The sequence below is a fragment of the Pantoea sp. GCM10028869 genome (genome assembly GCF_042666835.1).
GTDB lineage: Bacteria > Pseudomonadota > Gammaproteobacteria > Enterobacterales > Enterobacteriaceae > Pantoea > Pantoea leporis.
On sequence record NZ_JBHTGO010000004.1, the window covers coordinates 1 to 112,517 of the forward strand.

Genomic DNA, 112,517 nt, shown 5'->3' on the forward strand with positions numbered 1-112,517 from the left:
ACGTTGATAGGCCGGGTGTGTAAGCGCAGCGATGCGTTGAGCTAACCGGTACTAATGACCCGTGAGGCTTAACCTTACAACGCCAGAGGCGTTTTGGTCTGAGAGACCGGATATTTTCAGCTTGTTTACGGACTGGTCTGCGGCGCCTGAGAGGGGGCAGCGGACGAAACAGAATTTGCCTGGCGGCTTTAGCGCGGTGGTCCCACCTGACCCCATGCCGAACTCAGAAGTGAAACGCCGTAGCGCCGATGGTAGTGTGGGGCCTCCCCATGCGAGAGTAGGGAACTGCCAGGCATCAAATAGTGAAGAAGCCCCGGACGAAAGTCCGGGGCTTTTTTACATCTGCATATAGTGAATTAAAGTCGGCAGATGGCTGAATTTGCATGAAAATCAGTAATAAATTGCACTAAAAACTTCGCGGCAATCACATTTTGCAATCCAGGAACAGAGACAATTCCCGCAACCAGTTAATAGATGCTTTACTCAATCCTTTGGCGCTAATTATTCGCAAGGAAAAGAGGTAAGCATGACTGATTCACAACAACAAAAAGTGGCTCTAACTGCAACGGCAGCTGACAGTAAAAAGCGCATCTGGTCGATTGTCGGCGCATCGTCTGGCAATTTAGTCGAATGGTTCGATTTCTACGTCTACTCCTTCTTCTCACTCTATTTTGCCCATGTCTTCTTTCCAAGCGGTGATACCACCACCCAATTGCTGCAAACAGCAGGCGTCTTCGCAGCTGGTTTTCTGATGCGCCCGATCGGCGGATGGTTATTTGGCTATATTGCCGATCGTCACGGTCGCAAAGCCTCAATGCTGATCTCAGTGTGCATGATGTGTCTGGGATCATTAGTGATCGCCTGTCTACCGGGCTACGGAGAAATTGGCCTTGCCGCGCCTGTCATTCTTCTGCTGGCGCGTATGTTTCAGGGATTATCGGTTGGTGGGGAATACGGTACCAGCGCCACTTATATGAGCGAAGTAGCACTGGAAGGACGAAAAGGATTTTATGCCTCTTTCCAATATGTGACGCTCATCGGCGGCCAACTGTTAGCGGTGCTTACCGTTGTAGTCTTACAGCAAATTCTCAGCGATGAAGAACTTCGCAGCTGGGGCTGGCGTATTCCGTTCTTCCTCGGGGCGGCGCTCGCTGTGGTGGCATTGTGGTTGCGTCGTTCTCTCAACGAAACTTCAGAGAAAAAACACCGAGAACATCGTGACGCCGGCAGCATTACGGGATTACTGCGCAATCACACCCGTGCATTTCTGATGGTGCTGGGCTTTACCGCAGGCGGTTCGCTAAGCTTCTATACCTTCACCACCTACATGCAAAAATATCTGGTAAATACTGCCGGGATGGATGCGCGCAGTGCCAGTGGATTAATGACCGGTTGCTTATTGGTATTCATGTTGACTCAGCCGATAGTTGGCGCGCTGTCAGACAAGATTGGTCGTCGTGCCTCAATGATGATTTTTGGTGCCGGGGCAGCTATCTGTACGGTACCTATTCTGCTATTGCTGCAAAATGTGCAAAGCAGTTGGCTGGCATTTGCCTTGATCATGCTGGCGCTAATCATCACCAGTTTCTACACCGCTATCAGTGGCATTTTGAAAGCAGAGATGTTCCCGCCGGAAGTCCGCGCGCTGGGCGTTGGGCTTTCCTATGCGGTGGCGAATGCTATTTTTGGTGGTTCAGCAGAGTACGTAGCCTTACTGCTGAAAAGGGAAGGTATTGAAACCAGCTTCTTCTGGTATGTTTCGGCAATGGGCGCTTTAGCATTTCTGGTATCGCTGATGCTGCATCGCAAAGGGAAGGGGATTGCGCTGTAGTTACTGACTGAGATTCCACAGTGCGATACCGCTGGCGGCGCCGGCGACATCCCAGCTAAGATCTTTCCAACTCCAGCCGCTCCCCGCTGAGCGGCTGTCATATAACTCTTTCCCCACACCGAAACTCAACGAAAACAGAAAGCCGAAACGCAAATTCTGCCCGCGGCTGTGATTTTGATGCTGAGAAATCACACTACCTGCGGCTGCCAGCACAGCAGAAGAGAAGTAGTGTTGCGCTTTGTCTTTGCCGGTCCAGTTATCCTGGGCGACATGCGCACATCCACTACACAGCAAAACCACGCAGAGGATAGGCGCACGCATCGGCTAAAGCAGACGGCTAATCAAGCGATCGATGCGAATACGGCGCAGGCGACGAATCAGCTTGCGCACCTTTGCCGGATAATCGGAGATACTTTCCAGCTCGCGATAATGCTGCACCACGGAAGTATGCTCACGAATCAGCGCCAGCTCTTTTTCACGCTGCTCGGCCAATTGATTGAGAGGATCGTGAATCAGCACCGCATTTTCCAGATCCAGTCGCCACGCGCGTGGATTGAGGTTATTACCGGTGATCATCATCCATTCGTCATCCACCCAAATGCCTTTCAGGTGATAACTGTTTTCGCCATCTTTCCACAAGCGTACCGTCAGCTGACCATTATTGACGTAATACTGCAAACGGCTCAGGAAGCGACGCAGGTTAATCTCATATAGATAAGGCAGCGCCCCGATAATCTTGAACGGCTGTTCTGGCGGGATGTAGAAGTCATTGGCCGTTTTGTCGCCAATGATGATTTCAACTTCTTTACCCTGACGCAGTAAATGAATCAGGTTACGCACCAGAATGGCCGGCAGGTTAAAATAGGGCGTACACAGCGTCAGCTTGCGCTCAGCGCAGGGCATCAAATGGAAAATGGTTTTGTTCAGCAGGCTACGTTTGCCCAAGCCAACCAACGGCGTGACGGCAAGGCAATCATTATCTGCATTGCCGGTAAACTGATAGTTAAAGCTGCGCAGCTCCTGACGGAACTGACGTGTTTCGTTTTTGATTTCCGGGCTGGAAGGGCGCTCAGTTTTATCGAGCCGGTTAACCGCATCGGAATCCTTGAGATTTTCGCAGATCCACGCATACATGGTATCGGTAAGCTGTGGATTGCGGATCAGCTGATAACGGTCATAACGATATTTATCATGCTGATGCAAATAGACATCGTTCAGGCTCGCGCCGCTGTAGAGCAGCGTATCATCAATGATAAACCCTTTCAGATGCAGCACACCGAGCGCTTCGCGGGTGTTAACCGGAATGCCGTAAACTGGAATAGCGATATCCGGGTGCTGAGTCGCCATTTCGCAATACCAGTCAGCGTTGGTCACGCCGCGAGCAGCGCCAATACGACCACGCTGCGCACGATGCCAGTCAACCAGAATACAGACATCCAGCTCCGGACGTGCCTGACGCGCTGCGTACAGCGCCTGCATTATTCCCCGACCGCCGTCATCATTCTCCAGATACAGCGCGGTGATACAGATACGCTTTTCTGCTGCGGCAATTTTCGTCAGCAGGGTTTCGCGAAACTCGGCAGGCGAGTAAAGCGTCGTCAGATCCGACACGGATTGTGACAGTTTAGGCAGCTGTGCGAGGTGTTGTTGGTGTTTATTACGTTTAAATTTAGACAACATCACAGTGCACTTCTTCTCTGTTCATTGCATGGCCTTTTGCCATCAAATCATGATCCTAACGGTAAATAATACCATCAACCGGCCTGTAGAGGAGGAATTTTACCTTTCTGTACAGGTTAGCTGATGACATCACCGAGCGGCAAATTCAGGCTGACAATGCCATCATCCAGTTGAATATTCACGCGAAAATTGAGCTTTCGCGCCAGCGTGATCATGCCGCTATTGTTTGGCATGGTGATACCGTTCAATTGTTGCAGGCCATGATCGCGCGTATAGCGAATCATCTTCTCCAGTAAGCGCCTGCCCATGCCCAAGCCTTTCAGGTCAGACCGCACCAGCACGGAGAATTCAGCATCGATATTATCGGCATCGGAGATCGCACGTGTTACGCCAATGATCTCGTCGACGCCGTTGTGCTGCCGTATAGCGACAATCGCCATTTCGCGGTCGTAATCAATTTGCGTCATATTCGCCAAATCTTCATGAGTGAATTCATTGATTTCACTGAAGTAACGATAGTAGAGATCTTCTTTCGTTACCTGGGCGATAAAGGCGCGCAGCTGCGGTTCATCTTCCGGCAGGATCGGGCGGAACAGGCAATATTGCCCATTTTTCAGCTGCACCTGCTCTTCAAGATGATGCGGGTAAGGACGAATCGCCAGCCGTGTTTCGTTATCACCATTGAAAGGCGCCAGCTGCAGCGTGACATCCAGCAGCGTGAATTCGTCAGCTGATGCCAGCAGCGGATGAATATCCAGGCGCTGAATCTCCGGACAATCGACCACCAGGTTTGAAACCTGCACTAACAGCTGGCTAAGCCCGGTGATATCCAGTGGTCGCAACGCACTACGGCTGCGAACTTTGCCGCTTTTCATCGCCTGAATCACCAGATAGCGCGCCAGCGTCATATTCAGCGGCGGCAAAGCCACGGCGGCTTGCTTGTCGGGCTGCCACTCCACGCCGCCTTCGCCCAGCAGGATGATAGGACCAAACAGCGGATCCTGTTCGACCACCACACGCAACTCCTGCGCTCCGGCGCGATTCGCCATACTCTGCACCAGCAAACCATCAATATGCGCCTGTGGATGGGTTTCACGCACGCGATCAAAAATGGCTTCAGCCGCTTGTTCCACCTCTGCGGCGCTGCGCAGATACAGCATTACGCCTTGTACCTCCGACTTATGCGGAATATCCGGCGAACGCAGCTTGAGCGCGACCGGATAGCCAATCTGATCGGCGATGCTGGCAGCCGCGGCGCTGTCGCTGGCAATCCAGGTGGGCAGCGTCGCCAGGCCATAAGCTTGCAACACCGGCTGCACTTCGTGGGTGTCCAGCGTGGTGATGCCTTTATTAAGCGCTTGCTGAATCAGCTGATGCGCCTGCGCGCTGTTCTGCGTCAAACCAATCGGCAGCGCGGGCGTCTCACGCAGTTGCTTCTGGTTGCGGCGATATTCCACCTGATGCATGAAAGCGGTAACGGTACCTTCCGGTGTGCGCCAGGTGGGAATACCAGCCTGAGTAAACGCGCGTCGTGCGCTCTGCGAAGAGTATTCGCCGCACCAGTTCGTCAGTAAAGTGACTTGCTTGCCACGCGGATGTTTGGCAACCGCAGCGATAATCTGCTCGGCGGTTTCGCTCGAGGGTGAAACGGCGCTTGGCGCATGAATGATCATCAGTGCATCAAGTTCATGGCTATCCAGCAGCCGTTCAATGCAGGCGACATAGCGCGCTGGTGTCGCGTCATCTTTCAAATCCAGCGGATTGCCGCGGCCAACGCCTTCTGGCAGCAGGGTGGCCAGCGCCTGCAAGGTTTCGTCACTTAGCGTCGCCAGCTTACCGTTGCGCGCATACAGTTCATCCAGGGCCAGCGCCGCCGGGGCCGCGCCGTTGCTGATGATCATCAGTCGATCGCCGCGTAATGGACGCATATGGCTCAGCGACTCAACCGCCGTAAACAGTTCATGCGTATCCTGTACGCGCAGTAAACCGGCGCGCTGAATCGCCGCATCCCAGGCAGCGTCCAGTCCGCTGTGAGTACCGATCATCGCCTGCGCCTGATGGCTGCGACCACTTTTTATCACCAGAATCGGTTTATTACGCGAGGCGCTGCGCGAAGCGGAAACAAAGCGACGCGCATCGCTGAGGTGTTCGAGGTAGAGCAGAATGGCGCTGGTTTTACCGTCGCGCGCGAGGAAATCCAGCAGATCATCAACGTCGATATCCAGGCTATCACCCAAGGCGATAAACCATGAGAAACCGAGGTTACGCTGCTGCGCCCAGTCGAGAATGGTGTTAGAGACCGCAGCAGATTGCGAAATAAAAGCAATGCGGCCTTTAGCAATCGGCACCGGCGAGAAGCTGGCATTCAACCCTTGCCACGGCGCCAGCAAACCTAAGCTGTTGGGCCCAAGCAGGCGAATTTGCCACTGACTGGCGCAGGCTTTCAGCTCTTCCAACTGGCTGGATGGCGCCGAAAGAATAATACAGGCCTTACAACCTTTTTCGCCCAGTTGTTGCAGCAGTTCGAGATTACGTTTGGCGTGGGTACAGATGATGGCGAGATCGGGCGCGAAGGGCAGGCTGTCGATATCCGGCCATGCCAGCACGCCGCTCACCGCTTTATACTTCGGCGTCACCGGCAATACCGGACCGCTAAATCCACCGGCCAGCAGGTTACGCATCATAAAGTAGCCGGCGCGCCCCGGTGTAATTGACGCACCGATTACCGCGATTGATTTAGGTCGTAACAGCGCTTCCAGTCCGCGTTGGCTCATCATCCGCTCCTGCTATCAAGATTGGCATGATTGTAAACGCTTTTTAGCGCGCGTGCCGATTCACCGATCGCAGGCTGAGAGCCAGCTTCAGATTCCGCTACTCAATGCTTCTTCCAGAGCATGAATCGGATGATGCGGTTTCCCCGCCAGATAAGCATGACGGAAGCGGGCGAAATAGTGCTGCAATTCTGCGGCGGCGGCGAGATCCCCGGCCTGTTCCAGCAGCGCGGCAGCAACTTCGGCGGTGCAGTGCTGGCCTTCGCCGTGGGCCTCGCGCAGCGTGTAGCGCGAGGGCGCAGACACGTTGAGCGACATCACCGGCAACGCATCCAGCCACGGACTTTTGCGGAACATCTTGCGCGCTTCCGTCCAGGTGCCGTCGAGCATAATAAACAGCGGCGGTTTGCCGGTGAGCGGCGGGCTGGTGAGCACTTCGCGATCGGCATCTGCGTAAGACGCCGGGAAAACCACCAGCGGCTGATAATGCGCGTTCTTCACCGCCGCCAGCAGCGCGGCATCCGGCTCGGTGCGTGACCAGCCAAACGCCTCGGTGTCCGGCAGCACATCGGCAATTAACCTTCCGGTATTGCTCGGCTTCATCGGCTCGGTATCGAACATCACCAGACAGAAGCGACTGCGCGCTTGCTGAGGCTGGATGGTGGCGCACAGACAGTTTTTCTGCGGCAGCAGGCAGCGTTGGCAACGAATGACACGATTACCGCGCGCAAGAAACGGGCGCGTGGCGCGCGCTAAACGTTGCGCACGTAAGCGCAGAACGGCATTTTCAAACATAAATTCGCAGGCAGGAGAAAAAACGCCAGTGTAATGGAATTAGCCGGGAAAGGTAATAAGGAAGGCCAGCACGCGGCTGGCCATCAGCGGTTTACAGCGATTCGTCGAGCCACTCGTTGAAGGGCGCTTTCGGCATTGCGCCGTTCAGCATGTCGACCATCTCGCCGTTCTTGAACAGCATAATAGTAGGAATGCTGCGAATGCGGAAACGCGAACTAAGCGCGGGTTCGGCTTCGGTATTTACTTTCACGAAGCGCACCTTGCCGCGCCGCTCGTCGGCGACATCTTTAAACACCGGTGCGAAGTTAACGCACGGGCCGCACCACGGCGCCCAGAAGTCGATCACCACCGGCAGATCGTCTTGCAGATACTTATCCAGCGTGGCTGCGGTCGCGTTGGCGACTTCACCGTTGAATAGCTCGCCGCCGCAACGACCACATTTTGCTCCATCAGCCATGCGCGACTCGGGCACGCGGTTGGTTGCCTGACAGGAGGCACAAACTGTATTCATATTTACCTCAACCCGGACCTGTAAATCTGATGATTGCCGGACATTATGAAAAGGTTGAGTGCTATGCTCAATCTGGATTGCCCAATAGGTTCAATAGTTGATAGCTAAGCACCGACACATCAGGTAATCTTCGCGCTCTCAATGCTGGAGGAACAGATGAACGACGAATTTAAAGGCAAAAGCGGCAAGGTAAAAGTGATGTACGTACGTGATGAGGAGAGTGGTCAAAAGCCGAATTCCCGTACCGGCAAAGGCGGCCGTCCTGCTGCGCGCCAGGAAGATAATCGTCGTTCTGGTCCTCGCAGCGGTGCAAGTAATAATGAAGAAGGTGGCCGTAGCGGCGCACGCAGCCCGGCACCGCGCGGTGCGAGTAATACCGAACGCGGTCGCAGCTTTGGTCGTCGTGACGATCGTGGTGACGACAACCGCAGCTTCGGTGATTCGCCGTGGCGCACCGTTTCTCGTCCGCCGGTCGCGGATGATAGTCAACTGGATGATGCCGCGAACAAGCCGGTCATCGATCCCGAGCAGATTCGCCGTCAGCGTCAGGAAGAGACGCGCGTCTACGGTGAAAATGCCTGTCAGGCGCTGTTCCTGAGCCGTCCGGAAAGCATCGTGCGCGCCTGGTTTATTCAGAGCGTAACACCGCGTTTCCGTGAAACCCTGCGCTGGCTGGCGGCCAACCGCAAAGCCTATCATGTGGTTGAAGATGCTGAGCTGACCAAAGCTTCAGGTACTGAACACCACGGTGGCGTGTGCTTCATCATCAAAAAACGTATGGGCATGCCGGTTACCGAGTGGCTGACCAAGGCCCCCACCAAAGATTGCGTGCTGGCGCTGGAAGATGTCAGCAACCCGCACAACCTTGGCGGCATTATGCGTAGCTGCGCGCACTTCGGTGTGAAAGGTTTGCTGGTGAATGATGCCTCGCTGCTGGAGTCAGGTGCGGCAGTACGTACCGCCGAAGGTGGCGCTGAACACGTACAGGCAATCAGCGGCGAAAGCTTTGCCGATGGCCTGGAAGCGTTCCGTAAAGCGGGTTACACCATCGTTACCACCTCAAGCCACGAAGGCACACCGCTGGCGAAAGCTGAGCTGCCTGCCAAAATGGTGCTGGTGTTGGGTCAGGAGAGCGAAGGTCTGTCAGACAGCGCTTTCCAGCAGGGCGATCTCAGCCTGTCGATTGGTGGCACCGGCAACGTTGAAAGCCTCAACGTGTCAGTGGCGACCGGTATTCTGCTCGCCGAATGGTGGCGTCAGAACGCATAAAAAAACGGGCCGCAAGGCCCGTTTTTGTTTGTCTCGCTTAGTGAGCACCACCGCCGCCACTGCCCGCACCAAATGGTGGACGCGCAAACCACACCAGCACCAGCAAGATCAAGAACACGCCCGCCGATGCCCAGAAGATCTCATTCGCCGAAATAATCAGACCCTGATTGGTAATTTGTTGCGCGATATATGCCGAGGCCTGCTGCTGGGTCATGCCCATGCTTTGCAACTGGTCATACATCTGCTGTGAATTGACGTTGTACGGATTCACCGACTCCGACAGATAGCTATGATGCATCGATTCACGGTTACTCCACATGGTGGTAGTAATTGAGGTACCGATGGAACCCGCCAGCGTACGCACGAAGTTCGACAGGCTTGATGCCGCCGCCATACGTTCTGGCGGTAAGCCTGACAGCGTAATGGTGGTGAGCGGCATAAAGAAGCACGCCACCGCAAAGCCCTGAATAAACTGCGGCCACGCTGATGCACCAAAATCCATTCCCGGCTCAAACGTGTAGGCGCGCCAGTAGAAACAGACGGCATACATGATGAAGCTGAAGGTCACCAGCTTACGCATATCCAGCTTGTGGGCGAAGCGGCCAATGATCGGCGACAGGATCACCGGCAGAATCCCCACCGGTGCCGACGCTAATCCGGCCCAGGTGGCGGTGTAGCCATATACCTCCTGTAACAGCTGCGGCAGCAACACTATCGAGCCGAAGTAAAGCATATAGGCCAGGCTGATCGACAAACAGCCGATGGTGAAGTTGCGCATCTTGAACAACGACAAATCGACTATCGGATGGTCGTCGGTGAGCTCCCACACCAGCAACACCAGCAGCGCCACCACGGCGACCACCATCAGCACAATGATCTCGGTTGAGCTAAACCAGTCGAGCTCTTTTCCGCGATCCAGCATCACCTGCAGCGAGCCAATGCCCACCACCAGCAGTACCAACCCCACCATATCGATCCGGCGGATTTCGGTTTTGGTTTCACGTCCACGCAGCGTTTGCAGCGTCAGTAACACCACCACCAAACCAATCGGCACGTTGATGAAGAAGATCCAGCCCCAGTGATAGTTATCGCTGATCCAGCCGCCGAGAATCGGACCGCAGATCGGTGCCACAATCACCGTCATCGCCCACAGCGAAAGCGCCACGCTGCGTTTCGCTGGCGGATAGTTGTTCAGCAGCAAACTCTGCGACAGCGGAATCAGCGGACCGGCAACCACGCCCTGAATGACGCGGAAGAAGATCAGCATCTCCAGGCTTTCGGACATGCCGCAAGCCCAGGACGCCAATACAAACAGGATGGTCGACCAGGTAAACAGCTTCACTTCACCGATGCGCTTGGCCAGCCAACCGGTTATCGGAATCGAGATGGCGTTTGCCACCCCGAAAGAGGTAATCACCCAAGTGCCCTGCGAGTTCGAGGCACCGAGGTTACCGGCGATGGTCGGAATCGCCACGTTAGCGATGGTGGAGTCGAGTACCTGCATGAACGTCGCCAGCGACAGGGCGATGGTCATCAGGACTAACGGCGCACCTTCAAGCGGTTTTTGTGCCATAACAGCCTCCCGCGGCGTTAGTCAGCGTTGGCACGAACGATGTCAGTAATCAGCTGGTTAACCGGCGCGAGGTCGATTGCCAACGCATTACTTTCATACGCGGCTTGCGAACGCACGGTGCTGGCCAGCGTGGCACCCTCTTTGTTTTGGGTATCCACTTTCACCAGCGTGGAGAGGCCGATACGCAGCGGATGTTCCGCCACTTGTTTCGGATCCAGCTCGATACGCACCGGCAGACGCTGGACCACTTTGATCCAATTACCGGTGGCGTTCTGCGCAGGCAGCAGCGAGAAGGCGCTGCCGGTACCCATATCCAGACCCACCACTTTGCCGTGATACTCGACGTCATCGCCGTAGATATCACTGATCACCGTGGCCGATTGGCCGATACGGACACCTGCAAGCTGGGTCTCTTTGAAGTTTGCATCGATCCACAGATTAGTGGACGGCACCACCGCCAACAGCGGGGTGGTGGTGGAGATTTGCGAGCCAACCTGTACGCTGCGACGTGAAATGAAGCCATCAATCGGGCTACGGATTTCAGTACGCTGCAGCGCCAGCCAGGCATCGCGCAGCTCAGCCGCACTCTGCTGTACCGCGGGCTGATTTTCCAGCGAGGTATTCAGAATCATCGCCTGGTTAGCGTTGTATTGCTGCACTGCCACATCCAGCTGCGCTTTGGCTGTCGCTACGGCATCACGCGAGTGTTGCAGCTCTTCGCGGCCAATCAGATTAGACGCGCCCAGCGGCTCGCGGCGTTTCAGGTCAGCTTCGGCCTGTTCCAGCGCAGTTTGCTGCAGTTTGATGGTAGCTTGATACTGCTTGCCATTGATCATCAGCTGGTGGGTTTGACGCACGCTGGTAGCTAGCGCGGTCTGCGCTTTTTCAAACGCCTGCTCGGCATCAGTTTTATCCAGCGACACCAGGACGTCGCCTTTCTTCACCACGTCGGTGTTATCAAACCACACTTTGTTTACGCTGCCAGAAACCTGCGCCATCACCTGCACCTGGTTGCCCGCCACGTACGCATCATCGGTTTCCTGGAAGTGACGCAGCACCAAATACCAGTAAGCCAGATACGAAACACCAATAATTACAAACACGATAGCCAGCAGGATCAGCACACCTTTGCGCTTCTTCTTTTTATTCGCTGGCTGTTGCGGGCTTTGAGCTTCCGCTGTCGCACTCATGTCGTTCTCCACGTTTTCCATTTAGTCGGGATGTGCCGATCCTTCAACACGGTTGCCCGAGTCAAAAAAGCCAGCACTTAAGCGCTGGCCGGACAAAAGGGGATTAAAATAGCGATTTCGGAAGGTGATTGTGTCGCACTTCTTGCTATTAGCGCGACAGGGAAGCGATAACCTGATCTTCGTCCATTTTATCGAGACGGTTAAGTAACTTACGGGTAATCGATTCCAGCTGATCCTGCTCGTTAGTAGAGAGCGAAGACCACAGGTATTGCAGGCTCTGATGCTGCGGTGGCAGCAGCTGGCGCAGGAATTCATTGCCTTTTTCGGTCAAATGCAGATGCAGGCAGCGACGGTCGTTCTCGCTTTCACGACGTTCGATCCAGCCGCGCTTCTCCAACTCATCAGCGATACGCGTGGCATTGGTGCGTGAAGAGCCGAGGGCAGAACTCAGTTCTGAAGGCTGAATGCTCTGATTTTCCTGTGCATCAAGGGTAATCAGCGCCATGAATAAGGTCTCGTTAATTCCCTGCGCCTTCAACATTTTGTTGCGATTATCCAGCAGTTTACCCTGCATGTGCATGCACAAGCGGGTCAAAATGATCTCCTGCAGCGGAAAATCTTTATGGCGGTTAGCACGGATGTTAAGCATCTGTTCAATGGGAGTAAACGAACTTTCCATTTTAAAAAAACCTCTTAGTTGCAACTGGTATAGTAATGATGGTGACAGATTAAGCGTAGTCACAATTTCCGCAGGTGATTGTTAGCACGATCACATAGTCAACATCTGACATTCCAGGTTGTTCCTTAACCCTGGGCATTTTGCCCTGACATCCCACCTGAACATACAGGCAGCCGATGCCATCAATTCATCTCGGGAAACCTTTTTACAGATAAATAATTTCGCGAGAAAAAATAACTCTGGTGAATAACTGCGCTGCTAACCATAACAAACCCAATCATTAATGAATAGTATTGCTCAGCGGTTTAGAACCATCTTTACGATTTCTAAACACTTTTCGCGCGCCGCTTATCCACGTAAATCAAGGTGTTGATTAACATGCTCTTAACAAGCCCGCGCGAATGCGACACCAGCCTAAGTGATGGAATTTGATCGCTAAACGGGAAGCAGTCATTGCGTGCGGATAAGAGAGATAATCATTTGTAGGTAATAGTAACCGAAAAAATTATTTCAATGGTGTGTTAATTAACAGGACGTACCAGTGCGCTATAGCGCACGCTTCGCTTATCGGGGGAAAGGAAAAGGGGGAGGCAGCCATTTGCCGTAGCGGCGCAATTTATTGCGCTGAGTTCCTGAAGTGGAATTATTCCATGAAAAACGGCGCGATAAATCGCGCCGCTACAATACTAACGCTAATGTAAATGTGTTACTTCGCTGCCGCCAGTGCGTCCTGAATCCACTTATCGAATTCCGCCTGGTGACCTTTGATCCAGCCATCAACGTGGCCATTGATATCGGCTTCAGAAGCATGGCCCGCATGCATCGCCGCATTCTCGGCGTTGATGTCACCAATCGGCAGCTTCATCTCAGCAAACAGCTTTGCCGCGGCCGGATTTTTCTCGGTCCAGGCTTTGTTGGCGACGATATGCATGGTGTTCACCGGGAAACCGTAGTTAGCCCCGTTCGCCAGCTTAGTATCGACTTTGCTCTGCTCGCCCGGCAGTGAAGAGAACGGCACCTGCAGCCATACCACATCTTTACCCGGCTTCAGCACGTCGCTGACCCAATACGGCGTCCAGGTGTAATAGAACACCGGTTTGCCCTGTTTAAAGCGCGTGATGGTATCGGCGATCATCGCCGAGTAGTTGCCCTGATTGTGCTCCACGGTGTTGCTCAGCTTGTAGGCATCAATCTGGTGATTAATCACCGCTTCACAGCCCCAGCCTGGCGTACAGCCGGTCAAATCCGCTTTGCCATCACCATTGGTATCAAACAGTTTGGCGATCTTGGGATCTTTCAGCTGTTCAATATTGGTGATGTGATACTGCTCGGCGGTTTTCTTATCGATCAGGTAACCCTGAGCCGCGCCACCGACGTAAGTGCCCTGGCGATAAAACTTCGCATCGCCGCCCGCGGCTTTATACATATCGTCGTGCAGCGGTTGCCAGTTGGTGGCAATAAAGGTGGCATCACCGGCTGCGATGGTGGTGTACGCCACGTTGTAATCAATCTCGCTTGGCTTCTCAACGGTATAGCCGAGTTTCTCCAGCGCGCGGCTTACCAGCAGCGTCTGGAAGGTCTCTTCAGAGATGGTACTCTGCGTCGGTTTAACGGTGATGCCTTTACCGGGCAGGTCGGCGGCGGACACGTGCGTCGCGGCGAACGTCGTCAGGACGGCGGCGATGAGAGCTGTCTTGCGCATAGTCATTCCTTATTTTACGTGTTACGTCGAAGACGGGCGGCCGCAGCGGACCGCCCATTGAAATCAGGCTTTTTTACTGAAAGGGCGCATCAGCAGACCGAGCGGGCCAGTGCTGTACCAGTGACGGCTGCCACGGCTGCGGCTGTCGCGGCCCATCGACTGCGTCAAGCGATCGAGGATAATGGCGAGGATCACGATGCCCACGCCGCCGACGGTGGCGAGGCCCATATCCAGGCGACCAATGCCGCGCAGCACCATCTGACCGAGACCGCCAACCGCGATCATCGAGGCGATCACCACCATCGACAGCGCCAGCATCAGCGTCTGGTTTACGCCAGCCATGATGGTCGGCATCGCCAGCGGCAGCTGCACTTTGAACAGCATCTGACGCGGGCTGGCACCGAAGGATTCACTCGCTTCAATCAGGTCGGCTGGTACCTGCTTAATCCCAAGAATGGTGAGGCGCACAATCGGCGGCAGCGCAAAGATAATGGTCACCACTACGCCCGGCACGTTGCCGATACCAAACAGCATGACGATGGGCACCAGATAGACGAAGGCTGGCGTGGTCTGCATTGCATCCAGCAGCGGACGAATAATGCGCGCGGCACGTTCACTGCGCGCCAGCCAGATGCCGAGCGGCAAGCCGATGATGATGCAGAACAGCAGGGCGGTTAGCACCAGCGCCAGCGTCACCATCGCCTGCGACCAGGCACCAATCGCGCCAATGGCAATCAGCGAGACCAGCGTAGCAATCCCCATCGCCGGGCTGGCGATCTGCCAGGCGATCAGTGCGAACACCACAATCGCTACCGGCGCGGGCATGCCGAGCAGTAACTGCTGGAACGCGCTGAGGATGTAATCCACCGGCACGCGAATGCCCTGAAACACCGGACGGAAATGGCTGACCACCCAATCGATGCCTTCAGTCACCCAGCTATCAAGCGGAATCCAGGTTTTATGGAACGGGTCCATGAGGTTGAAATGTTCCGGCGCGGGAGCGGGTGCGCTGCTCAGCCAGTCGCTGCTGCTGGCAGCATTGCTGGCGGCATCGTGGCCACCGCTGCTGGCGGCGGAGGGATCGCCCCATGCATCGGCGCTGCCGGAGCTGCTATCTGCAGGCGCGGCACCGCCGCTCGCCCAGGGATCGCTGCTGCTGGCGGCGGGGCTGGTATCAGTGGTGGCAGGTTGCTGGGTGGTTTGGCTGGCGCTTTCCCACGGATTCGCTGTTTGTTCGCTCATGATTAGGCTCCTTCACGGTCTAAAGCACGCAACAGCATGCTTTTCGAAATGATACCGACGTACTGATTCTCTTCGCTGACTACCGGCACGGCGCAGGGCGCTTGTGCCACATGCGACAGCAGATCGTTCAGGGAGGTATCGGCAGGAACCGCTAAGGGCGTGTCGAGCAGCGCGCTATCCAGCCCTTCACCGGCCGCCAGCGCGGCTTTCAATGAATCGGTGGACACCACGCCAACAAACTTCTGTTTCTCCAGCACGTAGCCATATTCGCGATCTTCATCCTGCAGCAGCTTGATGGCGGATCGCGGACCAAAACCGGCGGCTTTGCGGATCAGTGAACCCGCACTGCGACGCGCAATATCTTTGGCGCTAAACACGTGACTAATATCGACGCCGCGGAAGAAGGTGCGCACATAATCATTGGCAGGATTATTGAGGATTTCATCCGGCGTGCCGACCTGTACCACTTCGCCGCCCTGCATAATGGCAATGCGGTCGCCAATACGCATCGCTTCATCGAGGTCGTGAGAAATAAATACAATGGTACGCTGATGTTTGGCCTGCAGTTTTACCAGTTCATCCTGCATTTCGGTACGAATCAACGGATCAAGTGCTGAGAAAGCTTCATCCATTAATAAAATATCAGGATTAATCGCCAATGCGCGGGCTAATCCAACGCGTTGACGCATGCCGCCAGAAAGTTCATCGGGATAAGAGTGGGCGTAATTATCCAGGCCAACCTGACGCAATGCTTCCAGCGCTTTTTCCTGACGTTCGGCTAAGGGAATGCCGGCTAATTCCATGCCAAAAGCGGCATTATTTAGCACAGTCATGTGTGGCATCAGCGCGAAGGATTGAAATACCATACTGATCTTATTTCTGCGGACTTCACGCAGTTCTGATTCCGATATTTTGGCAATATCGACACCGTCTATGATTACCTGGCCGCGAGTGGGCTCGATCAGACGATTGAGAAGGCGAACCATGGTGGACTTACCTGAACCTGAAAGCCCCATGATGACGAAGATCTCGCCTTCTTCAATGGCCAGACTGGCATTTTTGACGCCAACAGAGAGGCCGGTTTTTGCCAGAATACTCTCTTTGTTTTCGCCTTTATCGATCAGCTTAAATGCCTTTTCGGGATTATCCCCAAATACCTTATATAAATTCTTTACTTCGAGTTTAATTGCCATGCAGTAATTAATTTCCCGGTTAAATGTTTAACTATTTCTTGTTGTGGTCCTGAGTAAAATTAAGCGCCCTATACCCTAACATAGTGAAATTATCTGACAACCCTGAAGGGCGATATTCGGCGGCGCGCGCAGCAGTCAATCGCTAAAATCGCCAGTGCTCACAAGGGATGCGCGCGGATTAATTTTTTGCATTTGAGAAGTGAATTTATGTGCGTTTCAGACTGTTTCTGGTGCAGAGCGGCCGAAAATCAATCCAAAAAGAAGAAATATAAGTGAAATAAATGGGTGAGAAGAGCGGAAATAAGATTGGTTTAAAAATTAATTATCACTGAATCAATACGCTAAATAATTCGCGTCACAGCAAGGCGACAAGCCCACTCGACCCAGCAGCATAGTGAACTATGGGACTGGGAAGAGTGGGCGCAGTCAACGCTGCTGTGCCAAAAGTAGGTGCCTCCAGGCAACGCGAACTATGACGCGTATTAAAAATTCCAGTCTTCGTCTTCGGTTTCCACGGCTTTCCCCATTACATAAGAGGAGCCTGAACCTGAGAAGAAGTCGTGGTTTTCATCGGCGTTGGGCGACAGCGCGGACAAAATCGCCGGGTTCACGGCGGTCAGTTCGGCCGGGAACAGCGCTTCGTAGCCGAGGTTCATTAGCGCTTTATTGGCGTTGTAGTGCAGGAAGGTTTTCACCTCTTCCGCCCAACCGACTTCACCGTACAAGGCTTCGGTATACACCACTTCGTTTTCGTACAGCGCCAGCAGCAAATCAATCGCGAACTGCTGCAGCTCTTCGCGGCGGCCAGCATCGACGTTTTCCAGCGCCTTTTGGTACTTATAGCCGATGTAGTAACCGTGTACCGCTTCGTCGCGAATGATCAGGCGAATCAGATCTGCGGTGTTGGTCAGCTTGCCACGGCTCGACCAATACATCGGCAGCCAGAAACCGGAGTAGAACAGGAACGATTCAAGGAACACGCTGGCGATTTTCTTCTTGAGCGGATCCTCGGCGCGATAGTGCTCCAGCACAATCTTCGCCTTGTTCTGCAACGCTTCATTCTCTTCACTCCAGCGGTACGCCGCATCGACATCTGCGGTGTTACACAGCGTGGAGAAAATCGAACTGTACGAACGCGCATGCACTGCTTCCATAAAGGAGACGTTCGACAGCACAGCTTCCTCGTGTGGCGTAATCGCATCTTCCATCAGGCCAGGCGCACCAATCACGTTCTGGATGGTGTCGAGCAGCGTCAATCCGGTAAACACCCGAATAGTCAGCTGCTGTTGCTGGTGGTCCAGCGACTGCCACGCTGGCAAATCGTTGGAGAGCGGCACTTTTTCCGGCAGCCAGAAATTACTGGTCAGTCGGTTCCACACTTCGAGGTCTTTTTCGTCCTGGATGCGGTTCCAGTTAATGGCTTGAATTTGCTTTAGTTGCATAGTTTTCATCACAGTGAGCAGGAGACGCAGCCCTGCACCTCGGTGCCTTGAAGCGCCATCTGGCGCAGACGGATGTAATAGAGCGTTTTGATGCCTTTTTTCCACGCGTAGATCTGCGCTTTGTTGATATCGCGCGTGGTGACGTCGTCGCGGAAGAACAGCGTCAGCGACAGGCCTTGATCGACGTGCTGCGTGGCTTCGGCGTAGGTATCAATAATCGCTTCCGGCCCAATGGAGTACGCATCCTGATAGAGGTCGAGATTGTCGTTGGTCATAAACGGCGCCGGATAGTAAACGCGGCCGGTTTTGCCCTCTTTACGGATCTCAATGCGCGACACAATCGGGTGAATGCTGGAGGTCGCATGGTTGATGTACGAGATCGAACCGGTGGGCGGAATCGCCTGCAGGTTCTGGTTGTACAGCCCATGTTGCATCACTGCTGCACGCAGCGCTTGCCAGTCGGCCTGCGTTGGCAGAGTCAGTCCGGCATCGGCAAAAAGTTTTGCCACGCGCGCGGTGCGCGGCAGCCAGCGCTGTTCGACATATTTATCGAAGTAACTGCCGCTGGCGTATTTCGACTCGGCGAAACCGTCGAAACTCTTCTGATGCTCCTGCGCCAGCAGATTCGAGGTGCGCACGGCGTGATAGGTGACGCAATAGAAATAGAGATTGGTGAAATCCAGCGCCTCTTCTGAACCGTACGCCATGCCTTCGCGCGCCAGATAACCGTGCAGGTTCATCTGACCGAGGCCAATCGCGTGCGAGCGGCGATTGCCTTCCGCCACCGAAGGCACCGAATTGATCTCACTCATCTCGGAAACGGCGGTCAGTGCACGCACGGCGGTTTCCACGGTTTGCGCCAGATTGCGCGAATCCATGGCATGCGCAATGTTGAGAGAGCCGAGGTTGCAGGAGATATCTTTGCCGACGCGACGATAGCTAAGATCGTCATTGAATTCGCTGGCGCTGTTAACCTGCAAAATCTCGGAACAGAGATTACTCATGTTGATGCGCCCGGCAATCGGGTTGCTGCGGTTCACGCTGTCTTCAAACATGATGTACGGGTAGCCCGATTCAAACTGAATCTCCGCCAGCGTCTGGAAGAAATCGCGCGGCTTGATGTAGGTTTTGGTGATGCGATCGTCCGCCAGCATCTCGTCGTAATGCTCGCTGATGCTGATATCACCAAAGGCTTTGCCGTAGATGCGCTCGACATCGTACGGCGAGAACAGCGCCATATCGCGATTCTCTTTCGCCAGCTGGAAGGTGATGTCCGGGATCACCACGCCGAGCGACAGCGTTTTGATGCGGATCTTCTCGTCGGCGTTTTCACGTTTGGTATCGAGAAAGCGGAAAATATCCGGGTGATGCGCATTTAGCCACACCGCACCTGCGCCCTGACGTGCACCCAGCTGGTTAGCGTAGGAGAACGCATCTTCCAGCATCTTCATCACCGGAATTACGCCGGACGACTGGTTCTCAATGCGCTTAATCGGCGCGCCTGATTCACGCAAATTGGAGAGCAGGAACGCTACGCCGCCGCCGCGTTTCGACAGTTGCAGCGCCGAGTTCACCGCGCGACCAATCGATTCCATGTTGTCTTCGATGCGCAGCAGGAAGCAGGAGACCAGCTCGCCGCGCTGCTGCTTACCGCAGTTAAGGAAAGTTGGCGTAGCCGGCTGGAAGCGACCGCTCAGCATTTCCGCCAGCAGCTCGCGCGCTAAGGTTTCATTGCCGCGTGCCAGCGTCAGCGCCACCATGCAGGCGCGCTGTTCGAAGGTTTCCAGATAGCGTTTGCCGTCGAAGGTTTTCAACGTGTAGCTGGTGTAAAACTTCCACGCCCCGAGGAAGGTGTGAAAGACGAAACATGCCGCATCAGCTTCATCGTGCAGCTGACACAGGAAATCGAAAGTGTACTGATTCAGCACCTCGGCTTCGTAGTAGCCTTCGGCCACCAGATAGCGCAGGCGCTCGCCTGCCGAGGCAAACTGCACGGTATTGGGTTGTACATGCTGCAGGAAGAACTGGCGCGTCGCTTCGTGATCTTTACTGAACTGGATGCGGCCATCGGCGTCATACAGGTTCAGCATCGCGTTAAGCGCGTGGTAATCAGTCAGCGAGCTGTTTAGGGTGTCTGTCGTTGCCAAAATTGGGTCACTCCCGCTTTTACATTAGCGATATCGTCGGGGGTTCCCATCAGCTCAAAGCGGTAGAGATAGGGAACCTGACATTTCTGCGCAATGATGTCGCCCGCCAGGCAATAGCCTTCACCGAAGTTGCGGTTACCGGCAGCGATCACCCCGCGAATCCCGCGTCGGTTGGCATCATCATTGAGGAATTGAATCACTTGTCTCGGCACCGCACCGCGCGAACTGCCGCCGCCGTAGCTCGGCACCACTAAAATGTAGGGCTGTTCGATATGCAGGCGCTGCTTGCCGTCAACCGGAATGCGGCGGGCAGGCAGCCCAAGACGCGTGATGAATCGGTGCGTGTTTTCCGACTGGCTAGAGAAATAGACCAGTGGAAACATGGCTTATCCCCCGACGGCCGCGAGCTGGCTCAGGCTGGCAATTTTGTCGGGACGGAAGCCACTCCAGTGATCGTCTTGCGTCATCACCACTGGCACCTGGCGATAGCCGAGAGATTTGAGGTTGTCGATGGCTTCAGGTTGGGTATCAAGGTTGATCAGCTGATAGTCGATACCTTTGCGGTCCATGGCATTTTTTGTCGCATTGCACTGGACACAGTTGTCTTTGGTGTAAATAATAATGCGCATGATTCGTATTTCCCTTTGATTGCGGTCAGATTGCGAGATACGAAGCAAATTCCTGTTTGCATCGAACTTCGTCCTTGACGACATTTGGTAGTTAGTTGATGGGTTGAATACTAGATGTAGTGGGTAAAAGGGTCAAGCCCACCAGATATAGGGTTTTGTGATTATGATCTTCGGATATTCGCTAAGGCCAGAGATCATGCGCCTTCCAGGCCGGAAAAATTTTTTGTAAAGGGAATGGAGTGGGAAGGTTGGTTGGATTTTGTGCGATTTGACCCTCATCCCAGCCTTCTCCCGCAAGCGGGAGAAGGAGCCGATCCAGCATAGGTGTTACAGTTGAACGCCACCTAAACATTCCCTCTCCCGCCTGCGGGAGAGGGTTAGGGTGAGGGAAAGCGCGCACTATCTCGCGCCCACAAAAAAGCCCCGCATCAGCGAGGCTCATTGCATCAACGAACATAGGCTTATCGGCGTGAAGATACCAGCAGCGCGCCAAGCACTAAACCTATCGCCGCACCGACGCCCACGCCGTGCCACGGCTTGTCGTGGACATAGGCGTCAACCTGCGTACCCGCATCACGTGCCGCTTGCGATACGCGACTCTGTCCGCCGCTCAGTTTGGCACGCGTCTGCTTCAACAGCGCCTGCGCCTGGCTACGGGCATTATCAACTTCGTCTTTAGCTTCACTGCCATAAGATTTAAGTAACGCCTCTAGCGAATCGGCCAGTTCGTTTACATCCTGATTGATATCAATGTCATCGTTTTTTGCGCTTCGATTAAACATTTTTTAGCTCCCTTTGATTTAAAACGTAATACTTAGTGTAGACGAAGCGTGATTAAACGCAGGGATGTGCCAGGCTTTAGGGAAAATTCCGAATGCCCATGCCATCTTGCTGCTGTAAGGTTGCGGGGCTGTGAGAAGAGAGGAGCAAGCATGTATTTACGACCAGATGAGGTAGCGCGCGTACTTGAGAAAGTGGGCTTCGAAATGGATACCCAAACGCCAAAAATTTACGGTTATCGTCGCGGCGAAAACTATGTGTACGTCAATCGCGAAGCGCGTATGGGACGGACCGCCTTAATCATTCACCCGACGCTGAAAGAGAAAAGCCAGAGCTTTGCTGAACCGGCTTCAGAGATGAAAACCTGCGATCACTACACGCAATTCCCACTCTACTTAATGGGCGATTCGCAGGAGCATTACGGCATTCCGCACGGCTTCAGCTCGCGCGTTGCGCTTGAGCGTTATCTGCAAGGCGTATTTGGCGCCTGAACTTGCGCCCCGTTTCACGCGGGGCCGCAAACCCTGACTCAATCCTCTCCTTCTGCCCCGTTGCAAATCCGCACGCTGACGCGTATAACCTTGTGTCCATATAGATGTTCAGACGTCCATACGGATAAATATCATGCAAACTCAGGATACGCCTCCTCAGGAAAACTTTAAGCGCACCATGAAAGTGCGGCATCTGGTGATGCTGTCGCTGGGCGGTGTGATCGGAACCGGGCTGTTCTTCAATACCGGCTACATCATCTCAACCACCGGTGCAGCCGGCACTTTGCTGGCCTATCTGATTGGTGCGCTGGTGGTGTGGCTGGTGATGGTCTGTCTTGGCGAACTGGCCGTGGCGATGCCGGAAACCGGCGCGTTCCACGTCTATGCCGCGCGCTATCTCAGTCCGGCCACCGGTTATACCGTCGCCTGGCTTTACTGGCTCACCTGGACGGTGGCGCTGGGTTCCAGCCTGACCGCCGCCGGGTTCTGTATGCAGTATTGGTTCCCAAGCGTGCCGGTGTGGACATGGTGTCTGGTGTTCTGCATCGCTATTTATCTGCTGAATATCGTCTCAACGCGCTTCTTTGCCGAAGGTGAATTCTGGTTCTCCATCATTAAAGTGATCACCATCATCGCCTTTATCATTCTCGGTGCGGGTGCGATCTTTGGTTTTATCCCGATGAAAGACGGCAGCGCTGCGCCGGGATTACACAATCTCACCGCTTCCGGCTGGCTGCCGCACGGCACGCTGCCGATTCTGATGACCATGGTAGCGGTAAACTTCGCTTTCTCGGGCACGGAATTGATCGGCATCGCCGCCGGTGAAACCGAGCAGCCACAAAAAGCGCTGCCGCTGGCGATCCGCACCACCGTCGCACGGTTGATCATCTTCTTTATCGGCACGGTATTTGTGCTGGCGGCGCTGATCCCGATGGATCAGGCCGGGATCGTTAAAAGCCCGTTTGTGCTGGTGTTTGAAAAGATCGGCATCCCGTACGCGGCGGATATTTTCAACTTCGTGATCCTCACCGCCATTCTCTCCGCCGCCAACTCCGGCCTGTATGCTTCTGGCCGCATGTTGTGGTCGCTGGCTAATGAGAAGACGCTGCCGCGCTGTTTTGCGCGCGTCAACCGTCGTGGCATTCCGGTGCTGGCGCTGACCGTGAGCATGATTGGTGGCTTGCTGGCGCTGTTCTCCAGTGTGATTGCGCCGGACACAGTGTTTGTGGCGCTGTCGGCGATTTCCGGTTTTGCCGTGGTGGCGGTGTGGCTCAGCATCTGCGCCTCGCACTATGTGTTCCGTCGCCGCCATCTGCAGGCGGGCGGCAGCTTACAACAGCTGGCGTATCGCGCGCCGCTCTATCCGCTGACGCCGATTCTGGGCTTCCTGTTATGCCTGCTGGCGTGCGTCGGACTGGCATTCGATCCATCGCAGCGTATTGCGCTGTGGTGCGGCATTCCGTTTGTGCTGTTCTGCTATGCCGCATACCATGTCACGCAACGACGCAAGTCATCCCTTAAGGCTGAGGAGGCCAACGATGTCGCGTAATCCTATCGCGCAGGCTCTAACCCAAACTGACACGTTGATTCTGGATGGCGCGCTGGCGACCGAGCTGGAGGCGCGCGGCTGCAATCTGGCCGATGCGCTGTGGTCGGCCAAAGTGCTGATGGAAAATCCTGAGCTGATTTATCAGGTGCATCACGACTACTTTGCTGCCGGCGCGCATGTGGCGATCACCGCCAGCTACCAGGCCACGCCGCAGGGTTTTGCCGCGCGCGGCTTAGATGAAGCGCAGGCGCTGGCACTGATCACCCAGAGCGTACAGCTGGCGCAGCGCGCGCGTGATGACTATCGCGCATCTTCCGCCAGCAACGCGCCCTTGCTGGTGGCCGGTTCGGTCGGGCCGTATGGCGCTTTTCTGGCCAATGGTGCGGAGTATCGCGGTGATTACGCGCTGCCGGAAGAGGAGATGAAAGCGTTCCACCGTCCGCGCGTGAAGGCGTTGCTGGAAGCGGGTGTCGATCTGCTGGCCTGTGAGACGTTACCGTCCTTCGCCGAAGCGCAGGCGCTGGTGAGTTTACTGGCTGAATTCCCTGCCAGCAGCGCGTGGTTCTCCTTTACCCTGCGCGATGCCGAACACATCAGCGACGGCACGCCGTTGAGTAAAGTGGCTGAGCTGGTGCATGCGGCACCGCAGGTGGTGGCGGTTGGCATCAACTGCGTGGCGCTGGAGAGCGTAACGCCCGCTCTGCGCCGCTTCCATGCGCTGTGTGATAAGCCGCTGCTGGTCTATCCGAACTCCGGCGAGCAGTACGATGCCAGCAGCAAAACCTGGCACTCCGCGCCGTCGGGCTGCACGCTGCATGACAAATTCGCTGAATGGCAGCAGGCGGGCGCACGTCTGATTGGCGGCTGCTGCCGTACCACGCCGCAGGATATCGCGGCGATTGCTGCTTGTTGTCAACCGCAATAAAGCGCAGAAAATCATCAGTGATAGCGCGATTAAGCACAGAAGGGCAGTTTACACTGTCCTATCTGATGCTGAAGCGGACCTGCTATGAACCTGCGACCTCTTTTTCCTGCCTGTGCGCTGCTGCTGAGCGGCTGCGCCACCATTGTCGGCACTGAAACGCAACCGGTGAAAATCGACTCCCTGCCGCAAGGCGCGCGTTTCACCGTGCAGGATGAGACCGGACGCGCGGTGGCGCAGGGCTATACCCCGCAAACCGTCGAGCTGGCGAAATCGACCGGGAATTATTTTGGTAAGAAGCACTATCAGGTGATGCTGGAGAGTCCGGGCTATGTGCCGCTAACCTTGCCGATCGAGGCCAATGCCAATCTGTGGTATTTGCTCGGCAATATTCCGCTGTTGGGCTTCCCCGGCTGGCTGCTGGTCGATCCCTTCTACGGCGGCATGTACGATCTCAAACCAGAACATCCACAGCCGAAGCTGAACGTCGTCGGCGCGCGCGGTTAATAAGCCCGCACCGATCGTAGCGGCGCAATTTATTGCGCAATTTTACCGCGAAAAAAAACAGCGCAATTAATTGCGCCGCTACAAATCATTCAACAGTTTGAGTTACTGCGCGGTAGGCTTCACCATCGCATTGGCGCTTTTATGCTGCGCCAGATGTTGCTGCTGGAAAATGCACATGCGGATGGTGTTGCGGTATTCGCCGTTGATGAAAAATTCGTGCTTCAGTACGCCTTCCACCTCAAATCCCAGCTTGGTGTAGATATGCACCGCCTTCTTATTCTCTTCATCAACAATCAGATAGAGTTTGTAGAGATTCAGCACCGAAAAGCCGTAATCCATCGCCAACTTTGCCGCTTTGGTGGCTAAGCCTTTGCCCTGATGGGAAGGATCGATAATGATTTGAAACTCAGCGCGGCGATGCACGTGATTAATCTCGACCAACTCCACCAACCCGGCTTTGTGTCCATCATGCTCCACCACAAAGCGACGCTCGGTTTGGTCATGGATATGTTTGTCATACAGATCCGAAAGCTCAACAAACGCTTCATACGGTTCTTCAAACCAGTAACGCATCACGCTGGCGTTGTTATCTAATTGGTGCACAAAGCGTAAATCTTCCCGCTCCAGCGGACGTAACTTAACCGTCATACGGTGTTCCTTGTTGTTGAATGTTGCTCCACGATGCGGCCCTGCGCCATACGCGCCGCGCGATCGCACATGTGATCGATCACATCCGGATCGTGGCTGACCAGCACCATGGTTAAACCATCTTTTTGCTTTAGATCGTTGAGCAGGTTGAGGATCTCGGCCTGCACCGACATGTCCAGCGCCGAGGTCGGCTCATCCAGCAGCAGGATCTTGGGTTCCAGCAGTAGGGCGCGCACAATCGCCACGCGCTGCCGCTGACCGCCTGAAAGCTGATGCGGATAGCGATCCGCCAGCGCCGGATCGAGCCCGACATGACGGAACCCGGCATTAATGCGGTCGTCGATGTTATCACGTTTGAGCATTTTCAGCGGTTCCGCCAGCGTGCGGCGCAGGCGATGGCGCGGATGCAGCGAAGCGTAGGGATCCTGAAACACCATCTGCACATCGCGGCGCAGCTGGCCGGTAAACACTTTGCCGGGCTGCACGGCGGTGCCCGCCAGCGACATGCTGCCGCTCCAGTGCGGATTCAATCCCGCCAGCACCCACAGCAGCGACGACTTGCCGCAGCCGGACGGGCCAACCAGACCAAAACACTCACCGGCCGCGACCTGCAGCGACACATCGTGCACCACGGTGCGCAGCTCGTAACCTTGCTTGTGCGAAACGCTGAGGTTCGCTAACTCAATCATAATTCTTCTCCAGCGCGGCACGATCCAGCACCGGCAAACGCTCGCCGTGCGTGGCTTTACTCGGACGACAGGCCCACAAGGTGCTGGTGTAAGGATGGCTGGCGTTGGAGAGTTCGGACGCCGGCAAGGTATCCAGCACGCGGCCCTGATACATCACCATCACACGTTCGCAGTGCTCGGAAACCTGTTGCAGATCGTGGCTGATCAGCAGCAAACCCATGTTGCGCTGTTCAACCAGACGACGAATCAGCGCCAGTACCTGATCGCGCATCGCGTGATCGAGCGCCGACGTAGGTTCATCGGCGATCAGCAGTTCAGGATCGGTGATCAGGGCGATCGCCAGCATCACGCGTTGCCCCATGCCGCCAGAAAGTTGATGCGGATAGCGTTTCATCAGCTGACGCGGGTCGGGCAAGCCCACCGCATCCAGCATCTCGCACACTTTCTCTTTACGTTCAGCGCGGCTCAATTTGTGGTGCAGCACCAGCGGTTCTTCCACCTGCCAGCCAATGGTGCGCGTGGGATTAAGCGCATATTTCGGATCCTGCATCACCATCGCTACTTTGCTGCCGCGCAGTTGAATCCAGTCACGCTCGCGCAGGCTCAACGCATCGGTGCCGACAATCTGCAAACGGTCGGCCTGCAAGTGCAGCGAAGGTGACAGCAAGCCCATCAGCGTGCGCGCGGTGAGTGATTTACCGGAACCGGATTCACCCACCAGCGCTACGCGCTCGCGGCCAATTTGAAAGCCGATGTTATCGACCAGCAGCGCATCATCGCTGCGAATCGTCAGGCCTTGTACATCAATTAACAGATCATTTGGCATGACGAGTATCCAGTCGGTCACGCAGGCCATCGCCTGTCAGGTTAAACGCCAGGCTGGCGAACAGAATCGCGCCGCCGGGTGCGGCGGCTACCCACCATTGGTCGAAGATCACTTTACTGCCTTCTGCCACCATCGAACCCCATTCGGCGGTAGGCGGTTGCACGCCCATGCCAAGGAAGCCGAGGCCCGCCGCTGAAAGAATGATTCCGCCGAGGCTCAGCGCGGCACGTACCACCGCCGTTGGCATACACAGCGGCAGAATGTGGCCAAACATCAGGCGTAAACCGGTGATGCCCTGCATGCGCGCGGCGGCGAGATAATCACTGCGGCGCAGCGCCAGCGTTTCCGCGCGCGCCTGACGGGCAAACGGCGGCCAGCTGGTGAGCGCCAGCGCCAGTGCGCCATTCATCAAGCCGGGGCCGAGCATGGCGACCAGCGCCAGCGCGATCACCAGATTCGGCAGCGACAGGAAGATATCGGTTATGCGCATCAACACGCGCTCGGTCCAGCCGCCCACGTAACCGGCGGTGATGCCGACCAGCAGGCCAACCGGAATGGTCAGCACCAGAATCAGTGACACCAACAGCAGCGTGGGGCGCGCGCCATAAATCACGCGTGACAGCAGATCGCGGCCAAAGCCATCGGTGCCAAACCAGTGCAGCGCCGACGGCGCCTGCAAACGCTGGGAGATGATCTGCGCATTGGGATCGAAAGGCGCCAGCAATGGCGCGAACAACGCCATCGCCACCACAATCAGCACCAGCGTCAGGCCGATGGAAAGCGAGGTCACGCGCGCGCGGCGGCGTCGCGGACGCAGCGTTTCCAGTTCAGAGAATTGTTGAGTCATCGGGTTCTCGGATCGGTTAACCAGGTCAGGGCATCGGCCAGCGCGTTGAGCAGAATAAAGCAGCTGCCAATTAGCAAGGTCGAGCCGAGAATCGCCGGTACATCGGAGGAAAACAGCGCGTTAGTCATGTAGCGACCAACGCCCGGCCAGGCAAATACCGTTTCGGTCAGTACCGAACCTTCCAGCAGCGTGGCGTAGGAGAGGGCGATAACGGTAATCAGCGTGCCCAGCACGTTGGGGAAAATATGACGCAGCAAAATGCGGCCACGGCTGGCACCTTTCGCACGCGCCAGCACCACATACTCTTTGCTGCTCTCTTCCAGCAGCGCCGCGCGCAGCAGGCGCGTGATACCCGCCATCGCCAGCAGGCCGAGAATCACCACCGGCAGCCACAAGTGGGCAATCGCATTGCGGAACATCTCGGGATCACCGGACATCCAGCTATCAATTAGCACAAAGCCGGTTTTTGGCTCCAGCGTGTAGATCCAGATGTCATCAAGCTGGCCCGGTCCGGCGGACCAGTGCAGCACGGCATAAAACAGCAGCAAACCCAGCAAGCCGAGCCAGAACACCGGCACCGAGTAGCCGAGCAGCGAAACAAAACGCGCCACGTTATCGATGATGCTGCCCGGCTTCCACGCCGCCATCAGCGCTAAGGCAATGCCGAACACCGCGGCAAAAATCATCGCGCAGGTGGCCAGCTCAATGGTGGCCGGGAAGGTGCGCATCAGATCGGCGCTGACCGGTTGATTGGTCAGATGCGATAAGCCGAGATCGCCGCGCGCCAAATGGCTGATATAGCGCCAGAACTGCACCAGCACCGGCTGATCGAGGCCGAGATCGTGGCGCACCTGCACGTAGGTGGCTTCGCTGGCGTGATCGCCTGCGATCTGTTGCACCGGATCGACTGGCGAAAGGTGCGACAGCATAAAAGTGAACGCTAACAAACCGACCAACGTCACCAGCAGCGAGAGCAGGCTGGTGACGATGTGGCTAACGCGTTGCCAAAGTGGCCGGGCGAACCCGGCCTGTGAAGCTGACACTGCCATTACTTAGAAACCTGCGAGTAATACACCATGTCCGGGTTGATGCCCTGCACATAGCCTTGCAGATTGTCGCGCAGCGCAATCAGGTTTTTCGCCTGCAAGCCAATCACGTACGGCGAGTTCTTCAGCACTTCACGCTGCATCGCCTGATAGAGTTCGACGCGCTTGTTGTTATCGCTCTCGGCGGTGGCGGCCAACGTTTGCTTGTTCAGCTCCGGGATGTGCCAGTCAGAACGGTAAGCCACGGTTTTGCTGCCATCTTCCGGGTTGTAAGCGAAGGACGCGGCGTTGGTGTTGGGATCGAAATAGTCTGCGCCCCAGGCGTTCAGGGTGGCTTCATATTTGTGCGCCTTCACGCGGGTCGAGACTTCAGAGCTCAGGCCAGGTTGCACTTCCACCTTCACGCCGCCTTTGGCAAAGCTACCCTGCAGCGCCTGCGCGATATCGAGGTAAGGCGGCTGGTTGCTGGTGGAAAGCGTGAAGCTGACGTTGGTCAGACCGGCTTTCTTCAGAATCGCTTTGGCTTTTTCAGGATCGTAAGTGTATGGCGTGTCGTTGATTGCGCCGAGGAAGCCTTTCGGCAGGAAGGTTTGATGCACGTCGAACTGGCCTTTCAGCAGGTCGTTAGCGATACCTTTATAGTCGAATAGGTATCGAGCTGCTTCCCACAGCGCCGGGTTCTTCAGCACCGGGTTTTCACCGATGTTGAACTGGATGTAATAGAGAGAAGCCATCGGAATCGCTTCGGTCTTCACGCCCGCTTTGCCTTTCAGCGAGGCGATCTGATCCGCACCGAGGTTACGCGCGATATCCACATCGCCCTGTTCCAGCAGCAGACGACGCGCAGCCGGTTCCGGAACGTTTTTAATCAGGATATTTTTCAGCTTCGGAGCGCCCGCTGGCGAAGTTGGATTCGCGCTCAGCAGAACCGCTTCGTGCAGCACCACTTTACGAATCTGATACGGGCCGCTACCGGCAGAGTGAGTACCGAGCCATGCGTGGCCTAAGTCACCGTTCTTCGCGTTGGCCTGCGCGGTTTTCTCATCAACAATCGAAGAGACCGGCGCGGAGAGCAGGCTGAGCACATACGCCGGGCTGACGTTGGCGCTCCAGCTGATCTGTACGTGGTTGTCATCAACCTTTTTCAGGAAGGTATCGACGTTGTCTTTATTCCAGCCAAGTTGGGTAAGAATAAAGGAGGGATCGAGGTTGAGTTTCACCACGCGACCCAGTGAGAAGATCACATCCTCCGGACGCAGCGGATTGCCGCTGGCGAACTGAGCACCTTTGCGTAGTTCAAACGTCAGGCTGCGATTATCGCTGCCCGCTTGCCAGGACGTGGCCAGCGTTGGCTGCAAATCGGTTGGATTGGTGGGATCGGACTGAACCAGGCGCTGATAAATGTTAGTGAACGCTTGCACCGTGGTGAGCTCGAAGCCCTGCGCGGGATCGAAGCTGTCGGCATCATCGGTAGACTGGGCAATCACCAGCGTATCTTTCGGCGTCGCTGCCTGAACAGAGAAGGCGGCTACCAGCGATAACGCCAGCAGTGATGGAATAATTTTTTTCATGTTGTTTCCTTGCCTAAAAAAAGTAACGCGAGTTTACGAGAGCGCAGCAGTGAAGAATAGTCAATTTCAGGCTATGCATATGCATTAATGATCTAAGACGCATGGTTCAGTTATAAGGGAAAACCGCACAATCCGTAGCGGCGCAATTCATTGCGCAATGTGTGGACGGGCTCTGGGTGCAGGATCGTTAACGCAAAATCGCGCGATTAATCACGCCGCTACGGAATGTGCATGTGAGGTAATATCAACTCAACTGCAACGGAATATAAATGATGGGTGACTAACCGATAATTAACTTTACTTCGTTACTTGCCAGAATATAATGGCCGCAATTTCAAAGCAGGAGAGTTCAGTTGGACAGTCACCCTTTTAGTTGGTATCACAAGGCAAGCTGACGCGCGAACTTTTTTGTCGCTGCTTGCCAACACGGCGGGCAGCAATCCTCTCTTTTCTGATGATTGTTCCCTTTAAACGACATTGTAACGGGCCAAAGCCCGTGGGGATATCATCATGCACATGATTTTTAACACACTTTTCCCTCCGCCTCGATACGCGCGCTGAACTTCAGCGTGCTGATTGGCGCTGCACATTAGACGGCTTTTCGCTGTTCGATTGCGTGGTGTTTACCTTCGTCTTTATTTATTACTCGTTATTTTGCGAGCGACTCTTTTCGTCTTTAATTTCCGGGAGGTGATATGGAAATTCCCGACAGGTTATTTTTAATTTAACAAACGCATTGCCGTTAATTTAATTTGTGTGCCTCGCACGCAGGGATTTTTATTGCCGTAATAAAGAGGAATGTCACTATGACTGACATGAAACTCAACCAGGACAAAAAAGCCTGGAACACCACGCGCCAGCCGCGTCAAAAAACACCGCGTTACCTGATTGAAGATGAAGCCGGTTTTACTGCCGACGAAACGCTGGTGCGTCTGCGCAGCGATGCGCTTGGCCTGAGTGAACGTGAAGCCGAGGCGCGCCTGAATGTATATGGCCGTAATCAGGTCGAACACGACAAAGCGCCACCAGCGTTGTTGCAGTTGCTGCAGGCATTCAACAATCCGTTTATCTATGTCCTGATGGCGCTGGCGCTGGTGAGCTTTTTCACTGATTTCTGGCTGCCGCTGCGCAACGGCGAGGAGACCGATCTGACCGGTGTCATCATCATTGTGACGATGGTAACGCTCAGCGGTTTGCTGCGCTTCTGGCAGGAGTTCCGTACCAATAAAGCGGCGCAGGCGCTGAAATCAATGGTGCGCACCACCGCCACGGTGCTGCGTCGTGAGTCAGCGCAACAAGCGCCGCTCAAACAGGAAGTCGATATCGCCACGCTGGTGCCGGGTGACATCATCTATCTGTCGGCGGGGGATTTGGTGCCAGCCGATGTGCGGCTGCTGGATTCACGCGATCTGTTTATCAGCCAGGCGATTTTGACCGGCGAATCGTTACCGGTTGAGAAGTATGACGTCACCGGCCACGTCACCAGCAAAAGCAGCGGTGCCAGCGAACAGGGCACATCGCTGCTGGAACTGGGCAGCGTCTGCCTGATGGGCACCAACGTGTCCAGCGGCAGCGCCAAAGCGGTGGTAGTGGCAACCGGCAGCGAAACTTACTTCGGTAGCCTGGCGAAATCGATTGTGGGTAATCGCGCACAAACCGCCTTTGACCGCGGCGTCAACAGCGTGAGCTGGCTGCTGATCCGCTTCATGTTGGTGATGGTGCCGGTGGTGTTGCTGATTAATGGCCTAACCAAAGGCGACTGGCTGGATGCTTCACTGTTTGCGCTGGCGGTAGCGGTAGGTTTAACGCCGGAAATGTTGCCGATGATCGTCAGCTCCAACCTGGCGAAAGGCGCCATCGCCATGTCGCGGCGTAAAGTGATCGTCAAACGTCTGAATGCGATTCAAAACCTCGGCGCGATGGATATTCTCTGCACCGACAAAACCGGCACGCTGACGCAGGACAACATCATTCTGGAGCATCATCTGGATTGTGCTGGCGTGGAGAACTCACGCGTGCTGATGCTGAGCTGGCTCAACAGCCACTATCAAAGCGGCACGCTGAATCTGATGGATCGCGCCATTTTGCAGTACGGCAAAAACCGCGTCAGCGAAGCGGTAAGCGATACCTATATCAAAGTGGATGAGCTGCCGTTCGATTTCATTCGCCGTCGCGTCTCGGTGGTGGTGCGCGATCGTCGTCTCAATCAACAGATGCTGATCTGCAAAGGCGCGGTGGAAGAGATGCTGAGCATCGCGACTGCCGAGCGTGAAGGCAAACTGGTGCAGCCGCTGAACGAAACGCGTCGTGCAGAACTGCTGGCGCTGGCACATCAATACAATGAGCAGGGTTTCCGCGTGCTGCTGGTGGCGAGCCGCGTGCTGGCGGAGCCGGGTTTACAGCAGCCGCTGAGCGTGGCGGATGAGCAAGGCTTAACGGTAGAAGGGCTGCTGACCTTCCTCGATCCACCGAAAGAGAGCGCCGCCAAAGCCATCGGCGCGCTGCGCGACAATGGCGTTAGCGTCAAAGTGCTGACCGGCGATAATCCAGTGGTGACCGCGCGCATTTGCCAGCAGGTTGGCATCGACAGCGGCGCGATCGTCACCGGCGACCAAATTGCCCTGATGAGCGACGAGCAGTTGGCAGACGCCGCCGCGCAGAGTGCGGTATTCGCTAAACTCACGCCGCTGCAGAAATCACGCATCCTGCGCGCGCTACAGCAACAGGGCCACACCGTTGGCTTCCTCGGCGACGGGATTAATGATGCGCCGGCGCTGCGTGATGCCGATGTGGGGATTTCCGTCGATAGCGCGGCGGACATCGCTAAAGAGTCTTCCGATATCATCCTGCTGGAAAAAGATTTGATGGTGCTGGAAGAGGGCGTAATGAAGGGACGCGAAACCTTCGGCAACATCATTAAGTATCTGAACATGACCGCCAGCTCGAACTTCGGCAACGTGTTCTCGGTGTTGGTGGCGAGCGCCTTTATTCCGTTCCTGCCGATGCTGGCGATTCATCTGCTGATTCAGAACCTAATGTACGATCTGTCTCAGCTGGCACTGCCGTGGGACAAAATGGACCGCGAGTTCCTGCGTAAGCCGCGTAAATGGGACGCGCGTAATATCAAACGCTTTATGCTGTGGATTGGGCCAACGTCGTCGATTTTCGATATCACCACCTTTGCGCTGATGTGGTACGTATTCGCGGCGAATACGCCAGAAATGCAGTCGCTGTTCCAGTCCGGCTGGTTTATTGAAGGCTTGCTGTCGCAAACGCTGGTGGTGCACATGCTGCGCACGCAAAAGATTCCGTTTATCCAGAGCCGTGCGGCGCTGCCGGTGCTGCTGACCACTGCGTGTGTGATGATCGCCGGCATTCTGCTGCCGTTCTCACCGCTGGGCGCGATGGTGGGATTGGTGCCGCTGCCATGGTCTTACTTCCTATGGCTGGTGGCAACGCTGCTCGGTTATTGCGTGGTCGCGCAGGGCATGAAAATGCTCTACATCAAGCGCTTTGGTCAGTGGTTTTAAACACATGGAGGTGAAATGCGTAACCGCAATCTCAATAAGGTGGTGTTTCACCTGATAATGATGATGGTTGTCATGGTGGTGTTAACGCTGGTGTTTCGTTAATGAAAAAAGGGCAGGATTTCCTGCCCTTTTCTTTACTCTTCGTCGGGCTGATAATACTGCACGCCGATCTCAATGCGCTCGCGGCCGCTAGCTACACGATGGCGATTGCTGTCGCGCAGCGAATAGATGCAGCCGCAATACTCCTGCTGATAGAAACGTTCGCGCTTGCTGATCTCAATCATGCGTGACGAGCCGCCACCTTTCCGCCAGTTGAACTCCCAATAAAGCATATCGGGATAGTGCGCCGCCGCGCGCACGCCGCAGTCGTTGATCTGCTGCATATTCTTCCAGCGCGAAATGCCGAGTGAACTGGTGATCACCGGGAAACCGTTTTCATGTGCATACAGCGCGGTGCGTTCAAAGCGCATGTCGAAACACATGGTGCAGCGCACGCCACGTTCCGGTTCCCACTCCATGCCACGCGCCCGCTCAAACCAATTGTCTTTGTCGTAATCGGCATCAACAAAGGGCACGCCAAACTGCTCGGCAAAGCGGATATTCTCCTCTTTACGCAGCTCATACTCTTTCAGCGGATGAATGTTTGGGTTGTAGAAGAAGATGGTGTAATCGATGCCGGAAGCCAGCATTGCTTCCATCACTTCGCCCGAGCAGGGCGCACAGCAGGAGTGCAACAGGACTTTGTTATGACCGTTGGGCAAGGGCAGCGGCTGGCGGGTAAAGGTGTCAGACATGAGCATAATTGGTTAATGGAGTGTTGGGTAAAGTCTAAGGGGATGGCGTTAAAGATGCAAAGTTGAGGAAAACAGGCAATAAAAAAGGCCGCAAACGCGGCCTCTGGAGTGAGCGACGAACGTTATTCAGTCACTTTCTTTTTCAGATCGCTGGCACCTTCTTTGGTTTTATTCCAGCCTTTCTGCGTGCCTTCTTTGGTGGCATCCCAACCTTTCTCAGAACCTTCTTTGGTTTTATTCCAGGCTTTCTGCGTACCTTCGCTGGCTTTGCTGGTCAGGTTATCGCTTTTACCTTCTGCCGCATGCTTCGCTTTCAGCTGCTGCTCTTTACCTTCGTTCTGCGCCTGATGCAGTTTTTCTTTAGCGGTGTTCGCACCGGCCTGCGCGTTAGCGACAGTTTCATCAGTTGCATGTGTGGTCGCGGCAAAAGCCGAAGATGCCATCAGAACGGCTGACAGTGCAATAATGGTCTTTTTCATAATTCCCTCTTTCATGAAATATGTCGTCTCAGGTAATCATCCTGGCACAGGCCGGGATGGAAAGATTTAAGAATAAACCAGGAATGAAAAAGGTCTAGTTTCGCTGGCAAAATCACCAGTAGATAGCATTTTAGGTTGTTGCAGGAAGGGATAAGAGCCACCTGAGCTGTGGCTCTGCAATATTAATCTGCTATCTGCCTGGCGCAGCATAGCAGTGGCGCAACGTGCAACGGTTGCGTACCGAGGTTGGCAATCAGGGATTGAACGTTACGCTGGTAACGTTGTGGAATCCGGGTGGCAATAAACACGCGATAGCCGAGGCGTTTATCGCCAGCCTGCCTGAGCTGTGGAGCCGCCTCTACTCTTCGTCGCGCTCTTTAGCGGCGCGCTGACGATCATAGAACTCATCTTCGGCGGCGATAATCTCATCCATCAATGAGTTCATATCCACTTCATGCACCTCTTCTACGAAGAGACCGGTGAGCGGCGTTTCTGGCGTCAGCTTTCCATCTTCATATAATTGCCAGATCTCTTTCGCATAGCGCGTTTGCAAAATCTGCGGAGCATATTGCCCGTAATAGGCGGTGATGTTGTTCACATCGCGCTCAAACATCGATTCAGCGTGGTTGTTTGCCGCGGCATCAACCGCTTGTGGCAAGTCGATAATCACCGGTCCGTTGGCATCCTGCAGCACGTTGAATTCCGACAGATCGCCATGAACAATGCCGGCGCACAGCATGCGCACGATATTGCGGATCATGGTATCGAAATCCTTCAGGGCGTTCTCTTCGGTCAGGAACACATCGCTCAGGCGTGGCGCAACCAGACCTTCTGCGTCTGTGACCAGCTCCATCAACAAAACGCCGTCGATGCAAATGTAGGGCTGCGGGACGCGTACGCCAGCATTCGCCAGGCGGAATAACGCATCAACTTCCGCGCTTTGCCAGGTCTCTTCTTGCTGCTTGCGCCCGAATTTCGACCCTTTTTGCATCGCACGTGAATTACGGCTGTTGCGGACTTTGCGCCCTTCCTGATAATGCACAGCCTGCTTGAAACTTCGTTGTGTGGCGTCCTTGTACACTTTCGCACACTGGATTTTGCCGCCCGTTAACACGGTATAAACGTCAGCTTCTTTGCCGCTTCTTAGTCTTTGTAGTACTTCATCTACCAGGCCATCATCGACAAGAGGCTGGAGTCGGTTTGGGATTTTCATGCGAGTCGCCTTGAAAGAGTCCAGATACAAAAAAGCCCGTAAGGCTTGCGCCATACGGGCTCTTAGGACTTCATCGAATGACTCTGGTGATCATCGATGGAGAATTTTGGTGGGCTGGCGGGAGTTGAACACGTCTAAGAACCCCATAATGAGATGAATGGTATATGATTTTTTTTTCTAAGTACACGCGGCTATTCATGCGGCTCCTTTAGAAGGGGCACTGTAAGGCGTATCCCACTCCGGTCTGTGTGTCCGTCATATTCTTCAAGATAGGCCCCATAGTGACGGAAAAGCATTTCCGGGCCTTTGTGCCCCATCTGAGATGCGAGCCAGAACAGATTAGCACCCTGACTTATATGACGCGTGGCGTATGTGTGCCGGGTCTGGTAGGGATTACGGTAACGGATACCGGCTTTTTTGACGGTCGGGACCCAGGCTTTTTTACGGATGGCATCCGCACTGGCCCAGGGCTGACAGGTTTTGGGATCTTCAAAGACAAACTCCCCTTTTTCAAACGTGAACAGTTTCTGGCGGGTGAGCGCAGTGAGCGCGTCACCATTCAGATCGACTTTTCGTTTTCCTGCCCGTGTTTTGGTGGACTTGAGAACGCCGACCACGCTCGCGTTGTGGATGCTGGCCTTTCTTTTGTCGAAGTCGATATCTTTCCAGGCCAGAGCACAAAGCTCTGAGCTTCTCAGGCCGGTATTGATGGCAAAAAGGAAGAGGTTTTCCCATTGCTGGTTGCCGGCCGCCCTGAGCAACGTGCTGACTTCATCAGGCGAAAGCGGGTCAACCATGTAATGACTCTGCTCCGATTGCTGACTCCGGTAGCGTGACGCCTTGATCAGTGACACCGGATTCATCGGGATGACGCCGTCAATCACCGCTTCATCCATTGCAGATCGCAGAAAGGAAAGCTGGTTTCTGATGGTTTTAAGTACGGTGCTCTGATTTTTTATCCAGTTTTTTAACAGAGCAGGGGTCAGGTCTGCAGCACGGACCTCGTGCAGATCCCGCAGTGCTTCCATGCACTTTTTATAGCCTCTGATAGTAGAGGGGGAAAGGTTGCGGGTCTGGCAGATTGCAAGATACTCGCGGAGGTAGTGTTTAATCTGGCTGGTGTGACATGTTTTGCCGAAAATTTTCAGCTTTGACGATTTGGGAAAGTAGTCAGCGTAGTTAAATGCATCGCGCCCAATGTTGTTATAAATCTCCCCTAACAACCTTTCCGCATATTTAATATTCTTCGTATTTGGCGTGAGATGTGAGAGAGGTTCTCTGCATTTGACGCCTTTATAGGTAAACGTAATATTGATGGTCTCTTCGTTGCGATGCCTGCGTATTGTTACACCACGCGGCAATCTGACGTCTGTCGTGCCCATTTATTAACCTCATTTAAATCTATCCAGCGTTCTTTAGCTCCACTGACCTTCAGAACATGTATCCCTTCGCGCCAGAACCCACGCTGTACGCGTTTAGTCACTGCTTCAGGTGTTTCTCCTGTTTCTTTGCAGTACACAGAAATAGGCACGCATTGCAGATTCAGCATATTTACCTCACAGAAAACTCACGTTGATTACGATTGCCCCAAGCAGGATGCCCGGCTGCCGGCCGGGCATGGTTTGACGCCTGTTACATCAGTGCTGGTCATCCCGTCCCTGTTGAAAAACTGACAGGGTGAAATCCAGCTGGATAAGCATGCCCAGAACGACCAGCAGCAATATCACGAACAAATTGCCCATTTCATCGCTAAACAGTCCGGTGAGAATCTCGGTCGATGCCTTCATGTCATAGCTCCTTAATCATTTCAGTCGTGCCCCAGCCACGTAGCTGAGCATTCGCACAGAGTGCCGAACGTTCGCTGGCCCACTGTCTGTTGCAGTCACGGCGCGCCAGTGCAGCAGCTGCAGCCCAGGTTTCGGCTGCGAAATCATAGGCACCTGCTTTTTCAGTTTCCGCAGCAAGTGTGGCCAGCCGCTTAAAAGGGGAGGATTTATGGATTAAAACTTCATTATTCATTGGTGTTTTATCCCTGATGATTGGCTGGTTATGAACACGATTGACTGGAGCGTCGTCGGTAGTACCGTATCGGTTGTGAGAGCATGTCTGAGAGGATCCAACCCTACTTTTTGAACTGAAAGCCGAGGGGTGAAAAGGCCATCCCCATCCGTTAACCGTCCCCGGATCGCCGCCATCATGGTTTTCCTTCCTGTAAAAGAATGCCTATCATCCGATCCAGCCCAACCTGTAAGAGCGGCAAAGGTGGCTGAGGTGGTAATGCTGGTGGAGGGGATGATGTGAAGCTGGCGCTGGACAAAATATTCTCTGACGCAAACTCGATAGAGCGAATGGCGTGAAAAGGGCGAGCTGAAGCGGCATCGCCCCTGATGTTTTGCTGCATCATGGGAAATGTTCCTCTTTCCGGGTAAGACGGTATTAAATCTGGTGGTCGTAATCTGCGTGACTGAGTAGCTCCCAGTTATTGCCGTTGTCTCTGGAGAGCAGACGCCAGCCAGGCGAAACCTGCAGGGTCAGATAGCGGTAACGATAGGTTCTACGGGCGTGGACTGAACCGGATTGCCACTGATTCAGTGTTTGTCTGGCGCGCTGACGAATGCGCACCGGTGTTCGTGGTTTAGCCATCATGTCAGCCTCAGTTCAATTGCGCAGGCTCCAGCCAGCTTCTGCACAAAGGCCCAGTGAATTCCCTCCATGAAACTGATGAACGTCTGACTCCTGTTTAATGAACTCAGGGTGAAGATGAACTGGCCATCTTGAGTGTTAAACCTCATATAGCTTCTCCATTCAGGTATAAAAAAACCGCCTCATAGGACGGTTATTCTCAGCGATAGCTCATGCCTTACTCGCTCCGAGCCCCTTTCTCCTCAGAAACGCCGCAGCAACGACAACTGGGGTTTAAATCGGGGTGGATTGCGAATACAGGGTTTAAGACGGACTGAAGCATTTTATCCAGAGCTCCTACCATGTTGAGCCGGTACGTTTCTGCCTCTGCCTGGCTAACTTTATTACCTTCTTTCAATGCATCGATGTGCTCTACCGATGTCATGACTTTGTTCATCACAACCATCAGCGATTCGGTTACATACTGTGCTGCTTCGCGATTTTGCATTTTGACCTCCGGGTCGAATGAATGCCCTGCCGGGCATGCCTGGGTTAATGGACAATGATGATGCGTGTATGACGTATGAAGTCAGCCATTTCAGTGCCCACGTCTTGCCAGTGAGTCAGTGCCTGAAGCACATCTTTACGTGACTGGCAGTGGCAGGCATTCAGATACGCCTGCACATGAGTGAGCACGAGATGCTGCATTTCTTTGTGAGACAGGGCTTCTGGGGATTTGTCTTTAGACATGGTGTTCTCCGGGTTGAGGGCAATAAAAAACCCGCCGAAGCGGGTTGCTGGACTGGATAGTGTTGAAAGGCCATATGGTTGTTATTTTGCTTTTTTGGTTTGCCTGGCTCGATAACCGGCATGGAAAAAAGCAACCTGTGGCAAACAGCAGTTATCAATGCTGGCACAACACTTAGATGGCTGTATTGCTAAAGCTTTTTCAACGCGTGACAACGGTGGCGCAATAGCATTGTGATTTTGAATTACCTTATGCAGTGGCATTTCCCGTTCAGGCTGAACCGTCACAATGTCCTGATTTTCACGACTATCAAATGCTTCCAACATGCGGCGAAAGTGCCGCCGTGTTCTGGAATTATCTTTAAGGAATGATCTGACAGATCTGCCATAGCTGATATTTGCCATAGGTATCTCCAAAAGCTGCGGACTGCACTGTCGAAACAGCGCACTCAGTAGCTATAGGATTGGTGCGTTCTCGGCACCGGCATAGAGCTTCCCGCTCGTTGTTAAAGAACAGGCAAATCATTTGGTTATAACAATGCATTCTTCAATAAATTGAGGCTTAGTTAGTCAAAAGAATGCTTGATATAGGGATGAAAATACAAATTTGGCTGTATGCTGTCAACAGTTAAAACTGTATTTTTAGGGGCGAGAGAATTTGGTTGCTAAAATGAGGGTGTGTTAATTGCTTTAAGGGTTTGAATTTTAACGTCTTTTACGATAGATCCGTTGTTCGACCATAGTGCCAATAATCTTCGTCATTTGATCAATAACAGTTACAACTGGATAGTCGCTGTTCAGCGGAACTAGAGAATAGCCCGTATTTTCAGGAGAGATACTGTCTAACTCACGGAATTTCCTGAATAAAAAAGCACTCTCAAAATCTGAAGCCACGATAAATTCGCCTGGTGCAGGTTTTGTAAATGTATCTATGATAACTATGTCGCCTTTTTGAAAAGCAGGCTCCATTGACTCATCAGTAATCCTGAAGGCTATCAAACCTTTTGTATCGGCTCTCTCTGACAAAATGAATTCGTTATCCAAGTCAGGGTTTGAAATTTTTTCCTCAAAATCAGGGCTTAACCTTTCAACTCCATTCAGAACAGGAATTACAGATGGAGCGATGGCTTTATCTTCTATGAAAACTCCGCCGTTAATTAACCACTCTGCATTACATTCCAAAGCCTTGGCAATACCATGCAGGTTGCGTGGGAATTTGGTCGTACCACTCTCTAGGCTGGCCCAAGACTGTTGCTTGATACCAGCGCGACTAGCTGCTTCAGTCTGACTGAGGTGTAATTCTAAACGACGCTTTTTGATTCTATTTGAAAGATTCATACACAATTCTCCTTGTATCACATTCTCACAAGTAAAACTGTATTTTACAAACAGCCAAGGCTGTATTATGTTACAGGCAAAACTGTGGAGGTAATGTGGAAAGTATTGCTGAACGAATCAAAGAGAAGCGGAAAAAACTGAAGATGTCCCAAAGAGAACTTGCTGAATTGGTAGGTATCAAGCAGCAATCGATCCATCAAATCGAATCTGGGCTAACCAAAAAACCAAGATTTCTATTTGAAATAGCCTTGGCTCTCAACTGTGAAATCGGCTGGCTATTAACAGGTATTTCCATTCGCTCAACGGTTGTGGAACCAAAGATTAAAGATCAGGTTCATACACTCACGGAGGGTATAAGCGCTCCCTTTTTACACAGGCGATTAATCCCAACCTCAAAGCACCAGGAGACTAAGGAATGCATGACGCAAAATCGCGCAAATGTGCAGTGATGAACAAGATAAGCCAGCGGTTGTTATCGACAGCCCACAAAGCATTGTTGAACACGCGACAAACCGAGGTAGCTAAACGCTTAGGTGTGGCGGATTCGACGATCCTTCGCCGTACTGAAAAATACCCGGAGATTATGGAAACCCTTGCGGCCAGCGGGATTCATGACTTTGTTTTGCCTGGGGAAATGAAAGTGCCTTTGGAGCAATACCGATGGCTGCTGCATGTATCTATTCAGTTCGCGGAGTATGAATTGGATCGAACCAGTACATCACCCAGCGATACTGTTTTTCCCTGACGCCGATCTGCATAACCACCATTCTATTGAAGGAATTGGCTAAATGAGCCGGATAGCAACCGATTGGGTATGGAACCTTGATCTCAAGGCTTCGCAAAAACTTCTTCTCCTTTCTCTGGCGGACAGGGCAGATGAGTACCACTGTTGCTATCCGAGCAATATGAGGCTGATTAAAGATACCGGTCTCGACAAAAAGACCATCGGAAAATGGATTGGCCAGATGATTGAAGATGGTCTTCTTACCGACACTGGTGAACGCAAAGGCGCAACGAAACGGGTCAGAGTTTTGAGGTTGAATGTCGGTTCTGAATGCCCCCAAAAACGGGTTGATTCAGCTCAGGGTAATGAACCCAAAAACGGTAATGTTCCCAAAAACGGGAATATACCCAAAAACGGGTCTTTGAATGCACCCAAAAACGGGTCTTTGAATGTACCCAAAAACGGGTCACAGAATCAGTCATTAGAACCAGTCAAAGAACCTAAAAAAATAACACCCGTTGCTGACGCAACGAATGGGGAGTTCGTGCCGCGATCGCGATACGCATTCGAAGGCAACATCGTGAAGCTCAACCACGCAGACTTCGCATCGTGGCAAAAGCTCTACGCAAACGTGGATCTGGTTTACGAGCTGCAGAAACTCGATATCGAGTTTTCACATGAAAAACCCAAAAACTGGTTTATTGCAGCCAGCCAAAAGCTCAGCTACCAGAACAAACAGGGCGTTTGGCGCTGTCAGCAACCGCCTGAGGGGACAAACCAGCCGCACTGGAACGATCTCAGCGAGTGGGAGAATAATTTCTTATGACGAACCGCGAAGCAGTTTTCGACGCGCAGCAGCAAATGGAAGTCTCAGGCTTGGCAAGCACCTTTTCACCGAAGGACAGCCGTGGCGTTGATTCCTCCGTCGAGCAGCTGGTGGATATTCTCTTCCGCAGTCTGAAGCTGGTATTTCCGGCTTCCATCAGCACCACGCTGAAAGACCCACGGGATGAGGCTGCAGCGAAGCGCCAGTGGATAGCCGCGTTCGTTGAAAACGGCATAACTTCAAAGCAGGAGCTATCGGCAGGGATGAGGCGTGCCCGAGCAAGCGGCTCTCCGTTCTGGCCATCACCCGGGCAGTTCATCAGTTGGTGCAAAGACGGTGAAAGTGGGGCTGCTGGTTTGCCGGATGAACATGCACTGTATGACATGGTTATGCGCTACAGCGCGCGACGTGGTCTGTATGACTCACCAGAGGCGTACCCATGGCAAGCTAATGCCCATTACTGGATGGTAACGAATCTCTATAGCCAGATGCGCGGGAAATGCCTCAGTGAGTCAGAACTGCGTGGAAAATGCCGCACTGAACTGCATAAGATGGCCAAGCGCATTAAGGCCGGCGAATACATTCCGCCGCCTCGGGTGCAGGTTGAAAAGCTGTATGTACCAGTAAGCACCGAGGCAGCACTGGCACATATTGGTCAGATTAAAGCTTTGCTCAAAAACAATTGCATGAAGCATTAGGGCGAACTTCCGGTATGATCAAAGACCGGAAGTTCACAGTTCTCCACAAATATACTGACGTACTGCAAGCTTTAACGCATATTAATCTATGGGAAGCAGAAAAATCACAAGCGCGGCGTTTCATCGAAACAAGGAGATTTCATGGATAATTTAACTAGGAATCAACACTTCATATCTCAGGTTGAGCAGCGTAGTAATTGCATTGATAAGAGCAGACCAAAAGATAAGCAGCGAATCTACAAATTCGAAATTGTAGACCGCGAAAATTACGTTGTTCGCTTGACTGATACTATAGGCGTTAAGATAAAGACAAACCTATCTTTTGATGATCTCTTTAGCTTAGATGTGAAAAGCTCAAAGTTAAGAAAAAATTTAGAGGATTATTTTCAGAGATTTGAAATGGACTTAGTTCAAGCAACTGATCTTCTTATTTCTGAGTCAAAGGTAAATTCTGACGGCGATGTTTTGAGGGACGCCGCTGAACGAGTTTACAAAGCAAAGTTTATGGGGTGGATTAGAAATCCCTATTTAATTGCTAGAACAATAGATATGTTTGTAGGGCTGAAGGGAATGCATCCAACTGATCCTCTTTTACTAACACACTTTTCCGACATTCGCGCGGGAACAAAACCCCATTTGACCGGTGTTTGCGCAATGTTTGGTGTGACTAGTGAGCAGTACTTCCAGTGGTTGGAGATCCTTTTTTTGGCGTTAATGACTCCGCCCGGAGCAACAAAAAGTATCCTAGAGTCTACTATTGAGAAGCTTATTGAGTCGGAGGGAAATATGTGTCATTTGATAGTAGCTACCTTTGACGACATTCCGGGATATAGAGTTTCTTTGCCTGATACAAGCTACCTCCAAGGAACTGATGATCCCAATCATAATATGTTTCTTTTTAATTTGGGTCGAAGCGCATTTGCTGTATTCAATGTGGTGAACTTGTCAAAACAGACCCTTGTAGACATACCGCCGCGAATGATGAAACAAGTAGGGTCATATAACATTTCATTTTCAGCACAGCATCATCATCATAATCTAAGCTTACTTGAACGCTTTAATAAGCTTGCTGCATATCAAGCCCATTCTCATATTTTTTGTGCCGACCCAAATATCTTTGGAGTTACCACTATTTAATGGGAACAATTGCCTTATTTTAGGTTAATTAGTAGCCATGTCCGCCGTTGGCACTTAGCTGAAATTAATATCAACAACCAGTCCTCGACTTTAAAAGCACCTTAGGTGCATAGACATGATCATCATGGCCCAAAAGTCAGGGAAAACTGGAGTCTTAGGGGGATAAGACGCATTTTTCCATTGAGAGCAGTAAGAAGCGCCAACTATTCGATGGATCCAAGCGAGTCTCAGCAAGCGGCTCTCCGTTCTGGCCATCTTCAGTGCAGTTCATCATCTGGTACAAAGACGGCGAAAGTGGTGCTGCTGGTTTGCCGGATGAACATGCATTATATGACATGGTCATGCGCTAAAGCGCGCGACGCGGTCTGTATGACTCACCAGAGGCGTACCTATGGCAAGCTAATGCCCTTTACTGGATGGTAACGAATCTCTATAGCCAGATATGCGGGAAATGCCTCAGTAAGTCAGAACTGCGTGGAAAATGCCGCACTGAACTGCATAAGATGGCCAAGCGCATTAAGGCCGGCGAATACATTCCGCCGCCTCAATTGCAGGTTGAAAAGCTGTATGTGCCAGCCAGTACCGAAAGGGCGCTGGTACATATTGGTCAAATGAAGGCATTGCTCAAAGGAAATTGTACGAAGAATTGAGGTGAACTTCCGGAACTAGCGCAGGTTATGCTAAAACTATAATGACAAGCTAAAGTATTTGCGTCTAAGTAAGAAATGCAAAAATTCATAACTATTAAACGCAGATTTGACTTAAGTTTGCTGTAAACATATCCAGTCAGCTGCATAGGGACGTTACAATCGCCCGCTCATTTAACTAAGGTCACTCAGAATGCCAATTTCGATTAAAGCGACGAAAAATACCAGCACAGGGATTAGGGGAGTACAACGTTATGGTGAAATGTATCGCTGGCGTGTTGATGCAGTTAGATTCAGGAGCCTAACGGGGCAAGATCCAACTCCTCCATTCGTTAACCGTCTTAATGAGACTAAATCTGGGTGTTTAAACTCCGGGCTTTTTAATACGATTGAGGATGCTGGTGACGATCTTTGCCGCTTCTTAAAAGATATGACGGGCGTATCATTTGAGTCTTAATTAGCTCTGTACATTGATCATTCAATGACGTCTGCCATTGGTGAGCTGAGTAAATTGTTAATCTGGGCAGTTAAAAGCTGTATTTGGAAACAATATTGCAGACTATTGATGAGGTTTTTTTTGAAAGTGATAAATGGGAGATTACAATCATCTCAACTATTTACAACAGCAATGCTAATGCCTGATTTTCAACAAAAGACCGCAGGTTGTTCAAGTTTAGGGGTTTTGATATTTACCATAGATTGCTCTTGACCAAGATTAAATCAATGGTGATAATTTGTCGTGCGAATTTCGGATGAATGTTAGAGGTAAGGATGAGCTTGCACCCTGAAATATTATTTCACTTCACTAATAAAAATGGTTTGTTAAATATTCTTCAAGATACGTTCAAAATATCATACGCAAGGGAAAAAATACAAGGTAAAAAAGAAGTAAGAGAGTTTGGCATCCCCATGGTTTCATTTTGTGACATAAAGCTCTCTGATTTAAAGGAGCATATCGATAAATATGGTGATTATGGTATTGGATTAAATAAGACTTGGGCAAATTCAAATGGACTTAACCCTGTTTGGTATGTAAATAAAGATAGCGAATTTCCTGATGGTTTCACCGCTGCATTAAACGCTTTATATCGACAAATGGATGTGATATTAGATTCAAATAAACATAAAGAATTTAATGAAACATACATGAAATTTATGGATATCTATCGATATTTGAAAAATTACGAGGGGGAACTAAAAAGAAAAGGAGAAAGTGTTGAAAATTATAGATTTGCTGATGAAAAAGAATGGAGATATATTCCTAGTATAGATGAGGAGAACGTATTGCCATTCGTGCCCATTAGTAGGATTAGAACAAAAGAACAAAAAGAAAAATATAACCAGACACTTAGCCATCTGCGGCTAAGCTTTAAACCAAGAGACATTAAATATATCATTGTAAAAGATGATTCCGAGATAAATAATCTTATCAATTATCTTAAAGTAGTTAAAGATCGATTTACACCGGATGAGGTGGCGCAATTACAAACTAGAATATTAACGACTGATCAAATAAAAAACGACATGTAGTGCTCGATTTTATATGATGAGATAATCAATTCGAATTTTACATTTTTATTGCTGTTGATCGTGTAAAACATAAGAAATGTTAGTGGTGTCGGTCATTATTAAATAATGAAGCATTGATGGATAAATCCACACTGAACCAATTGGACTGTATAACATATATTAATGGTAATAGAATGAATAAGGTAACCCCTGCCTTGGCAGGGATGGTATTTATTAACCTATAGATTGAAAGTTAAGAAGATGCATTGGAAAGTTGATTCTGTGTGAAAATGAAACCAGAATTTTGCAAACGTTGCACAAGGCGTGGCACAGTCTCCCGCACATGATCGTTAAAATTAAGATACAAAATCCCATTTGCATCGGAAGGTTGTTCTAAGTGTTGTTTTTGAAGAATTACTACATTGCTGCGGCCCAACGACGATAATAGCATCCCCATTTCTAGCACGACATTTTGTCGGGCTCTGGGTTGAACTCCAGATTCCCCATCCCTTTTTGAATACCCCATATCGTCAGGCGTTAATAATACAATGCCAAAACGGGTAGCAGTTTGGCCTTGTCCAATTTCCCGCTCAAGTTCTTCGATAATTGTTAATCCCGTCCCACCTGTATTTTGTAGAATGAAATGGTCTGGCAAACCAAGTTTATGCAATATCAATTCAAGTTGTTCTTTAGCTATATGGTCATGCCCGTGTACGATAAATATTTTTTTAGATGGTTCCGCTTGTCGTTCCGTGGTGGCTTTATTAGGCGCTGTAACAAGGCCCAATTGTGCTGCTATGGTCGCTTCAACTGAAGGGCGTTCCTGTAAATTTCCCTGTAACTGAATCGTCCTGGTTGTATAAAGATTAACTATGACCCCATTCGTTAAACGGTAACAGTCACAGGCTCCACGTACTTCGTGTTCAAAATGATTATAGCCACAATTTTTTAAAAAATCGGGGAAAGATTCTTTTGGGTGCGGATAAATGAGCGGCATTTCTATTAACTCCTAAAAGTTTTCGTTTTAAAAACCTACGGAAATACATATTGAAGCCATAACCAAATTAAGTGACCTGTCTATAAACTCACTTTAATGGTAAACGCTAGACTTGCAAGTTATTATTGGTGCACAGAATCATTCAGCTGTTAATGCGTTGCATGAGGATCCATTTAAGTAATGTTTCCAATAATCTATGAATTTAAGGGCTGTAATTGAAAGTGAAGGCTGATTTTTGTTATAAATAAATCTTTGTCAGAAATTCACACTGACTTTTAACCTTCACATCCGAAGGTATGAAGAGTGACTCCATACCTTTCAGGTTAAAATTGAAAATCGGAAGCTTGAGCTTCAAGGTATAACATTTTTAGTAAGCTATATCCACTTTCATATTCATTCACAGGGAAGAAAAAATGCCTGTCACCTTGAATCATATTTAGCCGATACAAACCAACTTCATTATTATTATCAAAAATATAATCAAGGGAAACATACATGCCATTGTAGTTTGTATTTACTAGATCACTGTTTGAATTGTAAGACCAGGTTACGCTACCTTGCCTTGTTTCGGTGAGTATCTGGTTAACAAATTTAGCAATATTTTCTGGCAGCATAATGCTACACCTCTTTGTTAGTGAAAGTATGTTTTGAATCAATCATGTTCTTTATTTCAATGATTGACTCTCGAATTTCCCTTGCTTTTTTATTTGGCATTTTTTCTTGTGGGGGAATAAATCTTGCATATTGAATGTCCTTTTCAAGTTTGTTTATTATCTCGGATTTAGTATCAAATATAATTTTGTCATCCGGCGATATAAAATTATGTGCGATATTTCTGTGTAATTTAAGTGCAAACCTGAAATTTAATGAAAGTTGACCGTATTGGTTGTTTGCAAGGTCATCAAGAGATGATTCATAATATGAAGAGCACAAATGAGATAAATGAGAAACAGTTTGATTTTTGAACCAATCAACTCTCTCTTTCATTTTTTCTTGTGTGCTTTTGCTTAATCTTATTGCATAAATAATCTCCATTACGGCAATTATTAATGCTACCAACGTAGCTACTGATGCATAGTAAGAGAAGGCTAACATGTTTGATTGAGATTCTGATATTTCTTTCTGAAATACCCAAGAGATCACACATAAAATCACACATAATAATGTGTAGAATATTCTAAACTTATTATCTTTTAATTTTTCACGCATTTCTTATTCGCTCAGATTTTTATATCCCATGTTATACAGATAGTTTACCTCAACTTCGCTACCATTAGTTCTTATCTTGGCGCTGTCGTAGTATATCGCGCTGCATTGAGAAGGTGAACATGCTTCGTTACTTTTTGTTAGTTTGATTATCCTAACTAGGTTATTAACCTCACTTTTTGAAACGTTTGCAAGAGGCGCAAAGGGCATTCTTTATTATCGGATAGGTAGAGACAACTGCTAGGAGAAAGGGAGGAGGAAGCTCGTTGACCTTACCTAGTATCACTTGGAACAATCATATAGTAATGTCGAATTCTAACCCTAACCCTGACCCTGAGCTGTTTCAGCTTGCTTCAAAAATAAATGGCGTTAGGTATTCCAGCTGTAAATGAGGTCTGGACTCTTCTAGTCCCTCCGCTGGTCATCCATGATTTCTGGGTATTAAGAATATCGCTTAAACAGCGTTCATTTAGGCTTTATACCTTCAAAGGCCTTTAAAACACCCAATGAGCTTTTTTGAGTTGGTTTGGCCGGCTGGTTTTTGTGCTACTCAACTCCATGTTCAAAGGCCCATAGATTTAGCTCACGTCGGTTAAGTTCTACATCCTTGTAGTGGATACATACGAAACAGTGCAATGCTCTCTATAATAAATGCAACATGAATGCCTGAAATCCCCGGAGCAGGCTGAACATGACCAATTCCTTGCGAAATCACCCTTCAGATAATGTACATAATCCTGCGGTACTCTACCGAGTGCATCTACAAGAAAATTCGTGGATCATGCCAAGTTCAGTGCATACGGCAGCAGAAGCCGTTCTGTCGCCTGCCTTATGGATGCATGATGAGAGCTGCGCGTGAGCAGTCTTACGCTAAGCGCATAGTAACGAGTTGTAAGGCACAGACGAGCCTTCATGTAGGCACGGTATTGCTACATACTCTTTTCCTCACATGTGAGTTCCTTTGCTTCCTCTTATGATCTGCCGTCATTATTTTTGGCTGTTAACGACCTAAACGCTAGGTTATCAAGCATGGTCTCGTCGAACATCTTTATGAGGCAGGTGTTCCCTCTACGAGCAACCCGAGCCGCTTAACTTTGAGGTTACATTACTGCCAATATGTTGCTTTAGTGAATAAGCTAGCTAAAGCTTTTACTACATCCTTAATTACTGGTGAGTGTTATTTAATTGGTATGATCGGTGTGTTTTTTATTACAAGTTGTTTGGTGATTTAAAAAATAAAATAATCACACAGGAGTTAAATAAGAAGGTTGTTCACTTTATGATCTTTGCTTGACTTGTTGCATCTGAGAACAAATATAGATTTGAAGGTTGTAAGATAAAAGGATAGATTTTGGATATTAATGTTCGATGAGTATATTTTTTATAGAGTTTCAACTTACTTCATAGGATATGTTAATTTGCAGCATTTTTTTAGTGCCATCCAACGCAGTGCGCGTTAGAATTAGAACGATAACCAAGTGGTCGTAGAACATCAGATACCGTACTCCATATTCTATGCTTTTTCTAACTAATTGAAATTAAAGGGTTTTACGGATTTGGCTCATGGCGCGGGCATGTGTTTTTTATTAACTTTTTAGAGGTGGGTCCTGAATGCAAGTTACAGATATTCTAAATCAGGCTGATGAGCAGTTGCAAAATCAAACTAATCCTTTCTCAGACAGCCCTGATACTAACCTTGCATATGAAACACAAAAAGGCAGGATGCTTTGGGGTAAGTCTGATGATATTTTAGCCAGTGGTGAATTGGATTACTTGGAAAATAAAGTAAACCTTATTTTTACGTCCCCCCCCTTCATTCTAAATAGAAAGAAGAAATATGGTAATGAAACAGGTGAGGCTTATATTAAATGGTTGTGTGATTTTGGACCATTATTCAAGAAAATGCTTACTCCTAATGGATCAATTGTTATTGAGTTGGGGAATGCATGGGAACCCGGTCAGCCTGTAATGTCTACACTGGTAATGAAAGCTCTTCTTGAGTTTCAAGAAAAAAACGGTTTATATCTATGTCAGGAATTCATATGGAACAACCCGGCTAAATTACCCTCTCCTGCGCAGTGGGTTAATATTGAACGTAGCCGAGTAAAAGACAGTTTTACCAAGATCTGGTGGCTTTCTCCAGTAACTAAACCTAAAGCTTGTAATTTGAATGTTCTGCAAGAATATAGTAACTCCATGAAAAACCTCTTGAAAAGAGGAAGTTATAATGCAGGTAAACGTCCTTCTGAACATGATATTAGTGAGACGTCATTTCTTAAAAACAATGGCGGAGCTATACCATCTAACGTATTAACTTACTCAAATACCGCTAGCAGTGATGAATACATGAACTATTGTAAGTTAAATAAAATTGCTCTTCATCCCGCAAGAATGCCAGCAGATTTAGCACGTTTTTTTATAAAGTTATTAACTGATCCTAATGATATTGTTTTAGACCCATTTGGTGGGAGTAATACAACTGGCGCCTCGGCAGAGGAATTGAATCGATTCTGGCTCAGCATAGAAGCAAATGATCAATATATAAAAGGTTCACAAGGAAGATTTAAGGATAAACTCATCAGTAGTAATTTTTGATTAAGTTCATTTTTTAAATAATCTTAAGGAGAAAAAAATGACCAAAGAAATGATGACAGACTTAACAGTTGGTTCAAGAGCGATAGATGCATATAGCCGTTTGAGCTACACAATGTGGTATGCTTTAGCTGAATTTGTTGATAATTCTACACAATCACTTTTGAATTACGAGGGGCTTATAACTGATGCATTTAAGGAGGAAGGCACAACTCTTGAAGTATCAATTGTTCATGACAGAGTAAACAAGAAAATAACAATAGAAGATAACTCAATTGGTATGAACTATGAAGCATTGGTAAATGCTCTCAAAATTGCAAATCCAACGAAAGATAGCCGTGGTCGTTCAAAATATGGAATGGGTATGAAGACTGCTGCATGCTGGATTGGATCTTATTGGGAGGTTACGACTTGTGAATTAGGTAGTGGAGAAGAATGGACAGCAAAAATTGATGTGAATGGCATTGCAAACGAAAATGCTCGAGTACCACTAAGTATGAATGCTGTCAGTAATGACAAGCATTTTACTCGTATAACTATAAGTGGTTTACGAAGAGTTATACAAAAAAGAACAGAAGAAACAATAAAAGATTATCTCGGTTCAATGTATATGTTCGATCTGAGAAGAGATTCAAATGGTAATGTTGGATTGAAGTTAACTTATAATGGAGAAGAGGTTAAACCTCCTGAAGAAAATGAATGGGATACTGACCCTTCCGGCACAGTAATGAAGCGCGACCTAAAGAAAATAATGATAGATGGCAAAGAGGTTTCAGGTTGGATTGGTGTTTTACGTAAAGGTGGAAGAAAGTATGGTGGCTTTTCACTCTTCCAAAATAGTAGACAAATTCAAGGATTCCCTAATGCATGGAAACCAAGTGTGATTTTTGGTGGGGTTGATTCTGAAGGTGCTAATAACCTTGTGGCTCAAAGATTGACCGGGGTGCTATTATTAGATGGCTTTGGTGTTTCTCATACAAAAGATAAAATATTATTCGAGAACAACGAAGAAGATCAACTGGAACAATACCTTGTTAATGAATGTAAGGATTTTGCTGATTATGCTCAAAGGAGAAGGGGAGGAAGTGAAGGTAAAGGTCCAAAATGGACTAAAGACCAGGTAAGAGATTTGGTTAAAGATATGCATGATGAATTTGTAAGTCCGGAAATCCAAGACGCACTTAATAATGCTTCTTTACCTCCTATAGAAGTCTTGAACTCAAACAATCTTCAACAGGTGAAGTCATTAACAAAAGAAGACGAAATAGGTCAAATAAATGTATTGCATGATTTAAAGGTTATAATTTCACTGAAAGAAACAAGCACATATGAGCCACATGTGACTTTTTCACCGGGCGCTAGTTCTGATGTTATCCATGTTATCATCAACGGACTGCACCCTTACTATCAAACATTAGAAAGTAAAGATCAAATTCATGAATGCATTCAACAATACATCTATGATGCTGTTGCAGAATTTAAAGCAAGTAGACTTATTTCACGAGTTAACCCTGATAGTGTTAGGTCACTTAAAAACAACCTATTAGCCGCTAAAGCACATCAAATGGATAATGCGGATTTTGAAGTCAGAACAAAAGAGCAAACTGAACTATTTAAAGATGAACATTAATTTGAGGAAATTTAATTATGCCTAAAGTTCCCCCCCGAGGTTGGCAAGTAGAGGCTCTAAATAATTGGGTCGAGACGGGTTATAGAGGAATAGTAAGTGTTGTTACTGGAGGGGGGAAAACAATTTTCGCGCTGTCTTGTATAGATAAGCTTAAGCCTACTTCGACTTTGATAGTCGTTCCTACTACTGCACTATTAGAACAATGGTGGGAAGAGGTTTCTTCATATTTTGATTTGGATCTGGATGAAATAAATATACTCTCCAGTTCATCTTCGTTCAAATTAGGTACAATAAATTTAGCAGTAATGAATACAGCAGCCAAGTATTCTTCACAGTTGATTGGTAAGAATGTATTTCTCATAGTAGATGAATGTCATAAAGTGGCATCTGACTATTTTAGCGATATCCTAAAAATAGATATGTTTGCTTCCCTTGGGCTTTCAGCCACGCCGGAAAGACAGTACGATAATAAATTAAATGAGATTTTAATACCTTTATTGGGGCCCGTTATTTTTAATTACGACTATGGCGATGCCCTAAAAGATGGTGTTATTGTTCCATTTGAACTTAGAAATATTGTGTTCGAGCTTGAACCTGAATGCCTGCAGAAATACGAAAAGGTCAGCAAATCTATTGCTCGATCAATAAGTCAAAATGGCTTAGATGCTGAAGAAACAGTAGCTTTGTTTTTAAAGAGAGCAAGAATACTTAATTTGAGTATGAACAGGATAAGATTGGCTCTAAAAATTGTGGCTGCGAATAAGGGTAAAAGGACGTTAATTTTTCATGAAGATGTTGAGGCATGTTCACTCATTTATGAAGTTCTGAAGGGTTACGGCATTGAAGCAGGTATATACCATTCTAAAATGTCTTTAAAAACTAGAGCTGAAACACTCAAGTTTTTTAGAAGTGGAAATCTTGATGTTTTAGTAACTTGTCGAGCATTAGATGAAGGGTTTAATGTTCCGGAAACCGAATTAGGAATAATTGCTGCAAGTACGGCAACGAGGCGACAAAGGATTCAGCGGTTAGGTCGTGTCGTAAGACCAGCTAAAGGAAAAACTGGAGCTATAATCTATTCACTTGTAGCTACTGGGCCAGAAGTGCAAAGATTAAAAGATGAAGAAGAGTTTTTGGATGGATTAGCTGTCGTGAAATGGAGTAAAGGATGAAAAGAATATATCTTGAAAGCAATGATATAAATAGTACTTATTTTCAAGTTGACCCAACTGATTTTTACGAAATTGACTTCGAAGCTAATGTTGTAAAAGCAGTTAATAAGTTATTTCCTGAATACTTCTGCAATGTCTTTTCCGGTTCATTTATTTTGGATGGTGATCGTAGAACTCCAGATTTAGCATTGATACATAAGAGTTTCTCTCATTGGTTTGTGGTGGAGGTTGAATTAGCTGGGCATTCTTTTAGTGGACATGTTTTACCCCAGGTGAGATGTTTTAGATATGGTGAGCCAGAAGCTAGTTGCATTAACAGTTTACATCGTTCCTTTCCGTTTATCAGCCCCTCACAACTTCAAACTCTTCTACTTTATGTACCACGCCACGTACTTGTTATTGTAAATTTAAGTCTCAAGGAGTGGCATGAACAACTAAGAGGGATGGATATTCAACTTCTTACCGTTTCTGTATTTAAAGGGAGAAATGATGTCTCTGGTTACGAGATCGAAGGAACATTATCAGTGCATACAGAAAGTATAGGCTTTGCTTTATATAATGCTATGGACAAATGTTTAAAAATTAGCAAATCTTGTGGTTTGAAACCAGGTGTGATACAGATAGTTGATCAGTTTGGTGTTTCATCATTATGGAATGTGCAGGAATCATCAGGAATTTTATGGATATCAAAAAATTCTGGGATTAGTTTGCTTGAACATAAGAGCTATGTACAATTAGTTAAAACGTATGATGGTCGCATAATGTTAAAACCCTCTTGAATATGGTTGTGCTAACCCTGATTGTAAATGCTTAATCGAATGTGATTGTAATGGTGGTTATTTTAAGTTAAAGCCATATGGGGGGCGTTTTGCATGTGGCTTGGCTCTATCTTGATCAACCTTGATTAATTTTGATATGATGATTATGTGTTTATATATTTTCGCGTGACATTATATTTTCTTTGTAATCAAGGTTTAGAATGTGTTTTTTAATTGTTATTTCATTGGTGCGATTCGGGGTTTTATTTGAGAGGCCTATTATCGAATAGAGATGTTTTATATAAGCTGGTTTGGTCAAAGCCTGCTCATGAAATAGTCGCTAACTTAAAGATAAGCGAGCAAAAGCTTATTGCCAGATGCATTGAACTCCAAATACCCAGACCTTTGGAAGGTTACTGGCGCGCAGTTGAGAAAGGTGCTGCGCCACCTGTTCCTTCTTTGCCCCCTTACAAGCTCAAAGAAAGTACCCATCCCCACACCCATTCTCATGAATTGCTAAATGCTGAAGTCGAGAGAGAGAAGCCATTACCTGCTGGTTTAAAGTCCAGTCGGAAGGCCAGGCCAAAATCGCCGTCTCGTTCCATGCTGGGAGCTCAGCTGTTTTTCGCCACCAAAGCGATTTTGCTCAATTCTCCAATCACTCAATTAGGTTATTACAAGCCTTCAAAACGCAAACTTCTCGATGTGAATGTATCCGACACGGGAATGAGCGCAGCTGAGGCATTCCTTCTGAAGCTGTTTGCTGCAGTAGAAAAAAATGGCTTTCTTGTCAGGCTGGCGGAGATGAATGAAAGCCTGAGAAGAAGGGATATCGCTGTTAGTGAGGATGGCAGTAGGGAGTTCCTTTACCCATCACTCTGGAAGCCCTCCAACGAGAGCGTCATCTGCATAGATGGATTGAATGTGGGTTTCTCGCTGGTGGAGATGACCGAAGATGTGCCTACTAAGGAGGTGAAGGGACGTTATGTACGAGATGAAAAGATGATCGACTGGTCTCGAGGTAAAAACTCAGCTCACCTGGGTTACTACAGCCGGCGACACATACCCTGTGGGCGATTCCGTTTTCAGCTTTACTCGCCCTATGAACCTGATGGCTGGCACCAGGTTTTCACACAAACAAAAAGCTGTGGCCTGATAAGTCAGATACCCCAAATGATTAAAGCTCTGCGGGCTGCTGTACCCATTATGAAGAAAGAAATCGAGGCGCAAAAGGAGCGTGCTGAGGCACAGCGGTTGCGTCTTGAGCTGCAGATAATCGAGTATGAAAAACGCGAAGTTATTCGGCGGAATGAAGAGGCCTATACAAACAGCGTCAGTGAACTGCAGGGCATCATGGCCAAGTGGACCGAGGATATGCGGGTAGAGCAATTCTTTATTGATGCTAAGAGGGATATACAGAACTGTGACCCGGCTCTGCAGGATAAGCTGAGAGAACGTCTCAAGGCCGCGAGGGATTTCATGCAGGGTGAGACTGCACTTCAGCGCCTGCTGAAATGGCGCACACCGGATGAGCGGTTGAAGTGAGGCGACAGTAAGCATTTTACTATTTCTATTGTCCCAGACAATGATACTGGCCCTTATACAGACTCCTCATTCATCATGCCAACTCATCGTTACTGGTCAGTTATGACGGCCATGGCTTTTAAAGCGTGAGAGGGGCATCAAACGAGGTTCCAAAAAAGAGAAATTATTGCATTCATTAAACTGTATTAGCCAAAAATAATTACCGTCAAAACCAGGACTAAAGCTGTGAGAACCATTGCCAACATTGTAAGTAAGGCACCTCTTAAAATTTCTTTCACAGCTTTTATTTTTTTAATCTCTTTACGTTCATGTAAGACTAATTCTTTGCAGTCGACGACCTGATCTGTATTTTCAACCATTGCACGGTGAATTGTGCTTTGAACTATATTTTCTGCATAAATTTCATCCGCAGATTTAACAACTACAACATCACATGCGTCCAGCAAGTTGAATGTATCAGGAGGCTCATAGTCAAGGTTTAAATGTTGGTGAACCATTTGTACGGGGTCATTATAGTTACAAGTACTCAGCATGATGGCAGAAAAAATCAAAGTCACGTCAATCCATGTTGATAGCATCATTATCAGTCAATTTCTGATATTCATGCTACGCAGCAAAAAAAATTGTCGAAATGCTCTTAGCTACAATAACGGTCAGAGCTGCAGCGTATGCTAATGAAACGACGACCAACAGGGTGCTTGCACCTACTAAAGCTACCGTTTTCACTTTCGAAAAATCTTTCCTTTCTATGGACGTGATATCGTCAAACTCGATAACCTGTCCCGTAGTCGAAATGATTGCGTGAAGGTTGATACTTTGAACGGTAACCCTGTCCTTACTGCCATCTTTGTGAGTTAACTGAATAACATCCCCTGCATAAACAGGAGGGTCGGTCTTATAATAAATATAATGATTTTTTAACTGTTGCTGCCGTAGGTTTACGGCATGATAAGAAGTACAGCCACTTAGCGTAAAGGTAATAAATATTAACGTCGCGACAATAAATTTTGATGTCTTCATTCGTTATTTCTGCTTGGTAGTTAATGCTGTTTGGAAAAATGGCAATGTTGTATTAATTAGTCACATAAGGAACATGTGAATTTGGAACTGGTTGCTATTATGAGCTTGGTTGATTTCATTTTTCTGATTTTTTATCCCTTGGTGAACTTATTAATGATGAGAGGTGAGTACGTAGTTGCTGAAGATTGTATTTTATGGGGTGAAGTATTTCATTTATATTGACGGTGCTGCTTGTTGTCATTGATGTTTTTAATGTCATTGGATGGGGGTGTTCATAATGAATGTAGTAGCAGTTGATTTATTTAAGAGCTTCATCAATATTTCGGGGGCGGTTTTTAAAACAGTTTGGGCAGGCGACTCACTCTTATGATGACGCCTGTGATTAAATGCCACTGCTTTGGAATTGTTATTTAATGTATCACTCTTTTTTCATGAGTTATCGTGCGTAAAATTTACGGCGATCGCGACAATATTCGACAAACTGCTCAATGTCAGATATATGATACCCAAGAAATCGACCGACCCGTCGAATGTGATCCTCATCATAGTGATTAGTGGTACGGTTCAGTTCTTTTCTGAGCTCTTTTGCACTGAATTCATATCCGTGTAAGTAATAGATAACTCCTTGACCATTTTTATAATCCAAGCGGTTTAGTTCTATTTTTAACGGGTTGTTGATGAATTCAATAGGTAACGAATATTCAAATAAAGCTAAGTGCTTCAGACCTTTATGCATCAATACATATTCACATCCATCATGGGGTTCAATGCCTGTGGGAATAAAGAGATCCTTGCACATGCTTTTTGAAACCTTTTCCTTTAAGCGGGCATCGTTAGGTTCACTTAAGGCCCCTGAGCCTGCAGTCATGAAATTTATATAGTCCAATTCCATTTCGGAATAGAGGTTTTTTAATTTTCTTGCCTTGTCCTCAGCGCCTAATCTAAAGAAAATTAACCCCATTCCAGACGCGAACTGGAGTGTGCCTAACTTTATTTTTTTAGGGTTTCTGATGAATATAAGAGGTATGTATTTAGTAAAAATTGCGCAATCGCATTTTTTTAATGCAATTTTGTAATACTTCACCTCATCGATGGTTGGGAAATCTGAGTCTGTAAGTGAATATTGTGTCATAGGTCTTTCTCCAGAGTAAAAAGGGGGATGTTATGTGTTATCATTATTCTTCTCCTCAAATGCTAATATGGATAAGTAGTTAATAGCGATGTTGATTACAACACTCAACACCATGATTATTTTTTCTTTATCTGGGTATAAAAGGCAAAGCTTCATCGCAACGTTATATAACGTGTAAAATGTTGAAGCAAAAAGCCACCCTTTAATTCCAATCTTAAGCATCTCAATTCCTCCGCATAGTTCACCTCTTATGGCTAAAAGAACTCCCTCACCAAATTTTGTGAGGGAGACACAGGCTAAGTGAGTTTTAAGGCTATGCCTCTCTAGCCCGGGCATTTGGCCAGTTATTGCCCGTAGGCAGTAAAAATAATATGGGATTTATTGTCATCTGGGTGTGAATCTTAAGCATAAATGTATGTGTAAATGTATGGAAATGCGTGATTAATATGACATTTTATTAACCATCCCAAAGGTAAAGCTGAAAGTGATTTTTTCAGATTAATTAATTTTTATTTTTTCGTGGGTTGATTAATCTTTTAGATTGTTGAGAATCTCTTTCGAAGTTAGCCATTGTTAATCGTGGGGCTAATATAGAAACATCGCATTTGAAACTAAGCTCTATGAGGTTGAGTCTTCCTGATAAAAAAATTTAATGCTCGGTGCTGATTAGCAATACAGATGGAGCATTAAATGTTTTTTCGTTCTTAAGGGTAATGAGAAAAGGGGCATATAGATGCGAGATATTCAGGAAATGCTGAAGCGATGGGGAGCATGGGCGATGAATAACCCCGAAAAAGTGGTGTGGTATCCGGTCGCTGCTGGATTTAAAGGTCTTTTCCCGAAAAGAAGTGCTTCACTTCCCCAGTGCTGTGATGAAGATGCGCTCATTATTAGTCGTTGTGTCGCAAAATTGCAGGCAAGAAATGAAGACCTGCACGACCTGCTGGTGGACTATTACGTAATGGGGCATACATTCATGAGCCTTGCGCGAATACATCAGTGCTCAGATGGCCACATAGGGAAGAAGATGCAAAAGGCAGAAGGGATGATTGAAGGTATGCTTGTGATGCTTAACGTATCACTTGAGATGGACCGGTATGTGCAATACACACCGCGCCCAAATCATTCTGAAACGTCTTTACGTACGTAAAAGTCAGCGTATTCTGTCAATAATGCGATTTCTGAGACCGCACTTGTTCTGTCTCTGCGTTAATTTTTCTTATCGTGTACAGTCCAGCAACTACTGATATTTCTGTCCAGACAGAAATCAGAGATTAGCTTGCCAAACGCGCGATAAGTTTTATCCAGGTTTTTTTCACTGACATGGCTACTGCTTCCATTATTTCTCCAGTGACTAAAAAACACCTTCGCCCCGTCATCGACAATTTCCGCATTCTGATTCGTTGGAGCAGAAGGCTCTTTCGTGCTTTCGATTGAGGACGGTATATGTTGGGCGAAGTGGCCCAGAAATTTTGACGGTCTGAAGGGATTAGCAGGATCGTAGGTCAGACCAAGCGCTTTACATAGATCTGAATATGCGGACTCAGGTTTTATAACCGGGGCCACGTCATAGCCCTGGCGGACATCGAGAATGAAGCTGCACTTATGACCTATCGCACCGAAAAGCAGTTTATATGGCGTGCGGTCAGTGAAAAAGAGCACATCGAAAACGACGTTGTTGTGACGATATTGAAATTGCGTTCGTGTGACGTTATTCGCGCGCATGCTTGCGTGAAGTGAACGAAGGCCCTCTAGCTGCATATTCCACCTCCATGTGATGAGTTAGCGAAACTGCACATTATCAAATGGTGTAAATAGCATCTAGTCAAAAGCCTGACTTTTATTCATTTCATCAAATGTTTTTAAGGCACCAATATTTGGTGGCTCATCAGTATTAGGCCTGTCATCCCACTCATTTTCATTACTGCCTGAAAGAAATATTCCCCATGTCTGGGGAGAATTACTGGGGAAAACGATGCAAACCAATCCAAGTGGCTGGCCAGACTTGCAAGAACTGGTACAAAGCTGGTGGCGGGGTGAAACGCCCATGGGAGCGATTATTTTAGCGATGGCCATGGCTGTATTGCGAATTGCCTATACGGGGGGAGGCTGGAGGCGAATGATCCTTGAAGGCTTACTGTGTGGTGCCCTGACTTTAACCGTGGCTTCCGGTCTGGCTTATATAGAATGGCCTCGTACGGCAACCATTGCGATAGGAGGGGCGGTCGGCTTTATTGGCGTAGATTCCCTTCGCGCCTTTGCCCTGCGTTTTATCGGCAATCGTATTGGAGAGAAAAATGACAACGAGTGATGCACGGGGTGTACGCAATAATAATCCGGGCAACATACGATGGCGTGATAAGTGGATGGGGCTTGTTCCTGAGCAGCAGCGAACAGATACAGCTTTCTGCCAGTTTGTCAGCCCGGAGTACGGCATTCGGGCCATGATGATTATCCTGCACCACTATCAGATTAAGCACGGCCTCAATACGATCGCAGACATCATTCAGCGCTGGGCACCGCCAGAAGAAAATGACACTCAGGCCTACATAAATAGCGTGGTCAAAGTGACCGGCATTACTGCACACAAGCCAATCAACGTAACGGACAGCTCGACGATGTCGAAACTTGTCCAGGCCATTATTGTTCACGAAAACGGATATCAGCCATACGATGCTTCAGTGCTTCAAAGGGCAGAGAAACTGGCACATGAGTAATCTGCGATATCACTTCTTGTGGTTCATTTTCCTGGCGATGGGCTTATCTGGCCTACCAGCGAGTGCAGCACTATGACGTAGATAGTCTCAGACATAGCTATATATAACGAAGCCCCGGGGTGCTGGAACACCCCGGGGCTTCTGCTTTCCAGCGTTACACAACTAACGAGGAACATAGGTGAACTATAAACGAATTCTGTTGAGGTTAACTATGAAAAATGGTCTCGAACTGGAGGCACCAGAAAACCCTGAAATAACTCAAGCGGCTGCCTTCGCAATTCGTCTTATATCGATCGCAATTTTTATATGGGCTATACGCTGGTGGTGAAGTGAACAAGGGTCTGTACAGAGTGATCTTTATCTTAATCGTTATATACGGCTGGGATATAGCTCTCTGGATATGCGGGTTTATTCCGTGCTTTTACGCAGCAAAAATTTATCAACCTAAGAGGAAATACAGATGAAGAAATATAATTTGGTTTTCATTTTTGCCGCTTTGTTTGCCTGCAGCGCATTCTCACTCACTAAACGACCTTCAGTTTTCCCACCGTCCGTTGTCATGAACTGCCCAGCACCTGAAAGTATCCATTATGAAAATGGGCTGTTCAGCGCCCCCGTTACTTTACTTGGTTGGGAAGGCCAATGGGTTTCTCAAAAACATGAGAAGTCTGAAGTTAAATCTTTCGTGTCTACGCTGTTTTTCGCCCGTGGCGGAGCGAAAGAAGGGGTATTGGTGAATTGTACTTACTTACTCAGTTCGGACGAAGAGATTGACCTGACCTGGGAACCCAAAAATCGCAAACATAATTTGGTCAATCTGATTGTGTCAATTGAAGGGTATCAGGGCTGGCATAAAGAGAGCGACGTAGCCGGCATTCAGGGGTATGAGTGTACGGGGGCGGCTCAGGAGTGTCGTTTCACACCAGTACGAGTCGCTGATAACTGAGGTCACCGAATATCTTAGTTTTGATATCTCGGAGGTTATTTGAAAATTTCAGTTATGTGTGGGCTTCTAATGGTTGCTCTCTCTTTGGGCTGGATTGCAGATCATTATCATTCAGAGCTGCTACTAGCGGAAAAGGCAGAACATGAAGCCAGGAAAGAACTACAGCGAAATCAGTCAGCCCTGCATAACGCAATTGCAGCTGTAGTGTTATTTCATGATATTGCCCGCATCACTCAGGACAACAGGCTATGCAATTTTGCCGAAAGTGAGATGCGCGTTGTACGTATCAGGAAAGAGCTGCGTGAAGATAGCTTTGCTCATCAGCCTGTTCCTGCCGTTGCTGCTGACCAGCTGCGCGCGCACAGAGAGAGAATTCGTGCCCACTCCCGTGGTACCAATACCACCAGAATTGCTGGTGGGCTGTGAAGTCCCTGCTATTCCTGAGCACATGACTTACGGTGACAGCCTAGAGTTGAATGAAAAGCTTCTCACTGTCATTGAAAACTGCAACCTGGATAAGGCTGCCATCAGAGATATTGAGCAAAGTCGGAATGCCAATTAGCTGCTCCTCTTCTGAATCGCGGGTCCTCCCGACGGGGTGCCCCATCCACGAGGCGGCGGCCCCGCAGAAAACGGCTAATTTTGTAATTTTCATAGGGACACCACCACGTGTCGTAACTATTTGAATATAAGAGTTAAATCGGCTTATGAGCTGTCCATTTCGCCAAAGGCAGGGACAGGTGGGTAGCGACTAATTACATGATACTAAAAGGGAAATCCGTGAATGAGCTGGTGTGTTGAGGTGAGGAATGTCAGACATCAGCAGAATTGGGGATGCCTATAACTGGAGTATTGCGAAAATTGCTGAAGCTTTCGGCATAGATCGTAAGACGGTCAGAAAGAAAATCATGATCGCTAAGGTTGCATCCGCCGGGAACATTCGTGGAAATCCGGTCTATGCCCTTAAGGACATCGGTCCTGTTCTCTTTACCCCTGAGGAAGCAACCACACCTGAAACACTTCATGATCCCTCCCGCATGGATCCTAAATCCCGTAAGGACTGGTTTCAGTCTGAGAATGAGCGCGTAAAGCTTGAGGCGGCGCTCAGCCAGCTCGTCCCTGCTAATGAAGTACATCGCGAAATGGCCATGATGGCGAAGTCTGTTTTACAGGTACTGGATACATGGCCTGACAGGCTGGAGCGCGATCGGGGGTGGTCTCCCCATCAGATTTCCGAAGTAAAAAGCATTGTTGATGAAATTCGAGAATCGCTGGCTACAAAGATCCGCAGTGCAGATATCGTCGAAGAGAGTGATTTATGACATACGCTTCAGCAGCTGACATAAGTAAGGACGTATCCGAACTATTTAAAGCTCCGCATCGAATGCCAGTAGCTGATGCGGTTAAACGCTACATGCGCGTGCCTATGGGCGGCGGCAGTTCACTACCCTGGGATGCGACGCTGACGCCCTATATTGTCGAACCCATGAATTGCCTGACGTCGCGCAATTTTGACGCGGTGGTTTTTGTCGGTCCTGCGCGGACAGGGAAAACGCTGGGTCTGATTGATGGCTGGATAACGTATTCTGTGGTCTGTGATCCAGCAGATTTTCTCCTGATACAGATGACAGAAGAGAAGGCGCGCGAACATTCTAAGAAACGCCTTGAACGCACTTTTCGCTGCAGCCCAGAGCTTCATAGCCGTCTCAGCCCACGCGCCAGCGATAATAATGTGCATGACCGGACTTTTCGCGCTGGCAACTACCTAAAAATTGGCTGGCCATCCGTCAGCATAATGTCCTCATCAGATTATCGATATGTTGCACTTACTGACTACGATCGCTGGCCCGACGATATAGGCGGTGAGGGCGATGGTTTTTCCCTGGCGTCCAAACGCACCACCACCTTTATGTCAGGTGGTATGACGCTGGTGGAAAGTTCACCCGGCCGAGATATCTGCGATACAAAATGGAAGGCCTCAACGCCACATGAAGCACCGCCTTCAACCGGCATCCTTTCTTTATATAACCGTGGTGATCGCCGCCGCTGGTACTGGCCCTGTCCACATTGCAGTGAATATTTTCAGCCGGAAATGGCCAATATGACTAACTATCGCGATCATGCTGATCCTGTACAGGCTAGTGAAGCGGTACGTCTACAGTGCCCGGCCTGTAAAGGGCTGATTGCCCCGGAGATGAAGCGAGAGCTGAACATCCGAGGGATCTGGTTGAGGGACGGTGAAGCCATTGATCGGGATGGGAAACTACGCGGAGAAGGGCGTCATTCCCGTATTGCATCCTTCTGGATGGAAGGACCTGCCGCGGCCTATCAGACATGGGCACAGCTGGTTTTTAAATACCTCTCTGCCGAACAGGAGTATCAGGCCACGGGCAGCGAAGAAACGCTCAAAGCCGTCATCAATACGGATTTCGGACGACCTTATCTGCCTCGCACTGCAATTGATCAGCGCAAAGGTGAGCAGCTTGAGCTGCGCGCAGAAGAAATACCTAAGCGTGCGGTGGCGGATGGCGTGAGATTTCTGGTCGCAACCGTGGACGTGCAGGGCGGTCGCAATCGTCGTTTCGTCGTGCAGGTCACGGGTTACGGCAGTATGGGAGAGCGATGGGTGGTGGATCGCTACAACATCAGGCATTCACTCCGATGTGATGGTAGTGGTGAGTGTCTGCCTGTTGATCCTGCCAGTTACCCTGAGGACTGGGATTTGCTTTTGAGCGATGTTTTAACCAAGTCCTGGGTTATGGCTCATGATCCTGCAAAACGGATGTCACTGATGGCAATGGCCGTTGATTCCGGTGGTGAGGATGGTGTCACCGATAATGCCTATCGATTTTGGCGTAAATGTCGTCGTGATGGTCACGGTAAGCGTGTTTATCTTTTTAAAGGTGACAGCCACCTACGCGACAAACTTATTACACGAACATGGCCAGATAACACAGGACGCTCGGCTCGCCGTGCTAAAGCTGCAGGAGATGTTCCGCTTTATTTGCTGCAAACCAATGCGCTAAAAGACCGGGTAAATAATGCACTTTGCCGTGAATCACCCGGACCTAATTACATTCATTTTCCAGCATGGCTTGGGAGCTGGTTTTACGACGAGCTGACTTACGAAGAACGTGCGGTCAATGGCAAATGGCAGAAACCCGGTCGGGGCGCTAACGAAGGGTTTGATCTACTTGTCTATGCCGAGGCGCTGGTGATTCTACATGGCTACGAGAAAATCAAATGGCCGCATGCTCCCGAATGGGCCCGGCAGGAGACATGGATAACTAAGGAATACGTTAGTGCCATGCCTTCAAATGATCCTCATTCTGCAACATCTCCTGAGTCCGCTGTCACGCAAAAGAAGCGTGCAACTCAAGAAAACAATCCCTGGATAACATCAGGAGGGTGGCTATGAACCAGAGTGATATTGAAATCATGATCCGTCATTACACGGATGCTGAAGTTGCCGTTCTTGCGGGGAAAGTCGTCACGCTTAATGGTCAGTCCATGACAATGGAAAATCTTTCAGGCATTCGTGAGGGACGTAAAGAGTGGGAGCGCCGGCTGGCGAATCATCTTAAACAGTGCCGTGGTCAGGCCAGCTATCGCATAGCGAGGTTCTGATGTCGTTCATCGATAATGCAATAGGTGTGTTTTCACCGTCCTGGAAGGCCGCCCGATTGCGGGCACGTATTCAGATTCGCGCTTATGAAGCGGCTTTACCCACCCGCACCCATAAGGCTAAGCGTGAAAGCCGGTCGGCTAATCAAATGATTCAGGCTGGCGCAATATCCCTGCGCCATCAGGCGCGATCGCTCGATGCAAATCACGATCTGGTTATCGGTATTTTTGACAAACTTGAAGAGCGAATCATTGGTGCCAAAGGCATCATCGTAGAGCCTCATCCGCTTTTGAAAGATGGCTGTGTGGCAACGGATTTTGTCAAAGCCATTCGGAAGAAATGGGCTGAGTGGTCGCTCTGTCCAGACGTGACAGGGGAATATTCACGCCCCGTGCTGGAACGTCTGATGTTAAGAACCTGGCTGAGAGACGGAGAGGTGTTTGCTCAGTTAGTGAGTGGCAACAGCGCAGGCTTAAATGCCGGAGGCGGGGTGCCTTTCTGGCTTGAAGCCCTGGAGCCTGACTTTGTGACGATGAATTCAGATCCCGCTGTTGGGCTCATTCAGGGTGTTTACCTAAGTGACTGGGGCAAACCGAAAAGATATCAGGTATATAAAAACCTCCCCATCAGTGGATTGCTGTCTGAGACCAAAGAGGTTTCAGCAGAAGCCATGCTTCATCTTAAATTCACCAGGCGCCTGCATCAGGTCAGAGGCAATTCCATTTTGTCCGGGGTTTTAATGCGCCTGAGTTCACTTAAAGATTATGAAGAAAGCGAGTTAGTGGCAGCCCGCATTGCTGCAGCTCTCGGAATGTATATCAAAAAGGGGGATGGTCAGGACTATTCAGAAAGTGTGAACGACGTTAATGAGCGTGAACTCACCATCCAGCCCGGCATGCTGTATGACGATCTACGTCAGGGTGAAGAAATTGGCATGATCAAATCAGACCGCCCCAATGCCAACCTTGAATCATTTCGAAATGGCCAGCTGAGAGCGGTGGCTGCTGGGGCGCGGCTCAGCTTTTCAAGTACAGCACGAAACTACAACGGTACTTATAGCGCGCAGCGCCAGGAGCTGGTGGAGTCTACTGATGGTTACCTCATTCTGCAGGACTGTTTTATTGCTGCGGTAACCCGCCCGACCTTTCGCGCATGGCTTAAACAGGCGGTTGCCGCAGGCGTAATTAAACCTCCTTCTGATATCGATATGTCCACGCTTTACGATGCCGTTTACTCTGGACCCACCATGCCCTGGATCGATCCTGTTAAGGAGGCGACAGCGTGGAAGATTCAGATTCGGGGAGGGGCTGCAACAGAATCCGACTGGGTGCGTGCATGTGGAAAAAATCCAGATGAAGTGAAGCGTCGGCGCAAAGCAGAAGTAGATGAAAACGCTAAAGAAAGACTGGTGTATGACACCGATCCGGCCAATGACAAAGGAGTTAATGGTGACAGAAAAAACGATGACAGCCCCGCACCTGCAAGCCCGATCGAACAGGACTGAATCCTGGTTCAGGATGAAGGCGCAAACGGGCGAAAACGCAGACATTTATATCTACGACGAAATTGGATTTTATGGGGTAACAGCTAAGCAGTTCGTGAGTGATTTACAGGCGTTGGGAGAAGTAAAACATATCAATCTTCACATCAATTCGCCCGGCGGCAGCATCTTCGAGGGCATCGCTATCTTTAATGCTCTCAAATATCACCCGGCCTCCATCACAGTTCATATTGATGGTGTTGCCGCTTCAATGGCATCGGTCATCGCCATGGTGGGTAATACGGTCATTATGCCAGCTAACAGTTTCATGATGATCCATAAACCGTGGGTGGTGGCAGGCGGTGATGCGGATGACATGCGAGATTATGCCGACCTGCTTGATCAGACTGAGGCCGTACTCATTCCCGCTTATACATCAAAAACCGGCCTTGATCCTGAAGTGATAGCGGGAATGTTAAAAGAAGAGACCTGGATGGATGGGGCCCAATGTGTCGCGCTGGGCTTTGCTGACCAATTGGTGTCCGCCGTTCAGGCAATGGCGCGTATCGATTCAAAACGTATTGAGGAGTTTGAAAAAATGCCAGAAAGTCTTCGTAACATGCTTATGCATCCACAAAACAGCCTCCCCCGTGAGCCATCATTGCCTCAGCGTCCGGAGATTGAATCGGCAATTCGTGAGCAGATTTTTGAGGAACAGCGTATTCGTGCTTGTGCACTTACCGACTTGTTCGGGATGTTTGGCGAAAAGTATCAGGTTTTACAGGCGGAATGCATCGCCGATCCAGCCTGCACGCTTGAGCTGGCCCGTGAAAAGCTGTTAACCGAAATGGGCAAACACAGCACACCTTCCAACAAATTTTCAGCATCGCACATCTATGCTGGTAACGGTAATTTCACCGGGGATGGCATCCGGCAGGCCATCATGGCGCGTGCTGGTTATGAAGTGCATCAGCCTGACAACCCCTACAATGCTATGACCCTGCGCGAACATGCTCGCCTGTCGCTGACTGAGCGAGGCTTCGGTGTGGCAAGTTATAATCCGGTACAAATGGTCGGTCTGGCCTTTACGCACAGCACATCCGATTTCGGTGACATCATGCTGGATGTTTCCTACAAATCTATTCTTCAGGGCTGGGAAGAATCGCCTGAGACGTTTGGAGAATGGACCAAAAAGGGGCAGCTATCCGATTTCAAAATTGCGCACCGTGTGGGACTGGGTGGTTTTCCTTCCCTGCGTCAGGTTCGCGAGGGGGCGGAATACAAATACGTCACGACGTCTGATAAGCAGGCCACGATTGCACTGGCAACCTACGGTGAACTGTTTAGTATCACCCGTCAGGCCATTATCAATGATGATTTAAGCATGCTGACTGACGTACCTATGAAACTCGGCCGAGCGGCAAAAGCGACTGTTGCAGATCTTGTTTACGCGATTCTGACTACGAACCCGACGCTTTCCACCGATAACGTGCCGCTGTTTGACAAGGCTCGCCATATCAACGTGCTGGAAAAAGCGGTGATGGATGTTAACTCACTGGATAAGGCTCGTCAGATGATGCGCCGTCAGAAAGAGGGCGATCGCCATCTGAATATTCGTCCGGCGTTCGTTTTGGTGCCGACCGTAATGGAGTCCACGGCAAGTCAGGTCATCCGCTCTACGTCTGTGAAAGGTGCCGACATCAACGCGGGCATCATCAATCCGGTGCAGAACTTCGCGACGGTCATTGCAGAGCCACGTCTGGATGATGCCAGCCAGAGCACGTTCTATCTTGCAGCGGCGCAGGGTTCTGACACCATTGAAGTTGCCTATCTGAACGGTGTCGATACCCCGTTCATTGACCAGATTGAAGGTTTCACCGCCGATGGCATCACCACAAAAGTCCGTATTGATGCTGGCGTTGCGCCGGTCGATCATCGTGGTCTGGTGCAGTGCGTCGCTTAAAGCGCCCTTAAAAATTTCCGAATGCCCGAAAGGGCTTTTTTTATGCCTAAAATCCGGTCGTAAGGGACCGGTCAGGAGATGAACCATGGCAAAAAATTATCTGCAGGATGGTAAAACGCTCACTTTTATTGCTGATGTGCGCTACCAAAGCGGTGACATGGTGCGACTAAAGGATCGCATCGTCATTGCTGTTACTGATATTGATAAAGGTGAGGTGGGAACGGGCCTGACCGAAGGGGTTTTCACGCTACCGAAAAAACCTGATGTGAGCATCGTTCAGGGAAGTCGTGTCTGTATGATTGACAATCTCATCGACAATATCAGTGATGTCAACAAAGATTCAATTGGGATTGCATGGGAGAGTTCAGCCTCTGGCGCTTCACGAATTGCAGTTAAGCTTCATGGCTGACCTGTTTTCCCGCCTTACATTTCAAATGGACAACGTCACAGCCCAGCGCTTTGGGCGGCCAGTGGTCATCAACAATCAGCACATGTATGCCACAGAGCAGGCATTTACGGCTGATTTAGGGCCACTTTCAGGTGACGGCCTTTCTCTGATCATATTCAACACGACATATCAGCCGTATCGAAATGACCGGGTGGAGTGGCAGGGGAGGGTCTGGCGGGTTGAGCGGTGGCATACCTACAACAACAAGCCACAAATATGGCTTGAGGAGGCACTGGATGCAGGGCCTTAAGCAGGCAATCAATAATCTAAATGAACTGGGAACAAACCTGGTACCGAAAGCCACCACCCAGGCGGTGAACCGGGTTGCACGTCGGGTCATCTCGCGTAGTACACGTTTAGTCGCAAAAGAGACAGGCGTATCCCAGAAGCTGATCAGACAACGCGCGCGAATAAGGCTGGCAACATCTTCGCGTGACTCACTGGCAGCCCGGCTGATAATCAATCGTGGCAATCTTCCTGCTATCAACCTGGGTACAGCACGATTCCAGCTATCACGCCGTAACAATATGACGAGCCGTCGAGGTAGCGTACTGAAAATTGGCCGTTTCACTTTTCGTCATGCATTTATTCAGCAGTTGGCCAATGGGCGCTGGCATGTGATGCAGCGAACGGGGCGTGGACGTTACCCACTTCAGGTGGTCAAAATTCCGTTATCTGCACCGCTGACAAAAGCCTATCAGGAAGAGACTCATCATCTTGTCGAAGCCGATTTGCCGCGAGAGCTGGTGGCAGCACTCAGGCAACAGGTCAGGTTATATCTGAACAGGACGATACGATGAGAAAACATTCTCTTATCAGGCGCACGCTCCGGGATGCGCTTCAGGCCCAGTTGAACGGGGCGGTTATCCATGATGGCCGCCCCGTTTTTATTGACGAAAAAGAACTGCCCGCAGTAGCGGTGTATCTGACTGACGCCCGTTACACCGGACATTATCTTGATGCCGAAACCTGGCAGGCCACGCTGCATTTTGAAGTGTTCTTGAAAGCATCCCATCCGGATACTGCCCTGGATGACTGGATGGAAAACAACGTACTACCTGCTTTGGGAGACGTTCCTGGCATTTCATCCGTTATTGAAACCATGACTCCACAGGGCTTTGAGTGGCAGCGGGATAATGAAATGGCGAGCTGGGGCTCTGCTGATCTGACCTACCTCATTACTTACCAGATGTAAGGAGTATTTATGGCCACACCTGACCCACTTGCGCCAGTAAAAGGCGCGGGAACCACCTTACTGATTTATACCGGCAGCGGAGATGCTACAGCGAAACCGCTGGATGACACTGGCTGGATTAGTCTGGCGAAAATCCGCGAGCTGCAGCCAGGTGAGATCAGCGCCGACAGTTATGACGATACCTGGCTAGATGATCCCGATGCCGACTGGAAAGCCACTGCACAGGGTGAAAAGTCAGCGGGTGAAGCCAGTATTACTCTCGCATGGAAGCCGGGCGAAAAAGGCCAAAAAGATTTGCTGGCCTGGTTTCACAGCGGTGAGGTTCGCTATTACAAAATTCGCTATCCAAATGGCACCGTTGACCTCTTCAAAGGCTGGGTCAGCAGTCTGGGCAAAACCATTCCGGCTAAAGAAGTGATCACCCGCACAATCAAAGTGACGAACAGCGGCCGCCCGGTGCTGGCAGAAGAAATTAATTCTTCTCCCAAGGCTGATTCTGTCTCTGAAGAAAATCAACCATCGAGGTAACCCCAATGTTTCTGGAAAAAACAGTTGTTGAATTTGGCTATGATCAGATTGAACTGTCTGAGCTGACCGCGTTGCAGCGTGCAGAATACTTTGAGCGTATTGCCGACCTTTTGGCGGATGGCAATGAAAATACTACGGATGCAGCTAAAGGCGCTGCGCTGGTTCGGCTCAACACCGAATTGAATGCCTGGCTTGTGTCCCGATCGCTCTGGAATTGCCATCGTGAGGCGAACTTAGGCGAATTATATCAGCAGATTTTATCTGACTGGCCTGAAAAGGCGCTTACGCTTGCGGCGCAAACGGTGATAACACTCAGCGATCTCGGTGTCGATGAGAGGGTTAAAGGTCAGGAAGAAAACGAGACAGGGGGAGAAACAGGAGTAAAGCCGGTGGAGGAGAACTGATTTTTATTATGCACCTCGCTCATGAATTTCGGCGACCAGACTGGCACAGAATGTTAAGTGAGATGACGTCTTCAGAGCTGGCTCAATGGAAACGTTATTTTACGAGTACTCCTTTCAGCCACCAACTTCTGGACGCAGAGTTTTCTGCACTCAACAGTACGATCGTCTCGCTGGTGGCCGGAGAGTGTGGGCTGAGTGCTGAGGATTTCAGCCTACTGGACCGTACTGACACAGGTAAAACAATGACGGATGACATGCTGATGTCTGTTGCGGAATCTATGGGAGGAGAGCGTTATGTCCCAACAGATCGCTGATTTAGTCATTAATCTCGGTGCTGACACGGCTAGTTTCCATCAACAAATGGGACGGGTGGAGCGTCAGTTAAAGGAAACGGGGCGAAATGCCGACCGCTCTACGCAGCGAGTCACACATCTGACGCGTTCAGAGATCGTGGCAGAACAAGCAAAAGCTCGGTTTATCAAACAGCTCAAAGCGGAGTTGGCCACGCAGCGTTTGTCCCGTGAAGAACTTCTCAGGACGCGCGCAGCCCAGCTTGGTTTGAATGACGCCGCAGATGTTTATATCCGTAAGCTCGAGTCTGCCCGCAAGGGCACCCATTCACTTGGCCTTGAAAGCGCGGCCGCCCGTCGGGAACTGGGCGTCCTGCTCGGTGAGGTTGCTCGGGGAAATTTTGGGGCACTGCGTGGATCGGGCATTACGCTCGCCAATAATGCCGGATGGATAGAAAAACTGATGACGCTGCGTGGTCTTGGCATGGCGGGCGTTATCGGCGGTATTGCTGCTGCAGTCTGGGGGATGAGTAAGGCCTGGTATCTGGGCAGTCAGGAAGCGGAGACCTTCAATCAAAAGCTGATCCTGACTGGCCGTTACGCCGCCAGAACCACGTCAGATTTGCAGACGATGGCGCGCACGCTGGCAAAAGAGGGTCTGACACAACATGAGGCGTCGTCTGTGCTGGCAGACGTTGCCGGGACAGGATTATTTTCCGGGCAGCGGCTCAGGCAGGTCTCTGACATTGCATTGAGGTTAAAGACAGCCACCGGTCAGGCTGTAGAGGAAACAGTCCGGCAGTTTTCCCGGTTACAAGGGACCCCTTTAGAAGCCATTCGCGAACTGGACAACTCACTGCACTTCCTGACTAAGTCTGAGCTGGAACATATCACTATGCTGGCAGAGCAGGGGCGTGAGTCAGATGCTGCGGCACTGGCAATGGACCGATATGCCGAAGCCATGCGCACCCGAAGTGATGAGATCAATCAGAATCTGGGGGCGCTTGAAAGCACCTGGAAATGGCTTGGTGAAACCGCATCAGGCACCTGGGATGCCATGCTGGGGGTCGGTCGAAAGAAGTCTTTGGAAGATCAGATTGCTGCATTACGCAACAAAATCAGCAGCGGTGGAATACAGTTGGGCAAGGCCTGGCTTCCGGTGACACAGGAGGATAAAGACACGCTTTCACGTCTTGAAGAGGAAAAATTTCAGCACGATCTGAGGGCTGCCCGGGCAAAAACTGACGGGGATGAAGAAACCCGCAAAAAGCGCCAGTTTGATGCGGATCTGGCACTGAAAAAACAATATGAAACCTCAGAGGAAAAACATCAGCGAACCCTTTTACAGATCCGCCATTCCTGGGCGTCCCAGCAGGTAAAAGACGCTTCCATTCTCCGGGAGAACTTACGCTATCAGAAGCTCAGAGCTCATCATCAGCTTAATAAGCCTTCCTCCGGTGCATTAGCTGAAGATAAAGCGAAGGCAGAGGTGCTGGCGCTGCAGGCACAGCTTCAGGCGCTGAAACAGCATGCTGAAGCCGGTAAAACGGTCAGTCAACAGCGTAAGGCGCTCTGGCTGGCCGAGTCAAAATATCTGGTTCTGGAAGAACGCGCGCATAAAAGGGCGCTCTCTCATGATGAAAAATCCCTGCTTAGCGCCAAAGCTGGCGTACTGCTTCAACATGAGAAGCTTGCATCACTGGGAGACGAGATCCAGCTTCTGGAACGTATCAACCAGCTTCACCTCCAGTCGGCGAAGTTCAGTGAGCAACAGGCTGCCCGGCGGGCAGAGATTGAGGCTCTGGAGCGCGGCATATCCACACGTGATGCGCAGCGTTTGACCATGATGGCTCATCTCGGGGCCACCTATTCATCTGATCTGGATACCCTCTCATCAGTACTTGCGGAGCAACGTAAAACCTGGGATGCAGAAGATAAGCTGCGTTCTGACTGGCTCGCCGGGGCGAAGGGTGCCTGGGCTGATTACCGCGATACAGCGGTGGATGCGAACAGTCAGATCCGACAGGCATCTTCTAAAGCACTGGAAGGACTTAGCGTTCAACTGACGTCTTTCCTGACCGACGGTCAGGCGGGATTCAGAGCGTTTACCCGCTCTGTACTGAGTATGCTCACCCAGATTCTTGTCAAAATGGCGCTGGTTAAAGGCGTGGATTTTTTCTCAGGATTATTAAAGCTGCACGGTGTGTCATTTCATGCCAAGGGTAGCGTTGTTCATTCTCCCGCATTGCAGCGGTTTAATGGGAGCGTAGTGAATAAACCCACGCTCTTCGCGTTTGCTCATGGGGCTGGCGTTATGGGTGAGGCCGGGCCCGAGGGTATATTTCCTTTGCGACGAGGGGCTGACGGGAAGCTCGGTGTGGTGGCAAAAGTGATGGGGGCTGGCATGAAATACGCACCCACTTACCACGTCACCATCCACAACGATGGCCATCATGGTCAGCTCGGTCCGGAGGCCGCAAGAATGATGTATGAGCTCGGGCGTCAGGGGGCAAAAGACTTTTTCATGCAGCAGCAGCGTGACGGGGGAATGATGAGCGGAGGCCGGGGGTGATGGATACCTTTCACTGGAAAGTCAGGCCAGGTATGAGATCGGAGCAGAAGCCCCGTACCCGGGTTATTCAGTTTGGTGACGGATATGAACAACGCTGTGCCGACGGGCTTAACGTGCTCCTCCGTCGCTATACCGTGATGCTGTCTGGTCCACATGCTGCTATGCAGAGTGTGGATGATTTTCTTGTCCGTCACCGGGGCGTGACGGCATTTTTATGGCAGCCTCCGGGACAAGCAGCTGTCAGTGCTTACGTTTGCCGTAACTGGTCAACGGTCAGGCTTGCTCGTAGGACTGAAATTTCCGGTGAATTTGAACAGGTTGTGGCATGAGGGTATTTGTATGCAAAACATACTTCCGGACACTTTAAATGAACTCACGCGCACTGAACTGGCGGGATTGATTGACCTCTGGGAGCTGGACCTGGCCCACTTCGGCGGCAAGCGCTACTTATTCTGTAATGAGAAGAACGCTCGGGGGAAAGCGGTGGTGTGGCAAAAACGACGATATCGTCCCTATCCCGTACGTATCGAAGATTGTGAAATGCGGGGCCGTGGTGCAGCTGCGCGGCCTGCCCTGGTTGTATCAAACCTTTATGGCGTTGTGACCGGGCTGGCTGAGGCGCATCAGAGCCTGGTGGGGGGGATTGTTGTCCGGCATAGAGTTAGCCCACGCTTTCTCGATGCGGAAAATTTTACTGGGGGTAATCCTTATGCTGACCCTCAGCAAGAATCGAGGAGCCAGTATGTTATCGAACAACTGGCAGAACTGAATGACGTGATCGCGCGGTTCATTCTCGCGGTGCCGACTGAAACTGATGGGCTATATTGCCCCGGGCGTATCATGCTTGCCGACCTTTGCCCGTGGAAATACCGATCCGATGATTGTGGTTATAAAGGGGCCTTTATGGCTGATGAAGCAGGTAATCCTGTGACAGACATGGCTCATGATCACTGCTCTAAAACGCCTGATGGTTGCCGTCTGAGAAAAAATATCGCCCGTTTCGGCGGTTTCTTATCAATAAATCCCTTTTCCCAGTGACACACAAATTCGTTGTATCTAACGTACCCGGTTATCTCTCCGAGTCGATATTGGCACATGCTGAAGCCTGTAGACCTCAGGAGTGCTGCGGTCTGGTCATCCGTACACACCAACACTGTCGCTATATTCCCTGCACAAACTTTGCCGCCAGTCCTTGCCAGAACTTCGTTATCTCTCCGGAAGACTTCCTGCATGCGACGACAAATGGAGAAATTCTGGCACTGGTCCATAGCCATCCTGAAGGACCCAGTTCACTGAGCGAGGCAGATAAAACGACTCAAAGGCTCAGCAACTGTGACTGGTGGCTGGTTTGTGAAGACACCATTCATTGTTTTGGAATTGAAGATGACGATTAAAAATAAATACTCTCCTGATAAATCCGGTGCTGTGCGTATCCGCCTGTATGGCAATCTTGCCCGTTTTGGTCAGCGTATTGACCTGCACGTCAGTACTGCAGCAGAAGCGCTGCATGCAATGGTGATGCAGTCCGGTGAGTTCAGGCGGCAGTTCAGTGAAGGGCTTTATCAGGTGCGTATCGCTGGCAACGATCTGAATACGGACAGTCTACATGCCCGCCTGCATGAAAAGCTCCATGCCGGGGCCGTTGTTCATCTGGTTCCCAGGCTTCAGGGGGCCTCACGGGGGGGATTGCTTCAGCTTTTTGCGGGTGCCGCGCTCATCGCCGCCTCATTCATACCCGGCCTGAATGCGTTCGCCTGGACAGTCGGTGCGACAACGCTTTCACTCAGCGGGGCGGCGTTCTCGCTGGGGGCCAGCCTGATGCTTGGCGGGGCAGCGCAGCTGCTTGCCCCCCGGCCCCACAGTAGCGACGGTAAAAAGAAATCGAGTACCTGGTTTTCTGGCATGGATAACATGACAGCACAGGGCGAGTCTGTTCCCGTATTGTACGGTGAACTGAGAATAGGTTCTCGAGTGATTTCTCAGGATATTGCCACCAACGATACCAGCAGTGGCGGCAAAGTGATTGTCATTGAGCAATAAATCAGTCTCGTAAATTCAGTTTATAACCAGACGGAAAAAAGTTATGGGCATATTTCATCATCATGCATACACGCCTCGAGACAACCCTGACAATCTCCGTTCCTCTCAATTGTTATCTGTCATAGACGTTGTAAGCGAGGGGCCGGTTGAGGGGCTGGTTGGCGGTTTGAAAAGCGTATTGGTTAATGGCACATCCGTTTTAGCACCAGATGGTAAGGTCAATGTTCATGGCGTCAGCATGGGATTTAACGTTGGAACTGTTGATCAGTCATCAATGAAAGGATTTGAATCTACAAGTAAAGAAACCCTCATTAATGCAGACATTACTAAAAAGAGTGATGTCACCCGCACGTTATCGGCGAAAAACATTGACCGTTTACGTATAACGCTGGGTGTTCGCCAGCTGTTCTCCATTAATAAAAAAGGCGAAACGGAGGATGCATCCGTTACCCTACAAATCCTGATAAAGGAAGGTGCAGAGTATAAAGTTTATAAAAAGATAAAGGTTACAGGCCGTACACATGAACCCTTTGCATTTTCTGTCACGCTTGAGAATTTACCAGCTGGCTCATTTGACGTCAGAGTCGAACGTTTAACGCCCGATAGTGAAAATACTCGCCTGCTCAATAAGACATTCTGGTCCGGCTATACCGAAATAACCGATATTCAACAATGCTTCCCCAACACGGCTGTTATTGGCTTAAAAATTGATTCTGAAAGATCTGGCAATCAGCAGGCACAACGTAACTATCACCTGCGTGGTCGCATTGTAAAAGTGCCTTCGAATTACGATCCGGTTAATCGGGTATATAAAAAAGGCATCTGGGACGGTGAGTTCAGGGAGGCATGGACGGATAATCCGGCATGGTGTCTGTATGACTTACTGACCCATCCCCGCTACGGTTTGTTTAAAAACTCTGCCATCGCATACGTTGATAAGTGGTCACTTTATAACATTGGGCGCTATTGCGATGAGAGTGTGAAAGATGGTTTTGGCGGAGAAGAACCTCGTATCCGTTGCAATGCCTGGCTCACCGAGCAGAGAAAAGCGTTTGATGTCATCAGAGACTTCTGCGGCATGATGCGCTGTATGCCGGTCTGGAATGGTCAGCAGCTGACATTTATTCAGGATGCCCCTTCCAAAACCATCTGGACATACACAAATGCGAATGTTGCAGGCGGCCAGTTCCACTACAGCTTCAGCGCCCTTAAAGATCGCCATAACGCCGTTGAGGTTCGTTTTATCGACCCTCTAAACAACTGGCAACCCACCATCGAACTGGTAGAAGATCATGATGCCATCACGCGGTATGGCCGCAATCTGCTTAAAATTGATGCCTTCGGCTGCACAAGTCGTGGGCAGGCGCATCGCACCGGATTATGGATAATTCAGACTGAAATACTTGAGACCCAGACCGTCGATTTTTGTGTGGGTGCGGAGGGGTTGCGCCATATTCCCGGTGATATCTTTGAAGTCTGTGATAACGATTATGCCGGTACGGCTTTGGGCGGGCGGATCCTTGCTGTCAGTCCTGAGAAAAAACAGGTCACACTCGACCGGACCGTGACTATACCCAATGAGGGGACGGTTACGATGAATCTTATAGACAGCACTGGCATGCCTCAAAAGGTTATCGTGACAGGACAGTCAGAGCCCAATTGCGTTGCTGTGGCTGATTTGCCAGATGGCATAGCACCAATGAGTGTCTGGGGGCTTAAATTACCAGCATTGCGTCAGCGTCTTTTTCGCTGCATCGCGATACGTGAAAGCGATAATGGCGGATACGCTGTTACCGCACTTCAGCACAGTCCTGATAAAGCAGCCCGCGTGGACGAGGGCAGGCACTTTGACGAGCCGCCAGCCAGCGAACGCGCCACGTTGCCACCGGCGGTTCAGCATCTCTGCGTGACGTTCAACGTGGAGGGTGGAAACATTACCGCCAGGGCCCGGTGGGAGTTGCTGCGAACTGTCGCCAGCGCCCATTTCGAAATCAGAGTGACCCGCGGAAATAACGATACCGGGCAGATCGTGACGGGCCAGAGACTGGATAAGCCAGAATGCATATTTACTTTTCCCGGCCCCGGGTGCTATTGCGTCACCGTTTGTTCAGTGAACGCTGTTGGACAGAGAAGCGATCCGGTTTCGGTGCTGGTGGGGGTGAAAGCTCCCGATTCACCTGTTCAGATTGACGTCACCCCGGGATATTTTCAGGTCACGCTTGTTCCCCACCAGCACATTTATGAAGCAGCAATCCGGTTTGAATTCTGGTTCTCCACTGTCCGGCTTAGGGACCCGCAGCAAGCAGACTCTGACGCGCAATATCTCGGGGAAGGAACCAGCTGGATTAAAGATGGACTTAAGCCCGGTACAGAATCATGGTTTTATATCCGTAGCGTCAACGCCATCGGTAAATCACCTTTTATCGAAAAATCTGCTCGCCCCAGCGATAAAGCCGAAGACTATCTGAATTTTTATAAGGGCAAAATCACCCAATCCCATCTGGGCGATGATTTACTGAAACACATGACTGAGTTGCAGGAGGGAACGGCGAAGATAGAGGATATTCATAAAAGCTGGAAGGATACAGAAGGGCGCCTGAACTCGCAGTGGTCCGTAAAGCTGCAGCAATTGAAAAATGGTCAATACTGCATGGCCGGGTTTGGGATGGGAATTGAGGAAAAACCAGAGGGAATGCAAAGCCAGATCCTGATGGCTGCCGATCGCTTAGCATTCGTTAACCCGGGTAACGGAAATACCGTCCCAGCGCTGGTGATCGAACATGATGAGATTTACTTTCGAGAAGCTCTTATTAAACACCTGCGCGCGGTGAGTGTGACCAGCAGTGGATCACCACCATCTTTCAGTCTTACACCAGAAGGGGAACTGACTGCTAAAAAAGCCAACATCAGTGGCACTGTATATGCCATGTCAGGCGAGCTTGAGAAGGTTCGCATCAGAGAAAACTGCATCATAGAAGGTGTGCTGGATGCGAGCCAGATTACAGGTGATATTTATAACGTTCAGTCCGGTGGCGTAACACTGCCTAAGAAAGGTTTCTTCAGCTGGTCAGACAAAGCGGGAGAACATGTTTTGTTCAGGATAGTCGGCGAATCGTTTGATCGCATACTGGAATCAAATCTGACCCTGACCGCCGAGTGCATAAAAAACCGACAGGAATTCAGACTGATAATCCGTCATCACAGAGGACCTGTTACTCATGAGGATTGTGTGCTTGATTATGCTGACACCGGAAATAAAGGTAAATCGCCAGGTATGAGTTACAGATTGAATGGCATTAGTTTGCCTGCAATCGGGCGCTCACGTGTCCATGAGCTCATTATGATTATCAACAATAGTGGACGTCACGGTGGAGTCATCTGTAAGGCACCGCCTGGAGAACTGCCAAAATTCACGGCCTATCGTGCAGGAAAAACATTCGTTTCCGATGGTGAAAGGTGAGTAAGTAAGCCGCGCAGTAAACAAAAAAGCCTGCTTTCGCAGGCCTTCTGTCGCTCAAGAGCCAGGGCTCTTTTGCGTATCTTTCATTGTCTGGTTTCAGGCTGGTTCCTGTCCAGACTCAGTAGCTAACGCTTTGACTTTCCAGTCAGTGTCCTGCCACTGTACAACCTTTTTTGGTGGAGCTGGCGGGAGTTGAACCCGCGTCCGAAATTACTACACCGTCGGCACTACATGCTTAGTCAGTCTTTACATTCGCCGGCCAGCTGCGGACAGACACGCCACTGACAAACTAGCCTGATTAGATTTAGTGCTTCAACCCCAGGCAAGGCATCCACACGATCTCTTTTGGGTTTGACCTCTCTTGATCCCCGTCTTAAGAGCGGAAGCTAGGGAGAGAGGGCTTCAAAGCAGGTTATTAAGCTGCTAAAGCGTAGTTTTCGTCGTTTGCGACTATTTTTTTGCGGCTTTTTACGAGGCAAACCGCCCCTCGGCATGCTCCTAAGGCTTCACAATCCCGTCGAGTCCAGAATCAGCCCCAAGAAATTTCAATACTACAGACAAGCGACGCCAAAATCCAGCGCTTAACGCTTTGAATTCTTCATAATGCGCGCTTTGTCCATCTTCCATTCGCGCTCTTTCACGTCGTCACGCTTGTCGTGCTCTTTCTTACCGCGCGCCACACCGATTTTCAGTTTGGCCCAGGCATTTTTCCAGTACATCGACAGCGCAACCACGGTAAAACCTTCGCGGTTGACGCGACCGTACAGCGAATCGAGTTCGCGTTGTTTCAGCAGCAGCTTGCGGCTTCGCGTGGGATCACACACCACATGCGTCGAAGCAACCGCCAGCGGCTGGAAAGTAGAGCCGAACAGGTAAGCTTCACCATCGCGCAACAGAATGTAGCTATCGCTGATGTTAGCCTTACCGGCACGGAGTGATTTGACTTCCCATCCTTGCAACGACATACCCGCCTCGAACTCTTCTTCAATGAAGTATTCATGACGTGCGCGTTTATTGAGGGCAATAGTGGCTGAACCGGGTTTGTTAACTTTTTTCTTTGTCATAGTGCGGCGTAGTCTACATCACTCAGTTTATGGGCGCATCCCCTGTCCTGCAGGGCGGTAAAAAACACTCCATTTTAGCACAGCAAGCAAAGCCGTGAATTTTTGTTTGGTGACTGAAAATGGTATTATTCAATGGTTTTGTGATGAACAGGAACCATTATGGCCCAGATTAGTCGTTCAGCGCTGGTCCCTTATAGCGCTGAACAGATGTACCGTCTTGTGAATGACGTGGATGCTTATCCTCAGTTTCTGCCGGGCTGCACCGGCAGTCGCGTGCTGGATAACAGCGGAGATCAAATGACCGCGGCCGTTGATGTCTCGAAAGCGGGCATCAGTAAAACTTTCACTACGCGCAACACGCTGATCAGCAACCAAAGCATATTGATGCAGTTGGTTGATGGCCCGTTTCGTAAATTGACCGGCGGCTGGCATTTCACTTCATTAGGTGATGATGCCTGCAAGGTTGAGTTGAACCTCGATTTTGAGTTCACCAATATGCTGGTAGAAATGGCGTTCGGCCGCATCTTTAAAGAGCTGGCAAATAGCATGGTGCAGGCGTTCAGTCAGCGCGCAAAAGAGGTTTATCGTGCCTGATATCAGCGTGGAAGTGGTTTACGCACTGCCAGATAAGCAGTATTTGCGTGCCGTAACGCTTGAAGAAGGCGCAACCGTGGAGCAAGCGATCAAGGCTTCGGGGTTGCTGTCACTGCGTAAAGATATTGACCTGAACTCGAATAAGGTTGGGATTTATAGCCGCCCGGTAAAATTGGGTGATGCCGTCCAGGATGGTGATCGCATTGAGATCTATCGTCCGCTGATTGCCGACCCGAAAGAGTTACGGCGTCAACGCGCAGAGCGGTCAGCTGAGAAGAAATAGTCGGAATGTAAAAACGAAAAAAGGCGCTTAAGCGCCTTTTTTATTGCCGTTCACTTAGCCTTCTTTGCCTGAGAGCTTCGGCTTATTGTCGATGTTAGTCAGTGTTCCGTTGCTGTCAAAGGTCAGCGTCAGCGTTTGCTGTTTCACACCTTCATGGCCTGGTTCCTGGCGGAACACGTAATACCAAACGTTGCTGCCAAACGGATCGCGCATCATCGGCGTACCGAGCGTGTAGGCAACCTGCTGCTGCGTCATGCCGTTGTGAATTTTCGACACATCGTTGGCGACCAGGTAATTCCCCTGATTGATATCCGGACGATACACAACGCGCTCAAGGGTGGAACATCCAGCGGTCATCATCAACATTACTACTGCCGCGGCAGTCAGCGTTTTACAGCGCATCTATATATTCCTTTTCTGGGGCCAAACGCCTTTCAGCAGGCTATTTTTTTGCCATCAAATTCTGAACTCTGCCTGCGGCAGGCTTTATTACTCAGACGACATAACTGCCGATGATAATAAACCTTTTCGCTATTTGAAACCTCTACAGAGCAAGCATATGACCACCAGCCGGGAAAAAAGTGCGGTATCAGGCGGCTAAAAGTTCTTTAGCGTTGGCCAGCGTGTTGCGCGTCACCTCGCTGCCGCCCAGCAAACGCGCCAACTCTTGCAGACGCGCGCGTTTATCCAGCGGCTGCATATGCGTTTCTGTCATCGCACCATCGGTCTCTTTGCTGACGTAAAAGTGCTGATGACCGCAGCCGGCAACCTGCGGCAGGTGCGTGACACACATAACCTGTGTTGACTCGCCCAACTGACGCAGCATTTGGCCGACAACAGCGGCGGTTGGGCCGCTGATGCCAACATCTACTTCATCGAAGATCATTGCCGGTGTTTCCATTTTCTGTGCGGTAATCACCTGAATCGCCAGAGCGATACGCGACAGCTCACCGCCGGAAGCCACTTTGCCCAGCGGCTGGAGCGGCTGGCCTGGGTTCGTCGTAACGCGGAAATCAATGCGCGTTGCGCCATCTGCGGTGAGTTGATCGGCATTGAACTCCAGCACAATGGCAAACTGGCCGTGCGGCATTGCCAGCGTGCGCATGCTTTGCGTAATCAGCTGGCTCAATTCTTGAGCGGAATGCTCACGCAGTTGATGCAGATTTTCAGCGCTGACTAACGCGGCTTTGTGGTGAGCGACAACTTCAGACTGCAAAGTTTCCTGATCGCTCTCTTGCTGCGAAAGCAGTTCCGCTTCATCCAGTAGCTGCTGATAAAGCACCGGCAAGGTTTCAGGTGCGACATGGTGCTTACGTGCCAATGCAATCTGCCGTGACAGACGTTGCTCCAGCTCATGCAGGCGATTGGGATCGAGATCCAGACGTTCGCAGTAGTGACGCAGTTCATCGCTGGCTTCACTGAGTTGAATCGCGGCTTCCTCCAGCAGATTGAACACGCCGCTGACTTTATTATCCAGCGTCACCAGTTCGCCCAGCATGTGACGAGCGCTATAAAGAAGGCTCTGCAGGTTGGTGTCATCCCCATCGGCGAGAATTTGCAGCGCTTGCTGGCTGGTGGACAGCAACTGGCCACTGTTCGCCAGGCGTTTGTACTCTTCATCAATCTGTTCAAATTCGCCCAGCTGCGGGGCAAATTCATTGAGTTCTTTCAACTGATACTGCAGTAGCTCGCGACGGGATTCACGCTCCTGCGAAAGCTGCTGATGCTGTGCCAGCGCGCGGCAACTCTGATGCCAGCGCTGATAGTGCTGGCGCATTTCAGACAGCAAATCATCGTGGGCTGCATACGCATCCAGCAGATGTTTTTGGTGATCGGATTTGAGCAGCAACTGGTGAGCATGCTGGCCGTGAATCTGAATCAGCAACTGGCCCAGTTCACGCAACTGCGACAGCGGCACCGATGTGCCGTTGATAAAGCCACGCGAACGACCATCCGCGCTAATCACACGCCGCAGCAGACACTCATTGCCTTCATCCAGCTGATTCTCCACCAGCCAGCGTTGTGCGGAAGGCGAAGCTTTGAGCTGGAAACGGGCGCAGATATCAGCACGACTGGCACCCTGACGCACCATATCTGCTTCAGCGCGGCCGCCCAGACACAGGCCCAGCGCATCGATGGCGATAGATTTACCTGCGCCGGTTTCACCCGTGATTGCCGTCATACCACGATGAAAGTCGATCTCCAGTTCACGAACGATAGCAAAGTTACTGATGGTCAGTTGTGCCAGCATAGAATCACCTGTATGTAAAAACAGATATGGTTTTACATACAGTATATCCTGGTTTTTTATACAGTAAAGTAGTCAGCGCTGATTTTCAGAACAATTTTTTAGACCAGCCCAACTTTGAACTTAAGGTATTAAAATAGTTGTAATTTTTAGGATGGATAAGATTGAGATGATTGGCGCTACGGCGGATCAGGACATCTTCACCTTCCTGAATTGGCAAGGCAATCTGGCTGTCGCAACTGATCTCGAGATCGCTGCGCAGGGAAGAAAAACGCAGGCGGATGGTGCTGCTGCTGTTGATGACCAGCGGACGCGCAGAAAGCGTGTGCGGGAACATGGGCACCAGCGTAATCGCATCCAGCGACGGCGTCAGAATAGGGCCGCCCGCCGAAAGCGAATAGGCGGTGGAGCCGGTCGGCGTGGAGATAATCAAACCATCGGAACGCTGTGAAAAGGCAAACACCTCATCAATATAGACTTCGAATTCAATCATATGCGCAACTTTACCGGGATGCAGCACCACTTCATTAATGGCGCTACCAATGCGCGGCGAGCACGCTTCTTTGCATACCTGCGCCTCCAGCAAGAAGCGGCTCTCGACGAAGTAATCGCCCTGCAGCACATCGTCCAGCTGCTGTTGCGCATTGTCCGGATCGAGATCGGTGAGAAAACCGAGGTTGCCACGGTTGATGCCAATCACTTTAATGTCATAGCGCGCCAGCACACGGGCAGCACCAAGCATGTTGCCATCGCCACCAACCACCACAGCTAAATCAGCGCGTTGACCAATATCCGCAAGGCTGCCGGTTTGGGCATTTTTCAAATCCAGTTCGCGCGCAATCTGCTGCTCGACAATCACCTCATAACCCTTTGCCGTTAGCCAGCGCCAGAGCATTTCATGGGTGGTTAACGCAGTAGGATGGCGCGGATGGCCGACAATCCCGATGCAGTTAAAGTGTTTGTTCATTTAGCGCGAGTTCCTTATAAGCCAAAACGGCCAGGCAATGTGATGGGTTTACTTGAAACCGTCAAACTGATCCCCATAATAAGCCAACCAGCGAGATGAATGTGCAAAACGCGGAGAAATTCATGAGTAGTAAAGAACATAACACCCCAAACGAGCAAGTCTCAGACGAAATTCAACAGGATCAGCAGCACGTGGACGCAGAGACAACCGCTGAGGTGGATCCGCGTGATGAGCGTATCGCGCAACTGGAAGCCGAGTTAGCCGTGTCGCAAACCGGCGTGCGTGATGCACAGCTGCGTGCGCAGGCGGAGATCGAAAATATTCGTCGCCGTACTGAAATGGACGTGGAAAAGGCGCATAAATTTGCGCTGGAGAAATTTGCCAACGAACTGCTGCCCGTGATTGATAGCCTGGAGCGCGCGCTGGAAGTGGCAGACAAAGAGAACGCTGAACTGGCTTCGATGATCGAAGGTATCGAGCTGACGCTGAAGTCGCTGCTGGGCGCGGTGCGTAAGTTTGGCGTGGAAGTGGTGGGCGAAACCAATGTGCCATTCAATCCAGAGATCCATCAGGCGATGTCGATGATGGAATCAGAAGATATGGCGCCAAATCACGTGCTGATGGTGATGCAGCGCGGTTACACCCTCAATGGTCGCCTGCTGCGTCCGGCGATGGTGGCAGTGACCAAAGCCAAAGGCTAATCTGTCGCTGTAATAACAACGGCCGCTTAATGCGGCCGTTTGTTTATTAAGGCAACACCGGCATCCAGTCAATCGGTGACTGGCCCGATTGACTGAGCAGCGCATTCGCCTGCGAGAAGTGTTTACTGCCAAAAAAGCCACGATGCGCGGAGAGCGGAGAAGGGTGTGGCGCTTTCAATACATGATGACGTTGCGTATCAATGATGCTGCCTTTCTTCTGCGCATGCGAACCCCACAGCAAGAAAATTACCCCTTCGCGATGCTGATTGATGGCGCTGATGACGTTATCGGTAAAGGTTTCCCAGCCAAAGCGCGCGTGCGAATGCGCCTTACTGGCTTCCACCGTTAACACGGTGTTTAACAGCATCACGCCTTGTGTTGCCCAGCTTTCGAGAAAACCGTGCGTAGGACGCACAAAGCCAGGCATATCTTGCTCCAGCTCTTTGTACATATTCAGTAATGATGGCGGGATCGCCACGCCGGGCAGAACGGAAAAAGCCAGACCATGCGCCTGATTCGGGCCGTGATAGGGATCCTGCCCCAAAATCACCACTTTGATATCGCCCAGTTCGGTCAGCCGAAAGGCATTAAACACATCCTTCTGCGGCGGATACACCGTTACGCCGGCAGCGCGTTCATTGGCCACCGCTTTCAGCGTTTCCATGAAGTAAGGTTTCTCTTTCTCTTCAGCCAGCACGTCGTGCCAGGTCAGCTTCTCAGCCATCGTTGACTCCCTGCAAAATAGTGCGCCTAGCTTAACGTGTCGGACTCAACAGCAGAAGGGTAAAAATAATTTGAATATTTACGTAAAATTTTAATTAGCGAAGTTGTTATGAATCAATTTGTTAGGTTTTCAGCGTGTAATCGTGACTGGACGAAATTGATACAGGTCAAAACGGCGCTTTTCCTGCAGTGATATACCACAGCATTCCAAAACCTTATGAACCTCGCTGCCCAGTTGCGACAGCGTAAAGCCCTGGAGACCTACTATGATTACCGGTATTCAAATTACTCAGGCAAATAATCCACAGCTGTTGAACTCATTCTGGCTGCTGGACGATGATAAAGCCGAAGCGCGCTGCCTGTGCGCCAAAGGGGATTTCGCAGAAGATCAGGTTGTTGCTATCAGCGATCTCGGCGAAATCGCTTACCGTGAAATTCCACTTGAGCAGAAACCGCAGGTGCGCATCGAAGGTGGTCAGCACCTGAACGTTAACGTGCTGCGCCGCGAAACGCTGGAAGATGCCGTCAATCATCCGGAAAAATATCCGCAGTTGACCATTCGCGTATCTGGCTATGCCGTGCGCTTTAACGCGCTGACGCCAGAGCAGCAGCGTGACGTGATTACACGTACATTCACCGAAAGCCTGTAATTGCAGCGCTGACGAAAAGACACACAGCAATACAAGCCGCGCCAATGTTGATTGGCGCGGCTTTTTTTATCTGGCGAGTTTAAAAGAACGGTTCTTCAGGGCGGATGATAGCGAAAGCGCGTTTTCGCTACGCTTAAAACAAAAAAATCGCCTCAAAAGAGGCGATTAATTACAGCGAGTGCTGTTTTATTCCGCACCAGACTTTGGTGCATCGCTACCGCTTGGCTTGCGGCGTTTACCCACATTTTTGGTATCGCGATGACGTTGTTTGACGCGCGGTTTCTCTTGTTCTTTCTCTTTACGCTCTTGACGCTTAGCGAGTGCTTTTTTCGACGGTTTTCCCGTCACTTTAGCACTTGGCGCACGGCTTTCTGGACGCAGCTCATCAATCACACGCGCTTTTAACGGCTCGTTGATGTAACGGGTGATTTTGCCCAGCAGCACGTGATCGTGCGCTTCAACCAGCGAGATCGCGGTACCTTTACGGCCCGCACGCGCGGTGCGGCCGATGCGGTGCAGATAGGTATCTGCGGTGCGCGGCAAATCGTAGTTAATCACGTGCGAGATATCGTCGATGTCGATACCGCGCGCAGCAACGTCGGTGGCAATCATCACCTTCACGCGGCCATCATTCATACGCTTGATGGCTTCGTTACGGTTGACCTGCACCATTTCGCCTTCGAGATAGCTGGTGCGGATGCCCGCTTCATGAAGCCAGGTAACCAGCTCATGCAGGCGCTCACGTTTGCGCACAAATACAATGACGCGCGTGGCATCTGGCTGTTTCAACAGGTGAATCAGCAGCTTATTCTTATGCTCTAAATCATCGGCGCGGTAATACCATTGCTGGATTTTTTTGCGTTCGCTTTTGCTTGGGTCGGCTTCAATAAACACAGGCTCGTTGAGCAAACGCTCGGCGAAGTCTTTGATGTGCTCACCTTCCAGCGTCGCCGAGAACAGCAGCGTCTGTTTGCGCCAGCGGGTTTCTGCGGCGATGGTTTCGATGTCCTGCGCAAAGCCCATATCGAGCATGCGGTCAGCTTCATCGAGAATCAGCGTTTCTACGGCGCGGCAGTCAAAGTTCTCTTCTTTGATGTACTGCAGCAAACGGCCGGTGGTCGCGACGACGATGTCCTGGTTTTCGCTGAATACTTCGGCATGGTTCATATACGCCACGCCCCCGGTGATGGTGGCGATATCCAGATGCGTGTGTTTAGCCAGCTCGCGCGCGTGATCGGCAACCTGCATCGCCAGTTCGCGCGTTGGGGTGATTATCAGAATGCGTGGTGGGCCTGATTTCTTGCGCGGGAAATCGAGCAAATGCTGTAAAGCGGGCAGCAAAAACGCTGCAGTTTTCCCCGTCCCGGTTGGAGCCGAACCCAGAACGTCACGGCCTTCCAGCGCGGCAGGAATGGTCTCGGCCTGAATAACAGTAGGGCGAGTGAAGCCTTTTTCCTGCAAAGCTTGTAGCAGGCTTTCGTCGAGTTCGAGTTCGGAGAATGTGGTTACGGTCATGGTCTACCTCAGTTTGGGGCGCTGATTATAGACAGAACGAATATAATCTTCATCTGTTTGTGTAGGTATTACCGGCGCAGGTGAATTCCCATCGCCACCACGTTACACTTCCGGCAGTAAAAAATTCAATGGTAGTGAAGTATGTCTCAGGACCAGCCGCACGCGCGGCCGACGTTAAGAAAAGACGGTTTTACCTTTAAGCAATTTTTCGTGGCGCACGATCGCTGTGCGATGAAAGTCGGCACCGATGGCGTGTTAATCGGGGCCTGGGCGCCAGTAGCCGGCGCGCGTCGCATCCTCGATATTGGCTGCGGCAGTGGCTTGATTGCGCTGATGCTGGCACAACGTACGCCCAATTCGGTAGAGATTGATGCCGTCGAACTGGAAGCCAGCGCAGCGCAGCAGGCGCAGGAAAATATACAGGCTTCGCCGTGGGCGGATCGCATCCACGTCCACCATCGGGATATTGTCAGCTGGAGCGAACAGTGTGAAAAACGCTTCTCGCTCATCGTCAGTAATCCACCTTTTTTCGCGCCCGGTATGGCAAGCGGCAGTGTCGCGCGCGATACCGCACGCAGCACCGCCACGCTCGACCATCTGACGCTGCTGCGTTGTGCCGCCCAGTTGATTGAAGAAGAAGGGCTATTTTGCGTGGTGCTGCCGGCTGAAGCTGGCGAAGCATTGATTTCACTGGCGCTGGCGGATGGCTGGCATTTGCGTTATCGCTACGATGTCGCCGCCTATGCGCAGCGCCCGCCGAATCGCGTGGTGTTAGGTTTTTCTCCCTCCGCCGGCGAAACCTTGCTGGAACGTCTCGCCATTCGTGATGAAGATAAAAGCTATTCAGCCGACTGGCTCAGCCTGGTGAAAGACTTTTACCTGTTCCGCTAGCTTCGGGCTGCAGGATGGTCGGTAACGCTTCATCCAGCAGATCGGGATTGTCGAGGGTAAAGTGTAACCCTCGGCTCTCCTTGCGCTCCAGCGCACAGCGCACCATCAGTTCGGCGACCTGCACCAGATTGCGCAGCTCAAGCAGATTGTTAGAGAGGCGGAAGTGCGCGTAGTACTCGTCAATCTCCTGTTGCAGCAAATTAATGCGCCGCAGTGCGCGCTCCAGACGCTTAGTAGTACGTACAATTCCCATGTAATCCCACATGAACAATCGCAGTTCATGCCAGTTATGCTGGATCACTACGCGCTCATCGGCATCATCAACGCGGCTTTCATCCCACGCGGGCAGATGTTCTACCGCCGCGATGTCCGGCAAGCGGGCGATCATATCTTCAGCCGCAGACCAACCGTAAACCAGGCACTCCAGCAGGGAGTTGGACGCCATGCGGTTTGCGCCATGTAAGCCGGTGTAACTCACTTCGCCAATCGCATACAGCCCGTCAACATCTGTACGGCCTTGCTGATCGACCATCACGCCGCCGCAGGTGTAATGCGCGGCTGGCACAATCGGAATCGGCTGTTTAGTAAGATCGAGGCCAAAGGTCAGCAATTTTTCGTAAATCATCGGGAAGTGCGCGCGCACAAAGCTTTCCGGCTGGTGGCTAATGTCGAGATACATGCAATCGACGCCCAGCCGTTTCATCTCATGGTCAATGGCGCGCGCCACAATATCGCGCGGTGCCAGCTCGGCACGCTCATCAAAGTCAGGCATAAAGCGAGTGCCGTCAGGACGCAACAGCCAGGCACCTTCACCACGCAGCGCTTCAGTCAGCAGGAAGTTTTGCGCCTGCGGATGGAATAAACAGGTGGGATGGAATTGATTAAATTCGAGGTTCGCTACGCGGCAACCGGCGCGCCACGCCATGGCAATGCCATCGCCAGAGGCCACGTCCGGATTGGTGGTGTACTGATAGACTTTTGCTGCGCCGCCGGTGGCTAACACCACGGCGCGCGCGCGGCAGGTTTCCACCTGTTCACGTTTACGGTTCCAGATCCACGCGCCAACTACGCGGCGCTTGCCGGGCAGGCCAAGCTTATCGGAAAGGATCAAATCCACCGCATTGGTGCGTTCAATAATTCGGATGTTAGGATGGCTCAGCGCCTGGCTTACCAGCGTGGTTTCCACCGCGCGGCCAGTGGCATCGGCGCTATGCAGAATGCGGCGATGGCTGTGCCCACCTTCGCGCGTGAGGTGGTAACGCGCTTCACCCTCAGCCTGCGGCTCTTTATCGAAGGCAACGCCGTTATCAATCAGCCACTGCACGCAGTGACGCGCGTTGCTGGCGATAAAGCTCACCGTATCGCGGTCGCACAAGCCGGCACCCGCAACCAGCGTGTCTTCAACGTGTGATTCGATGCTGTCCGTTTCATCAAACACCGCCGCAATCCCGCCCTGCGCATACAGCGTTGAGCCCTCATTCACCTGCGCTTTACTCAGCACGGTAACCTGATAATGCGGCGCTAAGCGCAGCGCTAACGATAAACCTGCCGCACCGCTGCCGACGATGAGGACATCACACTGATATTCCGGGAGAGAAGTCATGATGTTTAATTTACTAAACAAAAGGTGGCTTGAGCATAAGCCGTGATGGGGGTGCTGTGAAGTATTTTGAACCAACTGCGCGGAAAAATTATTCAGCGGGTAGAGATAGTAGCGTGAATTCAGTGAGTTAACTCTGAAATTGAGCACAATGTGTTTTTTATATCAAACACTCTGAAAATTCAGGGAATAAAGGTGAAAATGACGGCGTCATAAGGTACTCTGCCAGCGATTATCGGTGCCGCAAAAGACACCACCAGCGTGGCAAGTCGCTACACTGAAAGACAATCAACAACAATGATGTCGTGGTTCCGATACGGAAAATTCTGGTCGTAGTGAACTTCGGGCCAAAGGGCCACTCTAAGCGCATGCTTGCTCAGAACAATGAGATGTGCTGGCAGTTCACTCACGCATAAAAAAGTTTTGGGGAGATATTACCTCGGATGAGCGAGCAGTTAACGGATCAGGTTCTCGTTGAGCGGGTTCAGAAGGGAGATCAAAAGTCCTTTAATTTACTGGTGATTCGATACCAGCATAAAGTGGCGAGCCTGGTTTCACGCTATGTTCCGTCAGGCGATGTGCCTGATGTGGTTCAGGAATCTTTTATTAAAGCGTATCGCGCACTGGAATCGTTCCGTGGCGACAGCGCCTTTTATACATGGCTGTACCGCATCGCGGTAAACACAGCGAAAAATTATCTGGTTGCTCAGGGGCGACGTCCGCCATCCAGTGATGTGGATGCTATCGATGCGGAAAATTTCGAAAGTGCGGGTGCACTGAAAGAAATTTCGAACCCTGAGAACTTAATGTTGTCTGAAGAACTGAAACAAATCGTCTTTCGTACCATTGAGGCGCTTCCCGAAGATCTTCGTATGGCCATCACCCTCAGGGAATTGGATGGTCTGAGTTACGAAGAGATTGCCGTCATCATGGATTGCCCGGTCGGTACCGTACGTTCGCGTATCTTCCGTGCACGAGAGGCTATTGATAATAAAGTTCAACCGCTTATCCAACGTCAGTGATAACGGCTACTGGAAGGGTACCAAGGCATGCAGAAAGAAAAACTTTCCGCTTTAATGGATGGTGAAACTTTAGATAACGAGCTGTTGGCATCGTTGTCGAAGGATGCGGATCTTCAGCACAGCTGGGAAAGCTACCATCTCATTCGCGACACCTTACGCGGTGATATCGGAGAAGTGCTGCATTTTGATATCTCCGCACGTGTGGCGGCGGCCATCGAAAACGAGCCGGCACGCAAAGTCACTTCGCTGATCCCTGAAGCGCAGCCTGAACCGTCACGCTACGAGAAGATGCCGTTTTGGCGTCGTGGTGGCAGCTGGGCGGCACAGCTGACGCAAGTTGGTGTGGCTGCGTGCGTCTCACTGGCGGTGATTGTCGGTGTTCAGCACTACAACAGCTCTCCAACCGGCAGCGCGACTGAAGCGTCTGATTCACCGGCATTCAATACCTTGCCGATGATGGGTAAAGCGTCGCCGGTCAGCTTAGGCGTGCCTTCTGAAGCCTTCGACACCAACAGCTCTAATCAGCAGGTGCAGGAACAGCGTCGTCGCGTGAATGCCATGCTGCAGGATTATGAACTGCAACGTCGTCTGCATGCCGATCAGGTTCAGTTTGAGAAAAACGATCCGCAACAGGCTCAGGCTAATGTTCCTGGAAATCAGTCGTTAGGAACTCAGCAGCAGTAATGAAGCAGCTTTGGTGTGCCGTTAGCCTGCTGGCAGGCAGCCTGTTTTGCTCATCTATCGCCTCGGCGCAGACCTCTGCGTCCGGGGCGTTGTTGCAACAGATGGAGCAGGCAAGCCAGAACCTCAACTACGAATTTGCCTACATCAATGTCTCGCGTCTCGGCATTGAATCTCTGCGTTATCGTCACGCGGTTATCGACAATCGTATCTTCGCCCAACTGTTGCAGATGGACGGACCGCGCCGTGAAGTGATTCAGCGCGGAAACGACATCAGCTATTTCGAGCCGGGATTAGATCCCTTCTCGCTGCCGGGCAATCACATCATCGATGCGTTACCTGGTTTGATGTTTGCCGACTTCTCCCGTTTGGGTGAGGCCTACGATTTCATTCCGGTGGGCCGTTCGCGCATGGCTGATCAGATGTGCGAAGTGGTGCGCATCGTGTCACGTGATGGCACGCGTTACAGCTATGTCGTGTGGCTGGATGTGGACACTAAATTGCCGCTGCGCATCGATCTGCTTGATCGGGACGGTGAAACGCTGGAACAGTTCCGCGTCATCAGCTTTGCCGTCGACGAAGGCGTACGCAATCTGATGCAAGGGCTGGAGAAGGCCAACTTGCCGCCATCGCTGTCGTTACCGGCCGGTGACAAAGTGGAACTCAGCTGGCAGCCAAACTGGCTTCCGGCGGGCATGAAACTGATCTCGCAAAGTCGCCGCGATATCCCGTCGATGAACAAAACTGTCGAATCGCGCCTGTATAGCGATGGCCTGTTTAGCTTCGCCATCAACGTTACGCCAGCAGATAAAAGCAGCAGCGTGCAGGCATTGCGCACTGGACGTCGCACGGTGCAGACAGAAGTGCGCAATAATAACGAAATCACGGTGGTGGGCGAGTTACCGCCAGCCACTGCTAAACGTATTGCGGACAGCATAGATTCGGGTTCACCAAAATGATGAAAGAATGGGCCACCGTGGTAGCGTGGAAAGAAGGCATTGCCACTCTGCACACGGAAGCGAAAACGTCTTGTAACAGCTGCTCGGCGCGTAAAGGCTGCGGCAGCCATGCGCTTAATCAGCTGGGGCCGAAAAATGCCCACGTGATGACTATCGCCAGTGCGGAGCCGTTACAACCCGGCCAGCGCATTGAGTTAGGCATTCGCGAAAGCAGCCTGCTGGGTTCTGCCTTGCTGGTTTACATGACGCCGCTGTTTGGCCTGTTTTTAGTGGCTGGCATCTTCCAGATGCTGTTCGCCAGCGATCTGGCTGCGGCCTGTGGCGCGCTGTTGGGCGGCATTGGCGGCTTTATCGTGGCGAAAGGGGTATCCAAACTCTTCGGCGATCGCCAGGCTTTCCAGCCGGTGATTCTCAGCGTTGCGTTACCGCCTGATGCGTTGCGCGTGGAAAGCGAAGCTTGATCCCCGTCCAGGCCGCGTTTGATGCGGCCTTTCCCAATCAGCTTAACCGCTGAAATCTGTTGCGATTCCCCACAGTTCCATTCTTTAACGCGCGGCGTTAACAGTGTAATATGCGTCGTCATTAATGAGGCCGACAGGGTTCCGGGTTAAGCTCACTTTCCTGAATGTGTTCGTGCTCAAGTTTCCCACTGATTTTCTACGTGAAGATATTCATATAAATGAAGCACATACGAAATTTCTCCATCATCGCTCACATTGACCACGGCAAATCAACGCTCTCTGACCGTTTGATTCAAATTTGTGGTGGCCTGAGCGATCGTGAGATGGCGGCGCAGGTTCTGGATTCCATGGATCTGGAACGCGAGCGCGGCATTACCATCAAAGCGCAGAGCGTGACGCTCGATTACAAAGCGCAGGACGGTGAAACTTACCAGCTCAATTTTATCGATACTCCTGGTCACGTTGACTTCTCCTATGAAGTTTCCCGCTCGCTGGCGGCGTGTGAAGGAGCATTGCTGGTGGTCGATGCAGGGCAGGGCGTTGAAGCTCAGACGCTGGCAAACTGCTACACCGCAATGGAAATGGATCTGGAAGTGGTACCGGTACTGAACAAAATCGACCTGCCTGCCGCCGATCCAGAACGCGTAGCGGAAGAGATTGAAGATATCGTCGGCATTGACGCCACCGATGCGGTGCGTTGCTCGGCGAAAACCGGCGTCGGCGTGCCCGACGTGCTGGAACGTCTGGTGCGTGACATCCCGCCGCCAGAAGGCGATCCGGAAGGCCCGCTGCAGGCGCTGATCATCGATTCCTGGTTCGATAACTACCTTGGCGTAGTATCGCTGATTCGTATTAAGAACGGCACGCTGCGTAAAGGCGACAAAGTTAAAGTCATGAGCTCCGGTCAAAGCTACAACGCTGACCGTCTCGGCATCTTCACGCCGAAGCGTGTTGATCGCAACGAGCTGAACTGCGGTGAAGTAGGCTGGCTGGTGTGTGCGATTAAAGACATCCTCGGCGCACCGGTGGGCGATACGCTAACCTTGCAGCGCAATCCGGCGGAGAAAGTGTTACCTGGCTTCAAGAAAGTGAAGCCACAGGTTTACGCCGGTCTGTTCCCAATCAGTTCTGACGACTATGAAGCGTTCCGTGATGCGCTGGGCAAATTGAGCCTGAACGATGCGTCACTGTTCTACGAGCCAGAGAGCTCAACGGCGCTGGGCTTCGGTTTCCGCATCGGCTTCCTTGGTCTGCTGCACATGGAGATCATTCAGGAACGTCTGGAGCGTGAATACGATCTGGATCTGATCACCACTGCACCAACCGTAGTGTATGAAGTGGAAACCACCGACGGTGAAACTATCTATGTTGATAGCCCGTCGAAGCTGCCACCGCTGAATAATATTGCCGAGCTGCGTGAGCCGATTGCTGAGTGTCACATGCTGCTGCCGCAGGAGTTCCTCGGCAACGTCATTACGCTGTGTATTGAAAAACGTGGCGTGCAAACCAACATGGTTTACCACGGCAAGCAGGTTGCGCTGACGTATGAGATTCCGATGGCGGAAGTGGTTCTTGACTTCTTCGACCGTCTGAAATCAACCTCGCGCGGTTATGCTTCGCTGGATTACAACTTCAAACGTTTCCAGACCTCAGACATGGTGCGTGTCGACGTGATGATTAACTCAGAACGTGTTGATGCGCTGGCGCTGATTACTCACCGTGATAACTCACAATATCGTGGCCGCGACCTGGTGGAGAAGATGAAAGATCTGATCCCACGTCAGCAGTTCGATATTGCGATTCAGGCGGCAATCGGCAACCACATTATCGCTCGCTCAACGGTAAAACAGCTGCGTAAAAACGTCCTGGCGAAATGCTATGGCGGTGACGTGAGCCGTAAGAAGAAACTGTTGCAGAAGCAGAAAGACGGTAAGAAGCGAATGAAGCAGGTCGGCAACGTTGAGCTGCCGCAGGAAGCATTCCTTGCCATTCTGCATGTCGGTAAAGACAGCAAATAAGGATTTTTAATGGCTAACATGTTCGCCCTGGTTTTAGTGATCGCAACGCTGATCACTGGCGTTATCTGGTGTATCGATCGCTTTAAATGGGCACCGGCGCGTCGTGCGAAGCAGGCTGCCGCGCAAGCGCAGGCCGGCAACGCACTCGACAGTAAAACGCTGGCGAAAGTAGCCGCGCAGCCGGGTTGGGTTGAAACCACCGCATCGGTGTTCCCGGTGCTGGCGGTGGTGTTGATCGTGCGTTCGTTTATTTTTGAGCCGTTCCAGATTCCCTCGGGCTCAATGATGCCAACGCTGCTGATTGGCGACTTCATCCTCGTGGAGAAGTTTGCTTACGGTATTAAAGATCCGATTACCCAAACCACACTGATACCAACTGGCCATCCGCAGCGCGGTGATGTCGCGGTATTCAAATACCCGAAAGATCCCAGCGTGGACTACATCAAGCGCGTGATTGGCTTGCCGGGCGATAAAGTGGTGTTTGATCCTTACAGCAAAACCCTGACCATCAATCCGGGTTGCAGTAGCGGCAGTTGCGACACGGCGCTGCCAGTGACTTACACTAACGTTGAGCCAAGTAACTTCATTCAAACCTTCAGCGGCTTTGATGGCAATGAAACCGGCAACGGCTTCTTCCAGGCGCCGCAGGGCGAAACCATGAAGGGCGGCCTGCGTCTCGGCACCCGCAAAGAGACATTGGGCAACGTAACGCACGATATCTTGCTGGTAAACGAAGCGCAAAGTCAGGCAAGCATGTATTATCAGCAGCCGGGCCAGCCGCAATCGACCTGGATTGTGCCGCAAGGGCAGTATTTCATGATGGGTGATAACCGCGATAACAGCGCCGACAGCCGCTACTGGGGCTTTGTGCCCGAGAAGAATCTGGTCGGCAAAGCGGTGGCCATCTGGATGAGCTTCGAGAAACAAGAAGGACAGTGGCCGACCGGCGTGCGCTTTAGCCGCATTGGTGGGATTCACTAATTAGCTTCAAAAAAGGTTGGCCTCTCTTTCGGGAGGCCAGTGCACACCAAACAGAACAGGTTGGAACCTCAGCCCTGTTTCGTATGCAGTGATAGGCGCACAGAACAACTGGAATAGCATGAACCCCATCGTCATTAACAAGCTGCAGCGCAAACTGGGCTACACTTTTACTCATCCGGATTTATTGCAGCAGGCACTGACGCATCGTAGCGCCAGTAGCAAACACAATGAACGTCTTGAATTTCTTGGCGATTCTATTCTCAGCTACGTGATTGCCAATGCGCTTTATCACCGCTTCCCGCGTGTGGATGAAGGCGACATGAGCCGTATGCGTGCCACGCTGGTGCGCGGCAATACGCTGGCAGAGATGGCGCGAGAGTTCGACCTTGGCGAATGTTTACGCCTCGGTCCGGGCGAGCTGAAAAGCGGCGGTTTCCGTCGTGAATCGATCCTCGCGGATACCGTTGAAGCCTTAATTGGCGGCATCTTCCTCGATAGCAGCATTCAAACCGTCGAAAAGTTAATTCTCGACTGGTATCACTCACGACTGGAACAGATCAGTCCGGGCGATAAGCAAAAAGATCCGAAAACGCGCCTGCAGGAGTATTTGCAGGGACGTCATCTGCCGCTGCCGTCGTATTTGGTGGTGCAGGTGCGTGGCGAAGCCCACGATCAGGAATTCACCATTCACTGTCAGGTGAGTGGCATGGCAGAACCGGTGGTGGGCATTGGCTCCAGCCGCCGTAAAGCCGAGCAAGCAGCCGCCGAACAGGCGTTAATTAAGCTTGGCCTCGAATAAATAGTCACATTGCAGCGTCGAAAGCGGCGCTGCCCAAGTCAGGACTCGAATGAGCGAACTCGAAACATATAGCGGCTTTGTCGCGATTGTAGGCCGACCAAACGTCGGTAAATCCACTTTGCTGAACCAGTTGCTGGGGCAGAAAGTGTCGATCACGTCGCGCAAGCCGCAAACCACGCGTCACCGTATTATGGGCATCCACACCGAAGGCGCTTATCAGGCGATCTACGTGGATACGCCAGGGCTGCACATGGAAGAGAAACGGGCGATCAACCGCCTGATGAACCGTGCCGCCAGCAGCTCCATTGGTGACGTTGAGCTGGTGATCTTTGTGGTTGAAGGCACGCGCTGGACACCAGACGACGAGATGGTGCTCAACAAGCTGCGTGATAACAAAGTTCCGGTGGTATTGGCGATCAATAAAGTCGACAACATCCAGGACAAGAGCATTCTGTTACCGCATCTGCAGTTCCTTAGCCAGCAGATGAACTTCCTTGAAATCGTTCCTATCTCAGCGGAAAGCGGCAAAAATGTCGACGCGATTGCGGCGATTGCGCGTAAATGCCTGCCAAAATCTGAGCATCATTTCCCGGAAGATTATGTCACCGACCGCTCGCAGCGCTTTATGGCGTCTGAGATCATCCGTGAAAAGTTAATGCGCTTCCTGGGTGCTGAACTGCCTTACTCCGTTACCGTCGAAATTGAGCAATTTGTTTCGAACGATCGCGGCGGCTACGACATCAATGGCCTGATCCTTGTTGAGCGTGAAGGCCAGAAGAAAATGGTCATCGGCAATAAAGGCGCCAAGATCAAAACCATCGGCATTGAATCGCGTAAAGATATGGAAGAGATGTTTGAAGCGAAAGTGCATCTCGAACTGTGGGTTAAAGTGAAATCGGGCTGGGCGGACGATGAACGTGCGCTGCGCAGCTTAGGTTACTCTGACGAAGGTTAAGTAATGGAAGGCTGGCAACGCGCCTTTGTGCTGCATAGTCGCCCTTACAGCGAAACCAGCCTACTCCTCGATCTGTTCAGCGAAAGCGAAGGGCGCGTCCGCGTCCTTGCCAAAGGCGCCCGCTCGCGCCGCTCCCAACTAAAAGGTGCACTGCAACCCTTTACGCCACTGCTGGTGCGCTGGGGTGGACGCGGTGATGTCAAAACGCTGCACAATGCCGAAGCCGTTTCGCTGGCATTGCCGCTCAGCGGCATTACGCTCTATTGTGGGCTCTACGTCAACGAGCTGCTGTCGCGCGTGCTGGAGCAGCAAATTCCCTTCTCTGATATGTTCTTTGATTACCTGAATTGCATCCAAACGCTGGCGGCAGGTAACGGCTCGCCTGAACCGGCGCTGCGCCGCTTTGAGCTGGCGCTGCTCGGGCATCTCGGTTACGGCGTGGATTTTCTGCACTGTGCCGGCAGCGGCGAAGAGGTGGCCGATGGCATGACCTACAGCTACCGCGAAGAGAAGGGTTTTATCGCCAGTTTGGTGGTCAATCAACGCAGCTTTACCGGCCGCCAGCTGCGTGCGTTGTGGGAGCGCGAATTTCCCGATGCTGATACCCTGCGCGCCGCTAAACGCTTTACGCGCATGGCGCTGAAGCCCTATCTTGGCGGCAAACCGCTGAAGAGTCAGGAACTGTTTCGCCAGTTTGTGCCAAAAAAGAAACCCGATGTGGCAAACGACTAGCGCTGGTCGTACCGCCTGATATATTCAGCGCGGTACACTGCAAACACACTGAACACATTTAAGGATTGTCATGGCTGAGTTGCTGTTAGGCGTCAACATTGACCACATTGCCACCGTACGTAACGCACGTGGTACAAACTATCCCGATCCGGTGCAGGCCGCGTTTGTTGCTGAGCAGGCCGGCGCTGACGGCATTACCGTGCATCTGCGTGAGGATCGCCGTCACATCACCGATCGTGATGTACGCATTTTGCGTGACACCATCCAGACGCGCATGAATCTGGAGATGGCGGTAACGGACGAGATGATCGACATTGCCTGCGAAATCAAGCCGCACTTCGTTTGTCTGGTGCCGGAAAAGCGTCAGGAAGTGACCACCGAAGGCGGGCTGGATGTGGCGGGTCAGCAGGATAAAATCAATGCTGCGGTGCGCCTGTTAAGCGACGCCGGCATTCTGGTGTCACTGTTTATCGATGCCGATCACCGCCAGATTGAAGCGGCGGTTGCCAGCGGCGCGCCTTATATCGAAATTCACACCGGTGCCTATGCCGAAGCGCCCGAAGGTCTCGCGCGCCAGGCTGAGCTGTCGCGCATCCGCAAAGCCGCGACTTTCGCCGCCAGTCTGGGCCTGAAAGTCAATGCCGGCCACGGTTTGACTTACCACAATGTGCAGCCGATTGCGGAATTGCCGGAAATGCACGAGCTGAATATTGGCCATGCGATTATTGGCCGCGCGCTATTCAGCGGTTTGGCCGATGCGGTCAGCGAAATGAAGCTGCTGATGCGGGAAGCGCGTCGCTAATGGCGATTCTCGGGCTCGGCAGCGATATCGTAGAGATCGAGCGCATTGCTGGCGTCATTGAGCGCTCCGGCGACCGTCTGGCGCGTCGCGTATTAAGCGAAGCCGAGTGGCAGCAATATCAGGCGCACCAGCAACCGGTGCGCTTTCTGGCTAAGCGTTTTGCGGTGAAAGAGGCGGCAGCGAAAGCGTTTGGCACCGGCATTCGCGGTGGCCTGGCCTTCAATCAGTTCGAAGTGTACAACGATGCGCTGGGCAAACCGGGATTACGTTTCTTTGAGCAGGCCAGGGTGATTGCCAGCCAGCTCGGCGTGAAGCATGTGCATGTGACGTTAGCGGATGAACGCCATTACGCCTGCGCAACGGTGATTATCGAGAACTAAGGATGCAACACCACGAACTTCTCCCACAGCGCCTCGCGGCTTTCCGGGTGCTGTGGATCGGTAATGATGGTGTTATCAATCGGACAGACGCTTTGGCAGGTCGGCACATCATAATGGCCCACGCACTCGGTGCAGCGGTCGACATCAATTTCATAGATCGCGTCGCCTAAGCTGATTGCCTGGTTTGGGCATTCAGGTTCGCACATATCGCAATTGATGCATTTTGTGGTGATGAGCAAGGCCATGGCAGAAGTCCAATAACAGCAGAAAAGGCGCGGGTATTATACGCGCCTGATCTCATCAGACCAGCTTTTTCACCAACGCTTCGCTGTGGCGAATGTGGCTGGAGGCGCGTTCAGGATCGTTTTGTACCAGCGCCATAAACAGCAGATCGGTCAACGCCAGCTGCGCGCTGGTCGACGAGATCGCCGCACTGCGCGTGCTCTGCTCTTCCGCCACGGTGTAGAGGCAAACCGTGGCGCACTGCTGCAGAGCATTCGGCGTAAAGCCGGTAAAGGCCAGCACATCGGCACCGACCTGCGCCGCTTCCTGCGCCGCCAGATTGATTTCGCGACGTTCGCCAGTATAGGAAATCGCCAGCAGCACATCGCCCGGCGCCATCGCTTGCACGCTGGCGAGCAAAGCGTGCATATCCTGCTCCGCCACCGCATTGATGCCGATCTTCATCAGCTTCCACGAAAAATCTTTCGCCACTAAACCGGACGCGCCGATGCCAACCAGCAAAATACGATTGGCATTTTTCAGCAGCTGCAAGGTTTGCAGCAGCTTCTCTTCGCTATTGATGTCCAGCGTGGCGCGGATCGCCGAGATCTTTTCGGTCAGCAGCTTTTCGCCGACCACTTTCAGCGGATCGTCGCTGAGAATATGGTTATGCACGGTAATCGCATCGCGATCGGCCATCGATTCGCTCAGCGCCAGCTTCAGCGCTGGAAACCCTTTGTAGCCCAGCTTCTGGGCAAACTTCACCACGCTGGACTGGCTAACGCCCGATTCCTCGGCGAGTTTTTGTGAACTGAGATGCCGTGCACGATCCGGCTGCGACAGCAAAAAATCCGCCAGCCGGCGCTCATTTAGCGCCAGTCGAGGGTAGAGCTGACGAATGCGCAGCAATGAACTCATGGTTCGATCCTTAATTCCTTTATCCGCAAACAGCGCGTAAACGCGAAGAATAAACTATTCAAATGGCATTGTAGTCACTGGAATTAAAAATAGCAGCTTTCGCCCTGAACGCCGAAGCTGGCTACACTGTAGTGCAGAAACCACGAAGGATAGAGAAGGAGTGCTGTTTGACAAAGGGTACACAACGACGCGTGGTGTTTTTCGATCTCGATGGCACGCTGCATCAGCAAGACATGTTTGGCACCTTTATGCGCTATCTGCTGCGACGTCAGCCGATCAATCTGCTGCTGGTGGTGCCGCTGTTACCGGTGATTGGTCTTGGCATGCTGATCAAAGGGCGCGCCGCACGCTGGCCAATGAGCTTATTGCTGTGGGCGATTACCTTCGGCCACAGCGAAAAACGTCTGCGCCAACGCGAGGCTGAATTCGCTGAGTGGTTCCGCCAGCGTGTTACTGCGTTTCCGGTGGTGCAGCAGCGACTCACCGACTATCTCAGCAGCAGCGATGCCGATGTCTGGCTAATTACCGGTTCGCCGCAGTCGCTGGTGGAGCAAGTCTATTTCGACTCGGCCTTCCTGCCGCGCGTACAGCTGATTGCCAGCCAGATGAAACCGGGCCGCGGCGGACGTTTGCTGTCGATGCGCTGCCTCGGCCATGAAAAGGTGGCGCAGCTGGAGGAGAAAATCGGCACGCCGCTGCAACTGTATAGCGGCTACAGCGACAGCAAACAGGACAACCCGTTGCTGTTCTTCTGTCAGCACCGCTGGCGCGTCACGCCGCGCGGTGAGCTGCAACAGCTGGAATAACGCTTCGATTCCGGCAGCAGCATCGCTATAATGCGCCGCCTTTATTGCCCGCAGGAGTTGCCCGGTGAACCCACAAACTGATGAATATTGGATGCGTTATGCGCTGGAACTGGCGAAGCGCGCGTGGGAGCAGGGCGAAGTGCCGGTTGGTGCGGTGCTGGTGCAGGGCGACAAGGTGATTGGCGAAGGCTGGAACCGGCCGATTGGCCAGCACGATCCTACCGCACATGCCGAGATCATGGCGCTGCGTCAGGGCGGCAAAGTACTGGAAAACTATCGTCTGCTGGATACCACGCTGTATGTCACGCTGGAACCCTGCGTGATGTGCGCCGGTGCGATGGTGCACGGCCGCATCACGCGGCTGGTGTACGGCGCTAAAGATGAGAAAACCGGCGCGGCCGGTTCACTGCTGGATGTGATTGGTCATCCCGGCATGAATCATCAAATTCAGATTGATTGCGGTGTGCTGGCGGAAGAGTGTGCCGGGATGCTGAGTGACTTTTTCCGCATGCGTCGCGAACAGAAGAGGGCGCTGCGTCAGGCGCAGCGCACCGGTTAATTCATCGCAATTTTCGGTTCGACCGCCGGGTAACCGGCGCCTAACTCCGCTTCCAGTGCCGACTGCTGCGCTAAACGCTTCTCCTGTTCCTGCAAATATCCCACCAAACTGATCTGATATTTACGGATATTCTCCACGTAGTTATAAGCTTCGTGGCCGCGCGCGTAGCCGTAGGTGGTTTGCGTGTAATAGCGCTTCTGGCTCAACATCGGCAAACGCAGCTTCACGTCGGCCCAGCTGTCGGGATTGCCGCCCTGTTTCGCCGTCAGCTTGCGTACGTCCAGCATGTGCGCATAGCCCATGTTATATGCCGCCAGCGCGAACCAGATACGTTCATCTTCAGGAATCGTTTCCGGGACTTTCTCCATCATGCGCTTGAGATATTCGCTGCCGCCGCGAATGCTCTGTTCGGGATCGAGGCGATCGTTAACGTCAAGGCTGTCGGCGGTATTACGCGTCAACATCATCATGCCGCGCACGCCGGTTGGCGATGTGGCCTGCGGATTCCAGTGCGACTCCTGATAAGAGATCGCCGCCAGTAAACGCCAATCCATGCTGGCGGAATATTTCTCAAACAGCGGTTTGATATCCGGCAAAGTGTTATCAATGGCGCGCAGGAAGGTGCGGGTATCAACGTAATCGAAGGTGCCAACGTGGCCGAGATACTTCTCTTCCAGCCGCGCCATCGTGCCTTCCTCGCCCATCTGGCTGTAGAAGTCGAGCATCGCCGCACTCAGGCTGTCGTCTTCGTTACGCGGTAAATACCAGGTGACCGGCTCTTCGTCGGTCACATCAAACGCCACCGCCAGCTGCGGATGAATGCGCTGCAGCAGGCCGATGGTGACCGAATCGCCCACCGTGTAATCGAGTTTGCCGTCAGCAACCGCTTCAAGCAGTGCTTTCTGACCCTGATCGGTGGAGATCGCCCAGTCGAGATCGGGATAGCTGTCAGCTTTGGCGGAACGTAAAGTTGACAGATATGCCGAACCGGACTGCACAATCAGGCGGCCTTTGAGATCGCCGAGATTCTTAGGGCGAGGCTTATCAATGCGGTACACCAGCTGCTGCGACACCGAATAGTAGCTCGGGCCACTTTGGTAGTGCGCGAGGCGCTCGCTGTTGTAGATCAAGCCGGCGGCCAGCAAATCCGCTTTACCGTCATCGAGGTCGTCAAACAGATCGCCGAGATTAGGACGCACCTCAACTTCCAGTTTCACGCCAAGGTAATCGGCGAAGCGCTTCGCCAGCTCGTAATCCATACCGGCTGGTGCATTGTTAATGGTGTAGTAAGTCAGCGGAGAGTTAACGGTACTGATGCGCAGCACTCCGCGTGATTTGATCTGTGATAGCGCGTCTGTTCCGCCCCCGTACCACGGGATTGAAGGCCACAATGCTAGCGCAAGTAGCACGGTGATCAGACCGATAAACAGATAGTTTATTTTTAGGCGTTTCAAATAGTTGTCTCGTAATGGCTCACAGGCCTCTGTCTTTTAAAGGCAGTATTTATGTTGTTTTAACTCCCAGAGCGAGGGGCATTTTGCGCAACAAAAAGGGGCAGGGCAACTTTTATAGCAAGAATTGTGCAAAATTCAGCCAAACGCCAGGTGCCAGAATTTATGCGCAAACGGTTTCGTAACCCGAGCTGTTTCTCTATAATACCGCCCGTTTTCCCCTGTTGCGCCCAATGAAGCGTCGCCCGGCACTTCAAAGACGAGAGATCTTTAATGATGGAAATTCTGCGTGGTTCGCCCGCTCTGTCGGCATTTCGTGTAAACAAACTGCTGACCCGCTTTCAGGACGCTCACCTTCCGGTGAGTGATATTTACGCCGAGTACGTCCATTTTGCCGATGTTAGTGCACCGCTCAGCGCGGATGAGCAAGCCCGCCTGCAACGCCTGCTGAAATACGGTCCTTCTCTCGCCGAACATGCGCCACAAGGGCGTCTGTTGCTGGTAACGCCGCGTCCCGGCACCATTTCACCGTGGTCATCGAAAGCCACCGACATCGCCCATAACTGCGATCTGCCACAGGTCTTGCGTCTAGAGCGCGGTATGGCCTTCTATGTGCAGGCACCTGAGCTGACGGAAGCACAGTGGCAGCAGCTGGCGAGCCTGTTGCATGACCGCATGATGGAAACGGTGTTCGCTGATCTCAACGATGCGCAGCAGCTGTTTGCTCACCATCAGCCGCAGCCGCTGAAAAGCGTTGACGTGCTGGGCGCAGGCCGCAGCGCGCTGGAGCAGGCCAACACCACGCTGGGTCTGGCGCTGGCTGATGATGAGATCGATTACCTGCTTGATGCCTTTACTAAGCTGGGCCGCAATCCAAACGACATCGAGCTCTACATGTTTGCGCAGGCAAACTCCGAGCACTGTCGTCACAAGATCTTCAATGCCGACTGGATTATCGACGGCGAAAAGCAGCCAAAGTCGCTGTTTAAAATGATTAAAAACACCTTTGAACATAATCCTGAGCACGTGCTGTCTGCCTATAAAGACAACGCTGCGGTAATGGAAGGTTCTGAGGTTGGCCGCTTCTACGCCGATGCGCAGAAGGGCGAATATGAATTCCATCAGGAAGCCGCACATATCCTGATGAAAGTTGAAACCCATAACCACCCAACCGCCATTTCACCATGGCCGGGTGCCGCGACCGGTTCTGGTGGCGAAATTCGTGACGAAGGCGCAACCGGACGTGGCGCGAAGCCCAAAGCCGGTCTGGTCGGTTTCTCGGTATCGAACCTGCGTATTCCGGGCTTTGAACAGCCGTGGGAAGAGGATTTCGGTAAGCCGGATCGCATCGTCACCGCGCTGGATATCATGACCGAAGGTCCATTGGGCGGCGCGGCGTTCAACAACGAATTTGGTCGTCCAGCCCTGAACGGCTACTTCCGTACCTATGAAGAGCGCGTTAACAGCCACAATGGCGTGGAGCTGCGCGGCTATCACAAACCCATCATGCTGGCGGGCGGCATCGGTAACATCCGTGCCGATCACGTGCAGAAAGGCGAGATCGTGGTCGGCGCCAGGCTGATCGTGCTGGGGGGCCCGGCTATGAACATCGGTCTGGGCGGCGGCGCGGCATCGTCAATGGCATCAGGCCAATCGGATGCCGATCTCGACTTTGCGTCAGTACAGCGCGACAACCCAGAGATGGAACGTCGTTGCCAGGAAGTGATTGACCGCTGCTGGCAGCTGGGCGAAGCCAACCCGATTCTGTTCATCCACGACGTCGGCGCGGGCGGCCTTTCGAACGCCATGCCTGAGCTGGTGAGCGACGGTAATCGTGGCGGTAACTTCAACCTGCGCGACATCCTCAGCGATGAGCCAGGCATGAGTCCGCTGGAAGTATGGTGTAACGAGTCGCAGGAACGTTATGTGCTGGCGGTCGCGCCGGAGAAACTGGCGCTGTTTGACGAGCTGTGTCAGCGTGAACGCGCGCCTTATGCGGTCATCGGTGAAGCCACCGAAGAGCTGCATCTGAACCTCGCCGACAGCCATTTCGACAACAAGCCAATCGACATGCCTCTCGACGTACTGCTGGGCAAAACACCGAAGATGACGCGTGATGTTGCCAGCCAGCAGGCCAACGGCGAAGCGCTGCAGCGTGACGGGATTAGCGTAGCGGATGCGGTGTATCGCGTGCTGCACCTGCCGACCGTGGCGGAAAAAACCTTCCTGATCACCATTGGTGACCGCAGCGTAACCGGCATGGTGGCGCGCGATCAGATGGTAGGACCGTGGCAGATTCCGGTCGCGAACTGCGCCGTCACCACCGCCAGCCTCGATAGCTATCACGGTGAAGCATTCTCGCTTGGTGAACGTGCACCCGTCGCATTGCTCGACTTCGCGGCTTCAGGTCGCCTCGCCGTCGGTGAAGCGCTGACCAACATCGCCGCAACCTCCATTGGTTCGCTACAGCGCGTTAAGCTCTCTGCGAACTGGATGGCCGCCGCCGGTCATCCAGGCGAAGACGCGGGCTTGTACGCGGCGGTTAAAGCGGTCGGCGAAGAGTTGTGTCCCGCGCTGGGTATCACCATTCCGGTGGGCAAAGACTCGATGTCGATGAAAACCCGCTGGCAGCAAGGTACTGAGCAGCGCGAAATGACCTCGCCGCTGTCGCTGGTGATCACCGCCTTTGCGCGCGTGGAAGATGTGCGTCGCACCGTGACGCCGCAGTTGCAGGCGGATCAAGACAACCTGCTGCTGCTGGTGGATCTCGGCAACGGCGCGAACACCCTTGGCGCGACTGCGCTGTCGCAGGTTTATCGTCAGCTGGGCGATAAGCCTGCCGACGTGCGTGATGCTACGCAGCTGGCGGGCTTCTTCAACGCCATTCAGGCGCTGGTGGCCGAGCAGAAACTGCTGGCTTACCACGACCGTTCTGACGGCGGCCTGCTGGTCACGCTGGCGGAGATGGCCTTCACCGGTCACTGCGGTATCGAAGCCGATATTGCCGCGTTGGGCAGCGATGCGTTAGCCGCATTGTTCACCGAAGAGCTGGGCGCGGTGCTGCAGATCAACGCAGCGGATCGTGCAGCCGTCGAGAAGGTGTTCGCTGACCACGGTCTGAGCGCTAACCTGCACGTGATTGGTAAAGCCCTGCCAGGCGATCGCTTCGTGATCCGCTCTGGCGACAGCGCGGTGTACAGCGAAAGCCGTAGCACGCTGCGTACCTGGTGGGCAGAAACCACCTGGCAGATGCAGCGTCTGCGTGATAACCCAGCCTGTGCCGATCAGGAGCATGAAGCGAAGAAAGACGATAACGACCCAGGTCTGAACGTCCATCTGACCTTCAAACCAGAAGAAGATGTTGCGGCACCGATGATTGCGACGGGCGCACGTCCGCGTGTGGCAGTGCTGCGTGAGCAGGGCGTTAACTCACACGTAGAGATGGCCGCCGCCTTCCATCGTGCGGGCTTTACTGCAGTTGACGTGCACATGAGCGATCTGCTGGCGGGCCGTCGCGGTCTGGAAGAGTTCCAGGCGCTGGTCGCCTGCGGTGGCTTCTCGTACGGTGACGTGCTGGGCGCGGGTGAAGGCTGGGCGAAATCCATCCTGTTCAACGGCCGCGTGCGTGATGAGTTCGAAAACTTCTTCCATCGTCCACAAACACTGGCACTTGGCGTGTGTAACGGTTGTCAGATGATGTCGAACCTGCGCGAGCTGATTCCAGGAAGCGAGCTGTGGCCACGCTTTGTACGCAACCAGTCCGAGCGTTTCGAAGCGCGTTTCAGCCTGGTTGAAGTGGCGGCGAGCCCATCGCTGCTGCTGGATGGCATGGTCGGATCGCATATGCCAATCGCGGTATCGCACGGTGAAGGTTTTGTCGAAGTGCGTGACGGCGCGCATCTGGCACAGCTGGAGAGCAAAGGTTTGGTGGCGCTGCGCTTTGTCGATAACTTCGGCAAAGTGACAGAAAGCTATCCGGCTAACCCGAACGGATCGCCTAACGGCATCACTGCGGTAACCAACGAGAGCGGACGCGTCACCATTATGATGCCGCACCCAGAGCGTGTGTTCCGTACCGTGAGCAACTCCTGGCATCCGGCAGAGTGGGGCGAAGACAGCCCGTGGATGCGTATCTTCCGCAACGCGCGTAAGCAGTTGGGATAACAAAACAAAGGCCGCTAAACAGCGGCCTTTTTTATTCTGCGCGTTTTGCAGGTCCGCCATTCATGGCGACCTTACTAAAATCCGCATAATCTTCAAACTGTCGGAAAATAACGACAATCCCGCCAATACGTTGTCGTCAAAAGGTGACATTTAACTGATTGATTTATATAGCAAGTAAATTACCACGACAAACACGTTGCTAATCAGCGACACTTTTCACAGACCGTCCGGTCCGCTTTTCTCTAGGAGAGTGCTTCGTCTCTGGCATTCCTCTGATAATAAACGCTATTTATTTATTGGCACGATACTTGCTATACTCCCTACGTGGCTCATTCACCTGTTTATGATTGCCCCGCTTCAGCGGCTGAGCTCATAAAAACCGAATGACGCACCAAACGGAGCCTGTCGTCCACCTCACCGATAATCGTTTGCTTTGCAACGTTATCAAACATCGGGCGCAACGTTGAGTTAGGCTCCACCTATTTTGCAAGCGATGCTGCGGCGTCGCTCTCACGGCAGGCCAAAAGGCCTGCCGTTTTCATATCTGGCCTTTCTTCCGTTTTGATACTTCGCTAGCATGCCTGCAGCTCACATTTAAGGAAGCGCGGTTGTGATGAAATGGCGTCTGTTTCCCCGATCCCTGCGGCAGCTAGTGTTAATGGCTTTCCTGCTGGTACTGCTGCCGTTACTGGTGCTGGCATGGCAAGCGTGGGAAAGTCTTTCGGCGTTAAGCAACCAGGCGGCGGATACCAACCGCAATACCTTTACCGATGTGCGTCGCAGCGAAGCGATGGCGCGTACCGCGCTGGAGCTGGAGCGCAGCTACCGCCAATATTGCGTGCTCGGCGATGCGTCGCTGGCGAAGCTGTATCAAACGCAGTGGACGCGCTACGGCCAAATGCTCAGCAGTCACGCTGCCAGTTTGCCCGATCTGCCTTCCTTCAAAGTGCTGCAAACCACCTTGCCTTCGCTGCAGCAACTGCAGTGCGATAACGGCAATCCTGAGGCGCAAGCCGCCAGCGCGCTGGAGCGTTTTTCCGATACCAACACGCAAATGGTGCAGGCAACGCGTGAAGTGGTATTTTCGCGCGGCTTACAGCTGCAGCGTGAAATCGCCGATCGCGGTCAGTTTTTTGGCTGGCAGGCGCTGATTCTGTTCCTGATTAGCCTGGTGCTGGTTTTGCTGTTCACGGGGATGATCATCGGTCCGGTGAAGCGGGTTGAACGCATGATCAATCGATTGGGCGAAGGTAAGGCGCTGGGCGATAGCGGCAGTTTCCGTGGTCCGCGTGAGATTCGTTCGCTGGGGCAGCGCATTGTCTGGCTGAGTGAGCGATTAAGCTGGCTGGAAGAGCAGCGCCACGAATTTTTGCGCCACCTGTCGCATGAGCTGAAAACGCCGCTTGCCAGCCTGCGTGAAGGCACTGAACTGCTGGCCGATCAGGTCGCTGGACCACTTAATGCCGAGCAGCAGGAAGTGGTGGCGATTCTCGATACCAGCAGCCGTCATTTACAGCGGCTGATTGAGCAGTTGCTCGATTATAACCGCAAGCTGGCCGATGGACCGATGGCGCTGAAGCCTGTGGCGCTAAATGAGATCATTGATTCGGTGGTAAAAGTGCACTCGTTGCCAGCCAATGCGCGTGAGATGACCACCCACGTTGATCTGCAAGTGCATCACTGTCTGGCGGAAGCGACGCTGCTGCAGCGGGTGATCGACAACCTCTATTCGAACGCCGTGAACTACGGCAGTGAATCCGGTAACATCTGGCTGCAGAGCCAGCAGAAGGGCAACCAGGTGTGGATTGAGGTGGCAAACACCGGCACACCGATTCCGGCTGAAGAGCAGGCGATGATTTTTGAGCCCTTTTATCAGGGCAGCCAACAGCGCAAAGGGCCGGTTAAAGGCAGCGGGCTGGGCTTAAGCATCGCCAAAGATTGTCTGCGCAGGATGCACGGCGATCTGCAGTTGGTAACGCGCAAGGATGCGGATGTCTGTTTTCGTATCATTCTGACGACCAGCGCCGGGAATGCCTGATTAATGAAATTAACCCTATTCAAACTTGTGGCCAGTGCAGTGCTGGTTTTCGGCCTCAGCGCCTGCCAGGCACCGTCACAAGATCGTACGCAGCATAATGGCGTTAGCGTGCCTGAACCGGAGGTACGCCTGCCGGATTATCTGGCGACCGATTGCCAAAACGTGTGGCAAATCGAAACGCCAGCCGCCGCAGGCAATCCGCTCTATTGGCAGCGCGCCATGGATTGCGCCGAGCGCTTATCGCCGGCCGAAGCGCGTGCAGAAGCGCGTCGTTGGCCGGTGCAAGGCTGGGCGCGCGCCTTCAAGCAGGGCATCTTGCTCGCGAACGGTAACGTCACGCCAGTTGAGCGCCGTGATTTCGTCACTACCTTAGACGGTTACAGCGCGGCTTATCCGACGTCGGTGCGTCCGCTGCTGCAGCTGTGGCGCAGCAATCAGGCGGCCCAACTGGAGCTGAGCGAAGCGCGTGGACGCTACGCCGCTTTGCAGCAGAGCAATGACGCGGAGATGGATAACCTGCGCCAGCAGCAAACCAAAATGCGTCAGTCGCTGGCCGATACCCAACGCAAGTTAGAGCGTTTAACCGACATTGAACGCCAGCTGTCGTCGCGTAAAGCGCCTGATAGCAGCGACACATCGCACGGCGGCAGCGATGTGCAAAGTGAGGATCAGTAACCATGAAACAAGCCGCACGTTTATTGCTGGTGGATGATGATCCGGGCTTATTGAAACTGCTCGGCATGCGTCTGAGCAGCGAAGGCTATCAGGTGGCGACGGCCGCCAGCGGGCCGGAAGCGCTGCGCCATCTGCAGAAAGAGA

General features: G+C 51.3%; 117 protein-coding genes, 2 rRNA genes, 1 other RNA gene and 2 pseudogenes (1 of these 122 running past the window's edge). 68 read left to right on the forward strand and 54 right to left on the reverse strand.

Going from position 1 to position 112,517, the window contains the following annotated elements:
* From ACFQW4_RS11270 to ACFQW4_RS11280, 3 genes are all read left to right on the forward strand, one after another.
* A 23S ribosomal RNA gene (locus ACFQW4_RS11270) occupies positions 1-76 on the forward strand; the annotation flags it as partial.
* A gap of 102 nt (positions 77-178) precedes the next feature.
* A 5S ribosomal RNA gene (gene rrf, locus ACFQW4_RS11275) occupies positions 179-294 on the forward strand.
* Between the two features lie 232 nt (positions 295-526).
* The gene (locus ACFQW4_RS11280; protein WP_377725399.1) at positions 527-1,831 is read left to right on the forward strand and encodes an MFS family transporter; all 1,305 of its coding nucleotides are present in this window, start codon (positions 527-529) and stop codon (positions 1,829-1,831) included.
* Here the strand turns inward: ACFQW4_RS11280 and ACFQW4_RS11285 are convergent, their stop codons facing one another.
* From ACFQW4_RS11285 to trxC, 5 genes are all read right to left on the reverse strand, one after another.
* On the reverse strand, positions 1,832-2,152 hold the full coding sequence (locus ACFQW4_RS11285; RefSeq protein ID WP_377725401.1) for a YfiM family lipoprotein: 321 nt from the start codon (positions 2,150-2,152) through the stop codon (positions 1,832-1,834).
* Between the two features lie 3 nt (positions 2,153-2,155).
* Positions 2,156-3,511 carry a CDP-diacylglycerol--serine O-phosphatidyltransferase gene (pssA, locus tag ACFQW4_RS11290; protein WP_101763429.1) on the reverse strand — a complete coding sequence of 452 codons (1,356 nt, stop codon included), beginning with the start codon at positions 3,509-3,511 and terminating at the stop codon, positions 2,156-2,158.
* Between the two features lie 116 nt (positions 3,512-3,627).
* Positions 3,628-6,285 (reverse strand): GNAT family N-acetyltransferase, encoded by a 2,658-nt coding sequence (locus tag ACFQW4_RS11295; RefSeq protein ID WP_377725847.1) that lies wholly within the window; start codon positions 6,283-6,285, stop codon positions 3,628-3,630.
* Between the two features lie 87 nt (positions 6,286-6,372).
* On the reverse strand, positions 6,373-7,077 hold the full coding sequence (locus tag ACFQW4_RS11300) for a tRNA-uridine aminocarboxypropyltransferase (protein WP_110868291.1): 705 nt from the start codon (positions 7,075-7,077) through the stop codon (positions 6,373-6,375).
* A gap of 91 nt (positions 7,078-7,168) precedes the next feature.
* On the reverse strand, positions 7,169-7,588 hold the full coding sequence (gene trxC, locus ACFQW4_RS11305) for a thioredoxin TrxC (RefSeq protein WP_110868290.1): 420 nt from the start codon (positions 7,586-7,588) through the stop codon (positions 7,169-7,171).
* A 156-nt stretch (positions 7,589-7,744) separates the two neighbouring features.
* On the opposite strand from trxC, the gene ACFQW4_RS11310 reads away from it, so the two are divergent.
* On the forward strand, positions 7,745-8,857 hold the full coding sequence (locus tag ACFQW4_RS11310) for a tRNA/rRNA methyltransferase (RefSeq protein ID WP_377725404.1): 1,113 nt from the start codon (positions 7,745-7,747) through the stop codon (positions 8,855-8,857).
* Between the two features lie 37 nt (positions 8,858-8,894).
* Here the strand turns inward: ACFQW4_RS11310 and emrB are convergent, their stop codons facing one another.
* The 11 genes from emrB to ACFQW4_RS11365 form a co-directional block, all read right to left on the reverse strand.
* Positions 8,895-10,430, reverse strand: a complete 1,536-nt coding sequence (gene emrB, locus ACFQW4_RS11315) for a multidrug efflux MFS transporter permease subunit EmrB (protein ID WP_101763434.1) — start codon at positions 10,428-10,430, stop codon at positions 8,895-8,897.
* A 17-nt stretch (positions 10,431-10,447) separates the two neighbouring features.
* Positions 10,448-11,620: a multidrug efflux MFS transporter periplasmic adaptor subunit EmrA gene (gene emrA / locus ACFQW4_RS11320; RefSeq protein WP_110868299.1), complete on the reverse strand. Its 1,173-nt coding sequence runs from the start codon at positions 11,618-11,620 to the stop codon at positions 10,448-10,450.
* 148 nt (positions 11,621-11,768) lie between these two features.
* A complete protein-coding gene (mprA, locus tag ACFQW4_RS11325) occupies positions 11,769-12,299 on the reverse strand; it encodes a transcriptional repressor MprA (RefSeq protein WP_008101638.1) in 531 nt (176 codons plus the stop codon).
* A gap of 706 nt (positions 12,300-13,005) precedes the next feature.
* The gene (gene proX / locus ACFQW4_RS11330) at positions 13,006-14,001 is read right to left on the reverse strand and encodes a glycine betaine/L-proline ABC transporter substrate-binding protein ProX (protein WP_101763435.1); all 996 of its coding nucleotides are present in this window, start codon (positions 13,999-14,001) and stop codon (positions 13,006-13,008) included.
* Between the two features lie 63 nt (positions 14,002-14,064).
* Positions 14,065-15,243, reverse strand: a complete 1,179-nt coding sequence (gene proW / locus ACFQW4_RS11335) for a glycine betaine/L-proline ABC transporter permease ProW (RefSeq protein WP_101763436.1) — start codon at positions 15,241-15,243, stop codon at positions 14,065-14,067.
* A gap of 2 nt (positions 15,244-15,245) precedes the next feature.
* On the reverse strand, positions 15,246-16,436 hold the full coding sequence (proV, locus tag ACFQW4_RS11340) for a glycine betaine/L-proline ABC transporter ATP-binding protein ProV (protein WP_377725408.1): 1,191 nt from the start codon (positions 16,434-16,436) through the stop codon (positions 15,246-15,248).
* Positions 16,437-16,918: 482 nt separating this feature from the next.
* Positions 16,919-17,878, reverse strand: a complete 960-nt coding sequence (gene nrdF, locus ACFQW4_RS11345) for a class 1b ribonucleoside-diphosphate reductase subunit beta (RefSeq protein ID WP_036647504.1) — start codon at positions 17,876-17,878, stop codon at positions 16,919-16,921.
* A gap of 8 nt (positions 17,879-17,886) precedes the next feature.
* Complete coding sequence (nrdE, locus tag ACFQW4_RS11350; RefSeq protein WP_377725410.1) at positions 17,887-20,025, reverse strand: class 1b ribonucleoside-diphosphate reductase subunit alpha; 2,139 nt, start codon at positions 20,023-20,025, stop codon at positions 17,887-17,889.
* Positions 20,004-20,408: a class Ib ribonucleoside-diphosphate reductase assembly flavoprotein NrdI gene (gene nrdI, locus ACFQW4_RS11355; RefSeq protein ID WP_061718050.1), complete on the reverse strand. Its 405-nt coding sequence runs from the start codon at positions 20,406-20,408 to the stop codon at positions 20,004-20,006. Before nrdI ends, nrdE begins: the two co-directional genes overlap by 22 nt.
* A gap of 3 nt (positions 20,409-20,411) precedes the next feature.
* A complete protein-coding gene (gene nrdH, locus ACFQW4_RS11360; protein WP_101763439.1) occupies positions 20,412-20,654 on the reverse strand; it encodes a glutaredoxin-like protein NrdH in 243 nt (80 codons plus the stop codon).
* 461 nt (positions 20,655-21,115) lie between these two features.
* Positions 21,116-21,436, reverse strand: coding sequence for a DUF883 family protein (locus ACFQW4_RS11365; RefSeq protein ID WP_008101623.1), 321 nt, complete (start codon positions 21,434-21,436; stop codon positions 21,116-21,118).
* A gap of 150 nt (positions 21,437-21,586) precedes the next feature.
* Here ACFQW4_RS11365 and ACFQW4_RS11370 point away from each other — a divergent pair, with 150 nt between their 5' ends.
* From ACFQW4_RS11370 to ACFQW4_RS11385, 4 genes are all read left to right on the forward strand, one after another.
* On the forward strand, positions 21,587-21,925 hold the full coding sequence (locus ACFQW4_RS11370; RefSeq protein WP_008101622.1) for a DUF2002 family protein: 339 nt from the start codon (positions 21,587-21,589) through the stop codon (positions 21,923-21,925).
* A gap of 133 nt (positions 21,926-22,058) precedes the next feature.
* Positions 22,059-23,474 carry an S-methylmethionine permease gene (mmuP, locus tag ACFQW4_RS11375; protein ID WP_101763440.1) on the forward strand — a complete coding sequence of 472 codons (1,416 nt, stop codon included), beginning with the start codon at positions 22,059-22,061 and terminating at the stop codon, positions 23,472-23,474.
* Positions 23,464-24,399, forward strand: coding sequence for a homocysteine S-methyltransferase (mmuM, locus tag ACFQW4_RS11380; protein WP_377725412.1), 936 nt, complete (start codon positions 23,464-23,466; stop codon positions 24,397-24,399). The genes mmuP and mmuM overlap by 11 nt, the downstream gene beginning before the upstream one ends.
* A gap of 84 nt (positions 24,400-24,483) precedes the next feature.
* Positions 24,484-24,903 (forward strand): hypothetical protein, encoded by a 420-nt coding sequence (locus ACFQW4_RS11385; RefSeq protein ID WP_008101619.1) that lies wholly within the window; start codon positions 24,484-24,486, stop codon positions 24,901-24,903.
* Between the two features lie 102 nt (positions 24,904-25,005).
* On the opposite strand, the gene speG is transcribed toward ACFQW4_RS11385, so the two are convergent.
* Genes speG through ACFQW4_RS11415 form a run of 6 tightly spaced genes read right to left on the reverse strand, consistent with a single transcriptional unit; the run spans position 25,006 to position 30,530 of the window.
* Positions 25,006-25,551, reverse strand: coding sequence for a spermidine N1-acetyltransferase (gene speG, locus ACFQW4_RS11390; RefSeq protein ID WP_008101618.1), 546 nt, complete (start codon positions 25,549-25,551; stop codon positions 25,006-25,008).
* The gene (locus ACFQW4_RS11395; protein ID WP_210081444.1) at positions 25,548-26,240 is read right to left on the reverse strand and encodes an ABC transporter ATP-binding protein; all 693 of its coding nucleotides are present in this window, start codon (positions 26,238-26,240) and stop codon (positions 25,548-25,550) included. Before ACFQW4_RS11395 ends, speG begins: the two co-directional genes overlap by 4 nt.
* Positions 26,233-27,066 (reverse strand): ABC transporter ATP-binding protein, encoded by an 834-nt coding sequence (locus ACFQW4_RS11400; RefSeq protein WP_061718038.1) that lies wholly within the window; start codon positions 27,064-27,066, stop codon positions 26,233-26,235. The genes ACFQW4_RS11395 and ACFQW4_RS11400 overlap by 8 nt, the downstream gene beginning before the upstream one ends.
* Positions 27,056-27,913, reverse strand: coding sequence for an ABC transporter permease (locus ACFQW4_RS11405; protein WP_377725416.1), 858 nt, complete (start codon positions 27,911-27,913; stop codon positions 27,056-27,058). Before ACFQW4_RS11405 ends, ACFQW4_RS11400 begins: the two co-directional genes overlap by 11 nt.
* Entirely contained in the window at positions 27,910-28,962 is a 1,053-nt protein-coding gene (locus ACFQW4_RS11410) for an ABC transporter permease (RefSeq protein ID WP_377725418.1), read from the reverse strand. Before ACFQW4_RS11410 ends, ACFQW4_RS11405 begins: the two co-directional genes overlap by 4 nt.
* Complete coding sequence (locus ACFQW4_RS11415) at positions 28,962-30,530, reverse strand: ABC transporter substrate-binding protein (protein WP_377725420.1); 1,569 nt, start codon at positions 30,528-30,530, stop codon at positions 28,962-28,964. The genes ACFQW4_RS11410 and ACFQW4_RS11415 overlap by 1 nt, the downstream gene beginning before the upstream one ends.
* 806 nt (positions 30,531-31,336) lie before the next feature.
* Here ACFQW4_RS11415 and mgtA point away from each other — a divergent pair.
* Complete coding sequence (gene mgtA / locus ACFQW4_RS11420) at positions 31,337-34,060, forward strand: magnesium-translocating P-type ATPase (protein WP_377725422.1); 2,724 nt, start codon at positions 31,337-31,339, stop codon at positions 34,058-34,060.
* A 134-nt stretch (positions 34,061-34,194) separates the two neighbouring features.
* Here the strand turns inward: mgtA and ACFQW4_RS11425 are convergent, their stop codons facing one another.
* Together ACFQW4_RS11425 and ACFQW4_RS11430 are read right to left on the reverse strand one after the other, a co-directional pair.
* Complete coding sequence (locus tag ACFQW4_RS11425) at positions 34,195-34,854, reverse strand: epoxyqueuosine reductase QueH (protein ID WP_008101584.1); 660 nt, start codon at positions 34,852-34,854, stop codon at positions 34,195-34,197.
* A 122-nt stretch (positions 34,855-34,976) separates the two neighbouring features.
* Positions 34,977-35,333 carry a hypothetical protein gene (locus tag ACFQW4_RS11430; RefSeq protein WP_101763556.1) on the reverse strand — a complete coding sequence of 119 codons (357 nt, stop codon included), beginning with the start codon at positions 35,331-35,333 and terminating at the stop codon, positions 34,977-34,979.
* Between the two features lie 224 nt (positions 35,334-35,557).
* Here ACFQW4_RS11430 and ACFQW4_RS11435 point away from each other — a divergent pair, with 224 nt between their 5' ends.
* Positions 35,558-35,725, forward strand: coding sequence for a hypothetical protein (locus tag ACFQW4_RS11435; protein WP_206098222.1), 168 nt, complete (start codon positions 35,558-35,560; stop codon positions 35,723-35,725).
* Here ACFQW4_RS11435 and ACFQW4_RS11440 read toward each other — a convergent pair.
* From ACFQW4_RS11440 to ACFQW4_RS11490, 11 genes are all read right to left on the reverse strand, one after another.
* A complete protein-coding gene (locus ACFQW4_RS11440) occupies positions 35,692-36,546 on the reverse strand; it encodes a PA4780 family RIO1-like protein kinase (RefSeq protein WP_101763447.1) in 855 nt (284 codons plus the stop codon). The genes ACFQW4_RS11435 and ACFQW4_RS11440 overlap by 34 nt on opposite strands.
* 191 nt (positions 36,547-36,737) lie before the next feature.
* Positions 36,738-37,928, reverse strand: a complete 1,191-nt coding sequence (locus ACFQW4_RS11445) for an Arm DNA-binding domain-containing protein (protein ID WP_377725425.1) — start codon at positions 37,926-37,928, stop codon at positions 36,738-36,740.
* Positions 37,892-38,095 carry an excisionase gene (locus ACFQW4_RS11450; RefSeq protein ID WP_277977003.1) on the reverse strand — a complete coding sequence of 68 codons (204 nt, stop codon included), beginning with the start codon at positions 38,093-38,095 and terminating at the stop codon, positions 37,892-37,894. Before ACFQW4_RS11450 ends, ACFQW4_RS11445 begins: the two co-directional genes overlap by 37 nt.
* A gap of 88 nt (positions 38,096-38,183) precedes the next feature.
* Entirely contained in the window at positions 38,184-38,333 is a 150-nt protein-coding gene (locus ACFQW4_RS11455; protein WP_377725428.1) for a hypothetical protein, read from the reverse strand.
* 1 nt (position 38,334) lies between these two features.
* Positions 38,335-38,565, reverse strand: coding sequence for an ANR family transcriptional regulator (locus ACFQW4_RS11460; RefSeq protein WP_377725430.1), 231 nt, complete (start codon positions 38,563-38,565; stop codon positions 38,335-38,337).
* Positions 38,566-38,740: 175 nt separating this feature from the next.
* Positions 38,741-38,950 carry a hypothetical protein gene (locus ACFQW4_RS11465; RefSeq protein WP_293792597.1) on the reverse strand — a complete coding sequence of 70 codons (210 nt, stop codon included), beginning with the start codon at positions 38,948-38,950 and terminating at the stop codon, positions 38,741-38,743.
* A gap of 32 nt (positions 38,951-38,982) precedes the next feature.
* Positions 38,983-39,192, reverse strand: a complete 210-nt coding sequence (locus ACFQW4_RS11470; RefSeq protein WP_293792599.1) for a hypothetical protein — start codon at positions 39,190-39,192, stop codon at positions 38,983-38,985.
* A gap of 214 nt (positions 39,193-39,406) precedes the next feature.
* A complete protein-coding gene (locus ACFQW4_RS11475; protein WP_293792601.1) occupies positions 39,407-39,676 on the reverse strand; it encodes a hypothetical protein in 270 nt (89 codons plus the stop codon).
* Between the two features lie 44 nt (positions 39,677-39,720).
* Complete coding sequence (locus ACFQW4_RS11480) at positions 39,721-39,918, reverse strand: hypothetical protein (RefSeq protein ID WP_377725433.1); 198 nt, start codon at positions 39,916-39,918, stop codon at positions 39,721-39,723.
* 81 nt (positions 39,919-39,999) lie between these two features.
* Complete coding sequence (locus tag ACFQW4_RS11485; RefSeq protein WP_277977008.1) at positions 40,000-40,320, reverse strand: hypothetical protein; 321 nt, start codon at positions 40,318-40,320, stop codon at positions 40,000-40,002.
* A gap of 300 nt (positions 40,321-40,620) precedes the next feature.
* Positions 40,621-41,253: a helix-turn-helix domain-containing protein gene (locus tag ACFQW4_RS11490; protein ID WP_377725434.1), complete on the reverse strand. Its 633-nt coding sequence runs from the start codon at positions 41,251-41,253 to the stop codon at positions 40,621-40,623.
* Between the two features lie 95 nt (positions 41,254-41,348).
* Between ACFQW4_RS11490 and ACFQW4_RS11495 the strand changes: the two genes are divergently transcribed.
* The 8 genes and pseudogenes from ACFQW4_RS11495 (at position 41,349) to ACFQW4_RS11530 (ending at position 46,815) form a co-directional block, all read left to right on the forward strand.
* Positions 41,349-41,702 carry a helix-turn-helix domain-containing protein gene (locus ACFQW4_RS11495; protein WP_367117893.1) on the forward strand — a complete coding sequence of 118 codons (354 nt, stop codon included), beginning with the start codon at positions 41,349-41,351 and terminating at the stop codon, positions 41,700-41,702.
* Positions 41,669-41,998, forward strand: coding sequence for a hypothetical protein (locus ACFQW4_RS11500; protein WP_293792605.1), 330 nt, complete (start codon positions 41,669-41,671; stop codon positions 41,996-41,998). The genes ACFQW4_RS11495 and ACFQW4_RS11500 overlap by 34 nt, the downstream gene beginning before the upstream one ends.
* Before the next feature lie 43 nt (positions 41,999-42,041).
* A complete protein-coding gene (locus ACFQW4_RS11505) occupies positions 42,042-42,803 on the forward strand; it encodes a helix-turn-helix domain-containing protein (protein WP_377725437.1) in 762 nt (253 codons plus the stop codon).
* Entirely contained in the window at positions 42,800-43,501 is a 702-nt protein-coding gene (locus tag ACFQW4_RS11510) for a replication protein P (protein ID WP_377725438.1), read from the forward strand. The genes ACFQW4_RS11505 and ACFQW4_RS11510 overlap by 4 nt, the downstream gene beginning before the upstream one ends.
* Before the next feature lie 141 nt (positions 43,502-43,642).
* Positions 43,643-44,638 (forward strand): hypothetical protein, encoded by a 996-nt coding sequence (locus ACFQW4_RS11515; protein ID WP_377725440.1) that lies wholly within the window; start codon positions 43,643-43,645, stop codon positions 44,636-44,638.
* 179 nt (positions 44,639-44,817) lie between these two features.
* Positions 44,818-45,288, forward strand: a pseudogene (locus ACFQW4_RS11520) (replication protein P).
* Positions 45,289-45,478: 190 nt separating this feature from the next.
* Positions 45,479-45,742, forward strand: a complete 264-nt coding sequence (locus ACFQW4_RS11525) for a hypothetical protein (RefSeq protein WP_377725442.1) — start codon at positions 45,479-45,481, stop codon at positions 45,740-45,742.
* A 314-nt stretch (positions 45,743-46,056) separates the two neighbouring features.
* Positions 46,057-46,815, forward strand: coding sequence for an abortive infection system antitoxin AbiGi family protein (locus ACFQW4_RS11530; RefSeq protein WP_377725444.1), 759 nt, complete (start codon positions 46,057-46,059; stop codon positions 46,813-46,815).
* A 232-nt stretch (positions 46,816-47,047) separates the two neighbouring features.
* On the opposite strand, the gene ACFQW4_RS11535 is transcribed toward ACFQW4_RS11530, so the two are convergent.
* The 3 genes from ACFQW4_RS11535 to ACFQW4_RS11545 form a co-directional block, all read right to left on the reverse strand.
* On the reverse strand, positions 47,048-47,791 hold the full coding sequence (locus ACFQW4_RS11535; RefSeq protein WP_377725446.1) for a TIR domain-containing protein: 744 nt from the start codon (positions 47,789-47,791) through the stop codon (positions 47,048-47,050).
* Between the two features lie 323 nt (positions 47,792-48,114).
* The gene (locus tag ACFQW4_RS11540; RefSeq protein ID WP_377725448.1) at positions 48,115-48,405 is read right to left on the reverse strand and encodes a hypothetical protein; all 291 of its coding nucleotides are present in this window, start codon (positions 48,403-48,405) and stop codon (positions 48,115-48,117) included.
* Positions 48,406-48,409: 4 nt separating this feature from the next.
* A complete protein-coding gene (locus tag ACFQW4_RS11545) occupies positions 48,410-49,000 on the reverse strand; it encodes a hypothetical protein (RefSeq protein ID WP_377725450.1) in 591 nt (196 codons plus the stop codon).
* Positions 49,001-50,608: 1,608 nt separating this feature from the next.
* Here ACFQW4_RS11545 and ACFQW4_RS11550 point away from each other — a divergent pair.
* From ACFQW4_RS11550 to ACFQW4_RS11570, 5 genes are all read left to right on the forward strand, one after another.
* Complete coding sequence (locus ACFQW4_RS11550) at positions 50,609-51,592, forward strand: DNA-methyltransferase (RefSeq protein WP_377725452.1); 984 nt, start codon at positions 50,609-50,611, stop codon at positions 51,590-51,592.
* Positions 51,593-51,629: 37 nt separating this feature from the next.
* Entirely contained in the window at positions 51,630-53,219 is a 1,590-nt protein-coding gene (locus ACFQW4_RS11555) for an ATP-binding protein (protein ID WP_377725454.1), read from the forward strand.
* A 17-nt stretch (positions 53,220-53,236) separates the two neighbouring features.
* Positions 53,237-54,391: a DEAD/DEAH box helicase gene (locus tag ACFQW4_RS11560; RefSeq protein WP_377725455.1), complete on the forward strand. Its 1,155-nt coding sequence runs from the start codon at positions 53,237-53,239 to the stop codon at positions 54,389-54,391.
* Positions 54,388-55,170, forward strand: coding sequence for a hypothetical protein (locus ACFQW4_RS11565; protein WP_377725457.1), 783 nt, complete (start codon positions 54,388-54,390; stop codon positions 55,168-55,170). Before ACFQW4_RS11560 ends, ACFQW4_RS11565 begins: the two co-directional genes overlap by 4 nt.
* A 246-nt stretch (positions 55,171-55,416) precedes the next feature.
* Positions 55,417-56,694, forward strand: a complete 1,278-nt coding sequence (locus tag ACFQW4_RS11570) for a hypothetical protein (protein WP_377725459.1) — start codon at positions 55,417-55,419, stop codon at positions 56,692-56,694.
* A 185-nt stretch (positions 56,695-56,879) separates the two neighbouring features.
* Here ACFQW4_RS11570 and ACFQW4_RS11575 read toward each other — a convergent pair whose 3' ends face one another.
* The 3 genes from ACFQW4_RS11575 to ACFQW4_RS11585 form a co-directional block, all read right to left on the reverse strand.
* Positions 56,880-57,275 carry a hypothetical protein gene (locus ACFQW4_RS11575; RefSeq protein WP_377725461.1) on the reverse strand — a complete coding sequence of 132 codons (396 nt, stop codon included), beginning with the start codon at positions 57,273-57,275 and terminating at the stop codon, positions 56,880-56,882.
* Between the two features lie 25 nt (positions 57,276-57,300).
* Positions 57,301-57,714 (reverse strand): hypothetical protein, encoded by a 414-nt coding sequence (locus ACFQW4_RS11580; protein ID WP_377725463.1) that lies wholly within the window; start codon positions 57,712-57,714, stop codon positions 57,301-57,303.
* Positions 57,715-58,150: 436 nt separating this feature from the next.
* Complete coding sequence (locus ACFQW4_RS11585) at positions 58,151-58,846, reverse strand: hypothetical protein (protein WP_377725465.1); 696 nt, start codon at positions 58,844-58,846, stop codon at positions 58,151-58,153.
* Between the two features lie 733 nt (positions 58,847-59,579).
* Between ACFQW4_RS11585 and ACFQW4_RS11590 the strand changes: the two genes are divergently transcribed.
* Complete coding sequence (locus ACFQW4_RS11590; RefSeq protein WP_377725467.1) at positions 59,580-59,996, forward strand: antiterminator Q family protein; 417 nt, start codon at positions 59,580-59,582, stop codon at positions 59,994-59,996.
* A gap of 59 nt (positions 59,997-60,055) precedes the next feature.
* Here ACFQW4_RS11590 and ACFQW4_RS11595 read toward each other — a convergent pair whose 3' ends face one another.
* Positions 60,056-60,607, reverse strand: a complete 552-nt coding sequence (locus tag ACFQW4_RS11595; protein ID WP_293792635.1) for a DUF6037 family protein — start codon at positions 60,605-60,607, stop codon at positions 60,056-60,058.
* A 214-nt stretch (positions 60,608-60,821) separates the two neighbouring features.
* On the opposite strand from ACFQW4_RS11595, the gene ACFQW4_RS11600 reads away from it, so the two are divergent.
* From ACFQW4_RS11600 to ACFQW4_RS11615, 4 genes are all read left to right on the forward strand, one after another.
* Entirely contained in the window at positions 60,822-61,157 is a 336-nt protein-coding gene (locus tag ACFQW4_RS11600; protein ID WP_293792636.1) for a phage holin, lambda family, read from the forward strand.
* A complete protein-coding gene (locus ACFQW4_RS11605; protein WP_377725471.1) occupies positions 61,144-61,563 on the forward strand; it encodes a structural protein in 420 nt (139 codons plus the stop codon). Before ACFQW4_RS11600 ends, ACFQW4_RS11605 begins: the two co-directional genes overlap by 14 nt.
* A gap of 460 nt (positions 61,564-62,023) precedes the next feature.
* Positions 62,024-62,509: a DUF3757 domain-containing protein gene (locus tag ACFQW4_RS11610; protein WP_377725473.1), complete on the forward strand. Its 486-nt coding sequence runs from the start codon at positions 62,024-62,026 to the stop codon at positions 62,507-62,509.
* Positions 62,510-62,548: 39 nt separating this feature from the next.
* Positions 62,549-62,935, forward strand: a complete 387-nt coding sequence (locus ACFQW4_RS11615) for a hypothetical protein (RefSeq protein ID WP_377725474.1) — start codon at positions 62,549-62,551, stop codon at positions 62,933-62,935.
* Positions 62,936-62,975: 40 nt separating this feature from the next.
* On the opposite strand, the gene ACFQW4_RS11620 is transcribed toward ACFQW4_RS11615, so the two are convergent.
* A complete protein-coding gene (locus tag ACFQW4_RS11620; protein WP_377725476.1) occupies positions 62,976-63,164 on the reverse strand; it encodes a hypothetical protein in 189 nt (62 codons plus the stop codon).
* Positions 63,165-63,318: 154 nt separating this feature from the next.
* Here ACFQW4_RS11620 and ACFQW4_RS11625 point away from each other — a divergent pair, with 154 nt between their 5' ends.
* From ACFQW4_RS11625 to ACFQW4_RS11710, 18 genes and pseudogenes are all read left to right on the forward strand, one after another.
* Positions 63,319-63,831 (forward strand): DUF1441 family protein, encoded by a 513-nt coding sequence (locus ACFQW4_RS11625; RefSeq protein WP_377725478.1) that lies wholly within the window; start codon positions 63,319-63,321, stop codon positions 63,829-63,831.
* Positions 63,828-65,927: a phage terminase large subunit family protein gene (locus ACFQW4_RS11630; RefSeq protein ID WP_277977030.1), complete on the forward strand. Its 2,100-nt coding sequence runs from the start codon at positions 63,828-63,830 to the stop codon at positions 65,925-65,927. Before ACFQW4_RS11625 ends, ACFQW4_RS11630 begins: the two co-directional genes overlap by 4 nt.
* The gene (locus ACFQW4_RS11635) at positions 65,924-66,136 is read left to right on the forward strand and encodes a hypothetical protein (protein ID WP_210507479.1); all 213 of its coding nucleotides are present in this window, start codon (positions 65,924-65,926) and stop codon (positions 66,134-66,136) included. The genes ACFQW4_RS11630 and ACFQW4_RS11635 overlap by 4 nt, the downstream gene beginning before the upstream one ends.
* A complete protein-coding gene (locus ACFQW4_RS11640; RefSeq protein ID WP_277977031.1) occupies positions 66,136-67,638 on the forward strand; it encodes a phage portal protein in 1,503 nt (500 codons plus the stop codon). The genes ACFQW4_RS11635 and ACFQW4_RS11640 overlap by 1 nt, the downstream gene beginning before the upstream one ends.
* A complete protein-coding gene (locus ACFQW4_RS11645) occupies positions 67,580-69,577 on the forward strand; it encodes a ClpP-like prohead protease/major capsid protein fusion protein (protein WP_377725480.1) in 1,998 nt (665 codons plus the stop codon). Before ACFQW4_RS11640 ends, ACFQW4_RS11645 begins: the two co-directional genes overlap by 59 nt.
* A gap of 85 nt (positions 69,578-69,662) precedes the next feature.
* Entirely contained in the window at positions 69,663-69,986 is a 324-nt protein-coding gene (locus tag ACFQW4_RS11650) for a DUF2190 family protein (protein ID WP_277977032.1), read from the forward strand.
* Positions 69,979-70,275, forward strand: coding sequence for a DNA breaking-rejoining protein (locus ACFQW4_RS11655; protein WP_277977033.1), 297 nt, complete (start codon positions 69,979-69,981; stop codon positions 70,273-70,275). Before ACFQW4_RS11650 ends, ACFQW4_RS11655 begins: the two co-directional genes overlap by 8 nt.
* Complete coding sequence (locus ACFQW4_RS11660; RefSeq protein WP_210507468.1) at positions 70,262-70,825, forward strand: phage tail protein; 564 nt, start codon at positions 70,262-70,264, stop codon at positions 70,823-70,825. The genes ACFQW4_RS11655 and ACFQW4_RS11660 overlap by 14 nt, the downstream gene beginning before the upstream one ends.
* The gene (locus tag ACFQW4_RS11665; protein WP_210507466.1) at positions 70,822-71,220 is read left to right on the forward strand and encodes a phage minor tail U family protein; all 399 of its coding nucleotides are present in this window, start codon (positions 70,822-70,824) and stop codon (positions 71,218-71,220) included. The genes ACFQW4_RS11660 and ACFQW4_RS11665 overlap by 4 nt, the downstream gene beginning before the upstream one ends.
* Positions 71,221-71,229: 9 nt before the next feature.
* Positions 71,230-71,691 (forward strand): annotated as a pseudogene (locus ACFQW4_RS11670) (phage tail tube protein); the annotation flags it as partial.
* A 62-nt stretch (positions 71,692-71,753) separates the two neighbouring features.
* Positions 71,754-72,152 (forward strand): phage minor tail protein domain-containing protein, encoded by a 399-nt coding sequence (locus ACFQW4_RS11675; RefSeq protein ID WP_377725482.1) that lies wholly within the window; start codon positions 71,754-71,756, stop codon positions 72,150-72,152.
* A gap of 50 nt (positions 72,153-72,202) precedes the next feature.
* Positions 72,203-72,466 carry a phage tail assembly protein T gene (locus ACFQW4_RS11680; RefSeq protein WP_275242229.1) on the forward strand — a complete coding sequence of 88 codons (264 nt, stop codon included), beginning with the start codon at positions 72,203-72,205 and terminating at the stop codon, positions 72,464-72,466.
* A complete protein-coding gene (locus ACFQW4_RS11685; protein ID WP_377725485.1) occupies positions 72,447-75,014 on the forward strand; it encodes a phage tail tape measure protein in 2,568 nt (855 codons plus the stop codon). Before ACFQW4_RS11680 ends, ACFQW4_RS11685 begins: the two co-directional genes overlap by 20 nt.
* Positions 75,014-75,343 carry a phage tail protein gene (locus ACFQW4_RS11690; protein WP_210507577.1) on the forward strand — a complete coding sequence of 110 codons (330 nt, stop codon included), beginning with the start codon at positions 75,014-75,016 and terminating at the stop codon, positions 75,341-75,343. Before ACFQW4_RS11685 ends, ACFQW4_RS11690 begins: the two co-directional genes overlap by 1 nt.
* A gap of 10 nt (positions 75,344-75,353) precedes the next feature.
* Entirely contained in the window at positions 75,354-76,052 is a 699-nt protein-coding gene (locus tag ACFQW4_RS11695; protein ID WP_210507456.1) for a phage minor tail protein L, read from the forward strand.
* Positions 76,049-76,408, forward strand: a complete 360-nt coding sequence (locus ACFQW4_RS11700; protein ID WP_277977037.1) for a C40 family peptidase — start codon at positions 76,049-76,051, stop codon at positions 76,406-76,408. Before ACFQW4_RS11695 ends, ACFQW4_RS11700 begins: the two co-directional genes overlap by 4 nt.
* Complete coding sequence (locus ACFQW4_RS11705) at positions 76,365-77,054, forward strand: tail assembly protein (RefSeq protein WP_277977038.1); 690 nt, start codon at positions 76,365-76,367, stop codon at positions 77,052-77,054. The genes ACFQW4_RS11700 and ACFQW4_RS11705 overlap by 44 nt, the downstream gene beginning before the upstream one ends.
* Positions 77,055-77,097: 43 nt before the next feature.
* Positions 77,098-80,514, forward strand: coding sequence for a phage tail protein (locus tag ACFQW4_RS11710; protein WP_377725488.1), 3,417 nt, complete (start codon positions 77,098-77,100; stop codon positions 80,512-80,514).
* Positions 80,515-80,688: 174 nt separating this feature from the next.
* Here the strand turns inward: ACFQW4_RS11710 and ssrA are convergent.
* Both ssrA and smpB read right to left on the reverse strand, forming a co-directional pair.
* Positions 80,689-81,051: a transfer-messenger RNA gene (gene ssrA / locus ACFQW4_RS11715) on the reverse strand.
* Between the two features lie 44 nt (positions 81,052-81,095).
* Positions 81,096-81,578 carry an SsrA-binding protein SmpB gene (gene smpB / locus ACFQW4_RS11720; protein ID WP_007886141.1) on the reverse strand — a complete coding sequence of 161 codons (483 nt, stop codon included), beginning with the start codon at positions 81,576-81,578 and terminating at the stop codon, positions 81,096-81,098.
* Positions 81,579-81,737: 159 nt separating this feature from the next.
* Between smpB and ACFQW4_RS11725 the strand changes: the two genes are divergently transcribed.
* The gene (locus tag ACFQW4_RS11725) at positions 81,738-82,172 is read left to right on the forward strand and encodes a type II toxin-antitoxin system RatA family toxin (RefSeq protein ID WP_008101549.1); all 435 of its coding nucleotides are present in this window, start codon (positions 81,738-81,740) and stop codon (positions 82,170-82,172) included.
* Positions 82,165-82,455 carry an RnfH family protein gene (locus tag ACFQW4_RS11730; protein ID WP_137386307.1) on the forward strand — a complete coding sequence of 97 codons (291 nt, stop codon included), beginning with the start codon at positions 82,165-82,167 and terminating at the stop codon, positions 82,453-82,455. The genes ACFQW4_RS11725 and ACFQW4_RS11730 overlap by 8 nt, the downstream gene beginning before the upstream one ends.
* Before the next feature lie 54 nt (positions 82,456-82,509).
* Here ACFQW4_RS11730 and bamE read toward each other — a convergent pair whose 3' ends face one another.
* The 3 genes from bamE to nadK form a co-directional block, all read right to left on the reverse strand.
* A complete protein-coding gene (gene bamE, locus ACFQW4_RS11735) occupies positions 82,510-82,857 on the reverse strand; it encodes an outer membrane protein assembly factor BamE (protein ID WP_101763449.1) in 348 nt (115 codons plus the stop codon).
* 187 nt (positions 82,858-83,044) lie between these two features.
* Positions 83,045-84,706, reverse strand: a complete 1,662-nt coding sequence (recN, locus tag ACFQW4_RS11740; protein ID WP_137386306.1) for a DNA repair protein RecN — start codon at positions 84,704-84,706, stop codon at positions 83,045-83,047.
* An 85-nt stretch (positions 84,707-84,791) separates the two neighbouring features.
* On the reverse strand, positions 84,792-85,670 hold the full coding sequence (nadK, locus tag ACFQW4_RS11745) for an NAD(+) kinase (protein WP_061718023.1): 879 nt from the start codon (positions 85,668-85,670) through the stop codon (positions 84,792-84,794).
* 122 nt (positions 85,671-85,792) lie between these two features.
* On the opposite strand from nadK, the gene grpE reads away from it, so the two are divergent.
* Positions 85,793-86,371 carry a nucleotide exchange factor GrpE gene (gene grpE / locus ACFQW4_RS11750; protein WP_336768686.1) on the forward strand — a complete coding sequence of 193 codons (579 nt, stop codon included), beginning with the start codon at positions 85,793-85,795 and terminating at the stop codon, positions 86,369-86,371.
* 46 nt (positions 86,372-86,417) lie between these two features.
* Here the strand turns inward: grpE and ung are convergent, their stop codons facing one another.
* Positions 86,418-87,095 (reverse strand): uracil-DNA glycosylase, encoded by a 678-nt coding sequence (gene ung, locus ACFQW4_RS11755; protein ID WP_377725493.1) that lies wholly within the window; start codon positions 87,093-87,095, stop codon positions 86,418-86,420.
* Positions 87,096-87,360: 265 nt separating this feature from the next.
* Here ung and grcA point away from each other — a divergent pair, with 265 nt between their 5' ends.
* Positions 87,361-87,744, forward strand: coding sequence for an autonomous glycyl radical cofactor GrcA (gene grcA / locus ACFQW4_RS11760; protein ID WP_008101535.1), 384 nt, complete (start codon positions 87,361-87,363; stop codon positions 87,742-87,744).
* Positions 87,745-87,930: 186 nt separating this feature from the next.
* Here the strand turns inward: grcA and srmB are convergent, their stop codons facing one another.
* Entirely contained in the window at positions 87,931-89,259 is a 1,329-nt protein-coding gene (gene srmB / locus ACFQW4_RS11765; protein WP_377725495.1) for an ATP-dependent RNA helicase SrmB, read from the reverse strand.
* Between the two features lie 141 nt (positions 89,260-89,400).
* On the opposite strand from srmB, the gene ACFQW4_RS11770 reads away from it, so the two are divergent.
* Positions 89,401-90,150: a tRNA1(Val) (adenine(37)-N6)-methyltransferase gene (locus tag ACFQW4_RS11770; protein ID WP_377725497.1), complete on the forward strand. Its 750-nt coding sequence runs from the start codon at positions 89,401-89,403 to the stop codon at positions 90,148-90,150.
* Here the strand turns inward: ACFQW4_RS11770 and nadB are convergent.
* Positions 90,116-91,753, reverse strand: a complete 1,638-nt coding sequence (gene nadB / locus ACFQW4_RS11775; RefSeq protein ID WP_101763455.1) for an L-aspartate oxidase — start codon at positions 91,751-91,753, stop codon at positions 90,116-90,118. The genes ACFQW4_RS11770 and nadB overlap by 35 nt on opposite strands.
* 440 nt (positions 91,754-92,193) lie before the next feature.
* On the opposite strand from nadB, the gene rpoE reads away from it, so the two are divergent.
* The 11 genes from rpoE to acpS all read left to right on the forward strand — a co-directional run bounded on the left by rpoE (position 92,194) and on the right by acpS (position 101,540).
* On the forward strand, positions 92,194-92,772 hold the full coding sequence (gene rpoE, locus ACFQW4_RS11780) for an RNA polymerase sigma factor RpoE (protein WP_007886161.1): 579 nt from the start codon (positions 92,194-92,196) through the stop codon (positions 92,770-92,772).
* A 27-nt stretch (positions 92,773-92,799) separates the two neighbouring features.
* Positions 92,800-93,456 (forward strand): anti-sigma-E factor RseA, encoded by a 657-nt coding sequence (gene rseA / locus ACFQW4_RS11785; RefSeq protein WP_101763456.1) that lies wholly within the window; start codon positions 92,800-92,802, stop codon positions 93,454-93,456.
* Entirely contained in the window at positions 93,456-94,412 is a 957-nt protein-coding gene (gene rseB, locus ACFQW4_RS11790) for a sigma-E factor regulatory protein RseB (protein ID WP_110868278.1), read from the forward strand. Before rseA ends, rseB begins: the two co-directional genes overlap by 1 nt.
* Positions 94,409-94,873, forward strand: coding sequence for a SoxR-reducing system protein RseC (gene rseC, locus ACFQW4_RS11795; protein WP_217548987.1), 465 nt, complete (start codon positions 94,409-94,411; stop codon positions 94,871-94,873). Before rseB ends, rseC begins: the two co-directional genes overlap by 4 nt.
* A gap of 218 nt (positions 94,874-95,091) precedes the next feature.
* Entirely contained in the window at positions 95,092-96,891 is a 1,800-nt protein-coding gene (lepA, locus tag ACFQW4_RS11800; RefSeq protein WP_101763458.1) for a translation elongation factor 4, read from the forward strand.
* 9 nt (positions 96,892-96,900) lie between these two features.
* Positions 96,901-97,872 (forward strand): signal peptidase I, encoded by a 972-nt coding sequence (gene lepB, locus ACFQW4_RS11805; protein ID WP_101763459.1) that lies wholly within the window; start codon positions 96,901-96,903, stop codon positions 97,870-97,872.
* Positions 97,873-97,990: 118 nt separating this feature from the next.
* Complete coding sequence (rnc, locus tag ACFQW4_RS11810; RefSeq protein WP_036620136.1) at positions 97,991-98,671, forward strand: ribonuclease III; 681 nt, start codon at positions 97,991-97,993, stop codon at positions 98,669-98,671.
* Positions 98,672-98,720: 49 nt separating this feature from the next.
* Entirely contained in the window at positions 98,721-99,626 is a 906-nt protein-coding gene (era, locus tag ACFQW4_RS11815; RefSeq protein WP_008101512.1) for a GTPase Era, read from the forward strand.
* Between the two features lie 3 nt (positions 99,627-99,629).
* On the forward strand, positions 99,630-100,358 hold the full coding sequence (gene recO / locus ACFQW4_RS11820; protein WP_377725505.1) for a DNA repair protein RecO: 729 nt from the start codon (positions 99,630-99,632) through the stop codon (positions 100,356-100,358).
* A 70-nt stretch (positions 100,359-100,428) separates the two neighbouring features.
* Positions 100,429-101,160, forward strand: a complete 732-nt coding sequence (pdxJ, locus tag ACFQW4_RS11825; RefSeq protein WP_210081456.1) for a pyridoxine 5'-phosphate synthase — start codon at positions 100,429-100,431, stop codon at positions 101,158-101,160.
* Positions 101,160-101,540, forward strand: coding sequence for a holo-ACP synthase (gene acpS / locus ACFQW4_RS11830; protein ID WP_101763460.1), 381 nt, complete (start codon positions 101,160-101,162; stop codon positions 101,538-101,540). Before pdxJ ends, acpS begins: the two co-directional genes overlap by 1 nt.
* On the opposite strand, the gene ACFQW4_RS11835 is transcribed toward acpS, so the two are convergent.
* Positions 101,537-101,785 carry a YfhL family 4Fe-4S dicluster ferredoxin gene (locus ACFQW4_RS11835; RefSeq protein ID WP_101763461.1) on the reverse strand — a complete coding sequence of 83 codons (249 nt, stop codon included), beginning with the start codon at positions 101,783-101,785 and terminating at the stop codon, positions 101,537-101,539. The two genes, acpS and ACFQW4_RS11835, sit on opposite strands and share 4 nt — an antisense overlap.
* A 55-nt stretch (positions 101,786-101,840) precedes the next feature.
* Positions 101,841-102,680: a MurR/RpiR family transcriptional regulator gene (locus ACFQW4_RS11840; protein ID WP_101763462.1), complete on the reverse strand. Its 840-nt coding sequence runs from the start codon at positions 102,678-102,680 to the stop codon at positions 101,841-101,843.
* 167 nt (positions 102,681-102,847) lie between these two features.
* Between ACFQW4_RS11840 and yfhb the strand changes: the two genes are divergently transcribed.
* The gene (gene yfhb, locus ACFQW4_RS11845) at positions 102,848-103,486 is read left to right on the forward strand and encodes a phosphatidylglycerophosphatase C (RefSeq protein WP_192232985.1); all 639 of its coding nucleotides are present in this window, start codon (positions 102,848-102,850) and stop codon (positions 103,484-103,486) included.
* Positions 103,487-103,550: 64 nt separating this feature from the next.
* The gene (tadA, locus tag ACFQW4_RS11850; RefSeq protein WP_222184430.1) at positions 103,551-104,045 is read left to right on the forward strand and encodes a tRNA adenosine(34) deaminase TadA; all 495 of its coding nucleotides are present in this window, start codon (positions 103,551-103,553) and stop codon (positions 104,043-104,045) included.
* Here the strand turns inward: tadA and mltF are convergent.
* Positions 104,042-105,499: a membrane-bound lytic murein transglycosylase MltF gene (gene mltF / locus ACFQW4_RS11855; protein WP_110868275.1), complete on the reverse strand. Its 1,458-nt coding sequence runs from the start codon at positions 105,497-105,499 to the stop codon at positions 104,042-104,044. The genes tadA and mltF overlap by 4 nt on opposite strands.
* 270 nt (positions 105,500-105,769) lie before the next feature.
* Here mltF and purL point away from each other — a divergent pair, with 270 nt between their 5' ends.
* From purL to glrR, 4 genes are all read left to right on the forward strand, one after another.
* Positions 105,770-109,660 carry a phosphoribosylformylglycinamidine synthase gene (purL, locus tag ACFQW4_RS11860; RefSeq protein WP_377725510.1) on the forward strand — a complete coding sequence of 1,297 codons (3,891 nt, stop codon included), beginning with the start codon at positions 105,770-105,772 and terminating at the stop codon, positions 109,658-109,660.
* 610 nt (positions 109,661-110,270) lie between these two features.
* Positions 110,271-111,698: a HAMP domain-containing sensor histidine kinase gene (locus ACFQW4_RS11865; RefSeq protein WP_101763467.1), complete on the forward strand. Its 1,428-nt coding sequence runs from the start codon at positions 110,271-110,273 to the stop codon at positions 111,696-111,698.
* Between the two features lie 3 nt (positions 111,699-111,701).
* A complete protein-coding gene (gene qseG, locus ACFQW4_RS11870) occupies positions 111,702-112,373 on the forward strand; it encodes a two-component system QseEF-associated lipoprotein QseG (RefSeq protein WP_110868273.1) in 672 nt (223 codons plus the stop codon).
* A gap of 2 nt (positions 112,374-112,375) precedes the next feature.
* A protein-coding gene (gene glrR, locus ACFQW4_RS11875) for a two-component system response regulator GlrR (protein ID WP_101763469.1) crosses the window boundary here: on the forward strand, positions 112,376-112,517 show its 5' portion. The gene runs 1,190 nt beyond the window's last position; the window shows 142 of its 1,332 coding nt (coding positions 1-142); its start codon is at positions 112,376-112,378; its stop codon lies beyond the right edge, outside the window.

What these genes read in the sequence shown, in the direction of transcription:
- ACFQW4_RS11280 (WP_377725399.1), top strand. Translation starts at nt 527, where the DNA reads ATGACTGATTCACAACAACAAAAAGTGGCTCTAACTGCAACGGCAGCT.
- ACFQW4_RS11285 (WP_377725401.1), bottom strand. Translation starts at nt 2,152, where the DNA reads ATGCGTGCGCCTATCCTCTGCGTGGTTTTGCTGTGTAGTGGATGTGCG.
- pssA (WP_101763429.1), bottom strand. Translation starts at nt 3,511, where the DNA reads ATGTTGTCTAAATTTAAACGTAATAAACACCAACAACACCTCGCACAG.
- ACFQW4_RS11295 (WP_377725847.1), bottom strand. Translation starts at nt 6,285, where the DNA reads ATGAGCCAACGCGGACTGGAAGCGCTGTTACGACCTAAATCAATCGCG.
- ACFQW4_RS11300 (WP_110868291.1), bottom strand. Translation starts at nt 7,077, where the DNA reads ATGTTTGAAAATGCCGTTCTGCGCTTACGTGCGCAACGTTTAGCGCGC.
- trxC (WP_110868290.1), bottom strand. Translation starts at nt 7,588, where the DNA reads ATGAATACAGTTTGTGCCTCCTGTCAGGCAACCAACCGCGTGCCCGAG.
- ACFQW4_RS11310 (WP_377725404.1), top strand. Translation starts at nt 7,745, where the DNA reads ATGAACGACGAATTTAAAGGCAAAAGCGGCAAGGTAAAAGTGATGTAC.
- emrB (WP_101763434.1), bottom strand. Translation starts at nt 10,430, where the DNA reads ATGGCACAAAAACCGCTTGAAGGTGCGCCGTTAGTCCTGATGACCATC.
- emrA (WP_110868299.1), bottom strand. Translation starts at nt 11,620, where the DNA reads ATGAGTGCGACAGCGGAAGCTCAAAGCCCGCAACAGCCAGCGAATAAA.
- mprA (WP_008101638.1), bottom strand. Translation starts at nt 12,299, where the DNA reads ATGGAAAGTTCGTTTACTCCCATTGAACAGATGCTTAACATCCGTGCT.
- proX (WP_101763435.1), bottom strand. Translation starts at nt 14,001, where the DNA reads ATGCGCAAGACAGCTCTCATCGCCGCCGTCCTGACGACGTTCGCCGCG.
- proW (WP_101763436.1), bottom strand. Translation starts at nt 15,243, where the DNA reads ATGAGCGAACAAACAGCGAATCCGTGGGAAAGCGCCAGCCAAACCACC.
- proV (WP_377725408.1), bottom strand. Translation starts at nt 16,436, where the DNA reads ATGGCAATTAAACTCGAAGTAAAGAATTTATATAAGGTATTTGGGGAT.
- nrdF (WP_036647504.1), bottom strand. Translation starts at nt 17,878, where the DNA reads ATGCAACTAAAGCAAATTCAAGCCATTAACTGGAACCGCATCCAGGAC.
- nrdI (WP_061718050.1), bottom strand. Translation starts at nt 20,408, where the DNA reads ATGTTTCCACTGGTCTATTTCTCTAGCCAGTCGGAAAACACGCACCGA.
- nrdH (WP_101763439.1), bottom strand. Translation starts at nt 20,654, where the DNA reads ATGCGCATTATTATTTACACCAAAGACAACTGTGTCCAGTGCAATGCG.
- ACFQW4_RS11365 (WP_008101623.1), bottom strand. Translation starts at nt 21,436, where the DNA reads ATGTTTAATCGAAGCGCAAAAAACGATGACATTGATATCAATCAGGAT.
- ACFQW4_RS11370 (WP_008101622.1), top strand. Translation starts at nt 21,587, where the DNA reads ATGTATTTACGACCAGATGAGGTAGCGCGCGTACTTGAGAAAGTGGGC.
- mmuP (WP_101763440.1), top strand. Translation starts at nt 22,059, where the DNA reads ATGCAAACTCAGGATACGCCTCCTCAGGAAAACTTTAAGCGCACCATG.
- mmuM (WP_377725412.1), top strand. Translation starts at nt 23,464, where the DNA reads ATGTCGCGTAATCCTATCGCGCAGGCTCTAACCCAAACTGACACGTTG.
- ACFQW4_RS11385 (WP_008101619.1), top strand. Translation starts at nt 24,484, where the DNA reads ATGAACCTGCGACCTCTTTTTCCTGCCTGTGCGCTGCTGCTGAGCGGC.
- speG (WP_008101618.1), bottom strand. Translation starts at nt 25,551, where the DNA reads ATGACGGTTAAGTTACGTCCGCTGGAGCGGGAAGATTTACGCTTTGTG.
- ACFQW4_RS11395 (WP_210081444.1), bottom strand. Translation starts at nt 26,240, where the DNA reads ATGATTGAGTTAGCGAACCTCAGCGTTTCGCACAAGCAAGGTTACGAG.
- ACFQW4_RS11400 (WP_061718038.1), bottom strand. Translation starts at nt 27,066, where the DNA reads ATGCCAAATGATCTGTTAATTGATGTACAAGGCCTGACGATTCGCAGC.
- ACFQW4_RS11405 (WP_377725416.1), bottom strand. Translation starts at nt 27,913, where the DNA reads ATGACTCAACAATTCTCTGAACTGGAAACGCTGCGTCCGCGACGCCGC.
- ACFQW4_RS11410 (WP_377725418.1), bottom strand. Translation starts at nt 28,962, where the DNA reads ATGGCAGTGTCAGCTTCACAGGCCGGGTTCGCCCGGCCACTTTGGCAA.
- ACFQW4_RS11415 (WP_377725420.1), bottom strand. Translation starts at nt 30,530, where the DNA reads ATGAAAAAAATTATTCCATCACTGCTGGCGTTATCGCTGGTAGCCGCC.
- mgtA (WP_377725422.1), top strand. Translation starts at nt 31,337, where the DNA reads ATGACTGACATGAAACTCAACCAGGACAAAAAAGCCTGGAACACCACG.
- ACFQW4_RS11425 (WP_008101584.1), bottom strand. Translation starts at nt 34,854, where the DNA reads ATGTCTGACACCTTTACCCGCCAGCCGCTGCCCTTGCCCAACGGTCAT.
- ACFQW4_RS11430 (WP_101763556.1), bottom strand. Translation starts at nt 35,333, where the DNA reads ATGAAAAAGACCATTATTGCACTGTCAGCCGTTCTGATGGCATCTTCG.
- ACFQW4_RS11440 (WP_101763447.1), bottom strand. Translation starts at nt 36,546, where the DNA reads ATGAAAATCCCAAACCGACTCCAGCCTCTTGTCGATGATGGCCTGGTA.
- ACFQW4_RS11445 (WP_377725425.1), bottom strand. Translation starts at nt 37,928, where the DNA reads ATGGGCACGACAGACGTCAGATTGCCGCGTGGTGTAACAATACGCAGG.
- ACFQW4_RS11450 (WP_277977003.1), bottom strand. Translation starts at nt 38,095, where the DNA reads ATGCTGAATCTGCAATGCGTGCCTATTTCTGTGTACTGCAAAGAAACA.
- ACFQW4_RS11455 (WP_377725428.1), bottom strand. Translation starts at nt 38,333, where the DNA reads ATGAAGGCATCGACCGAGATTCTCACCGGACTGTTTAGCGATGAAATG.
- ACFQW4_RS11460 (WP_377725430.1), bottom strand. Translation starts at nt 38,565, where the DNA reads ATGAATAATGAAGTTTTAATCCATAAATCCTCCCCTTTTAAGCGGCTG.
- ACFQW4_RS11465 (WP_293792597.1), bottom strand. Translation starts at nt 38,950, where the DNA reads ATGATGCAGCAAAACATCAGGGGCGATGCCGCTTCAGCTCGCCCTTTT.
- ACFQW4_RS11470 (WP_293792599.1), bottom strand. Translation starts at nt 39,192, where the DNA reads ATGATGGCTAAACCACGAACACCGGTGCGCATTCGTCAGCGCGCCAGA.
- ACFQW4_RS11475 (WP_293792601.1), bottom strand. Translation starts at nt 39,676, where the DNA reads ATGCAAAATCGCGAAGCAGCACAGTATGTAACCGAATCGCTGATGGTT.
- ACFQW4_RS11480 (WP_377725433.1), bottom strand. Translation starts at nt 39,918, where the DNA reads ATGTCTAAAGACAAATCCCCAGAAGCCCTGTCTCACAAAGAAATGCAG.
- ACFQW4_RS11485 (WP_277977008.1), bottom strand. Translation starts at nt 40,320, where the DNA reads ATGGCAAATATCAGCTATGGCAGATCTGTCAGATCATTCCTTAAAGAT.
- ACFQW4_RS11490 (WP_377725434.1), bottom strand. Translation starts at nt 41,253, where the DNA reads ATGAATCTTTCAAATAGAATCAAAAAGCGTCGTTTAGAATTACACCTC.
- ACFQW4_RS11500 (WP_293792605.1), top strand. Translation starts at nt 41,669, where the DNA reads ATGCATGACGCAAAATCGCGCAAATGTGCAGTGATGAACAAGATAAGC.
- ACFQW4_RS11505 (WP_377725437.1), top strand. Translation starts at nt 42,042, where the DNA reads ATGAGCCGGATAGCAACCGATTGGGTATGGAACCTTGATCTCAAGGCT.
- ACFQW4_RS11510 (WP_377725438.1), top strand. Translation starts at nt 42,800, where the DNA reads ATGACGAACCGCGAAGCAGTTTTCGACGCGCAGCAGCAAATGGAAGTC.
- ACFQW4_RS11515 (WP_377725440.1), top strand. Translation starts at nt 43,643, where the DNA reads ATGGATAATTTAACTAGGAATCAACACTTCATATCTCAGGTTGAGCAG.
- ACFQW4_RS11525 (WP_377725442.1), top strand. Translation starts at nt 45,479, where the DNA reads ATGCCAATTTCGATTAAAGCGACGAAAAATACCAGCACAGGGATTAGG.
- ACFQW4_RS11530 (WP_377725444.1), top strand. Translation starts at nt 46,057, where the DNA reads ATGAGCTTGCACCCTGAAATATTATTTCACTTCACTAATAAAAATGGT.
- ACFQW4_RS11535 (WP_377725446.1), bottom strand. Translation starts at nt 47,791, where the DNA reads ATGCCGCTCATTTATCCGCACCCAAAAGAATCTTTCCCCGATTTTTTA.
- ACFQW4_RS11540 (WP_377725448.1), bottom strand. Translation starts at nt 48,405, where the DNA reads ATGCTGCCAGAAAATATTGCTAAATTTGTTAACCAGATACTCACCGAA.
- ACFQW4_RS11545 (WP_377725450.1), bottom strand. Translation starts at nt 49,000, where the DNA reads ATGCGTGAAAAATTAAAAGATAATAAGTTTAGAATATTCTACACATTA.
- ACFQW4_RS11550 (WP_377725452.1), top strand. Translation starts at nt 50,609, where the DNA reads ATGCAAGTTACAGATATTCTAAATCAGGCTGATGAGCAGTTGCAAAAT.
- ACFQW4_RS11555 (WP_377725454.1), top strand. Translation starts at nt 51,630, where the DNA reads ATGACCAAAGAAATGATGACAGACTTAACAGTTGGTTCAAGAGCGATA.
- ACFQW4_RS11560 (WP_377725455.1), top strand. Translation starts at nt 53,237, where the DNA reads ATGCCTAAAGTTCCCCCCCGAGGTTGGCAAGTAGAGGCTCTAAATAAT.
- ACFQW4_RS11565 (WP_377725457.1), top strand. Translation starts at nt 54,388, where the DNA reads ATGAAAAGAATATATCTTGAAAGCAATGATATAAATAGTACTTATTTT.
- ACFQW4_RS11575 (WP_377725461.1), bottom strand. Translation starts at nt 57,275, where the DNA reads ATGATGCTATCAACATGGATTGACGTGACTTTGATTTTTTCTGCCATC.
- ACFQW4_RS11580 (WP_377725463.1), bottom strand. Translation starts at nt 57,714, where the DNA reads ATGAAGACATCAAAATTTATTGTCGCGACGTTAATATTTATTACCTTT.
- ACFQW4_RS11585 (WP_377725465.1), bottom strand. Translation starts at nt 58,846, where the DNA reads ATGACACAATATTCACTTACAGACTCAGATTTCCCAACCATCGATGAG.
- ACFQW4_RS11590 (WP_377725467.1), top strand. Translation starts at nt 59,580, where the DNA reads ATGCGAGATATTCAGGAAATGCTGAAGCGATGGGGAGCATGGGCGATG.
- ACFQW4_RS11595 (WP_293792635.1), bottom strand. Translation starts at nt 60,607, where the DNA reads ATGCAGCTAGAGGGCCTTCGTTCACTTCACGCAAGCATGCGCGCGAAT.
- ACFQW4_RS11600 (WP_293792636.1), top strand. Translation starts at nt 60,822, where the DNA reads ATGCAAACCAATCCAAGTGGCTGGCCAGACTTGCAAGAACTGGTACAA.
- ACFQW4_RS11605 (WP_377725471.1), top strand. Translation starts at nt 61,144, where the DNA reads ATGACAACGAGTGATGCACGGGGTGTACGCAATAATAATCCGGGCAAC.
- ACFQW4_RS11610 (WP_377725473.1), top strand. Translation starts at nt 62,024, where the DNA reads ATGAAGAAATATAATTTGGTTTTCATTTTTGCCGCTTTGTTTGCCTGC.
- ACFQW4_RS11620 (WP_377725476.1), bottom strand. Translation starts at nt 63,164, where the DNA reads ATGAAAATTACAAAATTAGCCGTTTTCTGCGGGGCCGCCGCCTCGTGG.
- ACFQW4_RS11625 (WP_377725478.1), top strand. Translation starts at nt 63,319, where the DNA reads ATGTCAGACATCAGCAGAATTGGGGATGCCTATAACTGGAGTATTGCG.
- ACFQW4_RS11630 (WP_277977030.1), top strand. Translation starts at nt 63,828, where the DNA reads ATGACATACGCTTCAGCAGCTGACATAAGTAAGGACGTATCCGAACTA.
- ACFQW4_RS11635 (WP_210507479.1), top strand. Translation starts at nt 65,924, where the DNA reads ATGAACCAGAGTGATATTGAAATCATGATCCGTCATTACACGGATGCT.
- ACFQW4_RS11640 (WP_277977031.1), top strand. Translation starts at nt 66,136, where the DNA reads ATGTCGTTCATCGATAATGCAATAGGTGTGTTTTCACCGTCCTGGAAG.
- ACFQW4_RS11645 (WP_377725480.1), top strand. Translation starts at nt 67,580, where the DNA reads ATGGTGACAGAAAAAACGATGACAGCCCCGCACCTGCAAGCCCGATCG.
- ACFQW4_RS11650 (WP_277977032.1), top strand. Translation starts at nt 69,663, where the DNA reads ATGGCAAAAAATTATCTGCAGGATGGTAAAACGCTCACTTTTATTGCT.
- ACFQW4_RS11655 (WP_277977033.1), top strand. Translation starts at nt 69,979, where the DNA reads ATGGCTGACCTGTTTTCCCGCCTTACATTTCAAATGGACAACGTCACA.
- ACFQW4_RS11660 (WP_210507468.1), top strand. Translation starts at nt 70,262, where the DNA reads ATGCAGGGCCTTAAGCAGGCAATCAATAATCTAAATGAACTGGGAACA.
- ACFQW4_RS11665 (WP_210507466.1), top strand. Translation starts at nt 70,822, where the DNA reads ATGAGAAAACATTCTCTTATCAGGCGCACGCTCCGGGATGCGCTTCAG.
- ACFQW4_RS11675 (WP_377725482.1), top strand. Translation starts at nt 71,754, where the DNA reads ATGTTTCTGGAAAAAACAGTTGTTGAATTTGGCTATGATCAGATTGAA.
- ACFQW4_RS11680 (WP_275242229.1), top strand. Translation starts at nt 72,203, where the DNA reads ATGTTAAGTGAGATGACGTCTTCAGAGCTGGCTCAATGGAAACGTTAT.
- ACFQW4_RS11685 (WP_377725485.1), top strand. Translation starts at nt 72,447, where the DNA reads ATGTCCCAACAGATCGCTGATTTAGTCATTAATCTCGGTGCTGACACG.
- ACFQW4_RS11690 (WP_210507577.1), top strand. Translation starts at nt 75,014, where the DNA reads ATGGATACCTTTCACTGGAAAGTCAGGCCAGGTATGAGATCGGAGCAG.
- ACFQW4_RS11695 (WP_210507456.1), top strand. Translation starts at nt 75,354, where the DNA reads ATGCAAAACATACTTCCGGACACTTTAAATGAACTCACGCGCACTGAA.
- ACFQW4_RS11710 (WP_377725488.1), top strand. Translation starts at nt 77,098, where the DNA reads ATGGGCATATTTCATCATCATGCATACACGCCTCGAGACAACCCTGAC.
- smpB (WP_007886141.1), bottom strand. Translation starts at nt 81,578, where the DNA reads ATGACAAAGAAAAAAGTTAACAAACCCGGTTCAGCCACTATTGCCCTC.
- ACFQW4_RS11725 (WP_008101549.1), top strand. Translation starts at nt 81,738, where the DNA reads ATGGCCCAGATTAGTCGTTCAGCGCTGGTCCCTTATAGCGCTGAACAG.
- bamE (WP_101763449.1), bottom strand. Translation starts at nt 82,857, where the DNA reads ATGCGCTGTAAAACGCTGACTGCCGCGGCAGTAGTAATGTTGATGATG.
- recN (WP_137386306.1), bottom strand. Translation starts at nt 84,706, where the DNA reads ATGCTGGCACAACTGACCATCAGTAACTTTGCTATCGTTCGTGAACTG.
- nadK (WP_061718023.1), bottom strand. Translation starts at nt 85,670, where the DNA reads ATGAACAAACACTTTAACTGCATCGGGATTGTCGGCCATCCGCGCCAT.
- grpE (WP_336768686.1), top strand. Translation starts at nt 85,793, where the DNA reads ATGAGTAGTAAAGAACATAACACCCCAAACGAGCAAGTCTCAGACGAA.
- ung (WP_377725493.1), bottom strand. Translation starts at nt 87,095, where the DNA reads ATGGCTGAGAAGCTGACCTGGCACGACGTGCTGGCTGAAGAGAAAGAG.
- grcA (WP_008101535.1), top strand. Translation starts at nt 87,361, where the DNA reads ATGATTACCGGTATTCAAATTACTCAGGCAAATAATCCACAGCTGTTG.
- srmB (WP_377725495.1), bottom strand. Translation starts at nt 89,259, where the DNA reads ATGACCGTAACCACATTCTCCGAACTCGAACTCGACGAAAGCCTGCTA.
- ACFQW4_RS11770 (WP_377725497.1), top strand. Translation starts at nt 89,401, where the DNA reads ATGTCTCAGGACCAGCCGCACGCGCGGCCGACGTTAAGAAAAGACGGT.
- nadB (WP_101763455.1), bottom strand. Translation starts at nt 91,753, where the DNA reads ATGACTTCTCTCCCGGAATATCAGTGTGATGTCCTCATCGTCGGCAGC.
- rpoE (WP_007886161.1), top strand. Translation starts at nt 92,194, where the DNA reads ATGAGCGAGCAGTTAACGGATCAGGTTCTCGTTGAGCGGGTTCAGAAG.
- rseA (WP_101763456.1), top strand. Translation starts at nt 92,800, where the DNA reads ATGCAGAAAGAAAAACTTTCCGCTTTAATGGATGGTGAAACTTTAGAT.
- rseB (WP_110868278.1), top strand. Translation starts at nt 93,456, where the DNA reads ATGAAGCAGCTTTGGTGTGCCGTTAGCCTGCTGGCAGGCAGCCTGTTT.
- rseC (WP_217548987.1), top strand. Translation starts at nt 94,409, where the DNA reads ATGATGAAAGAATGGGCCACCGTGGTAGCGTGGAAAGAAGGCATTGCC.
- lepA (WP_101763458.1), top strand. Translation starts at nt 95,092, where the DNA reads ATGAAGCACATACGAAATTTCTCCATCATCGCTCACATTGACCACGGC.
- lepB (WP_101763459.1), top strand. Translation starts at nt 96,901, where the DNA reads ATGGCTAACATGTTCGCCCTGGTTTTAGTGATCGCAACGCTGATCACT.
- rnc (WP_036620136.1), top strand. Translation starts at nt 97,991, where the DNA reads ATGAACCCCATCGTCATTAACAAGCTGCAGCGCAAACTGGGCTACACT.
- era (WP_008101512.1), top strand. Translation starts at nt 98,721, where the DNA reads ATGAGCGAACTCGAAACATATAGCGGCTTTGTCGCGATTGTAGGCCGA.
- recO (WP_377725505.1), top strand. Translation starts at nt 99,630, where the DNA reads ATGGAAGGCTGGCAACGCGCCTTTGTGCTGCATAGTCGCCCTTACAGC.
- pdxJ (WP_210081456.1), top strand. Translation starts at nt 100,429, where the DNA reads ATGGCTGAGTTGCTGTTAGGCGTCAACATTGACCACATTGCCACCGTA.
- acpS (WP_101763460.1), top strand. Translation starts at nt 101,160, where the DNA reads ATGGCGATTCTCGGGCTCGGCAGCGATATCGTAGAGATCGAGCGCATT.
- ACFQW4_RS11835 (WP_101763461.1), bottom strand. Translation starts at nt 101,785, where the DNA reads ATGGCCTTGCTCATCACCACAAAATGCATCAATTGCGATATGTGCGAA.
- ACFQW4_RS11840 (WP_101763462.1), bottom strand. Translation starts at nt 102,680, where the DNA reads ATGAGTTCATTGCTGCGCATTCGTCAGCTCTACCCTCGACTGGCGCTA.
- purL (WP_377725510.1), top strand. Translation starts at nt 105,770, where the DNA reads ATGATGGAAATTCTGCGTGGTTCGCCCGCTCTGTCGGCATTTCGTGTA.
- qseG (WP_110868273.1), top strand. Translation starts at nt 111,702, where the DNA reads ATGAAATTAACCCTATTCAAACTTGTGGCCAGTGCAGTGCTGGTTTTC.